Source organism: Thalassotalea psychrophila (genome assembly GCF_031583595.1).
Lineage (GTDB): Bacteria > Pseudomonadota > Gammaproteobacteria > Enterobacterales > Alteromonadaceae > Thalassotalea_A > Thalassotalea_A psychrophila.
The window spans coordinates 1,384,113-1,499,455 of record NZ_CP134145.1; the positions used below are offsets into that span (position 1 = coordinate 1,384,113).

General features: G+C 38.6%; 68 protein-coding genes (1 of these 68 only partly in view). 43 read left to right on the top strand and 25 right to left on the bottom strand.

Annotation, left to right across the window (positions count from 1 at the left end; all coding sequences use genetic code 11):
• On the top strand, positions 1-218 hold the 3' portion of the coding sequence (locus RGQ13_RS05885) for an HU family DNA-binding protein (protein WP_348392631.1). It extends 55 nt beyond the left edge of the window; 218 of the gene's 273 nt are visible here — the last part of the coding sequence; its start codon lies beyond the left edge, outside the window; it ends in the stop codon at positions 216-218.
• Positions 219-416: 198 nt separating this feature from the next.
• Entirely contained in the window at positions 417-2,327 is a 1,911-nt protein-coding gene (locus RGQ13_RS05890) for a SurA N-terminal domain-containing protein (protein WP_348392632.1), read from the top strand.
• A 207-nt stretch (positions 2,328-2,534) separates the two neighbouring features.
• On the opposite strand, the gene RGQ13_RS05895 is transcribed toward RGQ13_RS05890, so the two are convergent.
• Genes RGQ13_RS05895 through pspF form a run of 6 tightly spaced genes read right to left on the bottom strand, consistent with a single transcriptional unit; the run spans position 2,535 to position 8,944 of the window.
• The gene (locus RGQ13_RS05895; RefSeq protein WP_348392633.1) at positions 2,535-3,311 is read right to left on the bottom strand and encodes a peptide ABC transporter ATP-binding protein; all 777 of its coding nucleotides are present in this window, start codon (positions 3,309-3,311) and stop codon (positions 2,535-2,537) included.
• 2 nt (positions 3,312-3,313) lie between these two features.
• Entirely contained in the window at positions 3,314-4,303 is a 990-nt protein-coding gene (locus RGQ13_RS05900; RefSeq protein WP_348392634.1) for an oligopeptide/dipeptide ABC transporter ATP-binding protein, read from the bottom strand.
• On the bottom strand, positions 4,303-5,196 hold the full coding sequence (locus RGQ13_RS05905; protein WP_348392635.1) for an ABC transporter permease subunit: 894 nt from the start codon (positions 5,194-5,196) through the stop codon (positions 4,303-4,305). The genes RGQ13_RS05900 and RGQ13_RS05905 overlap by 1 nt, the downstream gene beginning before the upstream one ends.
• On the bottom strand, positions 5,186-6,214 hold the full coding sequence (locus RGQ13_RS05910; protein WP_348392636.1) for an ABC transporter permease: 1,029 nt from the start codon (positions 6,212-6,214) through the stop codon (positions 5,186-5,188). The genes RGQ13_RS05905 and RGQ13_RS05910 overlap by 11 nt, the downstream gene beginning before the upstream one ends.
• A gap of 2 nt (positions 6,215-6,216) precedes the next feature.
• Complete coding sequence (locus tag RGQ13_RS05915; protein ID WP_348392637.1) at positions 6,217-7,860, bottom strand: ABC transporter substrate-binding protein; 1,644 nt, start codon at positions 7,858-7,860, stop codon at positions 6,217-6,219.
• Entirely contained in the window at positions 7,850-8,944 is a 1,095-nt protein-coding gene (gene pspF, locus RGQ13_RS05920; RefSeq protein WP_348392638.1) for a phage shock protein operon transcriptional activator, read from the bottom strand. Before pspF ends, RGQ13_RS05915 begins: the two co-directional genes overlap by 11 nt.
• Before the next feature lie 200 nt (positions 8,945-9,144).
• Between pspF and pspA the strand changes: the two genes are divergently transcribed.
• From pspA to RGQ13_RS05940, 4 genes are all read left to right on the top strand, one after another.
• Positions 9,145-9,843: a phage shock protein PspA gene (gene pspA / locus RGQ13_RS05925; RefSeq protein WP_348392639.1), complete on the top strand. Its 699-nt coding sequence runs from the start codon at positions 9,145-9,147 to the stop codon at positions 9,841-9,843.
• Positions 9,844-9,887: 44 nt separating this feature from the next.
• On the top strand, positions 9,888-10,118 hold the full coding sequence (pspB, locus tag RGQ13_RS05930; RefSeq protein WP_348392640.1) for an envelope stress response membrane protein PspB: 231 nt from the start codon (positions 9,888-9,890) through the stop codon (positions 10,116-10,118).
• Positions 10,115-10,546, top strand: coding sequence for an envelope stress response membrane protein PspC (gene pspC / locus RGQ13_RS05935; protein WP_348392641.1), 432 nt, complete (start codon positions 10,115-10,117; stop codon positions 10,544-10,546). The genes pspB and pspC overlap by 4 nt, the downstream gene beginning before the upstream one ends.
• 323 nt (positions 10,547-10,869) lie before the next feature.
• On the top strand, positions 10,870-11,940 hold the full coding sequence (locus RGQ13_RS05940) for an NAD-dependent epimerase (protein ID WP_348392642.1): 1,071 nt from the start codon (positions 10,870-10,872) through the stop codon (positions 11,938-11,940).
• A gap of 108 nt (positions 11,941-12,048) precedes the next feature.
• Here RGQ13_RS05940 and RGQ13_RS05945 read toward each other — a convergent pair whose 3' ends face one another.
• A complete protein-coding gene (locus RGQ13_RS05945; protein WP_348392643.1) occupies positions 12,049-12,912 on the bottom strand; it encodes a universal stress protein in 864 nt (287 codons plus the stop codon).
• A gap of 45 nt (positions 12,913-12,957) precedes the next feature.
• Entirely contained in the window at positions 12,958-13,818 is an 861-nt protein-coding gene (locus RGQ13_RS05950; RefSeq protein ID WP_348392644.1) for a universal stress protein, read from the bottom strand.
• A 276-nt stretch (positions 13,819-14,094) separates the two neighbouring features.
• Between RGQ13_RS05950 and galU the strand changes: the two genes are divergently transcribed.
• On the top strand, positions 14,095-14,997 hold the full coding sequence (gene galU / locus RGQ13_RS05955; protein ID WP_348392645.1) for a UTP--glucose-1-phosphate uridylyltransferase GalU: 903 nt from the start codon (positions 14,095-14,097) through the stop codon (positions 14,995-14,997).
• A gap of 118 nt (positions 14,998-15,115) precedes the next feature.
• On the opposite strand, the gene RGQ13_RS05960 is transcribed toward galU, so the two are convergent.
• A complete protein-coding gene (locus tag RGQ13_RS05960) occupies positions 15,116-15,844 on the bottom strand; it encodes a transposase (RefSeq protein ID WP_348392646.1) in 729 nt (242 codons plus the stop codon).
• 2,005 nt (positions 15,845-17,849) lie between these two features.
• Here RGQ13_RS05960 and RGQ13_RS05965 point away from each other — a divergent pair.
• The 10 genes from RGQ13_RS05965 to RGQ13_RS06010 all read left to right on the top strand — a co-directional run bounded on the left by RGQ13_RS05965 (position 17,850) and on the right by RGQ13_RS06010 (position 28,740).
• The gene (locus RGQ13_RS05965) at positions 17,850-18,239 is read left to right on the top strand and encodes an HvfA family oxazolone/thioamide-modified RiPP metallophore (protein WP_348392647.1); all 390 of its coding nucleotides are present in this window, start codon (positions 17,850-17,852) and stop codon (positions 18,237-18,239) included.
• Positions 18,240-18,755: 516 nt separating this feature from the next.
• Complete coding sequence (locus tag RGQ13_RS05970) at positions 18,756-19,139, top strand: response regulator (protein WP_348392648.1); 384 nt, start codon at positions 18,756-18,758, stop codon at positions 19,137-19,139.
• A gap of 92 nt (positions 19,140-19,231) precedes the next feature.
• Positions 19,232-19,780, top strand: a complete 549-nt coding sequence (apt, locus tag RGQ13_RS05975; RefSeq protein ID WP_348392649.1) for an adenine phosphoribosyltransferase — start codon at positions 19,232-19,234, stop codon at positions 19,778-19,780.
• A 67-nt stretch (positions 19,781-19,847) separates the two neighbouring features.
• Positions 19,848-22,196, top strand: a complete 2,349-nt coding sequence (gene dnaX, locus RGQ13_RS05980; RefSeq protein WP_348392650.1) for a DNA polymerase III subunit gamma/tau — start codon at positions 19,848-19,850, stop codon at positions 22,194-22,196.
• Between the two features lie 147 nt (positions 22,197-22,343).
• A complete protein-coding gene (locus RGQ13_RS05985) occupies positions 22,344-22,673 on the top strand; it encodes a YbaB/EbfC family nucleoid-associated protein (protein WP_348389543.1) in 330 nt (109 codons plus the stop codon).
• Between the two features lie 100 nt (positions 22,674-22,773).
• Complete coding sequence (gene recR / locus RGQ13_RS05990) at positions 22,774-23,376, top strand: recombination mediator RecR (protein ID WP_348392651.1); 603 nt, start codon at positions 22,774-22,776, stop codon at positions 23,374-23,376.
• A gap of 210 nt (positions 23,377-23,586) precedes the next feature.
• Positions 23,587-25,527 carry a molecular chaperone HtpG gene (gene htpG / locus RGQ13_RS05995; protein WP_348392652.1) on the top strand — a complete coding sequence of 647 codons (1,941 nt, stop codon included), beginning with the start codon at positions 23,587-23,589 and terminating at the stop codon, positions 25,525-25,527.
• Positions 25,528-25,804: 277 nt separating this feature from the next.
• On the top strand, positions 25,805-26,449 hold the full coding sequence (adk, locus tag RGQ13_RS06000) for an adenylate kinase (protein ID WP_348392653.1): 645 nt from the start codon (positions 25,805-25,807) through the stop codon (positions 26,447-26,449).
• A 73-nt stretch (positions 26,450-26,522) separates the two neighbouring features.
• Positions 26,523-27,143, top strand: coding sequence for a 3'-5' exonuclease (locus tag RGQ13_RS06005; protein ID WP_348392654.1), 621 nt, complete (start codon positions 26,523-26,525; stop codon positions 27,141-27,143).
• A gap of 175 nt (positions 27,144-27,318) precedes the next feature.
• Complete coding sequence (locus tag RGQ13_RS06010; RefSeq protein WP_348393382.1) at positions 27,319-28,740, top strand: peptide MFS transporter; 1,422 nt, start codon at positions 27,319-27,321, stop codon at positions 28,738-28,740.
• A gap of 135 nt (positions 28,741-28,875) precedes the next feature.
• On the opposite strand, the gene RGQ13_RS06015 is transcribed toward RGQ13_RS06010, so the two are convergent.
• Positions 28,876-29,523, bottom strand: coding sequence for an HAD-IA family hydrolase (locus tag RGQ13_RS06015; protein ID WP_348392655.1), 648 nt, complete (start codon positions 29,521-29,523; stop codon positions 28,876-28,878).
• A 597-nt stretch (positions 29,524-30,120) separates the two neighbouring features.
• Between RGQ13_RS06015 and RGQ13_RS06020 the strand changes: the two genes are divergently transcribed.
• Genes RGQ13_RS06020 through RGQ13_RS06030 form a run of 3 tightly spaced genes read left to right on the top strand, consistent with a single transcriptional unit; the run spans position 30,121 to position 35,671 of the window.
• The gene (locus tag RGQ13_RS06020) at positions 30,121-33,822 is read left to right on the top strand and encodes an ATP-binding protein (protein WP_348392656.1); all 3,702 of its coding nucleotides are present in this window, start codon (positions 30,121-30,123) and stop codon (positions 33,820-33,822) included.
• A complete protein-coding gene (locus RGQ13_RS06025) occupies positions 33,819-34,454 on the top strand; it encodes a hypothetical protein (protein WP_348392657.1) in 636 nt (211 codons plus the stop codon). Before RGQ13_RS06020 ends, RGQ13_RS06025 begins: the two co-directional genes overlap by 4 nt.
• On the top strand, positions 34,451-35,671 hold the full coding sequence (locus RGQ13_RS06030; protein ID WP_348392658.1) for a phosphoenolpyruvate carboxylase: 1,221 nt from the start codon (positions 34,451-34,453) through the stop codon (positions 35,669-35,671). The genes RGQ13_RS06025 and RGQ13_RS06030 overlap by 4 nt, the downstream gene beginning before the upstream one ends.
• A 295-nt stretch (positions 35,672-35,966) precedes the next feature.
• Here the strand turns inward: RGQ13_RS06030 and RGQ13_RS06035 are convergent, their stop codons facing one another.
• The 3 genes from RGQ13_RS06035 to RGQ13_RS06045 are packed head-to-tail and all read right to left on the bottom strand — an operon-like array spanning position 35,967 to position 41,839.
• A complete protein-coding gene (locus RGQ13_RS06035; protein WP_348392659.1) occupies positions 35,967-37,481 on the bottom strand; it encodes an efflux transporter outer membrane subunit in 1,515 nt (504 codons plus the stop codon).
• Positions 37,482-37,483: 2 nt separating this feature from the next.
• A complete protein-coding gene (locus RGQ13_RS06040) occupies positions 37,484-40,606 on the bottom strand; it encodes an efflux RND transporter permease subunit (protein WP_348392660.1) in 3,123 nt (1,040 codons plus the stop codon).
• A gap of 12 nt (positions 40,607-40,618) precedes the next feature.
• Entirely contained in the window at positions 40,619-41,839 is a 1,221-nt protein-coding gene (locus RGQ13_RS06045; protein WP_348392661.1) for an efflux RND transporter periplasmic adaptor subunit, read from the bottom strand.
• Between the two features lie 292 nt (positions 41,840-42,131).
• Here RGQ13_RS06045 and RGQ13_RS06050 point away from each other — a divergent pair, with 292 nt between their 5' ends.
• Both RGQ13_RS06050 and RGQ13_RS06055 read left to right on the top strand, forming a co-directional pair.
• A complete protein-coding gene (locus RGQ13_RS06050; RefSeq protein WP_348392662.1) occupies positions 42,132-44,051 on the top strand; it encodes a S9 family peptidase in 1,920 nt (639 codons plus the stop codon).
• Positions 44,052-44,406: 355 nt separating this feature from the next.
• Positions 44,407-44,949 (top strand): hypothetical protein, encoded by a 543-nt coding sequence (locus tag RGQ13_RS06055; RefSeq protein WP_348392663.1) that lies wholly within the window; start codon positions 44,407-44,409, stop codon positions 44,947-44,949.
• A gap of 36 nt (positions 44,950-44,985) precedes the next feature.
• On the opposite strand, the gene RGQ13_RS06060 is transcribed toward RGQ13_RS06055, so the two are convergent.
• Positions 44,986-45,711, bottom strand: a complete 726-nt coding sequence (locus tag RGQ13_RS06060) for an SIR2 family NAD-dependent protein deacylase (protein ID WP_348392664.1) — start codon at positions 45,709-45,711, stop codon at positions 44,986-44,988.
• Positions 45,712-45,892: 181 nt separating this feature from the next.
• Between RGQ13_RS06060 and miaE the strand changes: the two genes are divergently transcribed.
• From miaE to RGQ13_RS06090, 6 genes are all read left to right on the top strand, one after another.
• On the top strand, positions 45,893-46,465 hold the full coding sequence (gene miaE / locus RGQ13_RS06065) for a tRNA-(ms[2]io[6]A)-hydroxylase (RefSeq protein ID WP_348392665.1): 573 nt from the start codon (positions 45,893-45,895) through the stop codon (positions 46,463-46,465).
• 224 nt (positions 46,466-46,689) lie between these two features.
• Positions 46,690-46,920, top strand: coding sequence for a hypothetical protein (locus RGQ13_RS06070; protein WP_348392666.1), 231 nt, complete (start codon positions 46,690-46,692; stop codon positions 46,918-46,920).
• 70 nt (positions 46,921-46,990) lie between these two features.
• On the top strand, positions 46,991-47,923 hold the full coding sequence (locus RGQ13_RS06075) for a glucosaminidase domain-containing protein (protein WP_348392667.1): 933 nt from the start codon (positions 46,991-46,993) through the stop codon (positions 47,921-47,923).
• A 113-nt stretch (positions 47,924-48,036) separates the two neighbouring features.
• Entirely contained in the window at positions 48,037-48,876 is an 840-nt protein-coding gene (locus RGQ13_RS06080; protein ID WP_348392668.1) for a pirin family protein, read from the top strand.
• A 266-nt stretch (positions 48,877-49,142) separates the two neighbouring features.
• On the top strand, positions 49,143-49,319 hold the full coding sequence (locus RGQ13_RS06085; protein ID WP_348392669.1) for a hypothetical protein: 177 nt from the start codon (positions 49,143-49,145) through the stop codon (positions 49,317-49,319).
• Positions 49,320-49,618: 299 nt separating this feature from the next.
• The gene (locus RGQ13_RS06090; RefSeq protein WP_348392670.1) at positions 49,619-50,719 is read left to right on the top strand and encodes a phospholipase A; all 1,101 of its coding nucleotides are present in this window, start codon (positions 49,619-49,621) and stop codon (positions 50,717-50,719) included.
• 119 nt (positions 50,720-50,838) lie between these two features.
• Here RGQ13_RS06090 and RGQ13_RS06095 read toward each other — a convergent pair whose 3' ends face one another.
• From RGQ13_RS06095 to RGQ13_RS06110, 4 genes are all read right to left on the bottom strand, one after another.
• Positions 50,839-51,828: a pentapeptide repeat-containing protein gene (locus RGQ13_RS06095; protein WP_348392671.1), complete on the bottom strand. Its 990-nt coding sequence runs from the start codon at positions 51,826-51,828 to the stop codon at positions 50,839-50,841.
• Positions 51,829-52,090: 262 nt separating this feature from the next.
• Positions 52,091-53,275 carry an acetyl-CoA C-acyltransferase family protein gene (locus RGQ13_RS06100; RefSeq protein WP_348392672.1) on the bottom strand — a complete coding sequence of 395 codons (1,185 nt, stop codon included), beginning with the start codon at positions 53,273-53,275 and terminating at the stop codon, positions 52,091-52,093.
• Positions 53,276-53,406: 131 nt separating this feature from the next.
• Entirely contained in the window at positions 53,407-54,063 is a 657-nt protein-coding gene (locus RGQ13_RS06105; protein WP_348392673.1) for a 3-oxoacid CoA-transferase subunit B, read from the bottom strand.
• A 14-nt stretch (positions 54,064-54,077) separates the two neighbouring features.
• Positions 54,078-54,776 carry a CoA transferase subunit A gene (locus RGQ13_RS06110; protein WP_348392674.1) on the bottom strand — a complete coding sequence of 233 codons (699 nt, stop codon included), beginning with the start codon at positions 54,774-54,776 and terminating at the stop codon, positions 54,078-54,080.
• A gap of 503 nt (positions 54,777-55,279) precedes the next feature.
• Between RGQ13_RS06110 and RGQ13_RS06115 the strand changes: the two genes are divergently transcribed.
• The 7 genes from RGQ13_RS06115 to RGQ13_RS06145 all read left to right on the top strand — a co-directional run bounded on the left by RGQ13_RS06115 (position 55,280) and on the right by RGQ13_RS06145 (position 70,914).
• Positions 55,280-56,446 (top strand): thiolase family protein, encoded by a 1,167-nt coding sequence (locus tag RGQ13_RS06115; protein WP_348392675.1) that lies wholly within the window; start codon positions 55,280-55,282, stop codon positions 56,444-56,446.
• A gap of 3 nt (positions 56,447-56,449) precedes the next feature.
• Positions 56,450-56,863, top strand: a complete 414-nt coding sequence (locus RGQ13_RS06120; protein WP_348392676.1) for a Zn-ribbon domain-containing OB-fold protein — start codon at positions 56,450-56,452, stop codon at positions 56,861-56,863.
• Between the two features lie 3 nt (positions 56,864-56,866).
• A complete protein-coding gene (locus RGQ13_RS06125) occupies positions 56,867-57,430 on the top strand; it encodes an FAS1-like dehydratase domain-containing protein (protein ID WP_348392677.1) in 564 nt (187 codons plus the stop codon).
• Positions 57,430-57,879 carry a hotdog family protein gene (locus RGQ13_RS06130; RefSeq protein ID WP_348392678.1) on the top strand — a complete coding sequence of 150 codons (450 nt, stop codon included), beginning with the start codon at positions 57,430-57,432 and terminating at the stop codon, positions 57,877-57,879. Before RGQ13_RS06125 ends, RGQ13_RS06130 begins: the two co-directional genes overlap by 1 nt.
• 409 nt (positions 57,880-58,288) lie before the next feature.
• On the top strand, positions 58,289-61,366 hold the full coding sequence (locus RGQ13_RS06135; RefSeq protein ID WP_348392679.1) for a TonB-dependent receptor plug domain-containing protein: 3,078 nt from the start codon (positions 58,289-58,291) through the stop codon (positions 61,364-61,366).
• An 85-nt stretch (positions 61,367-61,451) separates the two neighbouring features.
• Positions 61,452-67,712: a S8 family serine peptidase gene (locus RGQ13_RS06140; RefSeq protein WP_348392680.1), complete on the top strand. Its 6,261-nt coding sequence runs from the start codon at positions 61,452-61,454 to the stop codon at positions 67,710-67,712.
• A 418-nt stretch (positions 67,713-68,130) separates the two neighbouring features.
• On the top strand, positions 68,131-70,914 hold the full coding sequence (locus tag RGQ13_RS06145) for a M16 family metallopeptidase (protein ID WP_348392681.1): 2,784 nt from the start codon (positions 68,131-68,133) through the stop codon (positions 70,912-70,914).
• Between the two features lie 294 nt (positions 70,915-71,208).
• On the opposite strand, the gene RGQ13_RS06150 is transcribed toward RGQ13_RS06145, so the two are convergent.
• From RGQ13_RS06150 to RGQ13_RS06165, 4 genes are read right to left on the bottom strand one after another with little or no spacing between them, the layout of a single operon-like run.
• Positions 71,209-72,402 carry an ATP-binding protein gene (locus RGQ13_RS06150; RefSeq protein WP_348392682.1) on the bottom strand — a complete coding sequence of 398 codons (1,194 nt, stop codon included), beginning with the start codon at positions 72,400-72,402 and terminating at the stop codon, positions 71,209-71,211.
• A 13-nt stretch (positions 72,403-72,415) separates the two neighbouring features.
• Positions 72,416-73,132, bottom strand: coding sequence for a response regulator transcription factor (locus RGQ13_RS06155; RefSeq protein WP_348392683.1), 717 nt, complete (start codon positions 73,130-73,132; stop codon positions 72,416-72,418).
• A complete protein-coding gene (locus RGQ13_RS06160; RefSeq protein ID WP_348392684.1) occupies positions 73,132-73,518 on the bottom strand; it encodes a DUF3019 domain-containing protein in 387 nt (128 codons plus the stop codon). The genes RGQ13_RS06155 and RGQ13_RS06160 overlap by 1 nt, the downstream gene beginning before the upstream one ends.
• A gap of 12 nt (positions 73,519-73,530) precedes the next feature.
• Positions 73,531-74,358, bottom strand: a complete 828-nt coding sequence (locus tag RGQ13_RS06165; protein ID WP_348392685.1) for a MipA/OmpV family protein — start codon at positions 74,356-74,358, stop codon at positions 73,531-73,533.
• Positions 74,359-74,849: 491 nt separating this feature from the next.
• On the opposite strand from RGQ13_RS06165, the gene RGQ13_RS06170 reads away from it, so the two are divergent.
• Together RGQ13_RS06170 and RGQ13_RS06175 are read left to right on the top strand one after the other, a co-directional pair.
• Positions 74,850-78,074 (top strand): Ig domain-containing protein, encoded by a 3,225-nt coding sequence (locus tag RGQ13_RS06170; protein WP_348392686.1) that lies wholly within the window; start codon positions 74,850-74,852, stop codon positions 78,072-78,074.
• Between the two features lie 448 nt (positions 78,075-78,522).
• A complete protein-coding gene (locus RGQ13_RS06175; protein WP_348392687.1) occupies positions 78,523-81,276 on the top strand; it encodes a hypothetical protein in 2,754 nt (917 codons plus the stop codon).
• Positions 81,277-82,167: 891 nt separating this feature from the next.
• Here the strand turns inward: RGQ13_RS06175 and RGQ13_RS06180 are convergent.
• The gene (locus tag RGQ13_RS06180) at positions 82,168-82,716 is read right to left on the bottom strand and encodes an Lcl C-terminal domain-containing protein (RefSeq protein WP_348392688.1); all 549 of its coding nucleotides are present in this window, start codon (positions 82,714-82,716) and stop codon (positions 82,168-82,170) included.
• 27 nt (positions 82,717-82,743) lie between these two features.
• Positions 82,744-85,599 (bottom strand): Lcl C-terminal domain-containing protein, encoded by a 2,856-nt coding sequence (locus RGQ13_RS06185; RefSeq protein ID WP_348392689.1) that lies wholly within the window; start codon positions 85,597-85,599, stop codon positions 82,744-82,746.
• Positions 85,600-86,009: 410 nt separating this feature from the next.
• Here RGQ13_RS06185 and RGQ13_RS06190 point away from each other — a divergent pair, with 410 nt between their 5' ends.
• From RGQ13_RS06190 to RGQ13_RS06200, 3 genes are all read left to right on the top strand, one after another.
• On the top strand, positions 86,010-91,820 hold the full coding sequence (locus RGQ13_RS06190; RefSeq protein WP_348392690.1) for a S8 family serine peptidase: 5,811 nt from the start codon (positions 86,010-86,012) through the stop codon (positions 91,818-91,820).
• A gap of 70 nt (positions 91,821-91,890) precedes the next feature.
• Positions 91,891-96,399, top strand: a complete 4,509-nt coding sequence (locus RGQ13_RS06195) for a M36 family metallopeptidase (RefSeq protein ID WP_348392691.1) — start codon at positions 91,891-91,893, stop codon at positions 96,397-96,399.
• Positions 96,400-96,425: 26 nt separating this feature from the next.
• Complete coding sequence (locus RGQ13_RS06200) at positions 96,426-99,584, top strand: TonB-dependent receptor (protein ID WP_348392692.1); 3,159 nt, start codon at positions 96,426-96,428, stop codon at positions 99,582-99,584.
• A 531-nt stretch (positions 99,585-100,115) separates the two neighbouring features.
• Here the strand turns inward: RGQ13_RS06200 and RGQ13_RS06205 are convergent.
• Positions 100,116-102,473 (bottom strand): putative Ig domain-containing protein, encoded by a 2,358-nt coding sequence (locus tag RGQ13_RS06205; RefSeq protein WP_348392693.1) that lies wholly within the window; start codon positions 102,471-102,473, stop codon positions 100,116-100,118.
• Positions 102,474-102,948: 475 nt separating this feature from the next.
• Between RGQ13_RS06205 and RGQ13_RS06210 the strand changes: the two genes are divergently transcribed.
• The 3 genes from RGQ13_RS06210 to RGQ13_RS06220 all read left to right on the top strand — a co-directional run bounded on the left by RGQ13_RS06210 (position 102,949) and on the right by RGQ13_RS06220 (position 115,101).
• Positions 102,949-106,065 (top strand): TonB-dependent receptor domain-containing protein, encoded by a 3,117-nt coding sequence (locus RGQ13_RS06210; protein WP_348392694.1) that lies wholly within the window; start codon positions 102,949-102,951, stop codon positions 106,063-106,065.
• Positions 106,066-106,147: 82 nt separating this feature from the next.
• The gene (locus RGQ13_RS06215; RefSeq protein ID WP_348392695.1) at positions 106,148-112,618 is read left to right on the top strand and encodes a S8 family serine peptidase; all 6,471 of its coding nucleotides are present in this window, start codon (positions 106,148-106,150) and stop codon (positions 112,616-112,618) included.
• Between the two features lie 44 nt (positions 112,619-112,662).
• Positions 112,663-115,101, top strand: a complete 2,439-nt coding sequence (locus RGQ13_RS06220) for a Calx-beta domain-containing protein (RefSeq protein ID WP_348392696.1) — start codon at positions 112,663-112,665, stop codon at positions 115,099-115,101.
• The last annotated feature ends 242 nt before the right edge of the window (positions 115,102-115,343 follow it).

A 115,343-nucleotide genomic window follows, 5' to 3' on the forward strand; every position in this document is an offset into this window, starting at 1 on the left:
CAGCGGCTGGCCGCGCACTAGATTCTTTTATCGATGCCGTTTCAAATGAATTAAAATCAGGTGAGCAAGTAGCTCTAGTTGGTTTTGGTACATTCTCAGTTCGTGACCGTGCAGCTCGTCAAGGCCGTAACCCACAAACTGGTGCTACAATCGAAATTGCAGCAGCTAAAATTCCAGCATTTAAAGCCGGTAAAGCGCTTAAAGATGCGGTAAACTAAAATTTAATTTTAGTTCTCCCTCATTACCATCCTTGGTTAGGGGAGATAAGCACATTCATGTGCAAATAAAAGCTGGCTTGGCCGGCTTTTTTTATACCAAAAATAAATCCATATTTCGTGTATTAGTACTTCAAGCTAGCGACCGGGTTTGATACAATCGTGAATTGAATTTTTTTGCCCGATGTTAAAGAGACACACATGTTAGAAAGAATAAGAGAAGGCTCTTCAGGAATTACAGCCAAAGTTATTTTAGGTTTAGTAATTGCAACGTTTGTATTTGCCGGTGTTGGTAGTTATACCAATTCTGTTGATACATCAGCAGCCACTGTAAATGGTGAAAAAATAAGCCAACAAAAATTTGACCAAGCTTATCAAAATCAACGTAACCGCATGGAACAGCAATACGGTGAAATGTTTGCACAGTTAGCAGGTAACGATATGTACATGCAATCTATGCGCAGTAATGTACTAGAGAACTTGATCAATGAAGAACTGCTTGATCAAAATGCTCGCGAACTAAATATTCGTATAAGCGATCAACAAATTAAAGAATCTATCCTGGCAATGCAGGAGTTTCAAGTTGATGGTGTATTTAATAATGACCGTTACTTGATGGTGATTAACCAAGCTGGTTTCTACCAACCTTCTGCATTTAGAGATTACTTACGTGTAGATATGGCTCGTCGCCAATTAATGCAGAGTATAATGGCAACAGAATTTAGCATGCCATACCAACAAGACTTGGCTGTAAAGTTAACAAATCAAACTCGTAGCATTCGCTATGCAACTATAATCGCTGAGCAATTTAAAGCGACTGCAGAAGTGACTGATGAAGAAATTAATCAGTATTATCAAGAAAACCAACCTCGTTTTGCTACTCAAGAGCAAGTGAAAGTTGAATACATCAGTCTTGATATGGACAACCTGAAAAAAGACGTAGTTGTTGAAGATAGTGAAGTGCAAGCTTATTATGATGATAACCTTTCATCTTATTCGACAATTGAGCGTCGTCGTGCATCGCACATTTTAATTGAATTTGGTGATGATGATGGTGCTGCTGAACAACAAGCTAACGATATCCTTGCTAAAGTTAATGCCGGTGATGATTTTGCTGCGCTTGCCAAAGAATTTTCTGCAGATACATTCTCGGGTGAGAATGGTGGTGATTTAGATTGGTTTGAACAGGGTGCAATGGATGTTGAATTTGATAAAGCGGTTTTCGCATTAACTAAAGAAAATAACCTTAGTGAAGTTGTGAAATCTGATTTTGGTTTTCACATCATCAAGCTAACTGACATTGAAGAAATTTCAACGAAAGCCTTTGCAGATGTTAAAGCTGAAATTTTAGAGCAATTAACTAATGATCAAGCGTTAGAAGTTTATTACGATTTACAAACTCAAATGGCTGAAGTTGCTTTTGAATCTCCTGACTCTCTTGAAGAAGCAGCAGCAGTAATAAATGCTGAAATTAAAACCAGTAACTGGTTAACTCGTGGTAATAATGCTGCACCATTTAATAGTGATGTTGTTGAAGTTGCTTTCTCTGATGTTGTATTGCTTGATAATATGAACTCAGATGTTGTTGAAGTTGCTCCTGATCAACTAGCAATGGTGGTTCGTCTTAGCGAACATCAAGATGCAACAACGAAACCTTTAACTGAAGTTTCTGGTCAAATTAAAGTTCAACTTGTTAACAACAAAGCAAGTTTAGCTGCACAACAAGCAAGCGAAGAATTACTTACTAAAGTTCTAGCAGGGGATGACGTTACTGCAGAACTTGCGGCTACAGGTTCTAGTTTTGTTGCTGCAGATAATATTACTCGCAACGGCGCTGAAGTTAGCACTAATGTTGCCAAGCAAGCGTTTACATTAGCTCATCCAACTGAAGGCCAAGTATCAGCTGCAAGCTCGGTTATGCTTTCAGGTGATTATGCAGTAGTTGAACTGTTAAGTGTAACAGAAGGCGTTGCCGGTGATGCAGATGCTAACGTTGAACAACAACAAGCTATGGCAGTATCACAAGCGGTGTTTGAAGGTTATATTGCTAATCTTAAAGAAAAGGCAGAGATCACTCGCAGCTTGCCAACAAATGCTTCTCCGTTACTTTAATAAATCCGCTACGCGTTTTTATAAGGTCACTGCGTGACGTAAAATAACAAGGCCGCATATATATGCGGCCTTTTTGTTTGTGGTTTAAGCTCGAAGATCGAAAGCTTGCAGTTGAGTAATACCTCTTCCTGAACTCGATGCGTTAGCATTGCCCTGAACTCGTTTCAGGGTCTTATTTAGCTCGTAGTTTTCTAGCCTATAGCTTATCTATATATTGATTTTTCTTTGTGACAATATTAGCTTGCGAGTAAATTTATCTTTTGGATTGGCTAAGACATCACTAGTATTTCCGTACTCCACTACTTTACCTTCCCGTAGCACCATTAATTTATCACTAAAATGTTCAACCACATCAATATCATGAGATATCAATAAATAAGCAAGCCCCATTTGTTGTTGTAACTCAAGCAATAAATTAATCATTTGCGCGCGTAATGATAAATCTAGAGAGGCTAAGGCTTCATCTAAGATAACAAGTTGCGGCTGTAATATAATTGCCCTAGCAAGCGAAATACGCTGTTTTTGACCACCTGAGAACATATGAGGGTAGAAGTGCATATGATCGGCTAATAGGCCTACTTTCTGTAATGTGGCTCTTATCATTGTTTTTCGTTCGTTCTCATTCAAACGAGTATTTAACAGCAAAGGTTCTTCAAGTTGTTGCCTGATGGTTAAACTTGGATTTAGGGTATCACCAGCATTTTGAAATATCATTCTCACATGTTGGCAACGTTGCTTAAAATTACCCGTTTGCAGGTGTTGACCATTCAAGCTAATTTCGCCAGTTGTTGGTCTTGCTGCGCCCACTAATAATTTTGCAAGAGTAGATTTTCCTGAGCCAATTTCGCCAATAACTGCAAGAGTCTCTTTAGCTTCTAACTTAAACGAAATTGGCTGTAAAACGGTAACCGATTTTTTTTTGAACCAGTTAGATTTGATCTTATATCGCTTACTTAAATTTTTAACTTCAATTAAACTTGTCAAAATCAATAATCCTTGCGATGAGAGAAATGACAACTGACTTGGTGGCCATGATATGACTCAATCAAAGGAGCTTGAACACATTTTTTTTGAGCGTTTGGACAACGAGGGCCCAATCGACAGCCAATTGGCAAATGTTGCAAACCGGGAATGCTACCTGGCATGGCATGCAAACGAGATTTCTTTTCTATATTACTTTTAGCTCTAGGAGTACTGGCAATAAGTGCCTTTGTGTATGGATGAAAAGGTGTATTAAATATTTGATCTGTCGTACCGGCTTCTACAAACTGGCCGGAATACATTACGGTTAAATAATCGGTCCAGTGACTAATTTTTTCTAATTCATGGCTTATTAATAAAATCGACATGTTTTTAAGTTGATTAAGGCTAGCTAATAAACGGAAAATTTGCGCCTGATTGCTTGCTTCCATTGAGGCTGTCGGCTCATCAGCAATTAGTAGTTTAGGCCTTTTTGCCAGAGCTATTGCAATCATAACTCGTTGACATAAAGCATTGGTAAGTTGATGAGGGTAACTTTTAGCACAGACTTGATGGTTTTTAATACCAACTTTATGTAGAAGTTTTGCGGCCGCGGCTTTCCTTTGTTGTGCTTTTTGCCAAAAGAAACCTGAAAATTGTTTACTGTCTAACGACTCTTCTATTTGCTCGCCGATGCTATTGGTAGGATCCAAGCAACTCATCGGCTCCTGAAATATCATTGCTACATCTTTAGTGATAATTTGTTTTCGCTCTTCCACTGGTAAACGCAATAAATCAATGCCTTGCCAATGGAACCTATCAGCTTCTACATGCCATTTATCATCAAGAACGCCAATTATTGCCTGCGCAAGTATCGACTTGCCAGAACCAGATTCGCCTACTAGACCTCTTATTTCACCATCTTTTAATGCTAGCGATACTCTATCAACGGCCAATATGTTTTCACCATGGCTGGTTAATTCAATACTTAAATTTTTTATATCGAGTAAATTCATTAATTATCTTTTTGTATTTTTAAAGAATGACGAAGACCTTCACCAACCAAGTTAGTAACTATTACTGTAAATAAAATAGCCAGTCCTGGCAAATAAGATGTCCATGGAGCTATATAAAATAAATCTAAAGAATTTTTCAACATAGATCCCCACTCAGGCATAGGCACTGGAGCACCTAAGCCAAGAAAACCTAGGGCTGCAATATCTAAAATAGCAGCTGATTGCGCCAATGTTGCTTGAATTATAATTTTATCAATAATGTTAGGGTATATGGAGGTGATTAGTACTCTCGTTTCTGACGCGCCATCAAGGATTGGGGTTAACACATAACCTTTTTTTTGTTCTTCTTTTATCGCATTACGGGTTACATGAATAAACTGTGGGATAGATACTAAAGCGATAGCCCAAAGCACGTTTTCAAGGCCTTGCCCTAAAATTGCGACAATAATTATGGCGAGTAAAAGTGACGGTGTTGACAATATCACATCGAGAAAGTGCGTCAAAAAACTTGATTTAACACCTCTAGTTATTGCCGATATTGAGCCAATGATTACACCTATAGTCATTGCAAAAATAACGACAACAAAACTTAAACCAAATGTTAGAGATGTACCATGAATAAGCCTAGAAAGCATATCCCGACCTAAATCATCAGTACCTAGTAAATAACTAATATTGCCATCATCGCTCCAAGCAGGCGGCACTAATAATTGATCTAAGTTATTCTCAAGCACATCATGAGGCGTAATAAAACTGCCAAAAACAGCAGTAAAAACTAAAAATAAATAGCAACTAAAGCCAATCATTGCCACCGGGGTATTACGAAAGGTATACCATAGCTGCCTTATTGGTGATGGAAATTCTTCCTCAGAATAAATATGCTCACGAGCCATGTTTTTTATGCCTTTCTAATGGATTAAGCGTAGCGTATATAAAATCTGATAAAATATTGATGAAAAACGTAAACGTTGCTAACGCAATTAATCCCCCTTGAATTGCGGTATAATCACGTTCAGATATACTCTGAATGAGCCAGCTTCCAGCTCCTTGCCAATCAAATATAACTTCAGCAATCATCGCTATAGTTACCAAGTTAGCAAAATTTAAACCTATTTGTCTCACAATGCCGACTAAAGAGTTACGAATACCATGATGGTAAATAATGCTTGTTTGTGACAAACCTTTTGCTTTCGCTGCTTTAATATAATTAGACTCCAAAACATCTAACATTGAGGTGCGTGCCAAGCGAATAAACATCGTCATTGGTGCCATAGCAACTGCAAATGCGGGCATTATAATGTGCATAAAAGCATCTTTTAATGCTTGCCATGTATAAGGGCTATCACTGAGTAAAATATCAATAAACTTGAACCCTGTGACTTGCTCAATTTCAAATAATAAATTTAATTGTCCAGAAGATGGAAACCAAGATAACGTTATTGAAAATACTAGTATTAATATTAATGCTAGCCAGAATACTGGAATGGAGTAGCCAATCATGGCGAAGGTTAAAATTATTTTATCAATAGCTTTGTTATGAAATACCGCTGATAAAAAGCCTAATGGTACGCCAAATAATAATGCAATAAACAAAGCTGCTAAGCATAATTCAATCGTTGCTGGTAAAAAAGTAACCAACTCAACGCTGATAGGGGTTTGACTAGACATTGATATGCCGAAATTCCCTTCAAATATTTGACCAATATACGCAAAATATTGATGAAAAATACTTTTATCCATTTGATACACCTGAGCAAGTTCTGCGAGTTGTTGCTCATCGGCACTTACTTGACCAGATAAATTTATTAACGCATCACCTGGAAATAAATAACTTAAACTAAATGAAATAATAGAAAGCATTAGCAATGTGAAAAACAATAAATTTAAGCGCCGTAATGTAAAAGTTAGCATAGTTAATCAGTTCCTTTTTTACTGACATCTTCAAAACTAATGCCACCAAATGGAGTGAGTATATTGCCTTCTATTCCTTTAACTTTAGCTTGTCCGCGTTTTGCATGTGCAATAGGAAACACAGGTAAATGTTCTTGCAGTAATTGTTGAGCCTGAAGGTAGAGTTTTTTACGTTTACTTGTATTGTTGGTTAACAGTGATGCTTGCAATAGTTGGTCAAATTCTTCATTACACCACATTGCTCTATTACCACCGGTATTAACTGACGCACAACTGAGTAAAGGAGAGAAAAAATTATCAGGATCAGGATGATCTGCTGACCAACCGATAAGCACTGATTGATGCTCACCTTTAGCAAGCTTCTTCAAGAAAGTAGCCCATTCAAAAGTAATAATATTAACTTCAATACCAATATCAGCCAGGTCAGACTTGATCAACTTTGCCATTTTTCTAGCATCAGGGTTATAAGCTCTATGAACTGGAACAGCCCAAACATCAATACTAAAGCCATCAGATAGGCCAGCATCACTGAGCAACTTAATTGCTAAATCTTTTGAATATGTTATTTCTTCTACTTTGTCTGAATAAGCCCAAGAAGCTTTTGGCAACAGAGATTGTGCTACTTCAGCTTGTTCATAATAAACAGCACTGACAATGGCATCTTTATCTATCGCATGGGCTACAGCTTTGCGAACAAGCGGGTTATCAAACGGGGGGACTTTAGTATTAAAAGCAAGAAATGCAACATTAAAAGAGGTTACATGTTCTAAGGCTAAGTCAGGCCTTGATGCTATTTCTTGAGTTGCAATTGGATATGATATTACATCGCACTCATGGGTGAGAAGCTTAGTTAACCGAATAGTATTATCTGGGCTAATGTTATAGAGCAATTTTTCAATACTAACCTTTCTCCGCCAATAATCTTCATGACGTTCAAAGCGAATTAAAGAGCCGTTTCTATAGTCTTTATATTTAAATGGACCTGTTCCTATCGGCAAATTGTCTAATAAAGTTAGATCTTTTTTCTGTTCAATCAAATGATCCGCATATTCTTTTGACAATATAACTGAAAATGGTGCGGCGATATTTGCTAAAAAAGAACTTTGTGGATGGTTTAACCTAAAGCGAACAGTATAGTCGTCAATTTTTTCAACATCTTGAACTAGTTCATTAAACTTCACACTTTGAAAAAATGGAAATTTACCATCTGCTGATTTATAAAATGGTTGTTTTTCATCTAATATTCTTTTGAAACTAAAAATGACATCATCGGCATTCATATTTCTGCTAGGAGTGAAATAGTTTGTTTGATGAAATTTCACATCTTTACGCAAATAAAAAGTGACTAATTTATTATTTTTAGTGACATGCCATGACTTTGCTAGGGCAGGTATTTTGTCAAAATTACTTGGATCAAAACCGAGCAGTCGATTATAGATTTGCTTTGAAGTTGCATCAATTGTAGTGCCAGTAGTAACCAATTGCGGATTAAATGAGGTGGGTGAGCCTTCTGAGCAATACACGATACTTTCAGATAAAATTGAATCGGAGCTGACCTTTCCGCAACTACTTATTATTAAACTAAGTAATGCAGCCGCAATTACTTGCAGAGTTTTCTTAATTGGTAACCAAGAGTTAACTTTCATCAGCGTCACTACTTTCCAATAGATTATATTTTTTTAAATAACCTCTTAGTTGATGGTAGGTTAGTTTTAGCGCTTCTGCTGTTTTCTTTTGGTTAAATTGGCATGATGCTAATGCGTCTTTTAATAGTGTTATCTCGTAATCGTTAGATAAGTCTTTTAAAGAAACCGGATATGATAATGGACTTAATGAATTAGCTGCTTTAGAAGTAGCCGTTTCAGCATTTGCCTCTGAGGTAAGGTCTGTATTTGTATTTTCAGTTGGAGCTTGTCTATCAGCTGTTTTAGTACGGTTGTTCGGCCTAAAAGGCGACTCAAAAGGATCTATAACTAACTGATTTACTGGTATATGTGGATTGTTATGGCGATATACACTGCGTTCAACAACGTTTTTAAGTTCTCGAATATTCCCGGGCCATCGATAGGCAAGCATGGACTTTTTCACTTTTTCAGTGAAACCACTAAACAATTCAAACTCGAGCTCTCTTGCCATATTAATAGCAAAATGCTCAGCAAGAATTAAAATATCATCAATACGCTCTCTTAAGGGCGGTAGAGTAATAACATCAAATGCTAGTCGATCAAGTAAATCAGCCCTAAACTCGCCTTTATCGGCAAGCATTGGCAAATCTTCGTTAGTCGCTGCAATTAAACGTACATCCGATTTTACCGTGCGAGAACCACCTACACGTTCAAATTCACCATATTCCACAACACGGAGAAGTTTTTCTTGAATTAGTCCTGAAGTATTAGCGAGTTCATCAAGAAATAGTGAGCCGCCATTCGCTCGTTCAAAACGACCTTCATGACGTTTACTTGCACCGGTAAATGCACCGCCCTCATGACCGAAAAGTTCGCTATCTAAAAGGTTTTCATTTAATGCTGCACAATTGAGTTTTATATAACTTTGATCCCACCGCTTAGATAGGTAATGCAAACGAGCTGCGACAAGCTCTTTACCAGTTCCTCGCTCTCCAATAATTAATACTGGCTTAGCAAGGGGAGCTACTTGTGAGATATGTTCCAGCACTTCTAAAAAACTATTAGACTGGCCGATCAAATTATCTTGTTGTTTAAAGCGGGTCATAGGTGACCTAATTATTGGTTTTTTTCACTAACAAATAGTGTATTTCATTAACGATGATCTGAAAAGTCTTTTTTATGTTTAATTAATACCTTTATAAACAATAGGTTACTGATGTTTTAAAACTTGGCATCAAAAATGAATGTATTAGCATAGGTATAAAATTACAAATTAATAAAATTTAATGATACGAGGAAGTTATTATGGGTATTTTTTCAAGGTTTACAGACATCATCAATTCGAACATCAACAGCATTTTAGACAAGGCTGAAGACCCAGAGAAAATGGTGCGTTTAATTATTCAAGAGATGGAAGATACTTTAGTCGAAGTACGTTCATCTTCAGCCCGAACACTGGCAGATAAAAAAGAATTAACTCGCCAGATAACACGATTAGAAAGTGATACTCAAACTTGGCAACAAAAAGCAGAATTAGCGTTAAGTAAAGGTCGTGATGACTTAGCGAGAGCAGCATTAGTTGAAAAAAATAAATGTGAAGAAGCTTCTCAGTCAATGAGTGATGAGTTAGCTAACTTTGATGATAATATTGAAAAATTACAAGGTGAAATTTCACAACTACAAGAAAAATTAGCAGATGCTAAAGCTCGTCAAAAAGCTATCGTTATGCGTGGTAAAACAGCTAGCACTCGATTAAAAGTGAAAAGTAAACTTGATAGTGGCAAAGTAGAGGATGCATTAACTCGTTTTGATCGTTATGAACGAAAAATTGACGATTTAGAAGCGCAAGTTGATTCGTATGACCTAGGTAAAAAATCTTTAGCAGACGAAATTTCCGATTTAGAAACTGATGATAGTATCGATAATGAGCTTGAAGCCCTAAAGGCTAAAATGCAAAAACCAAAGAAAGCAGCAGCTACAAAAACTAGCAAAGCTAAAAAATAAAAAACGTTTATCATTTATAAGCTCAATCGTTAAGGAGAATTACGATGGAACCAGGTCTTTTAATGGCACCAATTATTATATTTATGGTTATTGTTGCACCAATTTGGTTAATTTTACATTACCGTTCAAAACGTCAAATAAGCCAAGGTTTAAGTGAAGATGAATACAGACAATTGTCAGATTTATCTGAAGCAGCAGATCAAATGGCTGAAAGAATACAAACCCTTGAAGCTATTCTAGATGCTGAAACTCCAGACTGGAGAAAGAAAGTATGAAAAAATCTAGAGGAGAGTTATTTCGGGACCCTACCAAAGGGAAAATTGCCGGTGTATGTGCAGGTTTAGCCGAGTATTTTGGTTGGGAAGCATGGTTAGTAAGGATACTGGTTGTTTCAGGTGTTTTACTAGGCATGGGGTGGTTTGTTATTTTATACATAGCAGGTTGGTTTATTTTAGATAAAAAAACTAGTCGCTTTTCACCTAAACAAGTTGCCAAAAATGTTAAAGAGAAACTTCATGAAGAAGAAATTTTTAATGAATCAATTAAAGTGAAAGCAAAAATTTGGCAGTCAGGTGAATTACCTAAACAAGCCGTTCGCGATATCAGTCTTAAGTTTAAATCTTTAGAGCATGAGTTACGCAGTATGGAACGCTACGTAACATCGCCAGAGTTTACCGTTTCGAGAGAAATAAATAAGTTATAAAGTTTGACTTATTCTTATTAAAGGTCGCAATAGCGACCTTTTTTACGTCAGGGATGATTTTAGATTCATTCCTTTAGATATGAAAACGGTACTTCTTAACATCGAATATGCTTACGCTTCTGATAAGTTGTCCATGGATAACTGCTTCGTGATTCTAAATACAATGTATTCGATATTCGTAACTTTTGTTATGAATACGCTAAGCTTATGATATTCTGACGCTTTGAATGCGTTTCACTGCGAAAACTGGGTGGTTCGAATACGTAGCTGCTTCGTAAATCACAATGCAATGTATTCACAACTCGTTACTATAATGGAAATATATGAAATATTTAGTCACAGGAGCCGCAGGTTTTATTGGCCACTTCGTCAGTGAACGTTTATGTGACATGGGTCATGATGTTGTTGGTATAGATAATCTAAACGATTACTATGACGTTAATTTAAAATTAGCACGCTTGAACAAGCTCGAAAAATATTCAGCCAACGCTGTAATGGATAAAATGGTTGTTGGCTCAGATATTCTGCCTAGTGATAGCTGTAATGGCACATTTACTTTTATAAAAATGGATTTAGCTGACCGGGAAGGCATTGCCGCTTTGTTTGCTGATGAAAAATTTGATCGGGTAATTCATTTAGGTGCGCAAGCCGGCGTTCGTTACTCTATAGAAAACCCGCTAGCGTATGCAGATTCAAATTTAATTGGTCACTTAACCATATTAGAAGGGTGCAGACATAACAATGTGCAACACCTTGTATATGCATCATCTAGTTCTGTTTATGGTTTAAACTCTAAAGTTCCTTTTGCAACCAGTGATAGTGTTGATCATCCTGTGTCTTTATACGCCGCCAGCAAAAAATCGAATGAGCTAATGGCACATACCTACTCACACCTTTACGGTGTACCGACAACAGGACTGCGTTTTTTTACCGTATATGGTCCTTGGGGTCGTCCAGATATGGCGCCAATACTTTTTGCCGATGCCATTACCAAAGGCAAAGCCATTAAAGTATTTAACCATGGTGATATGCGTCGCGACTTTACTTATATTGATGATATTGTTGAAGGTATTATTCGCATTCAAGATGTTGTACCACAACCAAGAACCGACTGGACAGTGGAAACTGGATCTGCTGCTAATAGCTCGGCTCCTTATTCAATTTATAATATTGGTAATGGCAATCCGGTTAAATTATTAGATTTTATTGAAGCAATGGAAAATTCATTAGGTATTAAAGCTGAAAAGAACTTTATGGATATGCAACCAGGCGATGTATACCAAACTTATGCTGAGGTTGAAGACTTGTTTGAAGTAACGGGTCATAAACCTGCGGTTAGTGTTGCTGAAGGGGTAGATAAATTTGTTAAATGGTATAAGTCATTCTATGACTAAATAACTAGATTCGAATACGTAGCTTCGCTACTCCGAATACGGCGCTTTGCGCCTTCGAAGCCTACTTCGAAATTCGCAATGTAACGTATTCGTAATTCGTTACTTTAGCTAAGCAGGAATAGTTAATACATCAGTTTTAAGAAGCGTTAATATGCTTTCTGCTGTGTTACCTAGAAGCTTTTGCTCTAAACCTGCTCTAGCCACAGTGCCAACGACTACAACGCTCGCTTTGCAGTCTGCTGCAACAGAGGTGATAACTTTATCCACTTGACCGGCTTTAATGTGAATATGATCAGGATTAATTCCGTAACTTCGGGCTAATATGACTAACTTTTCTTGTAACTCTGCTTTATGCTCATTTTCTAACTTGTCTTTATTAATTATCCCCAGCTTTCTTAATAGTGGTGAAAACGGCACGGTATAACAAATGTGTAATTCAGCATTTATCTGTTTGGCTATAATGCTTGCGTTTTTAAGCACCTGTTCATTTAGCTGTTTCTTGTCTTGCAGTTCGGTTTCTAAATCTACCGTTGCTAATACATTTCGAGCTTTATGCCACTTTTTATCTGCGGCTATTAATACTGGAGCATGGCATTCTCTAATAATATGCCAATCAGTAGGGGTATAAAACAAGGCTTCAGTGCGATGGCCTGTTTTAACAATCATGTAAGGTTTATGCTCTTTTACATAGTTATTCACCCAAATATGAATATTCTTTTCCCATACTGTTTCAAAGTTATATTCCACGATACCTTGTAAAGTATTTACCAATTTATGAGCATTAAGTTCATGAAGATTATGTACAATCAGATCTTGAGCATCTTCTATATCGACTACACCACGTAACTTTTCATAGCAAAAATTCACAATATGCAGTTTGCAGTTATACGCTTTTGCGAGTTCTGCTGCTTGTAATATAGCTGTGTAATTTTGCTCTTGGTGATCTGAAATCACTAATATGCTGTTTTTCATAATAATATTTCTACTGTTCAGTCTTAATATTTAGTGTTTTGATTCTTATGGTTTTAACGCTAAAACATCAGTTTTTAAAAAGCTTAGAATGTTTTCAGCAGTATTTCCCAATAACCTTTGGCTAATACCTTTTCTACCTACCGTTCCAATAACGACTATACCAGCATGATATTTAGCCGCCATAGAGGGGATCACTAGTTCAGGTTTTCCTGCATGAATATGAAAATTTTCGACAGGTACTTGATATTGTTCACTGAGTTGCAAAATGTTGGCGCTCAAATCGTGTCTTGCTTGCGCTTCAACCTCATCTTTATATTGTAGGCCAAAATCTCGTAAAACCGCTGAAAATAGAGGTGTATAGCAAACATGTACCTGCACATTTAGTTTACTTGCTAGCATTGACGCTGTTTCTAGAATTTTATGATTTAACTTTTGTTTATCAGGAAGTTGAGTTTGTAAGTCTACTGACGCTAGTATATCCGGTGTTTTGCTCCACTTATCCTGTGCAACAATTAATACAGGTGCGGGGCATTCCCTGATTAAATGCCAATCGGTTGGAGTATAAAACATGGTTTCACTGCGATTACCGGTTTTTACAACCATTACAGGCTGTTCATTTTCGGCGTAGTGATTTACCCAAGTATGGATGTGCTTTTGCCAAATTATTTCATAGGTATGGTGGTTATTTCCACACAGTTCAGCCAGTTGATCGTTTGCTTTATCATCCATGCGAGCTATGAGACTTTCTTTGAATGCTTCGCCTTTATCATCTAAACCATGCAAATCTTCATAATAAAAATATACAACATGGAGTTTTGCGTTATAGAGCAGGCTAAGTTTTTCAGCTTGCTTAATAGCAACTGATTTTTCAAAATTTGGATCCGCAATGACTAAAATAGTTTTCATGATGTGCCTCATTATCCTGGAAAATTTACCTTTCATCTCAATTAAGCTTAAAACTTTCTTCATTTGAAACTTTTGATTTGAATCAGAAAAAATCATCTTTGTTTTATTATAAACTTAGTATTAACTAAATTATTTATCTAGGAAGTGTTAGTGAACTTATTTCGATAATTGAATTATTAATGTCTAATCAGACTTAAAATTCTAGTCTATTTGGAATATACTTACCTGCTAGACGATATAGTTTTATCGCAATAATAAACGAAAGGAAAACCCGTTTTGCCATTATCAAAAAATTCAGCTATCAAAAAAGCCGTTATTCCAGTTGCTGGCCTAGGCACTCGCATGTTGCCTGCTACAAAGGCTATTCCTAAAGAGATGCTGCCAGTGGTTGATAAACCGTTAATTCAATACATAGTAAACGAGTGTATTGCTGCAGGTATAAAAGAAATTGTATTAGTTACTCATTCTTCTAAAAATGCTATTGAGAACCATTTTGATAAGTCTTATGAGCTAGAGTCAACTCTAGAGAAAAGGGTAAAACGGCAGTTACTTGATGAAATACAGGCTATTTGTCCTAGAGGTGTCACTATTATGCATGTGCGCCAAGGTGAAGCTAAAGGTCTAGGCCATGCCGTATTAAAAGCAAAGCCAATCATCGGTGACGACCCGTTCGTAGTGGTATTGCCTGATGTATTAATTGATGATGCCGCAGCTGACCTTAAAACTGAAAACCTTTCAGCTATGCTTACTCGTTATGAAGAATCTAATGCAAGCCAAATTATGGTAGAGCCTGTACCTATGGAGCTGGTAAGTAGTTATGGGGTAGTGGATTGTGGCGGTAAAGCTGTTTTACCAGGTGAATCTTGCCCGATGACGGCAATAGTTGAAAAACCACCACAAGAAGAAGCTCCATCTAACTTGGCCGTTGTGGGTCGTTACGTTTTATCAAACAAAATTTGGGCGTTACTTGAACAAACCATGCCGGGTGCTGGTGACGAAATTCAATTAACCGATGCGATCGCTAAACTGATGGATGTTGAAGCCGTCGAAGCGTTTCATATGACCGGAAAGTCTCACGATTGTGGTACTAAAATCGGTTACTTAAAAGCAAACGTAGAGTACGGCATGCGTCACCCTGAATTGGCTGATGAGTTTAAAGCGTATTTAAAAAGCTTGTAAAAGTTATTAAACATCTTTAAATCCCAATACCTACTGCGCAATAATTAAGAAGGATCTGCTTGTCAGATCCTTTTTTGATCACGGAAGAGCTATATGCAGAAATGCCATGGGCCATTCTTTAACAAAATATGACCGGAAGCATTAGTTTCACAGGTTTTGAAGGCCGACCTAGTTTCATTCTGTTAAATTTAATGTGGTGCAATGCCTCAATGTGCTCAATAAAAAACTCATCGCCAATAGGAAAATTGTGCATCAAGCGTTCAATGATCAAGGTGTCTAAGTACTGCTGGCTGCTATGTAAAAACAATTTTTGGTAATTGCTTTTCCGACTTACTAAATTCGGACCCAAATGCAAGTATTGACGATGTTGATTAACAACCACTAGTGAGGTTGATACTTGTTGGTGAACAGCATTTTGTGTGTAACTAGAGTATGGATATTGTGCAAGATGAGAAACAATACCTTTACTTACCGGATCAGATTCAATAAATCTCATACATGCTAATAAATAATTGTCGGCATCAACAATGCTAGCTTTATGCCTGCCCTGAAATAAAGAACCGCTGCGTTGATATTTTCTATTAATATATCTGACATAACTACTTGAGATATATTGGATAAGGCTAGCTATACCTTTGCTGCAACTTGGTGTTAATAATAATTGAATATGATTTTCCATCAATACATAAGCGTGTAAAAGTACCTCATATTTGACTAGCCCTTTACTGAGCAATAATGAGTAATATTGATAATCGGCAGTACAGTAAAAGCAACGTTGCTGATTATTACCACATAAGTAAATATGAGCTGTTTGATCTGCTTGGTAAGCCCGTGGTTTTCTAGACATTTGCAATTCCTTTGCTTGTTCAATTAGTGATTTGTTTCCAGTGAAACTCAAAAGGTGGAAGATAAGTAAAAGGCACCACATAAACAACACTCTATTTAGTATAAATCATCTCACTCCTGTTAAAATAATTTGTCTGCTGTATATGTGTAAAACGCCCCTTAAATCTCCCTTGATAGCTTTGATCCTTCAAGGCTATCAAGTATTAAAATATTTCGTCATCCTTGACTAGAACTGCACTACCACAACGTCTAAGCGTTTGTGCTGGCCTACTCGAACAAAGCTGTGCCCACTTTTGCTCCGCGATTCCGTTAATTGGCCGTCCTTGGCCATAGTCTTCCGTATGCATCCTGCAAAATCCAACTCCATTGGATTGTCCTTTTTAAAAGTTAATCCTTTAACTTTTTTCGAGACAACTAGTTGCTTAATTGGCACAAACAGCTAGTTGTTTGACGAAACTGATATTCCAAACTGATTAATCGTATTTTAAAAGCGTTTTTTTACTGTGTTTAACTTGTTAATAGCGTTATTTTTGTGACCTATATTAAGAGAAATAAACCAAATAAACGTCAGTTAAAATTATTTTGGGCCGGAGCCAATATTAAATACTTATTGTCTCCGGAGAGATTTATAAGCATTTAAAAAATGTTGCAGTTTTAGCCAGTAAGTTGACTGTTGCAATAATGCTCAGGGATTTTTGGTTTGTAGGTAAAAAGGCAAGTTAACAGTAAGCTGGGTGACAGCGGGTTCAATTGTGTTAAAAAGAAAGTGATTATCTGATTTTTGTATGTGACATTTAACAATAGGAATGTGCTGATACTTTCCATGAGTCTATCCTTAGCTAATTTACTGTTAATGTGAACATTCATGCAAAAAATTATATTTAAATCAATAGTTTTACATTTAATGTAATGTTATCTGAATTTCCTTAACCCTTGATAACACTAGTTTGCATGATGTTATAAATTTACCGTCCTGCAAATTTATAACTAAATGTTAGTAAAGATTTTGCAGCTTGCAAAAATTATTTTGCTATAAAAAAACATTTTATAGAATAAAAAATAATTAACACTTTTGTGAAAATGAACTATCACGTACGGATATTAAAAGTGCTGCTATTTTATTGCTGACAATTGAAATAATTGGGCCGGAGTAAAGAATGAAATTTTAAAATGTCCGGAGTAAATTTATTTGAAAAATAAAATTCTTCTAATTCAAAAGTTTGTCATTTGATTTTGTCTGAAATAGCATGTTTTAAATATTTGTGGTTTGACAAAACACCCTCTTTGTCTTTTACTTTTAGAATGTTCATTGGTAATGAATATAGTCTCAATTAAAAGGAGTTTTAGAGATTTCCCTTGCTTATAAATTCCCGACCAAATGAGATGACTCTGGCAGTGTTATAAAACGTGTCCAAGGAAATTATCTAATAATGCGGACATTAGTTGTATGGAGCACTAACGTTAGACTAACACTGCCGTTATTTTTAACTGGTTAGCAATTAAAAATTCAGAACTTTAATTAACATAATAAAAACAACAAATTGTTTAGAAATATAAGTTACTTATGAGGATTTAATTACAATGTTGTTTTCTACTTTTACTCAGAAAAAAATTCAGTTCAGTTTAGCATTTTGTTTTGTGGTGTTAATCGCATTCAGTACTTATTTAACCTTGCTTGAACCTTCGGTGTTTAATACCTTTTATATGACAATTTCTAGTACTTTGTTTTTAGCGATTGTTCTATATAAACGAAATTAAATAAATCCTTATATTACCTGTTTACAGTATTTGTAATACTTTATTACTCTTTGTTTTTATTAAAAACTTGCTAAATTCATGAACTAGTGAAATTATTTAATTGTATCCTTGGTCTGTATCATCGATACCAAGTCGGTTAAGTTTTTTTATTTTGTGTTTGTGATAGATAATTAATAAAACTTAATCGAATTGGTAACGCCTTAGACTGAGTGTTTACGGTAACTCTAATAAAACATAGGAAGATAATTATGAAAGTATTTAAGAACTATTTATTAACAGCAGCCTTAAGCGCTCTGATGTTAACATTATTTGCTAGCTTACCTGCTAAAGCTGAAGCGAATCCTTTTGAAGCTCAAAATGTTGTAGCTTCTGCTGATTTTGAAGCTGAAGAAGCTAAAAAAGAAGGCAAGTGTGGTGAAGGTAAATGTGGTGAAGGCAAAGCTAAAGCCAAAGGTAAATGCGGCGAAGGAAAATGCGGTGAAGGCAAAGCCAAAGGTAAATGCGGCGAAGGCAAATGCGGTGAAGGCAAAGCTAAAGCCAAAGGTAAATGCGGCGAAGGAAAATGTGGCGAAGGCAAAGCTAAAGGCAAGTGCGGTGAAGGTAAAGCTAAATCAAAAGAAAGCAAGTGCGGTGAATAATTAACTGAAGCTTTATTCTTTAAAGAAGTCAGTAACTGCTGGCTTCTTCTAATCTAAAAAAAAACTCCTGAAGTTAAAATTTTTATTCTTACTTCTGACCGTTCATTAATTATAAATTATTAAATATACACGCTATAAATATAGTATCGAAAAAGCTCTTTTTTAATCTTAAACAGCCACCAAATGTTAATGAGTAGTTAATTGTCTGCTTTAAAATGGTCATTTTTTGCAAATAGATTGTTAAGTGATGAATTATTTAATTTGATCTATATCAAACAATAGTCTGTTCGTGTATTATTCGCGCTGATTTTTTCAACGGTAGTAATTATAATGTCAGTAGATAATTCATTTAAAGAAAGCACCTCAAAACGTCACTTGTTTTTAGCCCTAACAGTTATGGTAGCAATGCCATTATTACCTATGTTAATGGGTTGGTATAACTACGCTTAAATTAGCTGGCATACGCAGTTAAATTCATCGAAATGCAAACGTTTATCGTTATTAAAGGAATATTTAATGTCTGAGAGTGTCTTATTGGTTGAAGATAACGCTTTAGTTTTGGCGCAGCTTAATCAAACTCTAACCACGGCAGGTTATCAGGTAACAACAGCGGTTAATGGATTAGATGGTTATAACAAAGCACAACAGCACCGCTTTGATTTATGTATTGTTGACCATCTAATGCCGCTGATGAACGGCCCTCAATTAGTTAAAAACTTAATTGCGTTAGGTGATCATGCTCCGAGCAGTATCATATTTTTAACTACTCAAGATCTCAAATTAGTTAATCAAATTTCAGAAGTACACCTGGCTGATAAAGTATTAACCAAACCAATTTCTAATACAGAATTTTTAGCCGAAGTTAGTAAGTTAAAAGAGTACAGTAGCGAAGTTGCATAAACTTCAACTTATTAACTTAATAGTTGAAAATGTGACTATAAAAACTCACTAAGATCCATTATCCTGTTATTAAACCTTTTTCGATTAGAAATATGATGACAGAGCAAGATAGCCAATACCTTAAAAGCGTAATTTACGATGTGCCTGATTATCCCATTCCTGGCATAATGTTTCGCGACATTACCGGCATTCTCGATCAACCCCAAGCCTTTCAATTATGCATTGATCGTTTAACCGAACGGTATAAAAATACCGGTATTACCAAAGTTGCTGGCACTGAAGCTCGAGGTTTTTTATTTGCTGCACCACTAGCTTTAGCGTTAGGCATAGGCTTTGTTCCTGTTCGAAAACCCAAAAAATTACCCCGTGCAACATTTTCACAAAGCTACGATTTAGAATATGGTCAAGATACATTAGAAATTCATCAAGATGCATTACAAAGTGATGATATAGTACTTATGGTAGATGACTTATTAGCTACTGGTGGTACCATTGAAGCTACAACTAAATTAATTCGCTCAACTGGCGCTACTGTAAAAGAGGCCGCATTTGTGATCGGATTACCCGATTTACAAGGTGATAAGCGATTAGAAAAGCTCGGTATAGATGTTTACACTATGGTTGATTACCTAGGCGATTAATACCGAATCAGATTGAACGCGTTAGAAATAATAATTAAAACAACTTAGCTTCAGGATTAAACAATATATGAGTTATCAAGTACTTGCTCGTAAATGGCGACCAAAAGATTTTTCTCAATTAATGGGACAAGAGCACGTGGTTACCGTATTGGTTAATGCATTAATGCAAGAGCGTTTGCATCATGCCTATTTATTTACCGGTACTCGCGGTGTAGGTAAAACTACCATAGCGCGAATATTCGCAAAAAGCTTAAACTGTGAAGAAGGTATTACTGCTAATCCATGTGGCAAATGTGATGTTTGTATTGATGTTGATGCTGGCCGTTTTGTTGATTTACTTGAGATAGATGCAGCCTCGCGCACAAAAGTAGATGATACACGTGAAATTTTAGATAACGTTCAATATGCACCAACACGCGGTCGCTTTAAGGTTTACCTTATCGATGAAGTACACATGTTATCTAAGCACAGTTTCAATGCTTTACTTAAAACTCTCGAAGAGCCACCACCGCACGTTAAATTTATTCTCGCAACAACCGATCCGCAGAAGTTGCCGGTAACTGTTTTATCACGTTGTTTACAGTTTCATTTAAAAGCGCTAACGCCTCTGCAAATTGAAACTAAATTAAATGAAATTCTAACCGCAGAAGAGGTTACCTTTGAAGATGGTGCTTTAGCTATGCTAGCCAAAGCCGCTCGCGGTAGTATGCGTGATTCATTAAGCTTAACTGATCAAGCCATTGCTCAAGGCCAAGGCCATATTGAAGTAGCCAATGTCCAGCAAATGCTCGGCGGAGTTGACCAAAATTGGGTTTACAAAATATTAATTGCACTAATTAAACAGGACGCGAAAGGGTTATTAGAGCTAAGTAAAAATATTGCTAGCTTTGCACCTAGTTACCATCGCTTGTTAGCTGAATTATTGCAGCTTTTACATCAAGTTGCACTTTGGCAGTTAGTACCAAACTCCGTTGATGTCGATAATCAACGCGCAACGTTGTTAACTAAGTTTGCCTCCGCAATGTCGCCAGAAGACGTACAACTGTATTACCAAATTGTGTTAAATGGTCGTAAGGACTTATCCTATAGCAGTGATGAACAAGCTGGTTTTGATATGGTTGTGCTACGTATGTTGGCCTTTAAACCTGCGACCTTAGCTGATACTAAAACTGCTCCAGCTGCGGTTACGGCTGATTTTAATGATTTAGATATAGCCGAATCTATTCCTAAAGTTGAAGGGAAAGTAGCAAAACCTGAAGCAATTCAAGATCCTGTGGTGACAACAATTGACGTTAAAACAGAAGAAAAAGAAGAAGTAAAAACTGAAGTTGATCCGCAAGCTGTGCTCGAAACAGAAGATGCAGCTATTGAACCTCAAGAACAAGTGTTAGCTGAACAGCAATTACCTGAAACGTTAACAATTGATAGGAATGCAGATAAATCAATAGATGGTTTAAATGCCGAGCAACAACAGCTTGAAGTGCAGGCTCAACAACAGTTGTCTGATGTGCAACAGATGCCTACAGCACAGAATACTATGCAAGCCGAAATGGTTGAAACAGATACTTCTGTTGATGAAGTTTTGCAACCACAAGCTTCTACAGTTGGAGCTGTTGAAACAGCTGAACCGGTTGAACAAAGCAATGCGGGAAGCGACGTTGAAAAAATGTTGGCTACACGTAATATGTTACGTAGCCGTAAAAAAGCCGCGGAGGGCGAGGGCGCAAAAAAGTCTGAAGCCAAGCTTAAGGTCCGCACTAATGTTGGGCCTAAAAACCCTGATTTAGTAGCCCCTCAAGCTGATGATACAATCGTTACAGCTAACGTTGAATCGAAAACGGTAGATGCTATTGATTTACCTTGGGAAGAAAATGCCCCAATAAACGCAGTTGACTCAGAAGTACAAGCAACAAATAACCAACAAGCTGAAGTAGCAATTAATGATGTAGAACAGGCATTACCTGACATTAACAGCATTGCCTGTGGTAGCTTTGATCAGTCAGTTATTGATCCTGCTGTTATAAGAGATGCAAATCAGATTGATGCTTGGGCAAATACTATAGATGCAATGGGTTTAACCGGACGAGTAAGACAACTAGCTTTAAATGCTAATATGGGCGAAGAAAGCTCAGATAATTTATTAGTAATTAATTTAGACAAGAAATTTGAACATTTAAATTCAGGTGCTGCTTTAACTCAAATAATCGATTGTTACTCAACCTTGAAAAAGCAAGAATCAACTGTACAAATTAATGCAGTAGATGATGCCGGCGCAACGCCTTTTTTCATTCAAAATTGTATTAATGTCAAGCGATTAGATTACGCTAAAAATGTAATTGCTACTGACGATTTTGTGCAAGCGTTAGAGCAACAATTTAGTGCTTTTGTTGATCAAAATTCAATTGAAGCATTGTAAAAACTGATTTAGACGCCATTAATACCTTAAGCAGTTACATTTAATTTAAATAATGCTTTCAGCAAACACTTAACGTTAACGCGTGCTATTGGTATAATACCCACACTTATCTATGTTTGCCGATGTAAGCAAACAATTTTGGAGACTATTATGATGAAAGGCGGCATGGGCAACTTAATGAAGCAAGCCCAACAAATGCAAGCAAAAATGGCGAAAGCTCAAGAAGAGATCGCTAAAATGGAAGTGACTGGCGAAGCCGGTGCCGGCATGGTTAAAGTAACTATGACGGGTAATCATAATGTACGTCGTGTTGAAATTGACGAAAGTCTAATGGAAGACGACAAAGACATGATTGAAGACTTAGTTGCTGCAGCATTTAATGATGCTGTACGAAGAGTTGAAGAAACCAATAAAGAAAAAATGGGCGCCCTAACTGGCGGCATGCAAATGCCTCCAGGGATGAAAATGCCATTCTAATTGTGCTGTTTGTATAACTAATTTAAACTGGGGTCAGAGTCACATTTATTAATGTGACTCTGACCCCAATTTTTTTGTGAGAATTAAAAGATAAATCAATATGAAATTAAGCCCATTAGTGCAAGAGCTTATAGATAGCTTAAAATGTTTACCCGGTGTTGGTCCTAAATCTGCACAACGTATGGCGTTTCAGCTTTTAGAGCGTAATCGCATAGGTGGGCAAAAATTAGCGACTACTTTAGCTACCGCTATGGAAGATGTAGGTTACTGCAAAGGTTGTCGTACGTTTACCGAGCTTGATTTTTGTGAAATTTGTCAAAGCCCAAAACGTCAGTTAAAACGTATGTTATGTGTGGTTGAATCACCTGCTGATATTTTAGCTATTGAGCAAACTGGCGAATTCACAGGCCGTTATTTTGTATTAATGGGACACTTATCGCCTATTGATGGCATCGGTCCTGACGAGTTAGGCCTTGATAAACTTGCAGCGCTATTAGCCAGTGATGAGTTTGATGAAATGATCTTAGCCACCAACCCTACTGTTGAAGGCGAAGCTACTGCACATTTTATTGCCGATATTGCAAAAAAATATAATGTTAGCAGCACACGTATAGCTCACGGGGTGCCTGTTGGTGGTGAACTTGAATTTGTAGATGGTAATACGCTGTCACATGCCTTTTCTGGCCGAAAAAGCTTTAACTAACCTTCATCCATATTATTTATAAAACAGGTGACTTTGGTCACCTGTTTTGCTTTTTACTATTAAATAACTGTTACCAGGGTAACTTTTTCATTTTTTATTAACTGCAAGCCTTTAAAACCAATTTTATACCCCCACATATTTTTCAGACACAAATTCCAACGAATAGATATTTTGTTGGTATGAATGAATTTTATTAAGAAGAGGTATTTTATGTCTGATACAGGCCATAAAGAAGTTCACGGTTTTCAAACTGAAGTTAAGCAACTATTACAATTAATGATCCATTCTTTATATTCAAATAAAGAAATTTTCCTACGTGAATTAGTATCTAACTCTGCCGATGCGGCTGACAAATTACGTTTTAAAGCGTTATCAAATGGCGATTTATACGATGGTGATGCAAACCTTCGTGTACGAGTTAAAGCAGACAAAGACGCAAACACAATTACCATTTCAGATAACGGCATTGGTATGACTCGCGATGATGTTATTGCACATTTAGGTACTATTGCTAAGTCTGGTACTGCTGACTTCTTCTCTCGTTTATCTGGCGACCAAGCCTCAGATTCACAATTAATAGGTCAATTTGGTGTTGGTTTTTACTCGGCATTTATTGTTGCCGATAAAGTTGTTGTGCGTACTCGTGCTGCAGGCACAGAAGTTTCCGATGGCGTAGAATGGACCTCTGCTGGCGAAGGCGATTTCTCTGTAGAAAATATTGAAAAATCTACTCGCGGTACCGACATTATTCTTTTCTTAAAAGAAGAAGAAAAAGAATTTTTAGATGATTATCGTTTAAAGTCAATTGTGACTAAATACTCAGATCACATCTCTATTCCTGTAGAAATGATGAGCGAAGAGGTTGCAGAAGTACCAGCAAGTGAAGGTCCTGACGGTGAAGAAATTCCAGCAGTAGCCGCGATCCCTGCAGAGTGGGAAGGCGTTAATAAAGCTGAAGCACTTTGGACTCGTGAAAAATCTGATGTGTCAGACGATGAATATAAAGAATTTTATAAGCATGTATCACACGATTACGGCGACCCGTTATTGTGGGCACACAACAAAGTTGAAGGTACTACTGAATATACTTCACTGCTTTATGTACCTGAAAAAGCACCTTTCGATATGTATAACCGTGAACGTCAACACGGCTTAAAGTTATATGTACAACGTGTATTCATTATGGATGATGCTGAACAGTTCATGCCAACTTACTTACGTTTTGTAAAAGGTTTGCTTGATTCAAACGATTTACCATTAAACGTGTCACGTGAAATATTACAAGACAACAAAGTTACTCAAGCGATGCGTAAAGGTTGTACTAAACGTGTTATCACTATGCTTGACAAACTTGGTAAAAAAGACGCTGAAAAATATCAAACATTCTGGGACGAATTTGGTCAAGTGCTTAAAGAAGGCCCGGCTGAAGACATGGCAAACAAAGAAGCTATTGCTAAATTGTTACGCTTTGCCTCAACTGAAAATGATAACGCTGTGCAAAATGTATCATTAAATGATTACATTGAGCGCATGAAAGAAGGCCAAGATAAAATATACTATGTTGTAGCTGACAGCTTCGAAGCAGCTAAAAATAGCCCGCATCTAGAAGTATTCCGCAAAAAAGGCATTGAAGTATTATTATTGAGTGACCGCATTGATGAGTGGTTAATGAGCCATTTAACCGACTTTAATGAAAAACAGTTAGCTTCAGTAACACGTGGAGATTTAGATCTAGGTGATATGGATGATGCTGAAACGAAAGAAGCTCAAGAAAAAATTGAGAAAGAATTCGACTCAGTAGTAAGCCGCTTAAAAGAATCGTTAGGTGATAAAGTTAAAGATGTTCGAATTACTCATCGTTTAACTGACTCTCCTGCATGTATTGTAACTGATGATCAGGACATGAGCTCACAAATGATGAAGCTCATGCAATCTGTTGGTCAAGAAGTACCAGAGAGTAAGCCTATTTTTGAAATTAATGCTGAACACGACTTAGTACAGCATGTATCAAATGAGCAAGATGAAGCTAAGTTTGGTCAATGGGCTGAAGTATTGTTTGAACAAGCGATGTTAGCTGAACGTGGTAGCTTGAAAGATCCTGCATCATTTGTAGCTCGTCTAAATACGTTAATGCTTAGTCTTACTAAGTAACATACTTAGTAACGAATCACGAATACGTTGCACTTCGAATTACGAAGTAGTTATCAAAGTGCAGCGTATTGTGAATAGCAAAGCTATGTATTCGAAGCAATGCGAACTCGAAATTACAATGCAATTGCGACTAATGTCTAGTCGATATCTTTAACAATTTAAGTAATCTTAACATTCACACAAAAAATTGCTTCTGAACACTTGTTTGAAAACTTTCGAGCAAGTATCATGACGTTTTTACAAATATAATTTCGACGACATTTTAGGGTCTTTCTATATGCGCATTATTTTATTAGGTGCACCGGGTGCTGGTAAAGGTACTCAAGCTCAGTTTTTAATGGCTAAATTTGGCATTCCACAAATTTCAACTGGTGACATGTTACGTGCAGCAATTAAAGCGGGCACTGAACTTGGCAAACAAGCTAAACAAGTAATGGATGCTGGTCAGCTTGTGTCTGATGAGTTAATTATTGGTTTGGTAAAAGAGCGTATTGCTCAAGACGATTGTAAAAGTGGCTTCCTGCTTGACGGTTTCCCTCGTACAATTCCACAAGCCGATGCAATGAAAGAAAATGGCGTAAGCGTTGATTCAGTAATTGAATTTGATGTTGCTGATGAGGTGATTGTTGACCGTATGGCTGGTCGTCGTGTTCACTCTGGTTCTGGTCGTGTTTATCATTTAGTTTACAATCCACCAAAAGTGGCAGGTAAAGATGATGAAACAGGCGAAGATTTATCAATTCGTCCTGATGATGAAGAGTCTACTGTGCGTAAACGTTTAGGCATTTATCATGAGCAAACTAAACCATTAGTTGATTACTACCAAGCAGAAGCAACTGCTGGTAACTGTAAGTACATCACTATGGATGGTACACAAGCAGTAGAAGCTGTAAGTGCACAACTTGCTGAGCAATTAGCGTAAGCTAAACCCAGCTAAACAAATATTTATAAGCCTAGGCATTGCCTAGGCTTTATTTTTTGCACAAAGAGAAACTATGCCAAACACCAATGCCAATTCTATCGTTGTACTCGATTTTGAAACCACAGGTCTTTCTCCACAACAAGGCGACAGGGCAATAGAAATAGGCGCGGTTAAAATTGTTGATGGTATTGTGGTTGATTCATTTCAAGAGTTAATGAATCCAGGGCGACCGGTAAGCACTTTTATTGCCGAATATACTGGTATTACTAATGCTATGCTGCGCACTGCGGCACCATGTGATGAAGTGATGGACAGTTTCGCTGATTTTATAGGTGATGAAAATTTACTTGCTCATAACGCGTCTTTCGATAAAAAGTTTTTAGATGCAGAGTTTGCTCGCATAAATCATAACTATGTTGGTGAGTTTGCCTGTACGTTATTAACCTCAAGACGAATTTATCAAGATGCGCCAAACCATAAACTTGGCACATTAGTGAATTATAAAAATCTCGCTGAAGATGGAACTTTCCATAGAGCGTTATTTGATGCTGAAATGACCGCAAAATTATGGCTTAAAATTCTAGAAGATATATCAGAAGAATATTTTCTAGATAATATCGATTTTAAACTCATCCAGAAACTATCACTTTTGCCAAAAGCAAAAGTGGCCAAGTTTTTACAAACTTACCGCTAAAGCCTCGCACTAAATTTAAGTACTGTTCACAAAGTATACAAGCTGATTTTAGCGGTGCATTTTAGTAGTCAATGGACTATAGTAAGGCAACCGTTAATCGTACTTATTCTAATTTTATACGATTAATATCTCATCTTTATAATAAAAATAATACCTTAGGTATAAATCAAAAGAGATCAACATGAATCAACAATCTACGGAATTTTTAGGCCATCCTAAAGGCCTATTTTTGCTGTTTGGAACAGAAATGTGGGAACGTTTCAGTTACTACGGTATGCGTGCCATTTTAGTATTATATTTAGTTGCAACAGTACAAGACGGTGGCTTTGGCTGGACTAACTCTGAAGCGTTAGCCTTATACGGTTGGTTTACAATGGCGGTTTATTTAACACCTGTGTTAGGTGGTTGGATAGCTGATAACGTATTAGGGCAGCGAAAAAGTATCATAATTGGTGGTTTATTAATGGCCGCTGGTCATTTTACTCTAGGTACACCACAGGCGATGCTAGGTGGCGGTGCTGAAAACGCATTCTATTTAGGCTTGATTTTACTTTGTTGTGGTAACGGCCTCTTTAAGCCAAACATTTCAACATTAGTTGGTGACTTATACGAGCAAGGTGACACCCGTCGTGACGGTGCTTTTACTATATTCTATATGGGTATCAACATTGGTGCTTTTGTTGCTCCACTAGTAATAGGTTACGTTGGCGAAAAAATTGATTGGCAACTTGGATTTATTTTTGCCGGCGTTGGTATGCTTATTTCAGTTGCGATGCAATTGCTAATGGCTAAGAAATATCTTGGCGAAATTGGCGTTAAACCTTCGGCGCATCATGTAGCTATTGAAGGCGAAATATCGGCTAAAGATAAACCATTAACTGCAGAAGAAAGAGATCGCGTTAAAGTTATCATTATCATGTCAGTGATATCCATTGTATTTTGGGTTGGTTATGAGCAAGGTGGTGGTTTACTAAACATTTACGCTAAAGACTTCACTGATTTGAATGTATTTGGTTGGGAAATGCCAGCCTCATGGTTACAAGCCGTAAGTGCATTATTTGTTATCGTATTTGCACCGGTGTTTGCTAGCCTTTGGATTAAACTAGGTGATAAACAACCACCATCACCGAAGAAATTCGCCTATGCATTAATGTTTGTTGGCTTTGGTTTCTTATTTATGATGGCTGCTACATTACAACAAGGTGGTGATATTAACGCTAAAGTAAGCGTTCTTTATCTAATTATGACGTATTTATTCTTAGTCTTTGGTGAACTTTGTATCTCACCAATTGGATTATCGTTAGTCTCTAAAATCGCACCAATTAAATTCTTATCGTTATTGATGGGGGTTTGGTTTGCTTGTTCTGCAATTGCTAACAAAGTCGCCGGTATTGTTGGCGGTATGATAGGTGAAGGTCAAGAGCAAATAGATAATGCCTTTGGTATCTTCGCAGGTCTTACAGTGAGTGGTTTTCTTGCTGGTATTATCGTTTTCTTCATGGCTGATAAGTTAGTTGAATGGATGCACGGTGCAGAAGACAAATCATTAGCTGAACCTAAAACTGAACACAGTGAACTTGACCAAGATCCTGTTTAACCTTTTAGTTATATACTAGCTTGAATATGATAGGCCGAAACATTCAGTTTCGGCCTTTTTGTATATGCCTTTCTACAGTCATTGCTGTGACGGCAGGAATTCACTCTTTATGGTTTCCACTTTAATAGATATAAATTAAAGTATCAGCTCTGCCAATTCTTTAATTGAATGAACAATCGCTTTTGGGTTGCAATCACTCAAGCTATCGATGCAACCAGCCCCATGGGTGATACCTATGCTATCAACGCCAGCATGCTCTGCCATTTTTAAGTCGTAACGACTATCGCCAATCATCAGTGCGTTTTCTGGTTTTATATCGAGCTCAACTAATATTTGCTCAAGCATATCGGGATGTGGCTTAGATTTAGCATCGTCAGAGCTTTTGGTTAAATGAAAAAAATGTTTGGTATTTGATACTGCTAATACTCGCTCTAACCCTTGTCGGCCCTTTCCTGTAGCAACCGCTAATAGTTTTTCCTTAGCATGCAGTGTTAATAGTAACTGTTCTGCATCATCGTACAAAGGTGATGGCGTGACATTAATATCAAGATATTGTTGTTTATAATGTTTGATTAATTCATCAATTTTAACTTGTTCAATACCTGGGTAAAGAATTTTAGAGGCTTCAGTTAAACTTGCACCAATGATCCCTTTTGATGCTCTGTCATCAGGTATTGGCAGATTAGATGCTCTAGCGGCTGCTTGTAATGAATGTACAATTTTATTAATTGAATTCATTAACGTGCCATCCCAATCAAAGATGTACAGTTGATATTGGTTCATGGTGACGTTCTATATGGAAATTAGAAAATGCTAAATTACCAAATTGAGTCAGGTGTTGTCTATAACTCAATTACGAATACAGCGCTTTGCGCTTTCGAATAACGAAGTAGGGGAGTGTGAGACTAAAGTGTATTTGTGGCTTATTCCTAAAGTGAACCGACTCTTTTGCTATCCATGGCAAGTCGGCATTCCATCATCCCTGATGTAAAAAAAAAGCACTCGCGTTAACGAGTGCTTTAAACAACAGATTGGGAGTAAACCGTAAGGTTTTACTGTAAGCATTAATATAACTAATGATTATTTACCGGTCTGTTAACAAATGTTAAATATATGAATACGCTATCGATCCGAATACGTTTCACCTCGAATACGTAGCTCCTCTCCTTCGGGGACGCTTTGCTTCGATAACTGCTTCGTAATTCGTTGTGTAACGTATTCGAAGGTGCAGAGCGCCGTATTCGTAACTTAAGATAAAAAATAAGCAATAATAAGCTGTTTTACCGGCAATTAAGCAATTCTTAATGACTAACTATTTACACATAACCCTGTGAGTCATAAGATGGCTTTAATACAATAATAAAGGCTTAAACAAATTCTATGTCTGGCTTAAAACGGATCATTTTAATCGACACTCATTTACCTGGTTTAGTGGAACTAAAAGTAGATGGGCACACTAATATTTGTGGTACTAATGCCTCAGGTAAAACTACCCTGCAACGTTTACTTCCAGTTTTTTATGGTGAATCGCCCAATAAAGTTGTGCCAGCAACTCGTGACAACTTCCAAACTTGGTACTTACCCAGAGAATCAAGCTTTATTATTTACGAGTACCAACGCTTAGATGGCGTTATGTGTATGGCAATATTAACGTCGTCAAACACTGGTGTATTGTATCGCTTTGTTGAAAAAGGTTTTACTGTTGAAGATTTTATTGGTGAAGACATCGCCGGAAGATGTTCTATAGCGGTTAGTGAAATAATTCGTAATATGCGCCGTAACAATATCATCCACACAAAGGCATTAAATACGAAAGAATTTAGAGCTGTTATTCAAAATGACAGGGCGGTGATGGCGCTAAGCAGTAATAAGCGTGATTTATTAACCGCGTCTCGTTATTTTAGTTTGTGTGAAAGCGACGCACGTTTACGCCATATAGAAAAACTGATCAAAGCCGTGCATTCCAAAGAAGGTAAAATGGAAACGATCAAAGCGATGATCGCCGCCATTCTAGAAGAAGATGGTGTTGAAACCCCAAGTAATAAAATATCAAAAGCGCAAGTTGAGGATTGGATCAAAGAATGCTCACTAATAAAACAATTTGATGAGCTGATGCCGCAATATCATAAACTTCAAAAAGTGAATGCACAGTTAGATCATACTGAAGCTCGCCTAAGCCAATTAAAACATCAATTGTCAGTCGATTTATCGCTATTGAGCGATTCAATTGTTACTGCCGAGCACAATCATCAGGCCTACAAATCTCAACTTAACGAGTTAAATACATCTTTTGAGCAACAAAGAGATGAGCTAAACCGTGATATATCGCTTACCAAAGCAGAAGTGAATAGCTCTGAGCAGCACCTTGATCAAATTGAAGATGAGTTTAACGCATGGCAATACAAGAGTATTGAAACTCATCAGGCCAATTTAGATAAAATTCCTTCTTGGCAATCACAATTACAATCAAAAACTGAACAACATTCACTGCTTACTGAAGAGCATCAAGATATTGAAGCTGCTTATCATAAGCGCTTAGCTGAAATAGAAAAAAAGCAATCGAAAGAGCTAGCACAACTTAACGATCAAAAAGATCAAAGCCGCGACGATTTACGCGATAAACAGATGGCTGAACAAAAAGCCCTGCAGCAATTACAAGCTAGCCAAGATGATAGGTTTAGTGGCATTAAGAATGATTTTGAACGACAAATAAACGAAGGCACGCTTAATTTACAAACAGTAAAAGTACAAATAGAGACAAGTGGACCAACAGTTACTGAACAAGACGCGATGGCGCTAATTGATGCCTCGGTAGAGCAAGCGCAATTTGAAGAAGATCAAATACGTGGCGATTTATCGAAGTTACAAGATGATATCCAGCAGCTTAAGTACCAACAAATTGGCAGTAATGAAAAGCTCAATAAAGCCAGAAGTAATGTTGTTACTTGCAATAAGCGATTAACCGCAATTGAAGTGCTCCTTTACCCTGGTGAGAACACGTTATTAGAATTTTTACGTAAAGAGCACAATGGTTGGGAAGCTCATCTGGGTAAAGTATTAAATCCAGAGTTGTTAACGCGCACTGATTTAGCACCATCATTAATCGACAACAATACTGACTTATCCAGTGTGTATGGAGTATTACTAGATACTGATGCGATAGTTGATAATGAAACGACTCAAACTGAAGCGCAGCTGCAAAAACAGTATGATGTAGCAGGGCAAGATTTAAAAGCTGCTAAAAATTTACAAATTGAATGTGAAGTCGAACTGGAAGGCTTGAACAAAAAGGTTCGTGAAAAAGAACAGCAACTTACCACGATTCATTCACAGTGCCAATTTAAAGAGCAAAGTCGTAAACGTGTGCAAGATGAGCGTGGGCAATTAAAGTCTGAACAAAAACAAGCGTTAAATGAGCGTAAGTTGAAACAGCAAAAAAGTTTACAACAACTGCAAAAGTCTTTAGAAAAACTGATTGCTAATCAACAACAGGCATATGAAGGACATAAAGAGCAGTGCCATGATGAAAAAATGGAGCATGAGCTGCATTGGCAACAACTTGTTGGTGATATAGAGCAAAAGCTAAATCAAATTAAAAACCAAATAGACGATGCAAATGAGCAACATAAAGCTGGTATAAAAGCTTGTAAAAAGTGGTATAAGGATGAACTTACCAGTCGTGAAGTTGATGTTGAACAAATTGCTTCATTAAAACAAGACATTGCCAAACTGCAAGACGATATAATTATTACCAATAAACACCGTGATAGTGTAAGCGAGTATATGCGTTGGTATGAGTTAGTCTTCACAAAACAAAAGGCAAGCTACTTAGCTGGCTTATCAAAAGCCAAAGATAGTAATGCAAAAGCGATGCGCTTATTAGCAGAGAAAAGCGCAATGCATCACCAACAAAGACAGCAATTGCAAGACCAATTACAACAACTTGAAAAAGCCTTAGCAGAACAAAAAGAGCTCGCTTCAGGTATTAATGGCTTAAAACCACAGTTTACCCTTTTACAACTACCTACAACTGAGCCTGTTACCGAGCAAGCTACACCTTCAGCGAGACTAGTAGAAGGGCGCGAATTATTAGACCAACAGCGTCGTGCCACTCAAGACATCACCAGTTATGTTAATTATTTTGATAATGCCATAGGCCAAAAGTCAGGTATAAGCTTAACCGAAACTTGGGAACATGCACGCCGTGATTGTTTAATAACTAATACACAAGGACTTCAAGTATTAGACTCTCGTAAAATGGTAAATGAATTAGAAACATTGCTAACCGTATTGGTACCTCAGCATTTAGAAGGTGTACGCAACAATGGTTTAAATTTCGGCAATGATTTAACTCAGTATTATAACATTTTAGCGGATATTGATACGCGGATCTCATCGCAATCTCGTCGTATATCAAAAGAAGTTGATCAAGAACTATTCCTTGATGGTGTTTCAGAATCGTCAGTGAAAATTCGCTCTAAAATTTCAGAATTTGATTTTTGGCCAAAACTGGCACGCTTTAATAAACTGCATCACTCTTGGCTTAATGATGAAAAGTCGTCATTGCCTGATGAAGAATATACACAAACTATACGTGAAGTACTCGAAGTGCTAGGTAAAGCAACAATGACCGGTGGTATAAGTCAGTTGTTAGACATTGAGCTGCACTTAAAAGAAGGTAATTCAGAATTAGTCATTCGTACCGACAGGCAACTAAATGAATCATCAAGTCATGGTATGGCCTACCTTATTTTATGTAAGTTTTTACTCGCATTCACTCGCTTACTACGTGGCCACTCAAAGGTTGTTATACATTGGCCTATCGACGAAATTGGCACTTTAGCGAACAAGAATGTAAAGAAAATTTTTGATGCCTGTAAAGCTAACCAAATTACCGTGCTTGGAGCATTTCCTAATCCAGAGTCGGATGTTTTGCACTTTTTTGAAAATCGCTACTTAATTGATAAAAGTGCACAACAGCAAAAACTAAGAATGGTACAACCGAAAGTAAACCCTATTACAGAGCGTTTAAAGCAACGTCAACAAGCAGATGAACTTGGGCAAGTGGAGGAAGCACTATGATCAGTTTAAAAGGTCAAGTAATGGAAACATTACTAAGCGGCGGGTTTATTTGTAAAACCAGCGATGAGCTTGCATTTGGTTTTTTACAAAATACCGAAAATTTTGCCAGTGTTGAACAGCAACTTAACTTAATGAACCGTACCATTGCTAATGCCAATGATGGCGAGGTGCTATTTTGTGCTTACCAAGCCATAGGTGATGATGAACGTAAAGTGGTAAGCAGCCAATTTAGAGAAATCACCGCATCATTACTGCCACTTATTGAGTGGTTGGTTTTAGTGCAAGAAGCGAAAGGCGACAACTCGCCATTGTCTGAAGGTAAAGTTATACGCTTAAATGAACTGCAATCTATTATTGAAGACACTCCTGCATTTAGTGAGCAGCTAACTAAAATATCACGATATAGCTTATTTAATTCATCAAGCTCTGCGGTAGATGCCCAGTTAAAGCTGATATTTAAACGTTTGGTTGATTTAGGCTATTTATTAAAGCCCAACCCTGATAATCAAATTTACCTTGCCACAGGTAAAGTCGATTACTTGTTTGAAGTGATCCGCTTTATTGATGAAAGTGAAAACTTAAACTTGGCGGAACAAGCAGAAGAAGCCATTCAGCAAGGGGACTTATTGTGAGCCAGCCCTTGCAAACTGCAGGCATAAAATTTTTAAAAGCTCTGGCCAATCATTCAGACGTGATCATGAAGGCGTATTTGTCTGGCCGAGTAAATGAGCTTGAGTTTGACGCAAAAGTACTGGAAAAATTAATTGAACACGGTGTACTTTGGCGACCAGAGCCTGGTGAAGATTTACGCTTAAGAAGTTCAATTAGAGGCTTGTTAGAAAACAACCTTAGGGATGAGCGCAACCGTCAGCTAGATGCCAATATAGGCACTAAGCTAGAATTAATTAAAACTGTAACGTCACATTATAAAGAAGCATTACATCATCAAAATTATGCTGAAGCAGAAGTGTATATTGAAGATTTAACCGAGCAGGTATATGGCTTGGTGGATAGCTTAAAATCAAACGTGCGTAATTTATGGCGCCGCATCCATAACGAGTTTGGTTATGTGGCGTCGATTAATGCCAAAATTAGAGAAAATGAGCTAGCCCAAAGCCAGCTAACTGAAATGCGTAAACAACTGGAAATGTTTCACTTTGATGAGTTAGCTGCTATTGCTGGTACCTCAAGAGAGTTGCGCCGCTTATTAGTGGTGCAATTACAGCGAAGTTACAGTGAAATAAGCCAAGAGTTAAGTATTGCTCAAAGTAAGTTAATTGACTTATTGGGTAAATTTAGACAATACCTGCACCGCTCGCAGTTATTAAAAGGTTTTGTCTTGCATGCGCAGCAAAAGCCTGATTATCAAGTTAAAGACTATTCTGCAAAACATAATGTGCCGAATTTGTTTAACCAAGCAAAAGCAATAATAAAACCAGCCCAAATAGATGTGAACAACATTGAACACGAGCGCTTATTTGCTGAAGTTGTTAGTCATATTAAAGAAGTTCGCCATGCTAATTTAGGCGTTAAAGATAAACGCCAAGCGCAAGGCTTTGAAATAAATGACATTGAACAAATAGATATTGAAAGCGATTTAATAAAGAAAAACGTTGAAAGTTACTTTTGTCAGGTCATTGACTCCGGACATCGTATGTCGGCGCTTGAATATCATCAACAAAACCAATTAGATTTAGATCAAGAAGTTTGGGTGTACGGAGTTATTAATGGCTATCAAGGGTTAAGCAGCGAAGAGCAAGATTTTTTTGAAATAGGCACAGAAGGGCATGTGCATCCGCAGTTTAATGGTAACTATATTATTGAAGATGTTGAATTAGGGCTGCGTTAAGGAAAATAAATGTTTCAAATTACCTTATTTAATCAGCATGCCAGAAAGCCGGATTTCTACTAAATATAAAACTGAGAAAGGCGCATTAAAAGCAACTCATCAATGGTTTGTTAGTAACCAATAAGACAAGTCAGCTCATGCGCTATTTATATCTCCTGAAAAAGGCACCATTAATTATCAACACACCCGCATTTAGCTCTGGACATTAACAACTTACAAATTTTCTGTAAGGCTTGTCGATTTTTGAAAATCGAACAAGCACAGCGATGATTGGTGCTAATTGTCGTTTTTACCGTTAATTTTCTTGCTTTTGCTCAATCACTGGCATTTGGCTGTTGATCTCATTGCTTTGTCGCTCTACTGTCAGATCGATATCTTCTTCACTATTTAATGCTTGATTGTAACCGGCTGCATCCCAGCCACCACCCAACGTTTTATAAAGCCCGACAAATGATGTTTGTAAGCTTTCGGCCGCAGCCGAAAAATCTTGTTGTGATTTGGCTTGGTTACGCTGAGCATCTAGTACGTCGATATAGCTGATAACACCATTGCTATAACGTAAATTGGCGAGGCGTAAATATTCATCTGTTGCAGCGAGTAATTCGCGTTTTAAATAATATTCAGTACGGTTTTTATCAACATTTTCAATGGCTTCAGCCGACTCTCTAAAAGCTACAAAAATAACTTTACGATAATTAAGAATGGTTTCACGATATTCAGATTTTACTTTGTCAACATTAGCCGTTGTTGCCCCCCAATTAAATAAGGGCATAGAAATATCGGCACCTATTTCCCAATACTCGGCATTATCGAGTAGGTCATCTACTTCTAAACTTTTTGCACCAAAGTTACCCACTAAGCTTATATTGGGAAAATAGTCAGCCTTTGCTACGCCAATTGCGGCGGTTGCCGCATGAAGCTTACGTTCTTGCGAGATAACATCAGGTCGACGTTTTAATAACTCTGATGGTAACCCCATAGGTAGCGACTCTCGATCTAAGTTGTTTGGATTTCGATCTGGAATTTTTAGTTTTTTAGGTGATTGATCCAGTAATATAGACAATTGATACATGCTTGAACTGAGCGAGTTATGTAGTGCTGGCAATTTCAATTTTTCTTGCATTAACTCCACATTACTTTGACTCACATCTAGTCCTGAGATAATACCTTGCTTGTGTCTTAATTCAGTAATTCGTTTAGACTTTTCACGAGCGACAATATTATTATTAGTTAATTGTATCTGATTTTGAGCATCTTGAATTTTATAATACAGCTCGGCAACTTGCGCAATTAGCGATATTCTTGAACCGTAAAACTCTGCTTGGGTAGCCTGTAAATTGGCAATGTCGGCTTCATTGCTGCGGCGCAATTTACCCCATAAATCAAGCTCCCAAGATACATTAGCCGTCCATTTAAATTCATTGTCTATTTTCGGATCTGTTGTTAACGCTTTGCTGGTTCTCTCACGATCGGCGTCAAAGGTCATATCAAAATTTGGTAAAAAACGGCTGTCACTTTCTACTAAACCAATTTGCGAGCGATACACCCGCTCGCTGGCAATTTTTAAGTCAATGTTATTATCCAGAGCTTGTTGAATGTACTCTTGGAGTGCCGGGTCTTGATAAAATGATCGCCAGTCTAATGTGGCTACTGAAGCACCTGTTTGATTTGTTTCATCGTTGAATTGCCATGTAGGCAATTCTTCCGCTGCTACTTCAGGAGCTTTTTGATAATCAGGGCCAATAGCACACCCAGATAATAAAGTAATTGCCAGCACTAAGTAGTTTGGCTTTAACAATGGGTTACTCATACTTAAGCCTCCTTATCTGCAGAGCTGAACTTTTGTTTCATCTTTTCAGCGAAACTGACAAAAATAACAAAAAATAATGGTACTAAAACAATCCCAACAGTCGTTGCTGCAACCATGCCACCCAGTGTCCCCGTTGATATTGACTGCCTTGCTTGAGCACCAGGTCCCATTGACAGAACTAACGGTAATATACCTAATATGAACGATACAGATGTCATTATTATAGGGCGAAAGCGTTGCTCTGCTGCTTCAATTGCCGCTTGTTTAATGGTTCGACCATGCTCTTGATGCAGGCTTTTGGCAAATTCAACAATTAGAATAGAGTTTTTAGCGGAAAAACCTACCAAGGCTACTGCCGATATTTGAAAGAAAAGGTTATTTTCAATGCCAACCAGCCAGGCAATAATTGCCGCGCCAGCCAAAGCAATAGGCACTATTAATAATACAGGAATAGGGATCACCCAGCTTTCATACAATGCGGCAAGGAATAAATAGATAAATACCACAGCAAGTAACATTGCAGAGCCTGCTTGACCACTGGCACTTTTTTCTTGATATGACATACCTGTCCACTCATAAGCAAAACCATCAGGCAATTCTTCTTTGGCTAATCGCTCTATTGCGTCCATTGCCTGGCCTGAACTATAGCCTTGGGCCGGTGTACCGCCAATACTTGCACTGGTGAATAAGTTGTGACGACTGATATTACCTGCACCTGCTGCGTATTCAATTTTAGCCAACATGGATAAAGGTATTAATGCACCCGTTCCCGACTTGATATAAAAACGGGAAAGATCTTCAGGACGACGTCTAAACTCAGCTTCAGCTTGTACTTTTACTTTGTAAGTACGACCAAACATATTAAAGTCACTTGCTGATGTTGAACCGGTTAACTGCTTTAACAAAGTATTTAAATCAGCTAAATTGACGCCATAAGTTTTTACCATTTCACGATCAACAATGAGTTTTAGCATCGGTATATCACCACTTAGGGTGCTACTTATATTGCCTATTTCAGGTAAAAACTGTGCTTTTTGAATGAATGACTTTGCAATTTCAACTAAACCTTCAGAATTAGCGCCACTACGGTCTTGCAATTCAAATGAAAAACCACTGCGCTCGCCCATACCCGCAATGGCGGGAGGTTGAAATACCTTGTAGGTGAGCTCTGGATAGCCGGCAATTATTTCACCAACTTCGCTCATGGTTTTTTCCATGGTGTAGTCTGATCTGTCATCCCAGGGTTTCAACATTATTTGAAAGTAAGCGTTTTCTTCGCCAGAGCCATTACTAAGGTTTTCACCTGTTAAGGTAATGATTTGGTCAATTGCTGGGTGGGCAGTTAATTCTTTTTCAACTTTAAATGTTGTTTTTGCCGTGCGTGCTACCGACGTGCCGGGTTGTAATTGTATATCGGCATAGAACATGCCGGTATCTTCAAGTGGCATAAAACCGGAAGGCATTTGTTTGAAAATAACTATACCGACAGTAAATATTGCCACAAATAAAACTACCGAACGCGCTGTACGTTTTATTGCCGCAGCAACGTAACTGCTATATTTACTGGTAAGCGCATCAACTTTTTTATTAAACCAAGTGAATATTCGCGATGTTTTTTTCTCAGGTTTCATCAACAGTGCGCATAATGCTGGGCTTAGGGTGAGGGCAACAATGGTTGATATGAGAACGGCAACCGTTAGTGTAACCGCGAATTCTTTATAAAGTTCACCAGATATTCCCCCTAAGAACGCAACAGGTAAAAACACCGCTGCCAGAACTAGTGAAGTTGCGATCAGTGCGCCAGTTAATTCTTTCATCGCTATTGCTGTTGCTTGCGCGGCGTTTATGGCTTTTTCCTGCATGATCCGTTCGACGTTTTCGACTACTACAATCGCATCATCAACCACTAATCCAATCGCTAACACCATTGCTAATAAACTGATGGTATTAATTGAAAACCCAAAAGCGGCTAAAAAGGTGAAGGTACCAATAATTGATACTGGCGCCGCTAACATGGGGATTATAGTTGTGCGCCAATCTTGTAAAAATAAAAACACCACGGCAGATACTAATAATAATGCCTCGATTAAGGTGATAACCACTTCACTAATCGCAGCTTCAATAAACACGGAAGTATCGTAAGCAATTTCATAGCTGATCCCGCTAGGAAATTGGCCAGATAATTCAGCCATTGTGGTTCTAACTTGTTCAGCAACTTCCAGTGCATTTGCACCCGGTAATAACAGCAAAGCAGCAATGGCTGCACTTTGTCCATTATGTTGTGATATCAGTTTATAAGCACTGGCGCCAAGCTCTACTCTGGCTACATCTCGAAGTCTAATCAATGCGCCATTGTCGGTAGCTTGGATTATGATGTTACCAAAAGACTCCGCATCTTTTAATTTTCCTGAAGCGTTTATAGTAAGAGATAAATTAATATCTCCATCGGCTGGTTGGCTACCTAATGAGCCAGCTGCGGCATTGGCGTTTTGTTCTTTGATAGCGTCAACCACATCACTTGGGGTTAAACCATAAGACGCAAGATCATCTGGTCGTAACCAAACTCGCATTGAATAAGTACGAGCACCGACATTTCTTACCTTGGCAACACCAGGGATGCGTTTTAATGCCTGTTGAATTTGCAAGGTTACAAAATTACTTAAGTATAAATCGTCGAATCGTGCTTCACTTGAGCGTAAAATCAAGGTCATTAGTGGCACGGTTGAGGTTTTTTCAACGGTGACTCCATCAGTAATAACATCACCAGGTAAATCACCTTCCGCTTGTTTTACCTTATTTTGTACATCTATTGCAGCAAAGTCTGGGTTGGTACCTACATCAAAAGTGATTTTTATTTTAGAACTACCACCGTTATTGCTGCTGGAGGTCATATACAGCATATTTGGTACGCCGTTAATTTTTTGCTCTAACGGGATAGAAACTGATTCAGCGGTTATTGCGGCAGTAGCGCCACTGTAACTACCTGAAATAGTCACTTGTGGGGGAGATATGTTTGGGTACTGATCAATGGGCATTTTAAAAATAGAAACAATACCAACCAGTAAAATTATTATTGATAATACCGAAGCAAAAACAGGGCGTTTAATACAATATTGTGAAATCACTAAAATTCTCCCTTATTTTTCTTTGGCTTTAGCTGGCTTTTCAGCCGCTTTTTTCTGGGATTTGTTTTCAGATTCCTGGGCTTTTTTAGCCGCCTCTTTTATGTCTTTTGCCATAATGGCAATTACATGGCTACCATGTTGCACTTTGTGAGTCCCTTCTAACACTACTTTTTCACCATTACTTAAGCCGCTTTGTACTAGAAAGCTTCCGCCGACATTGCGACCTAAGACAACAAAGCGACGCTCTATGGTGTTTTGCGGTAATACCACATAAACAAAGGAGCCACTTTGTTCAAACTTTACCGCCTGCTCTGGCAGTAATAAACTATTGTCAAGTTCATCAAGCTGTATACGTGCTTTCGTATATTGTCCCGGTAGCAGTTCTCTGTCAGGGTTGATAATTTCAGCTCTGGCGGTAAATGTTGCAGTTTCTTGATTTGCTTTTGGCGCAGTGAATTTCATTTGTCCTAAGTGTGGGTATTCGCTGCCATCGGGTAATGTAATTGTTACTAAACCTTCAACTGAGGTACCCTCAATATCTGCTTTATATTTTTCATAGTAACTTTTTAACCGGCGTCTGGCTTGCAAGTAATCTAATGTTGTCATTTGAAATTCGATGAACAACGGATCTACTTTTTGTACATTGGTGAGTAATGAAATGCCTGAACCGCCAACTAATGCACCAATGTCGGCATTTGAAGCACTGACAACGCCTGATATGGGAGCACGAATTTGAGTATAGCTTAGCTCTAATTCCGATTGTTGCAAGGATGCTTCCGCTGATTTTAAACTGGCTTGCGCGCTGTCTAAATCGGCAAAAGCATTATCTAAGTCAAGCTGACTGGAAGCGTCTTGCTCATAAAGTGGCTTAATTCTTTTTACATCTCTATTGGCTTTTGCTAAAGCATTTTTCGCCTGAATATGACTGGCTTGAGCACTGGCCAGTGCGGCTTGGTACGGACCATCATCAATAGAGTAGAGCAGTTGATCTTTAATCACGAAACTGCCTTCTAAAAAATGTTGTTGTTCAAGGTAACCCTCTACTCGGGCTCGAACTTCAACATCAAGGGAAGCTTGGGTATTAGCAATATAGTGACCATACAAAGGAATATTTTTTTGGCTTAGCTGCGTAACGATCACTTCAACTTTTTCAGGAGCGATTACTTGTGGTTCATTACAAGCACTTAAAATAAATAAAGAAAGTATGCAGGGAAAAAGTTTTGCCGTGTTCATGAAAGTTGCTCCAGCTTATATTGTTTTTTTAATTTTAGTTAAATTATAGGTCGATTAAGTGCAAAATTGTAAGGCTTATTTTAAATAGTTTTGTAAGTTCATGTACAGCCTGTTATTCAAGCCGTTAAAAATGATTAATTATTGTTAAATCAGGGGTATACATAGTGTTATTTAATGAAATTGGTGTTGTTCATAAAATAGAAAGTTGTAGATAAATTAACCAATTCCTTTTATGGTAGTTCTGGTATAAAAAGATCACTCTGGAATAAAATACTAATAACAAGGAACCAAAATGAAGTTAATAAGCTATTTACCTCTCGTCCCTTTCGCTTTAGGGATTACCGCCTGTTCTGAACAAGCTCAAAATTCAACTGAAAGTCACACTACAGCTAAAGTAGAAGCTGCTGTTACCAGTAAAACTTACAGTGCAGAACAGTTTTTTCAAACTACAACTGTGTTTGGTTCATCTATAAATCATGATGGTAGCGCAGTGTTAGTTTCCAGCGATGCCACAGGTGTGTTTAATGCGTATCGATATCCAACAGATGGCTCTGCTCCAACACAATTAAGTATGTCAGATAAAGATACTATATATGGTGTTAGTTGGTTTCCAAGTGACGATCGTTTTTTATATAGCGCCGATCAAGGTGGTAATGAACTGAACCATTTATACGTACAAGAGCAGGACGGTACGGTAAAAGATCTAACACCGGGGGATAATTTAAAAGCATCATTTATGGGCTGGCTTGATGATGGCTCATTTTATGTTAAAACCAATGAGCGTGATGCAAAAGCTATGGATGTATACCATTACAATAGTAGCGACTATTCGCGTGAACTAGTTTTTACAAATGAGCAAATGCTAAGTGTTGATGATCATAGTAACAACGGCCAATATATTGCTTTGGTAAAAGCGGTTTCTGGCTCTGATTCTGATATGTATTTAGTCGATTTAACCAGTGATGATAAAACTCCGCAATTGTTAAGTGCCTCTGCTGGACCAATAGAGGAGGGGGTATATACCTTTACAACAGATTCAACGTCATTAATTTATGGCACCAATGAGTTTGGTGAATACAATCAGGCTTGGTCCTATAATATTGCGACTCAGCAGCGTAGTTTGTATTACAAAAGTGATTGGGATGTGAGCTTTGTCGATTTTTCAAAAGATGGCAAGTACGCCACTGTTGGTATTAATAATGATGCGCAAACGCAATTAACTATTAGTAACGTTGCAACGGGTGAAGCTGTTGTCTTGCCTAAACTCCCTGCGGGCGATTTACGTAGAGTTAATTTCTCCAGTGATTCATCAAAAATGGTTTTTTATATAAATTCAGATATTTCACCTTCTAATTTATTCACTTATACATTGGGCGGTAGCAGTGCCAAACAATTAACCAATACCTTAAATTCAGAGATGCAAGCCTCTGATCTTGTTGCCAGTGAAGTAGTTCGTTTTAAAAGTTTTGATGGTTTAGTGGTCCCAGGTTTACTTTATAAACCTAAAATGGCATCGGCTGACAATAAGGTTCCAGCCTTAGTATGGGTTCATGGCGGCCCTGGAGGTCAGTCTCGTAAGGGGTACCGAGCGGCTATTCAACATTTGGTCAATCAAGGTTACGCTATTTTTGCGGTTAATAATCGCGGTTCATCTGGTTATGGCAAAACCTTTTATCATTTAGATGATAAAAATCATGGTGAAAATGATCTGCAAGATATTGTTTATGGTAAAAAACATTTGCAGACTTTAGATTGGGTGGCAACTGATAAAATTGGCGTTATTGGCGGCAGTTATGGCGGTTATATGACTATGGCCGCTATGGCATTTACCGATGAATTTGAAGTTGGTATCAATATATTTGGTGTAACGAACTGGTTGCGGACGCTAGAAAGTATTCCGCCATGGTGGGAAGCATTTAAAATCGCACTTTATGATGAAATGGGTGACCCTGCTACAGATGAAGAACGCTTACGTCGTATTTCGCCATTGTTTCATGCGAAAAATATCACTAATCCTGTATTAGTTGTGCAAGGTGCCAATGACCCTCGGGTATTGCAAGTAGAAAGCGATGAGATGGTCGCAGGGATCCGAGCAAACAAGGTGCCGGTTGAATATGTGTTATTTGATGATGAAGGCCATGGTTTTCGGAAAAAGGTGAATCGCATAACAGCATCTAAAGCTTATATTGAATTTTTAAAGAAATATTTATAAAACAGCTTCCTATTAACGCCGTTCAGCACATACTGAACGGCGATAGCTTTGCCGATGGTATCAGTTCTATGAGCGAACAAGTTATGGCGCAGTTAACTGGTATTGGCGCAACATTGATATATACCGCGATAGTAACTTAAGCTTTACTCAAGCTCGTTGGTTTATTTACTGGTGGTTTACGAGTATCCAAAGAGCAAGGTTTAGATCAAGTAGAACACGACGATTCAGGGTATAGCTTGTAAACCTGCAACTTAATAGAATTGGTATATACTCATATTAATGCCTACGATGATTTGTTTGTTCATTGTAGGCTTTTTAATTTATGGAAGAGTCACCATTCTAGTAAGGGTTGATATTGAAGTATTTAATCATAGTACTGATGTTGTTTTCATTAACTGCAAACGCCTATATAACCGAACCAGTGTACGACGTAATAACCGATTTTAAATCAACAGACGATTATGATAAGGGCGCATTTATTGGCTTTTCAGAAGGCAATAATAATGAAAAAGCCTATACCATTGGCTTTAGTGTACGAGACGATAATTTTATAACTAAATTTAGCATAATGGTTATTGATGAGGAATTGAGTGAAAGCGCGGAATGGGATTTTACTTTCGACTATTACTTTATGCCAGACCGGTTTTTTACTCCGTATATTGGCGCCGGCGTTGGTGCTCGATACTTCCAAGATTGTTACCATTATCCTTCTGAGCACTCTTTAGAGTATGATTGCGATGAAAATAATAGCGTATTGTCTGTATTCCCAGAAGCTGGGGTTAGCCTCAAGCTTCATAACAATTTTACCCTAGCGGTTAATTATCGCTACCATTACCATGCATTTAGCTCTATTCAAGACTTTTCAGCTATTGGACTTAATGTACTTACCTATTTTTAGGTAGAAGCTATAAGCTTGTAACTTGAACTAGTCGCGTTAAGCTTTCTGAATATATTCAGACGCTTTCATTTTATGATAAGTCACATATTCGTAGGGTAACTCGATAGGATCAGGGTCGACGATTTCAATAGGTATTCTATTATTTATGCCTGAACGCAGGGCCATTTGGGTAATGTTTACACTGAAAGATGTGCCAATGAACACCATTTTATCTGCAGCCATCATCCGCTCTTGCGCTTCGGTTATTCGATATAAGTCGGTGTAGTATTCATCAAAAAGCAATACATAAGGCTTAAACGATTGATTTAATTTCGGTCGTTTAGTTTGTTGGTCAATATTGAATATTGCCAATAATGACGACACTAAATCACTCTCATCTACATCTTCCCAAGGGGTAGCTATGTAAGCTACATCATCACCTTGCTGATGATAATGTGTCATTTGATCTAAGCGGCCATGTATAGCAATGTAATCTTTATTTCCAGCTTTACCATCTAAGCCATCAATATTTTGGGTAATAAGGTTCTTATCGCTTAACCAATGATGAACCTCATTAGGACCATGGTTTCGGTAGGTAGCAAAACGATGGTAATACCAAGATAAAAACTCAACAGGGTTGTTTTCATACATAGCGCGTGTGGCCATTTCCATCGGTGTATAGTTTTTACTGCCGATAGTCCAAAAACCATCTTCGCCACGAAACGTGGGGATGCCGCTCTCTGAAGACACGCCTGCACCGGTTATATATAAAGTGTTAGTCATAATTTATCTTCTAAATGTGTTAATGCCGTATCTTTCTCTCTACTAACACTTGCACCGGTTATGTATAAGGTATTTGTCATAATTTACTTGTTCATTAATTTTAAGCTGATTTTACTATAACCACACAACAAACGTGTGTAAAATAGCGCGCAAAATCTGATGAAATAGCAAGAATACACACATGTTTGAATTAAAATACCACACTCCAGTTGAATGGGCTCATGTTGCCGTTGCAGACTTTGATACCTTTTTACAAGATCATGCCGCTGCTGAGAAAAAAGCGTCTGGTATGGCGATGTCGATGTTATCTCATTACCAAGACAAAAAAAGCCTAGTAAAAGCGATGATAGATTTAGCTTTAGAAGAGTTAATTCATTTCAAACAAGTGTTGAAGCTAATGACTCGTCGTGGTGTTATCTTAGCCAATGATGAAAAAGACCCTTACATTAATGCTATTCGCAAAATGTTTCGACATAGCCGCCCTGAAAAATTTCTTGATAGAATGCTGGTTGCTGGCGTCATTGAAGCACGTGGCCATGAGCGCTTTTCACTGATTGCGCAAGTGTTACCGGAAGGCAAAGATAAAAAGTTTTATGATGATATTGCCAAATCAGAAGAAAAGCACAAAAACTTGTTTGTTGAGTTAGCGCTTGAGTATTTTCCTGAAGATGTAGTGTATCCACGTTTAGAAGAAATACTGATTGAAGAAGCACGTATTTGTTCAGCATTACCGTTCAGAGCCGCGTTGCACTAATAACTCAGTAACCAATACGTTTCACTTCGAATACGGTACTGCGTACCTTCGAATACATTTCACTCCGAATATGCTCTGCTTCGTTTACCTCTTCGTGATCTGGAGTGAAACGTATTCGTATCTAGTTCAGTCATTATTTATCATAATTGGTCCTAGCATTGTCACTTTATAAAAAGAGGATTGGCATAAGCTGTATTTAATTACTTAACTTTAGGGATACACTTATGCAGTTAGAAAAAATGTTGGTTGAGCTAAGAAAAATTAAAGGTACCAATTTTACTGAGTCACTAGTCAGTTTATGTGATTATTCAAATGAGCAGGTATGTCGACAAGCACTAGCAGGAAACAAGGAATTTATAGTTGAATTATTACGCAGGGGTGAAATAGCCGAGATAGAAGGTGATTACCTCATAGCTAGTGAGTTATATAAAACTTTTACAAAAGGAATGATTTAAAAAACAATTTTTTTTATTTTAATGGTTATACTCAAGACATAACAAAATAACGTATACCTTGGGATAATTAATGCGCAACAATTTAAAACTGATTTCTCTTTCTTTTTTAGCCTCATCATTATTGTTAAGTGCTTGTTCAGAGCCTGATAAAACTAAAGTTATCGATGAAAAGTTCGTTATCGAGGCAATGAAAAATCCAATTGATGTAGAAATACATTCTTTAGATGAGCTGATGGCTTTGTTTAAAAAGCATCAATACGACAGCGAAAGTTGGGCTAAAGGGAGCAGAGAAGTACCGCGCTTAAGCTTTGAAAAAGTTAGTGAAGAGTGGAAGCATACCTCAAACGACATTCCTGTACAGCTCAAAAAAGAAGTATTCTTTCGGTTAATGGCGCCATTGGTGCTTATTTCAAATGAGCGGATATTGCTTGAACGCCAAGAAATTAAAAGCGCTAGTCTTGATAACCAAACATTGAAGGCATTGGCAGTAAAATACTCAGTATTAGACAATGAACAACAGACTATGACCGAAGAGTTACGCAGCGAGTTATTAGTTAAAGTTGATATTATGCCGCCGTCATTAGCGCTTGCTCAAGCCGCAGAAGAAAGCGGTTGGGGAACATCTCGATTTGCTGAAGAAGGCAATGCATTTTTCGGGCAGTGGGACTTCTCCGGCAAAGGCATGGCACCGAAGCAGCAACGTAAAGAGTTGGGCGATTATGGTTTAGCTAGATTTGATAGCCCATTAGGATCGGTAGAAGGCTATATGTTTAATATAAACACCACTACGGCTTACGCTAAACTGCGAACCTTAAGAGCACAGCTTAGAGAGAGTGGTGATGCGATAACCGGCATGGAACTGGCGGGTACTTTAGATAAATACTCGGAGCGCGGCCAAGCTTATATTGATAGTATTCGTGAGATGATCTCTTACAACAAACTGCAAGATGTAGATGAAGCTTATTTATCTAAAGATAAATTAATCCATTTGACCGGCAATTAATTTTGCTGATAGATGAACATTTTAGGATGATATCGATACTTTTTTGATATTTTAATTTAAACAAAAAACACTAAAATAAGGCCTATTAAACATACATTAATAGGTCTTTTTTTATGAACACTAAAGAATTACAATATTCTACTCCTGGCATTCCAGCAAGTGATGGTGCTGGCGTTAACATGACTCGTATTATTGGTTCGCCCGAGCTAAACATGCTTGATCCATTTCTTTTACTTGATGCGTTCGGTAGTGATAAGCCTAACGACTACCTTGCTGGCTTTCCTGAACATCCCCATCGTGGTTTTGAAACCGTAACTTATATGCTTGCGGGCAAAATGCGTCATAAAGACAATGCCGGCAATGAAGGCGTTATCGAACAACATGGCGTGCAATGGATGACTGCTGGCAAAGGGATTTTACATTCTGAAATGCCAGAGCAAGAAGAAGGGCTGTTAGCTGGTTTTCAACTTTGGGTAAATTTACCTAAATCTAATAAAATGTCAGAACCGAAATATCAAGAGTTCAAAGCGGCAGATATCCCGGTTGAACGTCATGATAATGGCAGTTTTATTCGAGTCATTGCAGGTAAAACTGAGTTAGGTACTCAAGGTGTTATTAACAATGAGTTCGTTAATCCAACTTATCTAGATGTCACCTTAAAACAAGGTGAAACATTTAATCAAACGGTATCTGGTTTAGATAACAGCATGATATATATGATCACCGGAAATGCTGAAATAGGCAGTAACTTAGCACCATTAACTGAAAAGCAATTAGGTATTTTAACCTCGGGTTCGCAAGTAACTATCAAAACTAAGGCACAGGATATTCGCTTTTTGTTTATATCAGCAAAACCTTTAAACGAACCAGTAGCTCGTGGAGGTCCGTTTGTAATGAATACTCAAGCAGAAATTGTACAAGCGTTTGATGATTATAAGGCGAATAAATTTTAACTATTATCTAGCCATGTAGGATTGCACTATTTAATTAAGTGACCCATAAGGTAACTAAATCGATATGTAGCTGTTAACTGTTCGTTAATTGAGCGGTTTTGTGGCTTTTAGCACCATATTTTTGATTGTATTGATTACGCACTTTAACACTTTATTACATATTATAGCTTTGTCTGTTAACACTGTAAGGTGCTAACTGATCCATTTAATCTAAGTTATTTTAGAGCTTATGGTTTCTTATAGCAATTTGAAATGGAAGGTGTGATATGAAAATAATTATTAGCACAATTTTAGCTTTAGCTTGTATGCTAGGTGCAGTATTTCAAGAAAATGCTGATATTTATCGACCTGGGTTTAACGTTCTCGCTGACATTTATAGACCTGGCGTAACCTTACTGGCCGACCTTTATCGTCCTAGCATTGAATCATCTATTGTCGTTTAAGTCCTATTTAACCATTACATTGGAGTAGCTGAGTTTAGGGTTTTATCCTGGGGGATTACCTAAAGCTCAGCTAAAGAATACCTAATCAGGTGCTTTTTTTGTTCCCCTCTTTGTTATTTTTACCTACAAACAACCATTAAATCGCCGCTTTTTCTCGTAAAGTGTTAATGTTTTTTACAAATTTGTATTTAATTGTTATTACTAAATTGCTAAAGTTTGTATTAATAACAATAAATTATCCTTAGTTCTTATTATTAATACTTAATAATCAGCGATGGATGCGCACTGAGTAGTAAAACATGAATGGTTTAAAACGCATTTCTTTAAGAACGTCACTCCTTTGTTTACCTATGTTGCCATTTTTATCTGTGCAAGCAGAAGATAATGTTGAGCAATTAGTAAAACAAGAAGAAACAGCCCCACAAACGGTTGAGCAAGCAGCACAAGACCCTAAAACTCTGGCTTGTTTGATTGACAAGTTAAACAAGGCTGGTGGTCAAGAGCTTGTTTCAAAACTTCGCAAAGAATGTGAAGTTGAAATTAACGGCCCTAAAGATAATTCGACAAAGGGGGCTATTTCAAAACGATTCATAAGTGAGAGTGAAACCAAGTTTGACCCTTATGTGATCACCCCGCATAAAATGAATTATATCCTGCCAGTATCAATCTCAGACAGTATGAACCGTAAAACTTATGCGGCACAAGCACCAGATTCTGGTTGGGCCGAAAATATTGAAGATTATGAAGCTAAATATCAATTAAGTATTAAAGTACCGTTAAATTATGGCGATCTTTTTAGAGAAGGAGATTCATTATATTTTGGTATAACAATCCAATCATGGTGGCAGTTATATTCTGAAGGAATATCGAAGCCATTTCGTGAAACCAATTACCAACCAGAAGTGTTTTATTTGACTGGTTTAGACTGGAAACCGTTTGATGGAAATACTGGCTTTATGGTAGGTCTTGAACATCAGTCCAATGGTCGTTCAACGTCTATTTCTCGCAGTTGGAACCGCGTATATTTAGATCTATTATGGGAGAAAGGCAATTTTGCTCTGTCATTCAAGCCTTGGTATCGTTTGCCTGAAGACGACAAAGAAGTTATGGAAGATGGCAGTTTAGATCCAGACGGTGATGATAACCCTGATATTAATGAATATATGGGGTATTTCAGCTTAGGCGCTGTTTATAAGTATAACAATTTAGAGTTCAGCCTTGGTGTTCGTGAAAACTTTGCGACACATAAAGGTGGTGCTGAAGTTGGTATGACGTTCCCGTTGTGGGGTAAGTTAAGAGGCTATGTACAAGGGTTTACTGGTTATGGCGAGTCGTTAATAGATTACAACCATAAGCAAAACCGAATTGGTGTGGGAATCGCGCTTACAAACATTCTTTAACTCAGGCACGAATCTCGAATACGTTACACTCCGAATTACGAAGTAGTTATCGAAGTGAAACGTATTCGAAGCAGAGCGCATTCGAAGTAGCAAGCTACGTATTCGTACCTAAAGAAAATTTATCGCGTCATCTTCTTAACAAATACCACCACGAACAATGCAATTGTAAAACTTCCGGTAAATGCTTCTGTTGCGGCAATAAGCCGAGATACTCCAATAGGGGTTATGTCTCCATATCCGAGCGTAGTGAAAGTTACCACTGAATAATACACGCATGAGAAAAAGTGGTTCAGGTTTGTAGTAAAAGGCAAGCTGGTATCGAAGTAATATTGTTGGCCTTCAAAGTTAATACCAGTGAAGAAGTATAATATTGCGCAAAACAAAATCAGTGCGATAGAGAAGTTAACTACTTTCAGCGGCTCTTCACCATAACCACAAAATAAGTCGACCATTTTAGATATTAAACGGGCAAAAGAGGGCTTCTTCATTTGATAGCGGCGCATGGTCAACTCTTTTTGAATAAATCGGCCAGAGAGCTTAAACATACCTGCGCGTTCAGCATGTTTACGCAAGTCTCGGTATATTTCTTCAGATTGTTCAAATAAGTCTAAAGCGAGCACTAAGTCATAGGCACCTTGCGCTTTTCTGGCTTGAATTTCCTGGGTTAACTCATCACCAATTTCAATATTTTTAATTTTAGTACTTTGCCACTTTATCCCTAGCAAATTGCAATGTTTTAGGTTGGCATTATGCAAATTTGCCTCGGTTAAGTCTGCTTTCATTAGGCTGGCGTATTCAAGATTGGTATTAAACATATGGGCATTGGATAAATCTGCGCGATAAAAATCGGCATGGCTCAAATCAAAACCCTGTTTATGATGATGGTTGACTAAGTCGATACCAGATAAGTTTGCGTGTTTTAAGCTAATACCACGCAGCATTCCACCATTGCGAGCATATTCTTGCAGTTTTTCTTTGTCGGTAGGGTGGTCCTTGATAATTTTAGAATCATGCCAATAGCACCAACCTGAATCATTAGACTCTTGGTCGCAAGTAAAACCTTGTTCGTCAGAATAACGACAAAGGTGTGAGTGTGCTGAATCGGTCATTTGTTATTATTAAAAGTCTTATTTAGTTAGACTTTTATTGTAGGAGGGAAAGTAAGAGTTTGCGAATTTGTAGTTGGAGCTAATAAAATGAGCGCGTTTATTAGCGCTCGTTATAACCAGCAGGAGGTCCCGGATATCGCTACGCTCTTCCGGAATGACGTCATATTTTTTCGAAATTACGTTCGTATACACGATGCAAATTAACTTACACCACGTCATCCCGACGCAGGTCGGGACCTCCTACAGTCACAGTGAGCCTCGATTATACTCGCTCAATCAACGCAGCAATACCTTGACCACCACCAATACACATAGTGATCACAGCATATTTACCTTGAATACGTTCCAGCTCATGAATTGCTTTAACTGTTATTAACGCACCTGTTGCGCCAATAGGGTGACCAAGTGAAATACCAGATCCGTTAGGGTTAACTTTATCCATATCTAGTTCTAAATCACGACAAACTGCTAGTGCTTGCGCAGCAAACGCTTCGTTAATTTCCCAAACGTCGATATCGTTTTTGTTAATACCAGTTTTCTCTAACAGTTTGTTTACCGCAGGAACTGGACCAATACCCATTACTTCGGGTGCAACACCGGCAAACGCATAACCAACCAGCTTAGCAAGTGGTTTTAAACCATTTGCTGCAGCAAACTCACTATCAGCCATAACAAGCGCAGCAGCAGCATCGTTAATACCTGAAGCGTTACCCGCTGTTACTGTCCCGTCTTTTTTAAATACCGGGCGAAGTTTGGCCATATCTGCTGATGTACAATCATAACGAACATGCTCATCGGTGGTATACGATACAACACCTTTACGTGATTTAAGTTCAACCGGAACAATTTGAGAGTCAAAACGATTTTCTTCAATAGCTTTTTGCGCACGACGATGAGATTCAGCAGCGGCTTCATCTTGATCTTCACGGCTAACATTCCATTGCTCGGCAACGTTCTCAGCAGTAATGCCCATATGTGTATCACCAATTGGACAAGTTAAAGCACCAACCATAGGATCTACTAATTGTGCGTCGCCCATTTTGCTACCAAAACGAGTAGATGGTGACCAGTAAGGAACACGAGACATAGACTCGGCGCCACCGGCAACTGCTACATCACAATCGTCTAATAAAACTAATTGCGCAGCTGAAATTACTGCTTGTAAACCTGAACCGCACAAACGGTTAACCGTTAATGCAGGAGTAGACTCTGGTAAACCACCTTTAAGCGCTGCAACGCGGCTCATGTACATGTCGCGACGATCTGAATGAGTAACATTACCAATAACACAATGCCCCACGTCATCGCTGTTAACACCAGAACGTTTAACTGCCTCGCTAACCATTTGGCCTGCAAGATCTGTTGGTGCAATATTTTTTAACGAACCACCAAAGTCAGCAATAGCACTACGCACACCACTTAAAAAAACTACTTCACGTTTACTCATTTTCTTTCCTATTAATTTTTATTTCGCTTATGCCATCATGATAGACGCTATTTAAGTATAACTTCGTATCATTTTAGGCAAAAATCCCTGCTAGAGCAGGGATAATGAATACTTTTAAAACAAACAATTATTTAAAATTGCATTTCAGGCACATGATCTGGGATCACTAATTCACCTTCAGTTAATTTAACTATTTCTTCAACACTAACACCTGGCGCACGCTCAAGTAGGTGGAACTTACTGTCTTTAATTTCAATAAAAGCTAAGTCGGTTAATACTTTTTTAATACAGCCTCTACCGGTAAGTGGCAAAGTACAGTTAGACAGTAACTTTGAAACACCATGCTTAGATGCGTGAGTCATGGTCACTATAATGTTATCTGCACCAGCAACTAAATCCATTGCGCCGCCCATGCCTTTAATAAGCTTGCCAGGGATCATGTAAGAGGCAATGTTACCATTTACATCAACTTCAAAAGCGCCAAGTACGGTTAAGTCAACATGGCCACCGCGGATCATCGCAAATGATTCTGCGCTATCAAATAATGATGCGCCTGTAGCCATAGTCACGGTTTGTTTACCTGCATTAATTAAATCAGCATCTATTTCATCTTCGGTAGGGAAAGGACCCATACCCAATAAACCATTTTCTGATTGCAGCATTACTTCCATATTGTCAGGAACGTAGTTTGCAACCAAAGTAGGGATACCTATACCAAGGTTCACGTAGTAACCATCTTGTAATTCTTGTGCAACACGTTGTGCTAATTGTTCACGAGATAAAGCCATTTTTAATTCTCCAATTATGAACGCACAGTGCGTTGTTCGATAACTTTCTTAAAGGTACCTTTAATAAGGCGGTTTACATAAATACCCGGTACGTGAATGTGATCTGGATCTAATTCACCTGGCTCTACAATTTCTTCAACTTCTACTACTGTAATTTTACCGGCTGTTGCAGCTAATGGATTGAAGTTACGAGCTGTTTTACGAAATACTAGATTACCAAACGTATCGGCTTTCCAAGCTTTAACTATGGCAAATTCACCAGTAATAGACTCTTCTAAAATATAATCTCGGCCGTTAATGTTACGCTCTTCTTTACCTTCGGCAACTGGTGTACCAACGCCTGTTGCAGTAAAGAATGCAGGAATACCAGCTCCGCCTGCACGCATTTTTTCAGCTAAAGTCCCTTGTGGAGTTAATTCTACTTCTAACTCGCCGCTCATCATCTGAGCTTCAAAAATATCATTCTCACCAACGTATGAGGCAACCATTTTTTTGATCTGCCTATCAACAAGTAACATACCAAGACCTTGATCATGGGTACCACAGTTGTTTGAAACAACCGTTAAACCTGTTGTGCCTTTGCGCTTGATTTCTGCGATTAGGTTTTCTGGAATACCACATAAACCAAAACCACCTGCGATAACAGTCATGTTATCTTCAAGGCCAGCCATTGCCTCTTCGTAAGAATTTACTACTTTATTAAAACCAGCCATTTCAGCTCCTAGTTATTGCCTGAACATGTTTATCAAGCTTTATTAATTCGTTTTTAAAGTGTTTACACTAATTTTTAATTGCACCTACTTTAACAAAAAGTGAGCTGAACTCAATCAAATCTCAATTTTTATATACAATGATTTGGAATTAAACATGGACACTTTCAGCACAGACTACATTTTTACTGGGTTAGCACGAGTTATTCCCCTTTAGTAGTATAGGTAAAGGCCTAGCAAATCATAATTAAAATAGTGAAATATCACTTTAACAACTCTTCATTTTGTGCAAATAAGTTCATCTCAGTAAAATACGAACCGGTCAAGCTAAAACAATGTTGAAATCCTTAAAGCATAATGCTAGTGTTTTGTTGAGTGTGACTCATTATGTGTTTTTCGGCTTCTGAGTAAATAATAAATATGCTTGCAAAGCAATGGCTCTTTAAAAAAGAAGTTTCATTGTTTGCACAGCTCCCGAAAAGTCATTCTAATTGAAAGAGAAAACTATGGGCAAAATTGCAATTATCGGTTACCACGAAGTACCGACACAAATTAATCCTGAGCGTACGCGTTGGGATATCGCTGAAGAAGTAATCATAGGTGCCGTAAAAAATGCCGGTATCGATAAAGATGATGTTCAAGGCTTCATTAATGTTGCGCCACAGGCACAACCAGATCTAATTTCACAAACTGCTTTTGGTCTTTTACCAGAGCATTTTGGTTTTAAAAACGTAAAAGATAACGTTATATGTAATGCCGGCGGAGCATCCACTACTAACTGTGTGCGCATGGCTGAGCAGTGGATCACATCAGGTATGTGTGAAGTGGTTTTAGTTCCTCATATTACGGTGCAATCAGATATACCAGCGGAAGACTTGATTACATTCTTTGCGAAAGCGCCAATGCATCAAGAATGGGAATTCCCATTTGGTATGACATTCAATGGTGCTATGGCGTTAATTACACAACGTTATATGCATGAAACTAATTCTACAGAAGAAGAAGTTGCATCAATTACTCACGCATTACGCGATTGGGGAGCTCGTGACCCGTATTCTTTATTCCACAATAAACCTAAATCTACAGAAGACGTTATGGGCGCTCGCATGATCTCAACTCCGTTGAAGTCAGTTGAATGTAACATGCTTGCTGATGGTGGTGGTTGTTTAGTTATCGCCTCAGAAGAATATGCTAAAAAGCATTGTAAGAACCCAGTTTGGAAATTAGGCCATGGCTCTGACTTTTTAGGTGGAACACCAATCGTTCGTGAAGATATCTTTTGGCGTGAAGGGTACCGTAAATCTTGTGGTGAAGCATTGGCGCAAGCGAACTTATCTGTTGAAGATATTGATATTCATGAAATCTATGGTGCATACCCATTTACGCAAGCGAGTTACCTAGAAGCAAACGGTATTTGTGAACCTGGTGAAGGTGCTCGTTATCATGCTGCAGGACACACTAAACTTGGTGGTAAAACGCCATGTACGACTATCGGTGATGCAACCGGACGTGGTCATACCGGCTCAGGTGTTTCGATGGCATTTTATTGTCAAGTAGCCCGTCAATTACGTGGCGAAGCTGGTGAAAACCAGGTTGAAGGCGCTGAAAAAGTGATGATGGTAACGTCAGGTGGTTCAGGCATGAACACGTTAGCAACAATTTGGGGGAAATAGACAATGAGCGATATGAAAAGACCATTACCAGCAATAAGCCCTGAAAGTAAGCCTTTTTGGGATGCGGTACAACAAGATAAGTTACTTGTGCAACATTGTAATAGCTGTGATACCAATATTTTCTACCCACGTAGAATTTGTCCTGAGTGTTGGTCAAAAGATTTAGGCTGGGTTGAAGCTAAAGGTACAGGTACGATTTATTCAATTACTACTACATACCTAGGTACAACGTCAGAATTTACTAAAGAATTACCTATACACGTTGCATACATTGATTTAGATGAAGGTATTCGTATGGCAAGTAACGTTGTTGGCGTTGGCGCAGAAAGCGCTAAAATTGGCGACCGTGTTGAAGTTGAATTTGTTAAAGCCAATGGCGATTTTAAACTGCCGTTATTTCACTTGATTGAGGAATAACTGATGGCCTCAGATAAACCAAGCTGGGGCATGCAAGGTACTTGGGAACAAACACTATCTTACGTAGGTAAGGTTGTAGGCGTTTCCCAAGGTGCTGATGCTGTGGATGCTTCAAGTGTACGCCGTTGGTTAGAGCCAAAAGAATTTGCATGTCCATTATATACTGATGAGCAAGTGGCAATTGATGCAGGCTATGACGGTAAAATTGCGCCAAGCACTATGGCTATCACTTATGGCCAACCTACGCATTGGCAAGCAGGTGATAAACGTTTTGAACATGGCGATGAGCCAATTCAAATACCAATCCCGGTGATTTTTGAAGTACCAGCACCATTTTCATTAAGCTTTGCCACATCAATGGAAATGGAGTTCTTTAAGCCGTTATACCATGGTGATGAAGTGACGATTACTCATGAGCTAGTTTCCTTAGTTGAAAAAGAACTTCGCGTAGGTAAAGGTGCGTTCTTTAAGCAAAAGGATACCTACCGAAATCAAAATGATGAAATTGTTGCTATTGGCATTTTAGATATCTTCCGCTTTAATCCCGTTAGCAAAGGAGATAGTTAATGACTGACAATACTAATCAAACAATTGACTGGTCTTTGCAAAAAACAATGCAAGATATCACCGTTGGTGAAGAATTATCACCAATTTATATTGATATTACTTTGCAGCGTTTGGTGATGGAGGCCGCAGCAAATCGCGACTTATCATTAATACATCATGATGCTTCTATGGCAAAAGCTACAGGCGCAAACGATGCGTATGCTAATACGTTTTTCTTGTATGGCATGATTGAGCGTTTAGCACTTGAGTGGGGCGGGTTAAAAACCTTCATTCGCAAAATTGGGCCACTTAGAATGCTTTCTTTTAACTGTACTGGTGACAAGTTAGCGTTTCATGGCAAAGTCAGTGAAATCATCATTAACGAAGATACCGTTATCCTTGATGTTTGGGTAGATAACTCAGGTAAAGTCAGCGCGACTTCACAAGTTAAAGTTATTTTGCCGAAGTAAATAAAACTCAGAAACAATTAACCACGTCATTCCGTTGTGCTGTTGAACGGAACCTCCTTTCGGTTATAGCGAGCACCTCTTTAAGCCTCTATATGCTTTAGGAGGTATCTCATCTCGCTCCGCTCGTGGGAGATGACATGGTTTATTGTTTCTAAATTCTCGGTGCTCACTTATTTAGAAAAAGTACCACGTCATTCCTGTATGTTGTTGAACGGACCCTCCTTGCTTCACCATGTGCTTTAAACAATACCGTATAACTATCACCATTTTTTTTCACTATTAACTCTCTAGTTAACAATTTTTCACGTCTAGTAAACATCTCTACATGATATAAAAATTCGCCGAATTTTATTTTTATGCAATCGGCAAATATAACTAAAAATAATCAATATCAGTTCAGGTAGTCGATATGAATGTACCAATGAATACCCTAACGCAAAGCATACGATACTCTTTATTCGTATCTGCATTGGCAATGCCAATGAGCGCTTATGCTTTTCAAGATGAAAATGTAGAAGTTAAACAAGAGCAATCTCAGCAAGAAGAAAGTGATGACGAAGAAATAGAAGTATTTCAAGTAACTGGCTCTCGTATTAGTCAAACGTCATTTGAAGGGCCCAGTCCAGTTACTGTTATTACTAGCGATGACATGCTTAAAAAAGGCCAGTTAACGCTATTTGATGCCTTGCAAGATTTATCTCAAAACACAGGTACAGTAGATACTGCTGAAGTTGGCGCAAGTGGTTTTACCCCAAATGCTAATGTTGTGAATTTACGAGGTTTTGGTCCGCAATATACGCTAACACTTATTAATGGTCGCCGTTTAGCTAATTACCCTGCGGCTTATCAATCAAACTCATCTGTTGTAAATATAGGTACTATTCCTGCCGCTGCAATTGAACGTGTAGAAATTCTAACTACTGGTGCGTCTGCCATATATGGCTCTGATGCGGTATCTGGTGTGATTAACGTTATTTTGAAAAAAGATCTAGATGGCACCGACGTAGCTCTCACCTATGGTACGGGTGAAGAACATGGTAAAGGTACAACTCGAATACAGCTTACCCACGGTATTGATTTCGATAAAGGCAATTTAACCCTTGTTGCTGAATATCAGGATGTAGAATTCATTAAAGGTGGAGACATAGATGATATTGATTCTGCATATGACTTTCCCTTTGGCGATCCTGTTATGGCTCGTGGTGCAGTACTTATCGATAACTGGGCAGCTTATGATTACTTATTAAATCCAACTGGTGAGCCTACTTACTTAGATCCTGGTGAAAATGGTTGCAACGATTTGCCTTGGACAAGTTATGAAGACCGCAAGCAATTACCAGAAGCAATTGCTGCTGGGCAAACAGGTGGCTCTTGGGGTAACTATTGTGGCTTTGATAGCGCACAGTATAGAACGTTGCGACCAGAGTCTGAGAAATTTTCATTTATGGCATCCGGTAATTATGACTTAGGCGATGATATTACCGGCTTCATGGATTTGTTATACACGCAAAACACATCAACAACCGACCACGGTTATATTGCCGTAAATGGTGGCACAATAGAGCTAGAAACCGGCGAAAACCAGTTAAAAGTAAAAGGGCCGGATGGCCAATTTTTAGTGATGCCTGATTGGTACACGATGGGTCGTATATTACCTTCAGAGGAAATAGGCGATACCGGTTATCATTTTGATGAGCAATCGTTAAGTATTACTCTTGGCGCGAAAGGTTTCATTGGCGAACATGCCTGGGAAGTGTACTTTACCGACTCTCGTTATGAACTTGAAAATGACCAACGCGCATTAAGATATCAAGAAACCGAAGAAATGTTTTTTGGTGAGTACATTAAAGATCAGCTTGGCGTCAAAGTGTATGACGGCACAGGTACTCACAATATTTACGACCCATTAAGTACTGACGAAGTACGCCGTTTAGTTGGTACAACAACATCAAACAATAAAACCGAAGCGCAAACGATAAGTGCAGTGCTAAATGGTGATTTATTTGAAATGCCAGCGGGTCCTGCTCAATATGCATTTGTTGCTGAATACGTAAATGAAACCTTTGAATACGTACCAGATGATTTAATGACTGAGCCTGAAGGAGAAGGCTGGTGGGGACTGGCTGGTTTTGGTGGTTTTGGCGAACGTTCTCGCTCATCTACCGGCATAGAAACTAAATTTCCGGTTGCGGACAGTATAAGTGTTGGTATGGCACTGCGTTACGATCAATACGATAACGGCTCAACGGCAAATTCTGGCGATTTTACTCCAGCTTACAATGTTGAATTTAGACCAAACGATGAATGGTTGTTCAGAGCGAGTTATTCACGTTCATTTAAAGCACCAGATATGCAAGCAATCTTTACTCGTTCTCGAGCATTTTCTTATGGTACCGATTATGTGTCCTGTTATGAAAATAGCTTTGCCGGCTCAATTACCCCGCACGAGTTCATTCAAGATGAAAAATACTACAGTGCTTGTATGGGAACGCAGTTTAATGCTGAGCAATTACCCAACAAAGACTTGAAAAACGAAGAAGGAACGTCAATTGGTTTAGGCTTTGTATACTCGCCAATGGCAGAGCTTACCTTAAGCTTTGATTATTACGATGTAGAAATTAGAAACCAGGTACAGCGCGGTAATATTTCTTCAATTCTATTGGAAGATTTCCATTGTCGTTACGGCACGTCAGATTCTGCGCCAATTTTTGGTTGTGACGTGGTAAGTGGCACCGATGAAAAGCCTGGTTTGGTCATACGTGAACCGATCCAAAACCCGGATGATATTTTTTCTCAAGGTGGTTTAGAAACGGTTAATACGACCGCTTTCAACCTAGCGTCTTATCGTCAAACCGGTATTGATACCAGTGTTGATTATTTCTGGCAATTAAACTCTTGGGGCGCGTTAAATCTTTCGGCTAATCATACCGGTATTTTAACCACCGAATATGACGCAATTGAAGGCGATGACGAAATGCCATTTGGTTTTAGTGACAACATCAATAACCGAGAGCCACAAGATGTTATCACCGCATCAATGACGTATATCTACGAAAGCTTTTCAGCAACGTTATCGGGTCGTTATATGAGTGGTTTGGCGCCGCACCGAATTCAACTGAAAAAAGATGACAACGGCGACATTATTTTCTTCGATAAATATGGTGACCCGCTTAATTATGAAATTACTGACGACAGAGAGTACTTAGTTACCGACGGTTATTACCAAGGTGAAGATGCTCGCAGCGTTGGTGAAGCTAAGCAATCGCAAAAACGTTTAGATCCATATGTAACCGCAAACCTAGTACTTGCTTATCGCATGAATGAAGGCGATACCAATGTTTCACTAACGGTTAAAAACGTATTTGATGCCAACTCTCCTGATGATGACTCATTTATGGCCACAGAGTGGCCGTGGTATGACATTTATAATTATTCCGGATCGGCCCTGGGAAGAGAGTTTTACTTGAACGTAAATCATCATTTTTAATCGGCTTATATACGCTTAGTTATATAGATAAATATTGAAGTGCAGCCAAGGATGGTTGCAATATAAAAGAGATAAAGGGTTATTTATGAACACCAAAAAATTACTGTTAGCAGGTTTTAGTGCGCTTTATATGAGCGGCGCCGTATCTGCAGCTGAATTATGGAACGCGGATAAAACCGAGCTTCCAGCACATTTAATTAAATCGAATCTTCGCCAACAAGTTGATATTCCTGCTAATGCGGTATCGAGTACAGTTAATGCCGTCAAAATTGATCGCTTAACAGGTATGCCAGAAAGCACTAATGTTGTTAATCGTCAACTTACTCGCCGTGATAAATTTGTTAGTGATCCTGAAATTACTGGAACACACGACTTTTTCATCATTATGGAGCAAGCACCAGTGGCATTATACACTGGTGGCATTAATGGCTTAGCAGCAACGCATCTAAAAACGTATGCCAAAGAACAACAAACAGGTTTGATGTCTACTGATGCAACGACCAATAAAGTTAGCCATGGTCAATTAAAGCGATTACAAAAAAATACCAATTATTTATCGCGAGTTAGTGCTTATCAACAATACTTGCAGCAATCTCACCAGCAACTAGTAAACAGTGCTGCACAACTGGGCATGCAGTTACAGATCAAACATCAATATACCAACGCACTCAATGCCTTTACCGTAACTATGAACCAAAGTCAGGCGGCTGAGCTTGCTAATTTGAGCTCAATTCGCGCCATTACTCCGGTCAAAACATATTTAACTGAAGGTATTGAAGATGCTAGTTTCCCCAGTTCTCATCAAGTAACTAATGCCAATAAAGTTTGGCAACTTGATGGCGGTTATAAAGGCGAAGGTATGATCATCGGTGTTGCCGATACTGGTATTAACCCGGCAAGTCGATCATTTAGTGAAGTGGGTGATGATGGCTATGTGCACCAGAATCCTTTAGGGGATGGAACCTTTTTAGGTGACTGTGCGAGCAGTGAATGGCGTAGCTTGTGTAACAACAAATTAATCGGGGTTTACTCATACCCACAAGTGACCTCTTGGTATCGTAGTCAATTGGCCAGAGACGTAGTAGAAAAACGTGGTGAAGAAGTAGATCTTTCCAGCAATGGCATGATGCGCCCGGACAATGGTATTGACTATGTTGGTCATGGTAGCCATACCTCTGGTATCGCCGGTGGCAATGTAGTTTATGATGTTGATTATTTATATCGCCAATTTAGAGCCGGCCCAGGTGTTGTTGGTGGTGAAGAAAAGCTGGGAACGGTAACTGGTGTAGCACCACACGCCAATATCATTTCTTATCAAGTGTGTTTACCCGGTGGTGGCGGTGACCCTATGGCTGGCTGTTTGTCAGATGTGATGGTTGCGGCAATTGACCAAGCGCTTACTGATGGCGTAGATGTACTTAACTGGTCCATTGGTGGTGGTTCACGCGACCCATGGGGCGACCCTATTTTATTAGGCTTCTTATCGTTAAAAGAGCAGGGTATTCATGTCACTGCTGCGGCCGGAAATACTGGCGGCTATCAGCAAGTATCAAACGTAACGCCATGGTCGTTATCAGTGGCGGCTACAGAGCTTGGCCGAAAACAAGAAAATGTTGGCTCTGCTACATTGCAGTTCAGCACCGACGGTATTGATTTTAATCGGGTTGATTTAGGCAATGATTTAGCGCGTAGTATTTCTGGTGAAGTGACTGCTCCTGCATTTTTAGCCGCAGATATGGGCGAATGTATCAATGATGATTGTAGTCCTGCACCTGTTTGTGAAGATGACTACGACATGATTAATGACATGTGTCATCTGCAATGTACCGATATACAAGAAAGAAACACAGAAACATTGGTATGTGAATTAAAAGATTCTCAATTAGGCGCAGATGGCAATAAATGCTTAGTGGGTGAGAAGCTGGATGGTTTTGGGACGTGTGTTGATGATCATAGTCATGGTTTTAACGGTGTGACTTGGGAAAGCATCTGTGCAGGTGGAGAAACGGTAATTTATCCGCAATTTGAGGGTATAGGTATCGATCCAAATGTGGAAATAAATGATAGTTACGCCCAACAGGGGTTTGCATGTCCAACCTACAATATAGAGCAATGCCCAGAAAATCATCAAGGTTTTAGCGGCGCCTCTGCAGGTAAATGTTGTGCTTATGGCGTAATAGATGATGATAGCTTAGTAGATAGACAAATTTGGCCTGGTCATCCATTTAATATAACCGACAGTTTCCATGGTGCCTGCCATGGTCCAACAGGACCGATGAACTTATCAAATGGTAAAACCTTAGATGAACTAGCAACATTATCATCTTATGCTTATAGCAATCAGTTAATGGTAGAAGATAAGCCAATTGCCACTGTTCAAATGCTCGCGCCAATTGCCCCGTTATTGAAAGTTTTCGATGGTGACCCACATTGTCTTGATTTTGAGCGTTGGAAAGATCCGCTTGATCCTAGCCTTGATTTTGATTTTAACGACAAAATTATTGTTTGTGCCCGAGGCGATGACACGGTTGAAAATAATATACCGCGTTTACACAAAGCCGAAAATGCTGGCGCACTTGGCGCTGCCGGTATGGTTATGTACAACGATAATAAAGACTATGGCTACAACTCTCGTATTTCTCTTGCAGTAAACATAAAGCATGAGGATGTTGAATCAGGTGAAACCAGCTATACGCCATTCCCTTATATTCATGTTGGTAATAGCACTTGGAAAAAAGGTTTGGGCCGTGAAACGCTCCGTCAAAATTTTTTAGATAATGAGTCAATTTATTTGACCATCAACTCGGTGAAACAGCGGGTTGATTATGATCCTAAACAGATCAAAGATTTGGCTGGCTTTTCATCAAAAGGTCCAAATAGACATTACCCTAGCTTAATGGGGCCTTCAATTGCCGCACCTGGCGTTAATATTTACGCACCATTTACTAATGACGGCGCATTCCAGAATAAATCCAACTCTGCCGATTATGCGTTTGAAACTGGTACCTCAATGGCTTCACCACATTTAGCTGGTGTTATGGCGCTGATGACGCAAGTTCGACCTGAGTGGTCAGCGGCAGAGCGTGAGTCGGCGGTTATGTTAAGCGCTGGTCAAGTTACTGGTGGCTCGTGGAAGCGTATTAACTGTTCAGGTTTAGATATTGAAAATAATATTGATAACACCGATTATTCTAATGGTAATGATAGTGAGCTTTGTCCGGAATATGATGAAGATAATATTTTCCATCAGAAATTTATCTATGAAGCTCCTGTCATTGACCCTGAAACGGGGGATTTCCTTAAGGACGATGAAGATGAAGTGATCGAAAAAACATATTTCAGTTATTTCAAACGTCAAAAAACAAAATCTTATGAAGCCGGATCTGGCTTGGTTGATGTACAAGCGGCGATTAACAGCGCTTTGTTAATGGATGAAAGCCATACTAATTTCTTAAATGCCGACCCTAAAAAAGGTGGTGATTTACGTCAGTTAAATTTACCTTACTTGTTTGATGGTGAATGTGCAGGCACATGTCGTTGGACTCGTACTTTTACTGCCAATGCATCGGGTACAAACACTTGGAATATCGACATAGAAACGGCAGAAACGTCACTACAAATAGAAGCGTCGCCGAGTAACTTTACCTTGCAGAAAGGACAGTCGGTTACAGTTTTATTTACCGCGACCATGCAACGTGCTACCAGTGCCAATAGTTTTGGTACCGGTATGGTTTCTGGTGAAGTGCATCTGATCCCTGAGAATACGATACTTGCAAGTTCAAAGCTGCCAGTTGGCGTTGCCTTGGTTGAGTCTCGTTTGCCGTTAATTGCCAGCGGTGTTGCCAGTGAAAACATCGGTCAATTCCCAATCAACAATATTGCTCCTTGGGGATCAGCCGACGATCTAACGGCAAAAGTTTATCAATCTGGCGCAGTCACATACTTAGCAACAAACCCTATTGATGCGAATAAAGTGGCGATACAAGGGGCTGGAGAGGTCACACTTTCTGATATTGGCAGTGGTGGCACCTGGGTTGGGCAAGTAGACTTGCCAACGGATGATACGCCAACTAACTGGGATTGGGAGAATGCTGCTAATGATGAATCAGTGCGCTTACTTTGGGTAGATATACCGGTTAATACCAAACTATTCGGTGTTGATGTTTTGGAACGAATAGCCACAACATCTACTGAAAGTGGTAACCCAGGGGAGTTTTGGCTTGCCGGTGATTTATTCATCGCTATAGGTAGAGATAATAACGGCAATGGCGAAATTGAATTTGAACAAGAGGGAATTTGTTTATCAACGTCGGATATCATGAATAACAATTGTATGCTGACCAACCCTGTATCAGGCCGTTACTGGGTTTACTTACAAAATGTAGGTGATAAAGGTTCGAAGGGTATTTTTGAATACTTGCGAGATACTTATCAATACGCGGTTACTGTGGTAACCGATCATGAATCAGATGTATTCAATGTTGTAGCGCCACAAAGCTATGATGGCACATCACCGATGTCTTTAGATTTAGTGTACGATGTGGAACTCAACCAAGGCGATGCCTTATACGGTATGGTGGAACTTGGTACCTCTGAGCATAATTTATCAAATTTAGGTGCTATGCCAATTCGCTTAAATCGCAGTGAAGATGCCTTTTCGATGCAAGTCTCGAACACCGAAATTAAAGCCGGTAACTACATCAAAGTGGATGTAAATTACGCGAAAAACCATAGCGGTTATGCGCGTAGTTTTGAACTTGATTTTGAAGTTCCGAAAGGGCTAACTTACATTCCATACAGTACTGGCGGTGATCCACGTTTTGTCACTGCATATAGTGATGGTGCTGAAGGCATAACAATTTCAGGTAATCAGCCAAATAGCTATAACTTGCTGCCATTTTATCAAATGACGACTAATGTTAATCCTAATGTAGAAGAGTTTGAAAACCACCCTTTAGCGCAGAAGTACTCTGCAATGTGTGCAACACCTCCAATGGGTAACTACTTCGATGGCAGTAGCCCTAATGGTGGTTATGTCGATATGGCTAGATTAAATCCGCGTGCAGCAACCCCACCATATGGCTCAGAAAACCCTGATCGTATGGGCTCATGGAAAGATGCTTTACGGATTGATGTGAAACAGTTATTTGGCTTCGATCAAGAAACAGATTTCAATCTTTATGATGCGCCGAATAAATACAATGAACTGCGTGTTAGCCCAATGGGGTATATTGATTCTGGTACCGATTACCCATTATTTGGTATTCCTTATGGCGACCCTTTCTCATTAATGTATGGCTTACCTGATATCCGTTTAGGACCGTTGATGATCGGCTCTCATTCAATGCAATTAACCACGGGTAAAGAGGCTCCAGCAGATTCTTTGGATGCCTTTGATGCCCAAGGCATTACCTTAGGAGCATTTATGAGCGAAACCAATAAAAACATTCTAATCGAATGGGATAATGCCTACACCATTGAAGGTCAACGTTATAGTTATGGTTCAACCGGGGTTAACCAAAATGACAGTTATGATTTTCAAGCCATTCTTGATTTAGAATACAGCTACGAAATCGGCAGCTATGAAATTATTTATGCCTATGACAACTTGAATATGACGCATAGTAAAGGTTCAATTGGTTTCCATGGAATGGCAGGCGTCCGTGGTGTTTTTGGCCCTGCGGGCGGTTTTAGAAATAACAGTGTTGCTTACGATAATCTAGAAGATATTCTCCATGACGATTTGGTCATTTGTTTTGACTTTATTGGTGAAGATTATTCGAAAACCAACTTTAGTTTTTGGTTAAAGGTTGATGAAGATTATGCGGGGCAAGAAATTGATTTAACCGTTAAAACCAAATTGAATCGCATTACTAAGTCACTGACTGAAACATTGACTGTGCCAGGTAATATTTCTGTTAACGAAATCGCTGGTTTGGTCATTAACCAAGGCGATGTAATTACGGTACCAGTAATTTATAATGATTTGCAAAACAGCGTTAATGTTATTACTGCCACTAGTGATGGTTTAGTTGCCACTGTAGATGGTAATGAGCCAGGCGCTATGTTAACAATTGATGCAAGTTGTGATTTTTCAGGTTCAACATCTGTTGAAGTGATGGTTGCTGATGCAGACAATGCTAATGATTTTGCAACAACAATAGTTGAAGTTGTTGTGCAAGAAACGTCAGGTTTTACGCCAACTGCAACTTGTAATAATGAAGAAGATGATACCAGCCTTAAAGTTGCTGGAAGTGATGATGGTAGCTCTGGTGGTAGTATGGCATATATGATGTTATCTCTACTTTTCTTATTAAGATTGGTCAGATTTAAGCTTGTAAAATAACGCTAATACCAGTTTCAATAAGTTTGTGATCTTGTTGTGCGAAGGAAAAATAAATCAGGGCAAGGCGCTCGATTGACCAATAGCTGGCTATTGGGATTGAGAGCAACGCCACCATGGAGTATTTTAACCAGCACAAGTGGGCAATAATTTAATGAAATTGGTATAACTAAAGATTGACTCCACAAACTTAAACATCCCGAAGAGCGCAAGCCTTCGGGATTCTTTTTAATAACAGATATTTGCATTATTTAAATGTCTCATTCCTTATATTTATCGATGTTTTTAATAACTTTTAACATTTATTTGATTGCCATTAAGATAAAATTACGGGCAATAAAATTAGGCATAGCTAAAAGGTTGAAAACGTATTTTGGCTTCCTGTTATGTCACTAAATATAAATTATACAAAGGTTAACTAATGAAATTTCTTAAACCAACGTTAATTGGTATGTCCGTTACTTTGGCACTAGGCCTATCGGCATGTACAACAACAGATTTTGCAGTCAATGCTCAGTCACAACAAATACAAAATGTAAGCAATGAGCTTACTTTTGTAAGAAGTGTTGAAGGTATTGAAGAGTACAGCCTTGAAAATGGCATGACGGTGTTACTTTATCCAGATGCCTCGCAACCAAAAACATTAGTCAATGTAACCTACCGTGTTGGTTCTGTGCATGAGTACTATGGTGAAACTGGTATGGCGCATTTACTTGAACATATGTTATTTAAAGGCTCGACCAATTACCAAAATATTGACAAAGAATTTAAAAAGCGCGGTATGGGTAAAAACGCCTCTACTTGGTTAGACCGTACCAATTACTTTGAAACATTCGATGCCAATGAAGAAAGTCTGGAATGGGCTATCGGTATGGAAGCAGATCGTATGGTTAATGCTACGTTTACCGAAGAGCAGTTACAAAGCGAAATGACCGTTGTGCGTAACGAAATGGAAAAGGGCGAAAATGACCCGTTCAGAATGTTGCTTGGCCGTATGTCATCAATGGCATTTTTATGGCACAACTATGGTAATTCAACTATAGGTGCGCGTAGTGACGTAGAAAATTTCCCATTCTCACGTTTACGTGAATTTTATACTAAACATTATCGCCCAGATAACGCGGTATTAACCATAGCTGGTCGTTTTGATAATAAAAAAACTAAAGCGTTAATTGAACAAAGTTTTGGTGCAATTGCCAAGCGTGTAACACCAATTGAACCGTTATACACAGTAGAGCCTACCCAAGATGGTGAACGTACAGTAAATATTCGCCGCGTTGGTGATTTACCTGTAGTTGGCTTGTCGTACCATACTCCTTCGGCTGTGCACGATGACGCTGCCGCGTTAAATATTCTAACCGATATTTTAAGTGATCGATCCCGTGGTCGCTTACAAAAAAACTTGGTTGAAAAAGGTGTTGCCACTATGGCAACCAACTTTATGTTTAACCTAAAAGACAGCTCACAATTTTTGTTAATGGCACAAGGTAATAAAGGCCAGGACTTAGCCGATTTAGAGTCGAAATTAATTGCCATTGTAGAACAGTTAAAATCACAACCTATTACAGAAGAAGAGCTTAAGTTAGCTCAGGCAAAATTAGCTCGCCAAGCAGAGCAATCAATGCGAGACGTTACCGGTGTTGGCATGGAGTTATCAGAATATATTGCTATGGGTGATTACCGTCATATCTTTTATTCTCGCGACTTAATCGCCCAAACAACTGTTGAGCAAGTACAGACTGCAGCTGAAAAATACTTAATTCAATCAAATCGTACCGTTGCCCGTTTTATCCCAACAGAAAAACCCGTTCGTGCTGAAATTCCGGTAGCAGCTGATTTAAAAGATGTGCTTAAAGACTATAAAGGCAAAGAAGTTGTTGCAGCTGGTGAGGTATATGATAATACCGTTGCTAATATTAAAAATCGTTTAGTCAAAATCGATTGGGAAGAGGGCACTAAAGTCAATGTTTATCCGAAAAAACTTCGTGGTGAGCAAGTTATTATTAGCATGCATTTTCCAAGCGGTAATGCTGAGAATTTAGCGGGTAAAGGCAATGCTATTGGGTTTGTTGGTGCTATGTTAAAAGAAGGTAATGCCAAGTACTCTAAACAAGAAATTGCCAGTAAGCTTGATCAATTAAAAAGCTCAATTTCAATCTCAACCTCAGCAGGTTCAACTGATATTTCAATTAACACCGACAAAACTAACTTAGATGCAACGGTGAAGCTTTTCGGTGAATTGATGGCTGCGCCAACGTTCCCTGAAAATGAATTGGATGTGATGAAGCGTAGCTCTGTTGCCAGTATTGAGAAACAACGTAATGATCCGGGCGCTATTGCTAGTAATACGTTTAGAGAGTCTTTAAGCAACTACCCTAAAGGACATCCAAAATCATACCTTGCTTTAGATGAAAAAATTGCTGCCGTTAATGCGGTAACTGTTAATGAACTTGCAAGTTTGTATAACAGTCACACCAATATTAACAATGGCCATATCAGTGTAGTAGGGGATGTAGACGCAACAAGCATTTCAACGCAGTTACATGCGCAGTTATCTAGTTTTGTTAATGATACTGCTTATGAGCACATGCCTGTTAGCTTTAAAGATAAAGGTGGCTTAGTGGTTAGTACCGAAACACCTGATAAAGCAAATGCACAATTATATGTTATCAACCCAATGATGATGGACATTAAACACGAAGATTACTTAGCGTTAAGGGTTGCTAACACCATTTTTGGTGGTGATTCATTCTCATCTCGTATTGGTGCTCGTATTCGTGTTAAAGAAGGCTACAGCTATTCTGTTGGCTCTGGTATGCAGGTAAGTACGCTTGATAAACAAGGTATGTATTACGCGTATGCTATTGCTGCCCCTGAAAATATGGAAGGTGTAATTGCTGCCTATAAAGAAGAAGTGGCGCGTGTTGTCGCTGATGGCTTTACTGCTACTGAATTAGATGAAGCAGTAAAAGGCTTTGTAAGTAGCCGTAACCGTGCTTGGGCAAGCGATGCACAAATTGCTGGCGTAATACTTGGCGCAAGTAAGAAGCAAGAAGACTTAGCGTTCTATGATGAGCAAATTGCTGATGTACAGCAACTAACCGTTGAAGATGTTAATACGGCATTTAATAAATATATTGGTGCTTTTGATATCAATATATTTAAAGCAGGTGATTTTGCTAAAGCAGCAAACTCTGCTAAATAACAGTTTATAAATTTAGTGATAAAAACCGCCTCTTGGCGGTTTTTTTGTTTCTAAAGGCTGGTTAAGTAATCTAATTAGATGCTGAAACTAGTTCAGCAAGTGGTGATTAAGACCCTGCAACTGCTACAGGACGATCGAGTTTAGCAAGTGGTAGAGTAGAACCAGTAATCGGTACAGGGTGATAGTAGCGCATCGAGTTCAGCAAATGGTTATAGAAGAGATCATTCCCTGAATTCGCCAACATACTATTCCCTGAATTTATTTCAGGGTCTTTTATAAATATCTAAAAATCAACTAGGGACTATCTGAATCAACAGGCCAGGTAAATATCACTTTCGCACCTTTTAAGCTATTCGACGATTCAAAACTGATTTTACCGCCATACCAAGAGGCAATTAACTTAACAATAGACAATCCTAAGCCATAGCCGTCAGTTTTTGAGTTTTCTTGATAGTAGGGCTTATCAATAAGCTCTGAGTCAGAAAAACCATTACCGTCATCACTTACCCATAAGGTATAAATACCTTTGTTTTCGGTTAAATGAATAACCACTTCATCATTAGCATGCTTTAATGCATTGGTAACAAGGTTTTGCATTAAACGTTTAAAGGTTTTGTTTTCAACCGGAGCCAGTAAGTTTTTATCTACATCAACCTTTATGTTTATGCGAGAGGCTCTTTGAAGTTTGTTAACCAGCTCTTCAATTGGAGCGTAAACATTCTGTTTGGTTAGCACAATATCTTTAGAGTCAAACTCAAGTTTGGTTATTTGTAAGAACTCTTCTGTTAAATCTTCTATTTCTTGTAAATCTTCTTCAATAGACAGGATTTCTTCCATGGTAGGATCGTACTTTAAACTCGCAATTGAAAAGCCGGTACGAGCCAAAGGTGTACGAATTTCATGACCAACCATGCGAGAAAGGTTTTTCTGTAAATCTATTAGCTGTTCGATGCGCTCAGCCATCTTATTGATGGTATGAGCTGCGGGAAATGCTATAGAAGTAGGTCTTAAATCAAGCGTGTGCCATTTTGCCGTTTCTGAGAAGTTTTTTACATGAACAGAGAGCTTTCTTAAGTCCATAAAGGCCGGTCTAAACCATAGTAATAATAATGCGGCAAAACCGAGATAAAATACTATGGCAATAATGTCATCAATATTACTGGCTTCATGAATATCAATTATTGGCCCAAGTACCAATACTTGTTGTTGGTGCAACTTATAGTAATAAGAATGATCTTCATTATCATCAAGTCGTATGATTTCCCCTGATGTTAATTGAGCAAGTAATTCATCAGGCAACGAGATATTATTAAGGGGTTGAATGGTAAAAATTTGACCATTTTCTTCGATGGCAGAATGATAAAAATCATCTGCCGATATAATGGTTTCTTGGGGGACAAACTCTTCCCAAATTACTTCCAGGCTGATCGCCAGAATTATCAATGATGTAACCACATATAAGGTTAATCGTAAAAATTGCTTATTCATCGATTGTTAGCTATTAACTGCTAGCTTCAAGGTTTTTTAATACGTAACCTTTACCCCACAAAGTATTAATTTGGTAAGGGTTACCGGTTATGTCATTAAATTTCTTTCTTAGCTTGCTTACATAAACATCTACAGAACGGTCAAAACCATCGTATTCACGATTCATCACAATTTTAGAGATAACTTCACGTGTCACTTTATAGTTGAAGTTACGGGCGAATAAATACAGTATTTTAAATTCTTGTTGGGTTAAGGTAAGTAAGGTATCACTTACCTTAACTTGTAGCTGTGCCGGGATAATAGAAAGCCCAGGTAAGCTGATAGGGCTTTCTTCATCAGACTCTTGAGATACTTTACCAAGTTTTCGAGTTGCAGCTTTTATGCGAGCAAGTAATACATCAGGCACAAATGGTTTAACAATAAAGTCATCGGCGCCCATTTCAAGACCTTCGATTTGACAATCTGAGTCGGTAAACGCGGTTATAAAAATAAATACACCGTTAAATTTATCGCGCCACTGATGACAAATATCAAAGCCCGACATATCAGGTAAATCAATATCGCAAAGAATAACGTCAAAGGCATTCACCTTGGCGTCAACACCTAATAATGAGCCACCATTCAGCCACTCAACTTCATATTTATGTTGTTCTAAAAATCGTTTTATTTTTAAACCAAGCTTATGATCATCTTCAATTAATAGTATTTTATTTAAAGTATTTTCTTGCATTACAATATTCGCCAAGGCAGTTTACGTCGTTTGATCGAATTTTTACCTAAATATAAGATGTTAAACTTAAAGTTAGACAGTTCGATCAATGAGTTCATTGATACAAGTTTGAAGATGGTTGATTTTTGGCTATCTATATTAATTGTGTGCGAATTCGATGTTGAGTTTTTCTCACAATGAATTATTTCAGCGCCTTTTAAAATACAAATATCCTGCGGGCTATCTAATTCCCATGAGAGTGTTAGAGCAGCTTTGCAACTGTCTGTTTTTTTATTAACTACACACTGTTTAGGGATACCCATAAGTAGGTTTTTCGGCGCAGCAAATGCCTTGTCGGTTAATGTAACCAACAATGAGCAAAATATAATGAAAACAGTACTGCGCATTTAAATAATAGCCTACAAATTAATTGACCAGCTGATCCCTAAAAACATACTCGTTAAATCCTTTTTATCAGTTACCTGAGAACTGATGATTTTGCTGGAAAGTCTTTCAAACTTATAATTGAAGACTAATAATAACCCGTCAGTTAGGGTATAGGCGGCATCAATTTGAGAATAGTAATTGACATTGTCACCAACCAGGGGCGAGCCGTAGTAATATTCAAGCAGTTGATCCGATTTATACTGCGCGCCTATTTCAAGTGCTAGTTTAAATTCGTTGTTGTATAGAAGGTGCATCCAACTGAGTTCAATCTGTTCACCATGGTGCACATTTGAAATATCGGTGTATGCGCCAAACTCAACTCTTTCTTTGCCAAAGTATTTTTTAACTTCAATGCCACCAAGGTAGCTTAAGTGGGCATTTTTAGAAGGGTAATTGAACGGAGGTAAGAATGGAGACACCGAAAATTGTGCTGCTTTATCATCACCATGATAGTAAACGCCATCAAAGTTATGTTTACCAACAACATCAACAAATGTTTTGTCATCTAAATAGATGTTTGCCCCTATCTTGGTTCTTTCAATAAAGAACACGTCTTTATAATAAAATGTCCAATTAGGTAAAAAGTTAAGCTCAATATCTTTTTTATCGCTTAAAGGAGAGTCGTAATGGAAATCACCTGCAGAGAATTTAAGTACAAAAAATGTATCATCAATTTCTTGTTGCACAGTTTCAGCTTCAGTGTCTTCTTCTTGTGCATACAGAGGCATACTCAATAAAAGTAAGGCTGAAATTATCATCAGGTTTAAGTTTTTGGAAAATATTTTTGGTAAAAGCAACATCGAACCATCTATAGTGTTTAGTTAATTAATTATTTTTTATTCAAATTTATATCATCAGGCTGCAAGTTTAGCGGGCCTATGAGCATTAAAAATTGTAACTTTATTATTTATTAAGGTATACAAATGTTATTTCAGCGCACTATTTAAATGCCGAAAATAACAAGTTTTATTCACTTCATAATAGAGTCTAACGACTAAAAGTAAATGCCGATGTAAAAAAGTGTAAATTATTGGTTAATTGTTTCGCTAGCCGTTCAGATAGGTAAATCAACTGATGATATTTATTTCGCTTGAATGTGCTAGCTTGCTGAGTTTTATATGTGAAAGCCTGACATTTATAATAGGGATTTTTAATAAAAATATAGTGCCTTGTTTGAATCTAATCTATTTTTAACAGTTTTTAACGAATTTTGTTTGATTGATGGAGTAGTTTGCTAGTTAAGAAAAATTTATCGAACGCATTGATAAACATAAAAACAAGAGAGCGAACAATGACGAATTCATTAAAGTTAAATAAAATAGCTGTATTAGTTGCTGGGGTATTAGCACTGACGGCTTGTGGTGGCGGTGGCGGCGGTAGTGATAAACCGACCCCTACACCAACCCCTACACCAACCCCGACTCCGACTCCAACTCCAACTCCTACCCCTACAACTAATACAGCTCCGAGCATTTCAGGAAGTCCGGTAATTAGCATTAATGAATTACAAGAATATGTGTTTACCCCTACTTTAAGTGACAGCGATGGCGATATTTTAACAGTAACGGCCAGAAATTTACCTACGTGGTTAACACTTAATAGTATTACAGGTGAACTATCTGGAACCCCAACTATTGAAGATGCTAATACTTATAGCAATATTATCTTAAGTGTGTCTGATGGTAGCGATAGTGCGTCTTTAACTGCCTTTGATTTAGTTGTTGAAGACAGTTATTTAGTCACAGGTGTGGTAATAGATGGTTATATAAAAGGTGCTCTTGTTTATTTAGATAGTAATTTAAATATGTTACACGACAGTAATGAGCCTTCGTCTATTACTGATGTATCAGGCTATTATGAATTATTAATCACAGGTGAACATAAGCCAAAGTCTTCAATGGTGCCGATAAGGGCTTATTTAGGTGAAGGCGCTGACGATATTGATCGCACTACAGATAATTTTTCTGATATGCCTGTGACAATTTCGTCATGGCCATTTAAAGCTTTAAATGCAGATAAAGCAGTAACTCAGGTCATATCACCTTTCACCAACCTTGTAGCGCAAGAAATCGAAGGTGTAATGCATCAGCTAGCAAGTGATGAAATTAGTTATGAGGATTTAGTAGGTGAAATTAATTTCTTAAAAAACGCAATTGCTGAATCCTACCAGATCAGCACAAATGGTTTGTTTGGAAACTTTCTAGCGGATGATGCTCCTATAACGGCAGACATGAAAATTCAGTTGATCAGTAGAGCTGAAGTTATTTTAACCGAGCAACAACATATACAAAGTAGTACTACTGACTTAGATTCTGATGGCACTGTTAATTCGTTAGATGATGATATAGATGGTGACGGCGTTGCTAATATTGAAGATTTGTTCCCAACAGATAACACTGAATCGACTGATTTAGATGGCGATTTTATCGGCGACAATAGTGATGATGATATTGATGGTGATGGCTATGCTAACAACGCTGATATCTTTCCCGCGGATCCTTTAGAGTGGTTAGATAGCGATAGTGATGGTACGGGTGACAACACAGACCAATTTCCAGAAGATGCCAGCGAATGGATAGATACCGACGGTGATGGTTTTGGCGATAATATTGATGCGTTCCCTGATAATAAACTTGAATGGTCTGATGTTGATGGTGATGGGGCTGGTACTGATGGAAATGGGTTCGGCGATAATAGCGATCCAGACATTGATGGTGATGGACTATTAAACGAAGAAGATAGTTCGCCAAACGATTACAACTTTAAGGTATCTGAGCTTACATTCTCTGACTCTGCCATTGAAAATTGTTTGTCTGTATACGCCAATGACTATGCCTCGGCAATAAGCTCAATTACATGTAACGATATTGCTATTGATAATCTAAGTGATCTGACCTTTTTTGAAAATCTTAATTATTTGAATTTACCTGGTGTTATCGCAAATAATTGGCTGACAATATCTGAATTAACACAGCTTAAACGTGTAGAGTTAGCCAACTCTAATTTTTCCGATGTAAGCGTATTTACCAATTACACAGCCCTTGAGCATGTTGGTTTATCGCAAACAGCGGTCACCGATGTATCTTCATTAGGTGATCTTACAAGTTTATTAACCGTGAATTTATATGGGGTTGCTCTTGCTGATTCACAATATGTTTCTCTTCTAGAAAACAGTAAAGAAATACAGGGTGATGGTTTTTCACAAGCAGACGTTGCCGGATTTTATTCATTTAATGGTGAGTATTTAGAATTTTTATCTAATAACAGTGGCAATCATTATATAATTGACGCGACTGAGCACTTTACTTGGGCAGGTAAAGGTTCCGGTACACTTGAAATAAAGCAGACAACAACCAGTCACTTCATTTTAGTTGATGGCACGTTCGACAGCGGTAAAGCTATATGGTATTCAATCGAGAATAATTCGGTCACTTTAGAGTCATTTGATTTTGAAGCCATTGATCGCCCAACAGAAGACTATACATTTTCACCGGTGCCAAATGTAAACCCAAGCTCATATTCAGTGTGTGTTGGCATTAATGAAACAAACCAAATAGGTTGTTCAAACTATGCTATTGCGGGACAACTTGAAATACTTACCATTGACGTTGATGGCCTAGACGTTGCGTTACCTAAAGATGCTGTAGTTCAAGCTGGTGGTTCTATCGCGATGACCACATATGGTAGCTGTGCATTGTTTGATAATGATGTTCGTTGTTTTGGTGGGGTTTTTCCTGCAAATCCAGATGTTACCGATCCATTAATTCTAGCTGTGGGGAATTCACATTTTTGTGTTGTCGAGGTAGATAATGACGTGCACTGTTTTGGTGATGCGCTAGCAACTGCTGCTCCGACGATGACAAATGTGACGGCGTTAGTCTCTGGTTCAGAATTTAGCTGCGCCATTGATAACTCTGTTGTTAAGTGTTGGGGCAGTAATACCCTTGGGATATTAGATATTCCAGAAGTGATAAATTCAGCACAATCACTTTACTCAACCAACACCAATGTTTGTGCCATTCATACTGATGGTACTACGTGCTGGGGAGATAATGAGAAAAAAATCAATGATGTACCAGTGCTAACCAATGCCAGTGAATATTTACGTATGTTGCCAGGTTCAGTGTGTTCCTATTCAAATCAGTCAATAACTTGTTGGGGACAAACAAAGGTTGAAGAATATGATGAACTTCTTCAAGAAGTTATCATTATTGGCTGGGATGATAATGCCGTAGTGCCAAGCTTTTCAAGTTCGCCACAATCTTTATCGTTAGGCATGGGACGCGAGTATTGTGCATTGCAAGCTGACAATCAGGTTGCTTGTTTTGGCAAAAGCACTAATCAAGATTATCAACCTTCACAATTTACAATTGAAGGTATCACCTGGATACAATCGGGTAACGCAGGTCTTTGTGCCGGAAATGCGATTAATGTTGAATGTAAAATTCGCTCTTTTAGTGGCTCTGACATGTATCAAGACGGAGTTTATGTATATAAACCTATTACTTTTAATTAATTGAAATGTAAATCAGTAGAAACCTAATAAAAACCAGCTAGATATGAGCTGGTTTTTTTCGCTTGAGCAACTGTTTTAAAAATTTTTAAACAAATCAATAAAGTTAAATTACTTATTTTCAATAACTGCACAAAAGTACTTAATAGTTAGTTTATTTTGCCGATAAAGTTTCTTTTTTGCGCATATATAACTAAATAGAAAGAAATTAAAACTCTCCTTTAATTAACTCTATCTGTATGTTTATTAATGCTTTTTTATATCGGTGTTAACCAATATTTAACAGTTGTTATAATAATTAACATTTTTTAACAAACATCAGCATGAGCCTAGATTACATTGGTTGGGCGTAAGTGTTTATAAGTAAAATAAAATCGTTAACTAAGTGTTAATGGCTTGATAATAATATCTATAAGCACTGTGACTAATATAAAAATATCTGGGAAGAAATATGTCCAATACTATTAAATTTAATAAATCGCTTATTGCTACTATGGTAGCAACTAGCCTGTTAACTGCCTGTGGCGGTGACGATGTATCTGTAAAGCCTGTAGAAACTGTTGTTGAAACAGTTGAAGTACCTACACCTGTTCCAGGTCCTGTACAAGAAGTTGAAAAAATCGTAGAAGTTGAAGTAGAAGTTCCAGTAGAAGTTGAAAAAATCGTAGAAGTAGAAGTTCCTGTAGAAGCAGTTAGTTCGGCATACGGTTCAATTGTTGACGGTTCATCAATGTCTCCTCTACTTGGGGCAATGGTTGAAATCCATATTGCCGGCGGAGTTTTTAACGCAGATGTTACTGGTAGCAGTTTTACAGCTGAAGGTTTACCAACAAATTCTGATTTTATCGCTGTAGTATCTGCAGCTGGTAAAGCAACAGCTTACACAATGGGGTCAACTACTGACGGTGCAATTAATATTGACTCAGTAGAATTGTTTGACGTGGTTACTTCATCAGTGACTGTTACAGACATGATGGGTGCTAATGTATCAGGTTTATCATTGTTTATCCCTGCTGCTGGTAATACCTCTCCTATGTCGTCAAATCAAGCTGTTGATGCTGAAGAATACATGTCAAGTATCCCTAACAATTTCGCAACTGAATCTAACGGCGTATACACATTTAAGCTACCTGCAAACGGTATGTCTTACGACATCGAAGTTGCTGGTGATTTTTCTGAACTAACAGTTGTTGGCGGTACTTTAGCGGTAACTTCTGGTCAAAGCCCAACTGTTTATGTTGACAATGCTGACGAAGCAACGACATTCTCTGTAAGCTTTGGTTTAACATTTGCTGACGGTTCTGCTGTTACATCTGGTCCTGAAACATTATCGTTAAACAATGGCGATGTTACTGCTTCTTGGGATGCAGGTTCAGCTGAATACGTAATTGAAGGCTTATCTTTTACGGACATCATGTCGCCATTAGCATTAGATATGGTAACAATCGACGGTGTTATGTTTGCCGCTACAGATGTAGCTGCTGCTGGTTTAGATTCTTTCTCTGATGCAACAGCTTCTTCTTCAATTGCTTTAGCAATGAACACTGATACTGACAACGGTGAAGCTCTTCCAATTGAATACGTAGTTGCTCATTCAACAGCAACAGCGGCAACGTCTGCTACTATGACTGTAGTATTTAACCAACCTGTTGAATTAGTTGGCGATATTGAAGCTGAAACAGATCTCAGTGTAGTAAATAATTGGGATGCTAACTTAAGTACTTATAATTACTTTAAGTGGAAAGATGCGGATGGCGTTGAATGTACTACGTGTTCAAGTATTAAAACCCTTCAAAACCAAAATTACGCTTACATGCGTTTTAATGACATTACTTTAGAAGATGAAACGCCATTTAGACAAGCGTATTTACGTTACTTAAAAGATACAGCTGTTGACTCGTCAGATTACTCATACGTACTTGCAGAGCCAGATAGCTTTTTTGGTTACTTCGGTTACAGTAAAAAGGCGTTTGTTGGCGCATTTGGTATTTCAACTGAACTTTCAACTAAAGGCAAAATTAAGTCATTAATGGCTGACGGCGCTGGCGCAGAGTTTAGCTGGAATGAAGCAAGAACTGTTTTAACAATTTCGTTAAATGCTGATGTTTACGATGTAGATGCCGAAGTTCCTGTGTTACCTACAGGCTTTGCTGAAGCATCTGAACTGGGCAACGGTTATTTCAATGCTACGGATATTCAAGCAGGTAAGAGCATTGACCTAGCGTTGTTAGTTAAACCAACAAGTGGTCAAGCCGTTGCATCTGATTTAGAACTATCTATCAATGTACCAGCTATGGCAATGGAAAAAACAACTGCAGATAATTTAGTTCTTTCAGCTGCGATTGGTGCCTCTGCAGCAGATTCAGAAGTAACAGGCTACAATGGTCTTGGTGGCTTTAACGTAACTTGGTCTAGCTATGAAGGTCAAGCGAACTGGGAAACTGAAGAGTTTAATAACATCGATATGGAAGGTGCTTCTTCGTTTGCGCCGGCTACCCCTGATTACATACGTATTTTCTGGGGTGATAAATTCCCTGTAGACTATATTTACCCTGAAATGCAAGGTCAATGGTGTAATGCAGATGTTGAATATACCTTCCCTGATAGAGATATAACATTTTCGTGGGATGATAACTCTTGTACTGTTGGTTCACCAGAAGCGCTATACTTCCCATATGTTAAGCTAGCAAGTGTACCTACATCAAATGCTGATGTTGTATCGAAACTTCATAGTAATACTGATGGTAAAATTGCGACAGTTTACTTAGTTTCTAAAGAGCAATTACACGGTAACGTTGAAATTGTATCGGCAATGGATAACTTTATGGGTACCGATGAAGATGGTTTGCCAGGACCTGTAACTGAGTCAGTAGAAGTGAACGAGATAGTTGGTTTATCTTTAGATGGTGAACAGTCTTACAATACGTATTCTGGTACACAATACTACATGGCTAATACTTGGGAAAATGCTTACTTTAAAAAGCAGTATCAATCAAATGCTGAAGGTACTACGTTTGGTGCGCCAATCGTAACTGGCTTCCCGGCATCTGTTGAAGGTATGCATTACGTTTATCCAATTACCATGAACGCTAATCGTTTAAGTAATGCTAAAGGTATGATTAAAGAGATGACATTGAACTTAAACTTAACCACAGAATCTGGTGAAGTTATATCAGTTCAAAACAAAGTTATGTCTGTACAGTAAAAATAACCAATAGCTTTTATAGCTAAGTTAATAAAGCCAGTGATAATCTCACTGGCTTTTTTTTACTTCAGGGATGATGGAATGTCAATTTGCCATGGATGGCGAAAATTTGACTCACTTCAGGGATGATGGACCATTCTTTCACATCAAAGTGATGATGGCATATACAACTTCCTTGTTGAAAAGGGCGAAAAATAGACTCACTTCAGGGATAAGGAATGCCAAGCTTATAGGGATGCATTAAGATCGGCTCACTTAAATTTTTAAACGTATTGATTTCTAGCCATTCATTTCATCACCGTAAATTGTAGTTGCCAGCAAATGCGACTCTTCAGCAAATTTGGCAGGCTACCTGTCGTTTTAAGTAAGTGTTTCCTCATTACAACACACAACGTGTTTTAACCCGCTATATCAACGATGTACATTGAATATTAATAACTCGTAAGAATGGCTTTCATACAATTTTGTGTGCTGTCAAAATAACCTGTTATGTATATGTTCTCTGCGAGAACAGGCAAACTAAAACTGAAAGGCCTAGCGCTACGATACTTATCTAAATTTATTGCTGTAGTCGTTAAAAAGGGCTGAGGCTTGGTTGAATATATCAATTGGGCCCAGTTTGTTTTAAATTCTCTTCTGATAATAGCGTTTTTATGATGGTAACTTTATGGCACAGGCGATTTAACTTTATGTTTAATAATACGAATAATAATAGCAACTAACGCTTAATGTTAGTGGCAAACTATTAATTTAAATGTGTGATTAAAGAAGTGAATTGGCGTTACTGAAAGTATTCTTAAGGCTTTAGATTAGCAAGTTTCAACCTGATTTTTAATATAAAAAACCAGGCTAAATTAGCCTGGTTTTTAATTTTGAGTTTAAACTGATAATTTAGTCATGAACAAATTTAACCGAGAATGCTCCCGATTTAGCACCGTGTGATATATAGCCTAAATCGGTAGTCATACCAAATACTGACTCACCAGTAGAGTCAAAATTATAAGGGGTAGAGCTAATATAGGTTTTCTCAATTGTTATAGAAGGAAATGCTACAATATTAGCGGCAGGTCGATTACAACGCTCTTCAATAATGCTGCCTAACTCTTTAATGTTTGGTACTCGCCATTCATTCTTATTACTGGCGCTATAGATTAACGCTTTCTCATGAGCAACTTGCCAGTCAACTAGAAGTGCAGAGCCTTGACATTGTTGAGTCTCGTTGTCCCAAACCTGTCCAAGATCACATCGTGACCACGTTAAGTTTGTTTTCAAATCTTTTACGCTAGCGCCATCTTCGCTGATCTCAAATCGGCTGTTAGGAGCAGTTTGAGGTACGTTATACATGCAGCTGTATGTTATATCAGCTTCACCACGTTGTGCGAATGCTACCGAGCTAATAAGTGCAGGGATAGCTAAAGTAAATATATTTTTAAGTTTCATTGAATTTTCCTTTAAATTCCGTGCTAATTATTTTCTAACTAATCTAATTGGTAAGCGTGAATCTGTTACTTTATAGGTGGAATTCCACAGTACTAATTGGCCATCTATGAAACTTACTACCCATAATTTACGGCTTTCGTATAAATCTTCTGTTCGCTTTTCACCGGCACGTGAAGAGGTCATATAGTGTTCTACAACAGTATTTGGAAAGAATCGTTCGTCAATTCTAGGCTTTCCGTTTTTACTTGCCCCACCAGAATAATCAACTAGTGAGTGAAGTTCCATTCGAGTCGGTAATCGCCAGTCAGAGTAACCACATAATGATTGTGGTTGCACATTTACTGCTTCTACATAAGATTCGCTGTTGTAGCACACTTCGGACTCTTCGCAATGATCACTTTGCTCTATGCCCGGCATACCTGCATTTGTTGCTTCATCAGAATTAAATTGAGTGAAAACCATGTACTTATTTTGTAATGATTCTATTGTGTTTTTCTTTTCCCACATTAAGCCGGTAACATTATCAACAACACACGACCATTGCATGGCATCATGCTCTAGTTCGCTACCATCAGCCGCAATTTTTGTAAAACTAAAACCAGCATTTCCATCTATATATGAGTTTTGGTTTGCATCGCGACCAACCATGGCGTCTTGTCTTTCGGGTAAAGGCAATAAATTATCATTGTCTGAACAGTCAATTTCATTATCATGCCCGGCAGTATTCAAACTTCCAAATGCATAGTTAGCACATTTTGTTACGCCAGTATCATTTAATTCAAAACTACCTACATTCACTTGTTTAGTTACGTAAATATCAACAGGTGTAGTAATAGTTTGGTCACCAGAGTCAGTTACACTTAGCTCAAATGTAAGAGCTATAACTTGATCTTCTGTATTTGGTGCGACAAAGGTAGGGGATATTGCATTTTCATCTGATAAGGTAACTGTTGGGCCAGATATTTGTGTCCAACTATGTGCTATGTTACAAGAAAAGTCTTCGCCATCAGATACAACAGCTGCTAAATCGACAGTATCGCCAGAAGATACGATCATATCTTGTATTTGTTCAATCGCTGGAGTGGTGTTTTCAGGTTCTGGTGCTGGATCTACAACAACCGTTAACGATTTAGTTTCTGAAAAATTACCACTGTTTACAGTTACTGAAACAAAGATAAAATCTTTCTCTAAAACCGCAGGGGCTTTAAATGATATGGCATTAGTGTTTAAGCCATTACAGCCTTGTTCAATACTTCCGTTTGGATAAGTTATTGTCCATGAGTAATCTAAGCCGTTTAATATTAACTGATCTGCATTATCCCCCAAAAAGTTTGCCTGTGCTTCTATGTCGACAATTTCGTATGAGTTTACTAACACACCAGCTTCTGTGGTTAATTCTAAACGAGTTTCATTACTCATAATGAACTGCTCGGTGATCATATCAATGTTTGCTCTAGAGCCGTTTAAGAAATCCATAACAGCATTAACCCAGCTAACAGTACCACTACCATTATCTATGGCAGTTTCTATAGCATTAAAATTTATGCCTGCGGGTATCTGTTCTACTAGAAAAGGATCAGAGGTAAGTTCAAAATTAAGATGCTGTTCAACAATAGGTAAGGCATCTGCAACTTTGATTGAACCTGTTAATCGGCCGGTCTTTGAAATTACAGTGGTAAACGGTGTGGCATTACAGTTATATTTTCTTTCAATATCACAAATTGCCTCAATATCGTTCACATAATAGGCTTCTAATATTGGCGCACCATCTTCGGTAAATGCTTTTAACGCTTCTTCGGAAAATTCATCATAAACTACTTCACCATCTTCATTTTTGATTAATTTTTGACGATAGTTACGATGGCTTGATTTAATATAAAAACCATTCGTAAGATCACCATTCACTTCCACATTAAAATTTGCACCCTCTAATGAAACTGCTTGGCCTAACGGGCTGTTATTGATATCAAATACGTCAACTCTATATGGTAATAAATCGTCTTCTACCACAACTGCTGTTTTTGGATTAGATAAACTAGCCGTTAAAATAGCCTGGGCAGAATTAACAGCAACTGGTCGATAATTAAGTTCACCTTGAACAATAGGGTTTACTGTAACAGTGATACTTTGAACTGCCTCAGTTCCTTCATTATCTGTTGCGTCAACAGTAAAAACAAAGTCTGTTGACTTAGTAACAACGGGAGCTTGGAAAGTAGCATTTTGGGAATTACTGTTTGTAATATCAATGTTGTTTGCAACATCAGTACTCCATTGATAATTCACAATCTCACCATCAGCATCCTTTGCAAAGGCGGTTAGGGCGACTAGTTTACCTTCACCAATACTTTGGTCGTGATTAATGTTGAAAAATGGTGCCGCGTTTACTGCTTCAACCATTACCGCAATTGATTGTTTAACTGAGGCGTTACTATCATCAGTGGCTGTAATTTCAAACGACAATTCTTTTTGAATGTCGCTCATGCTCACGACAGGTGCAGTAAACGTTGCTGTTTGCGAGCTTGCATCTAACGTTAGGGCTACTGAAGGTCCATCTGTCTGTTGCCAGTTTATGTTGCTGATCAAACCATCAGAGTCGCTGGCGTTAGCAGTTACAGTAACTACAGATAATTCTTGTACCGAAGTAGGCGAACTAACACTTAATGAAGGCGCAATATTATCTCCAGGCGTCGGCGTTGGCGTCGGTGTTGGCGTCGGCGTTGGCGTTGGCGTCGGTGTTGGAGTCGGAGTCGGCGTTGGAGTCGGAGTCGGAGTAGGAGTTGGCGTCGGTGTAGGCGTTGGAGTTTTATCTCCGCCACCACCGCCACCACCACCACAAGCCGCTAGTAGTGATAAACTGCACAGTGCAATTGCTAATTGTTTCATTCGGTTTTCTTCCTAATAATGATTAGTTATTTTTATTGTTATTAAAGGTTGGTTAAAATTAACATCTCAAATTCAACTTATCATTTATCAATCGTTTACGTATTTAACGTGAAATTTACTACATCACAGAATTTAACAAATAAAAATCACCTGTAATGGTTAAATACTAGTAATAACAATTACTTACTGTTTTAATCTTGCTTTCATTTAACAGTCGTAAATAGTCTTGAACGGTTTATTTTATTAACAATTTTTAACAAAATGAAACGAACGTTAATGGTGCGTTAAGTAAACTTGGGTGATTTAAAGCTTCATTAACATTTTTTAACGAATCCCGATCTTCTCTTCACAGATAATCATGAACTAAATTATATTCACCCTAAAAGCTATTAAAATAAAAGGGGGCTATTTTGACCTTTAAAAAGCTTATATCAGGTTCATTAGTTGCTGTATATTCGTCCGCTGTTGCGGCCACGATTATGCCAGGGAATAATGATGTTAAACTCGTTTCTATTACCGCTCAGGCAGTTGTTTCTCATAAAGAAAGAATAAATACTGATTTTCAGAATGTTAGTGGTAGAGTCAATTCTCATACCCATAGTACAACTACATTTGAATTTGACTATGAGCCGGATTTAGTTGGTACGCATAGTTATATTGTTCAATTAAATGACAAACCATTAACCTCATTTGATGATAATAATTCTTATTTAAATGCTAATCCTAAATTTTCTAAGGTGAGCAATTTAAGTTCGCCAAGTGCTTTATTTTCATCAAAATTGGATTATCACAATCATCTTTTACAAAACCAACACTCGGTTATAAGTTCCTTAAATGCTAAAGGGGTGAATGTTGACGTAAATTATCAACTTACCAACGCTTTGAATGGGTTTACTATCAAAGCTGAGCAAGATGTTGCTCAACAGATTGCCCAACTTTCAGAGGTGAAATCAGTAACGAAACTGGGATTCTCTAAGTTACAATCCTACAGTTTAGCTAATGATATAGGTGCAAAAAACATTTGGCAGGGAAAAAGCCTAGTTAATACTGGCGAATACAAAGGTGAAGGCATCACCATTGCAATCTTAGATACAGGTATCAATTCAGATCATATTTCATTTGTTGATCAACCTATTGATGAATCAAGTAAAAATGTACACGAATTTCCGAAAGTTAATACCTTTTATGGGTTATGTAATACCGGAGATGAACGTTGTAATAATAAACTTATTGGCATCCGTTCTTATAGTGAAGTGTTTGATACTGTTCATGGTGGAGTAGAAATTGATGAAGGTGTTATAACGTCACCATTGCCTATTTATAATAATGCCGTGGCAGAAGGCTTTGTGTATCGCCCTGGTGAAGATTACCATAGTCATGGTAGCCATGTCGCCAGTGTAATTGCCGGTAATATAATTGATGATGTAAATCTTCATTATCCTAAGTATCAATACTGGAACTCGAGCGGCATCCCATTAAAAGCGAGCAGCTATCAAGTATCAGGTATTGCACCTAACGCTCAAATAATTTCATACCAGGTCTGTGATCCGCTAGCTAATGCTGTTAGCTGTTCTGACGAAGCCGTGTTAAAGGCGATAGACGATGCAATTTCAGATGACGTCGATGTTATAAACTTTTCTATCGCTAAAAGTGGTGGTGCAGAAGTTAATCCGTATGTCGATCCTGTCGAAATGGCATTTTTAAACGCCCATGCTGCTGACATAATTGTTGTTACTGCCGTGGGTAATGAATATCTAATGGGACAAGGCGATCATGCATCTCCTTGGTTAATAAACGTCGGCTCTGCCTATAAAAGTGATTCCTACCTGGTATCAACAACAGTTAATGAAATATCTGGTGGCGATCCTGAAACATTTCCTAAAGAAGAAACTTTTGAAGGTAACGTTGCTATTACTGAATACTCTGCCCGTACAGGTTATGTTGGTGACGCATTTACCGGTAACCCTATCGTTGCAGAAGCTAAATTAGACACATCGATGTATTCAGACGACGACAAACAAAAACTTAGATATTGTATTGAACTACCTGAAAATACTTTTGAAAAATCAGAAATTGCGTTATGTCTTGCTACTACCAATGGCAATAGTTCTTTATTGTCTGGTTTGAATATTTATGAAGCATACCAACATATGGCTGAGCAAGCAGAAAAAGCTGGTGCTGGAGGTATGATAATTGTTGGCGTGTACGGTACGCCGAATGTAACTGTAAATTATATTAATCCTGATTTTCCCGCCACATTTTTAGGAGGGGGATCAGGATTTTTCTACGACTGGGTAGTTACTTCTGCAGATAAAGGTTTGTTAGTAAACGCAACTATTAACCCATTAACCGAATACTTTTATCCTACAGTACTCGGAATGATGAACACAGTTAACACTTCTATGGGACCTGGTGAAGGTATCAATGGTGAATATTTATTACCAAGCGTTGTTGCGCCTTCAGTTAATGTTTTAGCCGCAGCTGCAGATGAAACCCCATATAACGAAGATGGTAATAGCTCTGATTGGGATAAGTTTTCTGGTAGTTCGACCGCGTCTGCGGTAGTAGCAGGTGCCGCAGCCTTAGTAAAACAAGCACATCCAGATTGGTCGCCGTCAGAAGTTATTTCTGCGTTAACTCTAACAGCAAAGTCAGCAATTCATGTTAACAACAGCGATAAAGGTGGTTTGCCTGATGCTTACACTATGGGAGCTGGATTAGTTAATGTTGAAAATGCCATTAATACAGGTCTTGTCATGCATGAAACTGTTGACAACTTTCGCTCTGCAGATCCAGATTTACATAATATTTCAGCCTTAAACATTCCTGCTGCGATAGAGACTGCCTGTTTTGGTACATGTTCATTAACCCGAACATTTAAAGCGACCCGCGATGGTAGCTGGCGTTCACAAGTATTTATGGACTATGCGTCTGCAAGTACTACTGTATCCCCTGCAGAATTTACTCTAGTAAAAGGTGAAACAATTGAACTAACCATCGATATTGTCATCGTTGACGAATCATTAAGATTGGGATGGGATTTCGATAAATGGCAAGGTCAATATAGCGATGAATCAAGCGATATAATAAACAACGACGGTAACTTAACCGGTGGTGATATTGTATTTATTCCTGATGATAGAAGTATTCCAGAAGTACATTTACCAGTTGTTGTAGGAAGTCGCCTAGATGTTGTTAACGATATGCATCGCATTGATATCGAGTTAAATAAAGGTTCAAAAGTGTTGCCTTTATTCACTACCGATGATGTAGATACGGCCGAATTTGTCGTTTATGAACCGGTTATTTCGACAGCAAAAGAAACACTTGTACATGCAGTCAATGTTAGAGATGACATGAGTTGTTACCTTTACCATGAGGATGCCTGTGTAAATCCTTTATTTGATATCGAAAAGCATGTTGCTGACAAAACTGCTCATGTTGAATGGATTCGTGCGCCAGAAGGTAGTAAGCGTATTTTCGCAGAGGCAAGTGAAGTTGGCGTGCGTAATTTAATCGACAACCGTCGAAAAAATTCAATTAAAGTAGCAATTGGCCGTGATTTAAATAGAAATTCTCGGGTTGAATTCAAAGAAGAAATATTATGTATATCAGATTTTACCTCTGCATTTTCAACTAATGATAGCTCCGTCGGCTCTAATAATTTTTGTAGCCTAACCGATCCTATTGCCGGTGACTATTGGGTAATGTATCAATGGGCAAGTGGTTTTGATCAGCAGTACAGTGAATTTTATAAAGATGAATTAAGTACTGTAATAAAAACCCACACCGGAATTATAAATAGCGATGTATCTAAAAATATTCATATCTCCGGCGATACTTTTACTAAAGAAGTTACAGTCATTTGGGATTTAGAAACAGAGCCTAATCAAACCGTATTTGCTGCCTTTAACGCCATCGATAATGTTAAGACCATCAATTTGAATTTAAAACGTGCAAACGATGTTGCTGTGTTGACAACTAATGCCAAGCAAAATGATATTTTGCCGGGTTCCATAATCGATATGGAAATAGATATTCGTGAAAACTTAAGTCACGAAACTCAATACTTAGATTTAAGTGTTCAGTTACCTGAAGGATCTCAGCTAGTGGGTAATATTTTGCCTGACAATAACTCACACCTGCAACTTACTACTCAGGCAATTAGTAACGGTTTTAAGGTGGTTGGTACTATTAATAGTGCTGCTAGCCTAGACAGAGATTATGTTATTAGTACAAATAGCGACAACGAAATGTGCCGCACACCTTTGGTAGAACAACAAGATCACGGTAAGTATATAGATTTAGGGCTAACGCCAATTACTGGCAGTGCCATGAGACTAAATGAAGGCAGTGAAGAGTTTTATTTATTATCTGATGCAGCACAAGAGATCGTGTCAAACCCAAGAAGATTGAAAGCCGATGGTGAACCTGAGACCAACAAGGAATGGGCAAAGCGCGTACACTACGATCAAAACGGACCATTTAATTGGATGGCGACAACCGATGATAGTGGTCAACAGTATATTGACCGTGAACATATTGTTGTTGATTTACAAGAAGTATTCTCAAAAAGTGATGTAGAAACGCCATGGATTTCATTCTATGAAAATGGTGATTTTGCTAAAGGCCGATTTATGTATGTATTTGGTAATGGCTTTATAGATTTCCAAAACTTTGCCTCTCCTAACCCATTAGGTACACAAACGCCGAATAATAATGCACCAGAAGGCAACAGCGCTACAGTTCATATTGATTTTTCATACAGCGGACCGTTTAGTGGTTCAAACTTGTCAAATAGTATTGCTCCTTTATGGCGGGCGGCAGGACATGATGAACAATTTATTGTGCCATTTAGACCGGTTCAAAATGAACAAGGAGACATCTCTGGTATCAGTGTTGGTCATGTAGGTAGCAAGCTGGTTGTTGATTACAATAATGTTAAAACAGGATGGAAAACAACTTGTGTTAATAAACAATTAATTGAACTGGCCGATGGATCTATTGCAACACAGTGTTTATTAAACACCGGAGAGCTGGATTATCAAAGCAATTCAGAAAAAAAATCTATACATTCCTCTTTAATGGAATTCTACGGTAATGATAATTATGACTTCCAAGTATTTATGGAAACTGGTGAGTCTAAAAATCAACCTGGTGAGTATGAAGTGGTCATCGCCTATGGCGATATTACTCGTACAATATTTACCGATGAAAGTTTAAAAAATGAAGATGAATTACTTAATAATGCCCAATATAACGGAGTAGTTGGAGTATTAGGGCACGAAGGTTATAAGAATAGCTATGGCGGTATTTATCACGCCGATGAATATTACTCATCACACAATGTCACTGAGCGTACCGAAATAGTTAACGCGATCAAACCAGGCAAAGTTGTTTGTTTTGATTATCAAGGGCCGGGATCAAAAGCTGGAAAAATTAAATTTAAAGTGCAATTACCAAATGACTTGGTTGCCGGTGATGAATTAGTATTTGGCTTATCCAACTCTGGCCAAAATACTATTTTTGCTAACCAAGCGAAGATTGTGGTTAATTCATCTTTAGCTGTTTCTCAACTCTCTAATATCGTTATGGCCGAAGATAGTGCGACCAAGCAAATTGCCGCTTCTCTTTCTGATGCTAATGTGGAGGTAGAGCTAACCTCAACTGATCGTTTTATTAAAGTCACCTCACAAATTAATGGTTCACTATTGAATATCAGTATAGATAGCGAAGCAGATTATTTTACCTCTGAACCAGCAACCATTACTTTAACGGTAACCTCTAAAGACAATTCAAATCAACAGGTTAAAGCAAGCTTTAATGTTGAAGTTACTCCTGTAAATGACGCACCAGTATTGCTTTATGAACAAGATTCTTTTGATGTACTTAGTACTGATTTTGTTGAGTTAATTGCCTTAGCAACAGATGTAGATAATGACAAACTGAGTTACTTATGGACCGGGGGGCATATCGACGAAGATCAAAAGCTTAATGGTTCAATGAGCGTATCAAACTTACCTGCGGGTAGTCATCAATTTGATCTTATGGTGACTGACGGTCAAGTTGAAGTAAATAAAGCGTTCACTGTAAACGTTACACAAGCAGAAGAAGAGTCATCATTTGAGCGTAAAGAGCCTAATGGTGCTGCATTTATCTGGCTTTCACTTTTCACCCTTCTTACTTTGGTTGGACGTCGCACTCTGATTAATCGCCGCTAATTTGAATTGGCTCGCAGTAGCGAGCCTTGCAGAGATGCTCGAAGCTAAGAAAAGAATTTTGGAAAAGACTATGAAAACAAAAATATTATCAATTACCCTAGCCATTAGCAGCGCTATTGCTGTTAATGCCACTGCGGCAACCATGGCCCACAATTTTGCAAAAACAGCTAAATTTTCTGGTCAAGCCGGCGGTGTTGCAAAGCCACATCAAATAAACAGTCAATTTGATCAACAAAAACGAACGACTTTTCAGTGGTTCGACGATACTACATCAAAAAGTGAATTGAATTTTGTAGCTAGCAGAACTCAGCAAGTGCAGCAAGCTGCAAATCGTCAATTCGCTACTATCGCTAGTAAGCATGGTTTTACTGACAATGACGCAAGTCAGGCAGTCAGTATACCGGTTCATAATACCGGCACAGGCCCAATCATTATGCGCTATCAACAACTGGTAAATGGTGTTGATGTATTTGGTTCGCAAATCAATGTTGTACTCAATCAAAACTTAACTGCTATTGCTAGCAGTGGAGTGTTTGCACCAATATACGGAGATGCCCAAACCCAAAGTATATTGTCGCCAGATTCAGCTTTAAATTCAGTGGTAGCAGCTTATCGTGATTCTGGGGTGAGCTTGAATAGTGAAAATATTAGTGCTCTTGGCAGAAAAGGCAAGTTCGATGAATTTCAAGTTTCGAATCAGTCTAATGATACTGACGGTAAAGCTTGGGCACTTGGTAAATCTGCGGCACAATTTATTTACTATCCTTCTGCCAAAGGTGTTGAGCCGGCCTACATGATTAACTTGCAAACAGTTGTCGCTAATGAAAGCCGCAGCGAAATGCAAGGGTATATCGTATCAGCAGTTAATCAACGTATATTACATAAAGGTAAATTAGAAGCCGATCATAGTTATCGCTATCGTTTGTATGCAGGATCTGAGTCACCATTTAAGCCTTTTGATTCACCAACAACGATTGAGGTGTCACCTTACCCAACCGGTCTTGATCCTGAAAGTTATGGTCCATACCAAGATCATTTGCATGAATCAAACTTAGTCAGTATCAGCCATGCTGGAATTAGCACCAATGATCCGTGGCTGGCTACAAATAACAATTATGCGCAGGGTAACAATGTTTGGGCCTTTGTTGATAAAGTGCCGCCAGAAGGGTTTAATCCAGTTGAAGATTTAGAAAAACAGCGTGTTGAAAATGGTGATTATTACCTAGAGGCTTCATCTGCCGGAACGTTTAGTTATCCATATAATTATCGAGCTCCAGCTAATGATGATACCAATGTTAAAGCGGCATTAACGTCAGTATTTTACATTAATAACTTCTTACATGACTGGTTTTATGATTCAGGTTTCGATGAAAAATCCGGCAATGCACAGTTAGATAATTATGGGCGTGGCGGCATTGAACGCGATCCAATTGATGCTCGTATCGATTTTAACTCGCAAAACAATGCCTCAATGGCGACGCCACCGGATGGGCAATCACCGGTAATGCGTATGTACCCGTGGGGCTTATATGAACTTGGTTTTGAAGTTCGAGGTATGTTGCCAGAATTTTATAGCGAAGATGACGCTATTGATGAAGACGGCGAGCAGTTTTTTTGGGTGCCGCGATTTGGTCGAAGTGTATTTGGTCCTGCTACGTTCACTTTAGAAGATGACAAAGAAACGGCTGATATTTTAGAAAACGAATTAGTGATCGCCCATGATGGTGAAGGCGTAGATTCACAAGACTTATGTGAGCCAGTTATTAACGCTGATGAAATTCGCGGTAAAATAGCGCTAATTAGACGTGGTAATTGTAATTTCTTCCAAAAGGCATTGTATGCGCAAGCAGCCGGTGCGGTAGGTTACTTAATAACCAACCATGTTAAAGAAGGTGAAGTGAATGCTGCTGGAAATGTTGGTGGCAATCTGAATATGGCTTTAGGACCAAATGATGATGATTCTGATATGAAAATATCGGGTGTATTCTTGTCTTATGAGCATGCAGAACCTATCTACAAGTCAATGGAGCAAGGGCAAGTTGTTCGTATTGATGTCGAAGTTGAAACCGATCAAGCACATTCCGCTTTTGACACCGGTATTGTTTCTCATGAATGGGCACACTATTTAACCAACCGATTAATTCATAACGGTTGGGGGTTAATGCAATTTCAAGCGGCTGCTATGGGCGAAGGCTGGGCTGATTTTGTCGCTTTGATGCTGCAAATGAGAGAGTCAGACCGTAATATTATTGGTAATGAATTATTCAATGGTTCTTTCCCTATGTCATCGTTTGCTGGCCGTAATTTAGTTGGCAATATAGCGTTTTCTGAAGGCATCCGTCGTTATCCATACTCTACAGATATGAATGTGAATGGTTTAACGTTGGGTCATATTGCCTTTAGCGCCGAGTTACCTAACTCGAAAGTCGGTGAATTTCAGGGTGAATATCCTATTCCTAACAATGAAGTGCACAGTGCAGGTGAAGTGTGGGCTACTGTATTATGGGATGTTTATGTGGCACTGCATAATGAACGCAGTGACTTGTCTTTTGACATGGTTGAAAAACGCATGCGCGAATATCTGGTTGCTAGTTTGAAGGTAACACCTTATTGGCCAACATTTACTGAAGCACGTGATGCATTACTTGCCGTTACTGCTGCAACGGATACACGTGATTTTGAAATTATGTTAAAGGCATTTGCTAAGCGTGGTTTCGGTTTAGATGCTATATCGCCGCTACGTACAGATGCCTTATTTGAAAACGTTAAACAAGGCTTCGCTACACAATACCCATCTTTTGTTGTTGAGAATGTCAGCGCTGATTATAACTATATCGGTAATTCTGGTGCCTATTGTGATATTGATGAGTCACTTGACGTTGGCGAGACCATGCAAGTATCAATGCATTTAAAAAATATAAGCAACATGCCGTTATCTGGGATTAATGCCGTTATAAATACGATTTCAGACGTTACCATTATGGTTGATGGTGAAGAACTTGTTGATAACCGCATGCCAATTGTTTTTTCAGAAAACAATTATGGTGAACTCATCGAGTTCCCGTTTGAGGTAACACTACACAGTGGCGAAAATTTATCGACCGTACGTTTTGATATTAGTTTTGAAAGTGACAACCCAGAAGCGATTATCCCTCCTGTAGGTACGGCTTGGACGCACGCGCAAACCGATATTATTAAATATGATCATAGCTTCAGCAGGTTTGAAGAAAATATCGCGACGGAGTCTGATTGGACTTCATTTGCCCAAGATGTATCAACAGCTGCCTATGGTAATGCAGTATATCCTTGGGTATTAGATGCCGGATTTGGTTCAAATAACTTAAGTATGCGCCAGGGACAAATGTGGTGGGGCGCTGCGAGTCCTACCAGACAGCTAACTGCCCTTGAGTCACCAGAAGTAATTGTTAATGAAAGTGGAGATTTTAGTTTTGAATTTTTCCATGTTTATGAATTTGAGATGGCCGAGTACCGTTTAGAAGGTGCAGCAGATGATGCACCGTGGACGCTTGAGTATTGGGATGGTGGTGTTATTGAAATTAGTGTTGATGGCGGTGAGTGGCAAGATGTGCTTGAATTTAATGCCCTGATGTCTGATCCATATGACGCGGTGATCCATGGCACATTTGCACAAAAAATTGCAACAACAAACAATCCTCTAGGCCATCGCTTGGGCTATACCGGAAATATGCCTGGCGGACAAGACGTTGTAATTAGCATCCCAGAGGGTGAATTAAACGGTAAAAGGGTACAAGTACGCTTTGCTATTGGCACCGATGAACAAGCGGCAACAGCCGGTTGGTTTATTGATGACTTTAGGTTTAATAATGTGGTTAACCCGGCATTTTCACTTGCCGTTGGTGAACAATTTGAAGCCTGTGGTAATCGTATGCCTTATATAACTGTTGATAAACGCATAACCCACAGTGAACATGGCAATGGTGAACAATCAATGATCACGCTATCTGCCGATGTATTTGATTACGATGGTGATGATGTGAGTGTGCATTGGCAGCAATTATCGGGCCCTGACGCAGAGTTAATCGATAGCGATAAATCTCAAATGAGCTTTGTTGCGCCAATCATAAATCGAAATGAAGAGCTTATTTTTGAAGTAACAGCAACTGACAGCCAAGGACAATCTCGATCACAAGAAGTCGTTGTTACGTTATTGGACGTAAATATAGCACCAACTGTAGATGGTCAAAGCATCACGGTTACTGAAGGCGATTTTGTTAACGTGACTATTGTCGCAAATGATGCCGATAACGATGCCTTATTGTACAAGTGGCAGCAGTTATCAGGTGATTTGGTTCGCATGCAGGGTGCTAGAACCGCAACATTAAACTTTAATGCTCCAAACGTTGAAGAAATTCAAACATTTGAATTCTCAATCACGGTTACCGATGGTTCAGCTAGCGATGAAGCTATGGTTAGCGTAATCGTTGAGCCGAGAAAATCAAACGTTTCATCAGGTGGTAGTTTAGCCTGGATATCAATTATGTTTTTAGCATTTGCAGCGCGTTTACGCGCAGCATCGGCTGTAACCAACAAACGTTAATTTGCGAGTAGATAAAGAGAAGTATTATGAAACATATAATAAAAACAGCGCCATTTAAGCGCACCTTAATCGCCGCAACATTAATGTCGGCGTTAGCGGCTACTGAAGTTATGGCGGATGCAACAACTGGCCATATTGCCGGGCAAACAATTTCCTATAGTGACCAACCGGTACAAGGGGTTGAAATCAGCATTGTTAATATTAATACCGGTTATAGCAGAACCATCAGCTCTGATAAAGACGGTAAGTACCGTTTTCCATTATTACCGTCTGGTACATACAACATCTATGCTGTTAAAGATGGGTTTATGGTTACCGAACAAGAAAATGTGGCCGTTGGGGTTGGTGGTAAAACACTGATTAATTTGGCTATGAATGAAGAAGGAATTGAAACCATCGAAGTTCGAGCTTCGCAAATTATTGCCATAGATACCACAAAAACAGAGTCTGGTTTGGTTATTTCTAAAGACGAGTTAGAATTATTGCCGGTACCTCGTGATATTAATTCCGTAGCTTTGCTTGCCGCCGGTAACAACAAAGGCGATGACGCATTTGGCAACTTAGTATCATTTGGTGGTTCATCTGTAGCTGAAAACGCCTATTACATTGATGGTATTAACATAACTGATGTTCGAACCGGGCTTGGTCAAAGTCAATTGCCTTGGGAAATGTACGAAAGCTTTGAAGTTAAAACTGGTGGGTTCTCAGCTGAGTATGGTCGAGCAGTAGGTATTATTAGTGCCACAACTAAAAGTGGTAGTAATGAATTTCATGGTGGTGTAAATGCTCGCTACATTCCAGACTCTCTTCGTGAAAACAGACCTGACGTTAAACGGACTGATATAGGCTCTGAGCTATACGGTACAGAATATTTTTCCATTAACCATGGCCGTACTTACGAAAAAGTGGATTTAGATATTTGGGCAAGTGGATATATTGTTGAAGATAAATTATTTTTCTACGCAATTTATAACCCGCTATTTGAAACTCGCGAAAATGCAAGTCTTTGGAGGTATACCGAAACAGACAGTAATGATGCTATTTGGGCAACCAAATTTAACTGGAATATTAGCGATGATCATCGTTTAGATTTGACCTACTTTAACGATGAACGTGATTATGAAATAAGTACTGACCCATATGATCTAACCAACAAAATCATTGGTAGCTACTACTTTATTCCTAGTTTAAATGGCGAAGATCGTAATCACGGCAGGGTAGTAACACCTGTTGTTGGTAACAATCATACGTCTTATGAACAAAAGCAAGGTGGTGAAAACTATTCGTTAAAATATACTGGTTATTTGACTGATGATTTTACCATGACGGCAATGCTTGGTCACAATGAAACACAAACCAGTAATCGTTCATTAAATAATGAAGGTCAATCTCGCATTGTTGATAGTAATACAGGCATTATTTTACATGGCCCATCAATTTCATCGTATGGTACTTCGCGTGATACTCGCGACCAATATCGTGTCGATTTTGATTATTATTGGCAAGATCACACGTTCCGTTTTGGGGTCGACATTGAAAATATGGAAGCCTATGAGAATAGAGATGCCTATGGACAAGGTTCATATACATTTGCCATTGGTAATGACAATTTAATCGATTTCCTTGAAGGTAATACTGATGTTGTCTACCAACAAGACAGCAAAGTAGTTCAATCAGTTGATTTTAATAACAATGGTACCTACGAAACCGAAAACTTTGCTTTGTATGTTCAAGATGAATGGCAGATCACCGATAATATCGTATTAAACCTTGGTTTACGTTATGACGAATTTACCAATAAAAACATCAATGGCGATGAATTCATTGAGATGGATGGTCAAATTGCCCCTCGCTTAGCGTTATCGTGGGATGTATTTGGTGATGGTGAAAGTAAGTTTACTGCCTCATATGGCCGCTTCTATTTACCTGTTGCTACTAATACCAATATTCGTCTAGCGGGTGAAGAGCGTTATGTTATCTCTCGAGATTTACAACTTGATGCAATTCCGGCTTCTGAATTTGAAAACATTGCTGATATTTTAGGTTCTAGTGAAATGGACTTAATAGCTGCCGATGGTACGTTAAAAGATACTCGCCGCTTAGTCGATGAAAATATTGAACCTATGTATCAAGACGAGTTTATGTTGTCATATGAACAATCTATTGAGGGCTTTGTTTGGGGCATTCGCGGCACGTATCGTGAGTTGGGTGAGTCTATTGAGGATGTTACCGCACAGCACGGCCTTAGCGATTATCTTAAAGAGGAGTTTGGAGAAGATTGTGCTGCTTGTGCAGGTGATCAAGCTGCTATGTATGTATTAACCAATCCAGGATCTGATTTAAGTATTTGGGTTGATACCGATGATTATATCGACGGGGATGGCAACCTAGTTGAAGGTCCATTGGATGCTCGTAAATTCAATATTCCTAATGAGTATATGGGCTATCCTGAAGCAGAGCGTAAATACTTAGCTTGGGATTTAAAGTTTGAGCGTAGATGGGCTGACGATTACACGTTTTCGGCTAAATATACCTGGGCGCATTCATGGGGTAATACCGAAGGTTTAGTTGACTCAGATATTGGTCAATCAGATTCAGGTGCTACACAAAGTTTCGATTACGCTGGTGTAATGGATCATGCCTATGGTGATTTACCGAATGATCGCCGCCATACATTCAAACTAACCGGGGCTTACGCAATCACTGATGATTGGATCGTTGGTTTAAATGCCACCTGGCAAACGGGTCGTCCAAACAATTGTTTTGGCTATCATCCAACGCCGGGCGCGGTTCCTGCGATTTACGGTCCAACGTCTTTTTACTGTGAAGAAGAAGTGATAGATCCTGATAGCGATCCAGAAAACCCTGAATACATAGCAGAGTCGCAACCAAGCCCTCGTGGTTCAAAAGGCCGTACGCCAAATACATTTGTACTGGATTTAAGCTTAACTTACCGGACTGAGATATATGGCTATGAAACCTCAGCGCAGCTGCAAGTGCAAAATTTGTTTAATGAAATAACCGCGACACGTTATTTTGAGACGGGCGAAGTCAATGACTTAGTATTACCTAAGTTAAAAGAGCTTAACCCTGACATGGTTGCTAACACTCATCCAGACTATGGATTGGTGACGCAAACAACTCAGCCTCGTTATGTAGAGTTTTCAGTATCAGCGAAGTTCTAATTATTTAGAACAAATAAAATACAAACCCCATAGAGCTACGCTTTATGGGGTTTTATTTTGTTTGATTTATAGTTTCAAAAGAGCCTGTTTTGAATAAATTGCTACTATCTAGCAGATGATTTATCTCAACCCCTGAAATAGGTGGCAATATTTAATGAAAGCACAAGAAATATAACCGTGATTTTAAAAGCGATAATTTTGATGTTCCGTTTATCACGACATTAAATATAACATAGCATTAAGTGTTTTTAGCGAGCTACAACTCAGGTTTACCTTCAATGTATACAACCGGTGATGCAGGGTAAGCGAAAGACGTAGAATCAAAGCTTTGAGGGGATTTGTATCCTCATTCTGGCACAAATAAGCTAAAGCACACTTCATGCTCTTAACTAAACTTAATTGTCAATGTAACTAGCCGAAGTAGTTGAATTAGAATGTAAACCGTAACAAATAAAAAACCACTAGATTAAATTATCAATCTAGTGGTTTTATTTATATCAACAAATTGTACCTAAAGGTTTGGTTTTAGGTTTAGGATTTACCATTATATATAAATGTACAATTTAGTGTGATACAGCAAGAACCTGCAATATTATCGCCATTATGCATTATCCCTGGAGCTGCTTCTGGGTAGGCACCAAATGCACAACATTTATTATCAGAAGCACCTTCGCTGCCTTGATGAGAGTCTACACATAGCCCAGCAGGTATGCTTTCGCCTTCTGTGCTTGTACAAGCAAATAGATTCTTGAAATTGTAGTCTGGGTCTCTTAAAAATACTTCTTGATCAACACCTGATGCGGCACAGATATTAAAGCCATCACCAATCAATGGATTTGGTATACACAAACCAGAATCAGCATCTTCCACTTCACCAACTTTACAATTGCCAGCAAGCAACCAAGGTGTCATCGACACAATATTGTTTAGAGCGTATTCGCTGCTACCTGTCTCAACCAGTAAATCAGCACCAGTGGTTAAGCCGCCACCACCAATCCAAGTATAGCGCGTAGGTAAATCAGAGTTACCTGATTCAGTTACCAATAAGCGACCTTGTTCATCAAGGTCCCAGGTTGTATTGGTACTACCGTTATTCTCAATTACACCCGACTTGTCAGCGTAAAAATAGCTTTCGTACGTCGATAACCCTGCGTCAACAATATATTTTTTATCATTGTTAATATGCTCTAATAGTATTGCTTCTGATAAAAAATCAATACCAACATCTAACATCGTTTGATAATCTGAAACGATTAAACCTGCATCCCAAGCATTTAAAAAGATCAATTTTGGCATGTTAAAAATAGGACTAAGATCAACAGCTGGGTTTTCAATCGATGTTGTTTCTGACAAATCAGAACCTGCAATGGATAGAGTCTCAAGATTAGTTAAGCCATTAATGCCTTGGATCAAATCAATATTTTGATAACTAATATCAAGCTCGAGTAAATGGCTAAAACTGTATAAAATCTCAAAATCTACATTTTTACTTCCTGCCACATTTAATGAGGTTATTTGACTGAGCTCTTTCAACAATGTCCAGTCAGTCTGAGGAGCAAAAAACGTATCAGTAAAACTAACTTTTGTAAGGTTAGTAAAGTGAACTAAATCTTCAAAACCAATAATTTCTAAATTTGAACATGCGATTTCAGTTACAGCAGCCGCTTGTGTGTTTTCAGGGTATGCTGTAGTGAGACATTGTTTTAATTCTTCATTAGAGAATGATACTTCATCTAAATACGCCGTAGTAAAATCAGCAATACCGTCAAAGTTAGCATCAGCATATGAATGCTTACTTAAAGGAAATGCATCGACATCGTCTTCGACACCATCATTGTCTGAGTCAGTTTCTTCGTTATTCATCGTGCCATCAAAATCACTATCAATAGACGAACTATTAGTATCAATGATGTCTTGTAAGTAAACGGTTAACCTTTCTGCTCGGGTGGTTGCCATTGCTAATTCTGATTTTGATAAATCCGCAGCAATAAAATCACCAAGTAATATGCTTTCGCTGATATCTAAGTAATTCGCTATGTTTGTAAAATATTCTGCTTTGCCATTCGCTTTTAAGGTCGAATATGGTGAAACAAAAGCACTTACACTGTTTGTTGTTGCATCAAAATTAACGTTGCCTGCAGAAAAAGTTACAGGACGAGTTTCAAAATCATCGTTTGTGCGAGATAGATCGTTGGCACCCGCACCTAAGAAAGCTAAAATATTAGCATTGGTATTAGCGTCTATATTTTCTTGCGTTACCAATATTTCAAAAAATCCAGCGCCGTCTGTAGTATCGTTTAACTCGTTGTCATCGAGCACTCCATTGTTATTTGCATCTAAAAATACATTCGCGCCACTCACGTAGCCATCTATTACTTTACCGCTGATGTGTACAACGTTATTTACGGTCAGATCAAATGTCGTTAAATCAACCGTTTCGGTGCCGTCACTTACGGTAATAATAATACCCGCCGTCGTACCTGAGTCACTTAACGTTGTCGTACCAGAAAGGGTACCTGTAGTAGAGTCGAAAGTAGCCCAAGTCGGCTGTTTATTAATACTAAAAGAAAGTGTGTCGTCATCGCTATCAGTTGCACTTGGTGTAAATGAAAACTCTTCCAATTCATTAAGTGTTGACACTGGAACACCTGAAATAGATGGAGCACTATTCGTCGGTGTCGGTGTCGGTGTAGGAGTCGGAGTCGGTGTCGGCGTCGGAGTCGGAGTCGGCGTCGGAGTCGGCGTCGGCGTCGGAGTCGGAGTCGGAGTCGGAGTCGGAGTCGGCGTCGGAGTCGGCGTCGGAGTTGGTTTGTCACTACCGCCGCCACCGCCACAGGCCGATAAACCTAGAGTAGCTGTGACAAGTAGAGCGATGCATGACTTATTCATTTTCTTACCCATGTTGAAGTTTTCCTACTTGAATGTAATTGCTGTATACACGCATTTTTGTTGCGTTTAAACACCAGTTGTTAATTTATCTCAGTATCAAGAGTAAGCCATCAAATCGCTATAAGATGTTAAAAACTGTTAATGCCAATTTTAATTGTTAATGAGGGGTAAATAGGTGGTGTTTTTTAAGTGAGGTGCATCGATTTTAAATGCATTTTTCCTATAGAAACAATTCGTTAGTGTTATCTTTTTGTTTCTATTTTGTTGCTTGAGAGTTGATGGTTTTATAATCAACCGATCAATCTTCAAAAGCCTGTGAACTTGTTAACCTTTTTTCACATATTTCTACAACAAATTACATTAGATTAAGGCTGAAAATTTATTTTCTGCAGCTTTAATTAGCTCAAACCCCGTTAATCAAGGGGCTGCAGGACAAAAGTTAAATATTATAACTATTACTGTATAGGCTAACATTATGAATTTAAGCTTAAATAAGTTAACCAAGGCTATAAGCCTGTCGTTGTTAACTTCCTCACTGCTACTGAGCCAGGTTGCCAGAGCAGAAGCTGAACAAAGCGTTAATGAGCAAGAAGAGCAGGTTGAAGTCGATCAGGTTGAATCAAACCTAGTCGATGAGTCATCAAAAGATGAAGACATTGAAGTATTTCAAGTCACTGGTTCTCGTATTAACCAAACCACCCTAGAAGGTCCTTTACCGGTTGAAGTGATCAGCGCTGAAGATATGCTGAAAGCGGGTAACATGTCTGTTTACGATGCTTTACAAAACTTATCGCAAAATACTGGTTCGGTTACAGGCGACGAAAACTCTAATGGCTTTACCCCAAATGCCAAAGTACTAAATTTTCGTGGTTTAGGGCCACAGTACACTTTGGTATTAATTAACGGTCGCCGTATTGCTAACTACCCAGCGGCTTATAATTCTAATGCCACTGTAGTAAACGTTAATTCTGTGCCAATGTCTGCAGTTGAACGCATTGAAGTTGTATCAACAGGTGCCTCTGCTATTTATGGTTCAGATGCAGCTGCGGCAGTAATTAACGTTATTCTTAAAAAAGATTTTGCCGGTTTATCAATGGGTGGAACCTACGGTACGCCTGATAATGTTGATGGTGACTCAGGCCGTTTTAATATTGTAAAAGGCTTTGATTTTGACAATGGTAATGTTACCGCTGTTTTAGAGTATTCAGACTCCGATACTATTACTGGTCCATCAGATATGGATTACCCATTTGGTACGCCGGTAATGAGCCGAGGCTCAGCCAAAGTTAATTCGCTAGCCGCACAAGGTTATGACGCATTTTATAATAACTTACCTGATAATTTACGACCAGACACTTATGTTGACCCAGGTAAAGATGTATGTGACTCATTATTAGGGCAAGAATACTCATATCGCGAACAAGACGAAGAAAGCTCAATTCCGGGCTCTTATGGTAGTTACTGTGGTTTCGATATTGGTAAGCGAAGTACGATTCGAAATGGCCAGGAAAAAATATCGGCCATGGTATCAAGTAACTTTGACCTAGATTCTGATATTACAGTTTTCGCCGATTTAATTTTTACCCAAATTGATGCTGAAAATGATCGTGGCTATATCAATGTTCAAGGTGTGGTTGAAGATCCAAACTCTTCAGCGCCAATTTTTGAATTTGGCGATGGTAACAATAGTATTTTGCTACCTGGTAATATGTTCGGCTACGAACACAACTTACAAACCCATTTACGCTTAATGGGCTCAGAAGAAATTGGTAATACTGCAACACAGTTTGATGAAACAGCGTATAGCTTCTCTGTTGGTGCTAAAGGTTATGTACTTGATGACTATGAATGGGAAGTAAGCTACACACAAAGCCAATATCAAATGGACACCGAGCGTACTCTTGCTGATCATAAAATGGTGGAGCAATACTTTTTAGGCGAAAAAGTGCTAAATCCAGATGGTGGTGATCTAACTTATTTTGGTAATCCAGTTTACGATGGAAATTCATCTCATGATGTATTTTTACCACTGGACCAAACGGCAATAAATGATATTTTTGGTCGTGCAAAAGAGCAAAATGAAACATATTCAAATATGCTAACAGGTGTACTATCCGGTGACTTATTTGACGTGCCAGCTGGTACTGTTCAGTTCGCCGCAGTACTTGAATACATGCACGAAGGTTTTGATTATAAAGCCGATGACAAAATGCTTGCTCAACCTGGTGAAGGTTGGTGGAATTTTGCAGGTTTTGGCGGTGAAGGTGACCGAGATCGTTATTCAACTGGTTTAGAAGTTAAAGTTCCACTTTTAGATGGTTTAAGTTTAACTGGAGCTGTTCGGTATGATGAATACCATTATATCGGCAAAAGTAATGGCGATATCACGCCCGCGATTAGCCTAGAATATCGTCCATTAGATGATTTATTAATCCGCGCTTCGTATTCTGGTATTTTTCGTGCTCCAGATTTACAAGCCGTATTTACCGAAAGTTCATTCTACAGTGGTGGTACCGATTGGTTAGGTTGTTACGATCAAACATGGGCGCCTAAAGGGGTTACTCCAGAAGAGTTTTCTAACGGTCCTGATGCTGGTATATATCAAGCGGCTTGTCGCTCGTTCTCTTCAACATTTAAAGCAAATAAATTGCCTGCAACCGATTTAGAAAATGAAACTGGTGATTCATACGGCATTGGTTTTGTTTGGGAGCCAGTTGAAAACTTTTCTATCCAGTTTGATTACTACGAAACTGAAATTAACGATCAAATTCAGCAAGCAAGTCTAAACGGTATTTTATACGATGAGTTTGTTTGTGCATATCAAGATGAAGTTTCTGACTCTGTTACGTTTGGTTGTGAAAAAGTTAACCAATTAATTATTCGCAAAGACTCTGAAGATTCAGAATTTTCTCAAAGCAGTCTAGAAAGCGTAAACACCACGCCGTTTAACTTGGCAATGCATCGTCAAACTGGTACCGACACTAAAATCAAATACTCTTTTGATACCAGTGACTTTGGCAGCTTTAACTTCGGATTAAGCCATACCGGCATCATTAGTACTCAACGCGATACGATTGAAGGCGACGGCACACCACCAAGAGAATTACATGACTTGTTAGGCAACCCGGAAGCAATCGATACCGTTATCGGCAGTGTTGGTTGGTATAAGGATGGTTTATCGGCATCGATGAATGTGCGTTATAAAAGTGGTTTAGGCCCGCGTCGTCCACAACCTGTGCAAAACGCCGATGGTAATGATGCGCTATTTGATAAAGACACCGGCAAAGAGATTGATTATGTACTTGATGAAGATGAAAACCCAGTAGATAGCGAAGGAGAGCCAATTGAGAATGCTGAAAAGAAAACGTCACAAAAACGTTTAGATCCTTATGTTACTGCCAATTTGGTACTAGGTTATGCCTTCAATGAAGGAGACACTCGAGTCAATTTTACGGTAAATAACGTATTCGATGAAAAGTCTCCTAAAGATGACACCTTCTTAGCTCACGAATGGCCTTGGTACAACATTGGTGCCTACGCAGGCTCAGCAATTGGTCGTGAATTTTACTTAGGTTTTGAACACAATTTTTAATGGTTAGTTAAGTCGTTAAATCAATCACATAAATTTTATTACGAGCGGCCAAAAGGCGGCTCTTGAAAGAGAGGTCAATAAGGTGAAAATTAAGCAAATAGCTATTGCAATGTTCTCTACTCTATATATGGGTAGTGCAGCAGCTGCAGCGGTAACCTTACCCACGGTAGAGAACACTGTTGCTCTACCTAACATTCAAGATTCTGGCTTGCCTGCAAATTTAAAGCAGCAACCAGCGTTTGAAACGTTTGAATTAAATGGTACTTCAGAATCAAAAACTGCACAGGTTAACCGTGTAAACGGTTTACCGACAACGCAGGGCGTTAACCAAAAATTTAATCAGATCGTTAAATTTACCCCAGAAGACGGGATTGAAGGTATTCAGGAATACTTCGTTGTGTTACACGACGAGCCAGTAGCGCAATACACTGGTGGCATTCCTGGTTTGCCCGCAACGCATTTGCGCACTGTTGCCAATGAGCAACATGGTAGTTCTATTAATTCTAGCGAAGCCGTTGAAGTAAACTTAAAAACGTTAAAGTCATCGAGTGATTATCAACATCGTGTTGCTAAATATGAAGATTACTTAACTACGAAACAACAAGCTTTTATTCAACAAGCCAATGGTTTTGGCTTTAATATTCAAGCGAATACTCAATACGGTGTGGCGGTAAATGCATTTACCACGTCAATTACTCAAGATAATGCAGCAGAGCTTGCTGAATTAACCTCGGTTAAAAGCATTCATCGTGTAACTGCTCATCAAATCCAAACGTTAGTGGATGCGGTCAATGGTGTTCGTGGTGTACACGATATCATTGGTACTCAACATTACTGGGATTTAGGGGCTAAAGGTGAAGGTATTATTGTTGGTGTAGCCGATACCGGTATTAATACTGACCATCCTTCTTTTATGGACTTTGGCGGCGGTAAGTTTTATACCGACGACAGCGGTATTACCTGGGAAACAGCAGATCCATATGACCATATCAACCCTTGGGGTGACGGTAACTATGTTGGCGATTGTTTGACATATGGTTTCGAACATATGTGTAACGATAAGCTTATCGGTGTTCGTTCTTACGAACGGTTAACTAACCAATATAAAGAACGTGCGTTAATTGATCATGTGATGGATCAGCACGAGCTGGAATATGGCGACTTGTATATGCAAGATCGTACTTACTATGCGGTACCACCTGTTGGTGAAGATCACGCTGGTCATGGCTCTCATACTGCTGGTACAGCTGCTGGTAACGCGATTAAAAACGTGATGCATTTAAACCGTGAAATTAACGGTCCAGGTCTTCCTGCGTCAAGAGGCCCTATTGGTGATGTTTCAGGTATTGCACCGCGCGCCAATGTTATTGCTTATCAAGTATGTATCTCAGCTAACGCTAACTCAGGTTATGCAGGTTGTTTAGCTGACGTTATGGTTTTAGCGTTAGAAGATGCAATCAAAGATGGTGTAGACGTTCTTAACTGGTCACTAGGTGGTAACCCTTATGATTCATGGGAACACCCAATAGGTCAGGCGTTCTTATCGGCCCGCGAATCTGGTATGCACATTGCTGTTGCAGCAGGTAACTCAGGTTATCAAGGTACTGTTAAGCATGCTGCTCCTTGGATCTTAACTGTGGGTGCGACACAAACTAACCGTCGTGAAATGGCCGTTAACTCAGAAGAAATGAAAAGTGGCGCTGACATTATCGCCAGTATTGACGACATCCCTTTTGACATTTCTTTGACTAAACGTTGGTACAATATTTCCGGTGAACACGAAAACGGTAAAGCGATACTTGCCGAATTTATGGGCGCGTGTGTAAACGATGATTGTTCTGAAGGTCTGGTGTGTAAGCAAGGTTATGAATTACTTGAAGATGACTTATGTTATTTAGAGTGTACTGACGATGAATTTCGTGACCCAGACACCAAACAGTGTGATAGTTTTGGCAACGTTGATATTGGCGACCAGCATAACCCTGCCAATTGTTTAATTGGTACCGAGTGGGTGGGTCAAGATGAAGTGTCATCAGGCCAGGATTGGGGTTGTCTTGATATTAACCGTGATGTACCAACAAACTATACAACGCGTGAATCTATTTGTTTGTCAGATGATGATGCGGTATTCCCTTCATTAACTGATGAAGGCTCTCCATATAGACAATATTCTAGCCAGCGCTTTTACTGTCCAGAAATTGACGTTGATGATGCTCACCCTAACTACCGTGGTCGTTTAGGTGGCTCTAAAGGTATCGTTTGTGCCTACGGTGTTGAAACGTACATGGAAACAGAGTTTAGTAATGGTCTAGTCTGGAATAATAAACAATCTATCATCTATCATGACGGTGACACCTGTGAAGATTCTGAAGAAGAAAACTGTGTACCAGAAGATAGAGATGGTGATGGTGAAAACTCAACGATTGATCAACCAACTATTGGTCAGTGTCGTGTACGTGCGCCAGCGGATAGAGATTATGAAAACTACGAACGTTACGAAAATAGCACTGGTCCAGTATCTGAAATTCAAGGCTTTGGTGTAATAAGTTCTCGTCCAATTGTTACTAACTATAAAGTTGATGCGCCATTAACTGCATTAACGCAATCTCAACAATCAGCATCTGTGCAAGCAAATGCGGTTGGTAAGACACCTGAAATGAGAGTGTTTGAAGGTGATAAGTATTGTGAAAATTTAAGCGAGTGGCGTAACCCTGCAAATCCTGTAGCAGAAGCCTATGATTTTGATGACGCTGTAGTATTTTGTGCACGTGGTAATGGCGACAATATTTCGTTAAAAGCAAAATCTGATAATGTTATTGCTGCGGCAAAAGAAACCGCACTACTTAAAAAACGTAACGAAGACGATTATCAAGCATCTGTTGTGCTATACAATGACTATTTGTTGTATAACAGTATGTACCGTTTCCCAAGTAAAATTCCATATGTACATGTTAATAGAGATTCATGGGTAGATGATTTTGCACCTTTCTTTAAAGGCAACGCAGACGCAGGTAGTCTTAACGATTTAATGCGTGACCGTCGTATCACACTACACAGCGAATATTTTGATATTGAACGAATCGAAGAAGATGACGATCGGATCGATAATGTATTAGCAAACTTTACCTCAAAAGGCCCTCATTATTACTTTAAAGATCTAATGCCGGTACAAGTTATGGCCCCTGGTGTGCATGTTTTTGCTGCTTGGAGTGATAATACGTTACTAGATAAAGGTTGGAATTCAGCTGATTTTGGTTTTAGTAATGGTACGTCTATGGCGGCGCCTGTCGTTACAGGTAGTATGGCGATATTTAAACAGTTACGTCCAAATTGGACTGAGCATGAGCGCGAATCTGCATTGACTATGACGGCGAGCGAAGTGGCTTACCGTACAATTTACATTGATGAAGATCAATACGATGAGAATAATCCAGATCATTCACGTTCAGTGTTATTACAAGCTAAGCTCGATGAAAATGGTGAGCTTATTTATGATGAAGATAACAACATTGTGATGGAAGAAGTCGTAATGTATTTAGCTAAAATCAATGTTAGCTCTTGGCATGTAGGTACTGGTCTTATTGATTTAAAAGCAGCGACTAACACTGGTCTTGTGCTAGACGAAACGTTAGCAAATATGAAAGCAGCTAACCCGAATGCTGGAGGCGATGCGCGTCAATTGAATATGCCTTATTTATTCGATGGAAGTTGTCCTGAAACCTGTACCTGGTTACGTACCTTCACTGCAAAACGTGCAGGTAGTTGGAAAGTAGAGATTGATAAATTGGAATCTGCAGTACAAATTGAAGCATCTTTAGATAGCTTTGATGTGGAAGCAGGGGATAAAGTTACTATCATGTTTACTGCTAAAATTGACCGAAGCATTTCAAAGGCTCAATATGACAGCATCATCAACGGTGTTGGTTACACAGGCGGTGAGGTACGTTTAATAGCAACTGATTCAACTATTCCAGAGTTAAGAATACCAGTTGGTGTTTCTTTAGATGTAGATCGTTTACCTGCGCTTGTACGTGCACAAGCTAGTGCAGATGTGGGCAAATTCCCTATTGATTTAAGCATGCCAGCGATGGCGACTGATACCATGATCACTAAGCTATATCATCAAGATAACGTGAGCTACATTAACAGTGATTCAAACGGTGAGTTAGCAACATCTAGCTTTGGCGAAATTGAATTACAAACGTCACCGGGTTTAGGTCAAACTTGGATCGGCCGAGTGGAATTAGCACTTGATGAAACTAAACTAAATTTTGACTATAAGTCTGCTCATAATAATAAGTCAGCTAAGTTAATTTGGGTTGATGTACCAGAAGGCACAAAAATGTTGGGCATTGATACTTTACGTAAAGTGTCGACTAATGCTGCAACTACCCCTGAGTTAAACCGTTTGTCAGGTACATTAATGATGGTTGTTGGCCGTGATATCGTCGAACCAGGTATTGTTAATGGTACTCATGAAATTACTTGTGCATCGTTTGCGCAAAACTTAGATAACTTCTGTTATGTAATAGACCCACAACCAGGTAAGTACTGGATATTAATGCAAAACGTAAATGACTTGGCTCCAAGGGAATCTACTTGGATCAGGGATACGTTTGATTATGCTGTATCCATTGTGTCAGAAGATATGTCAACGAACATGTTGTTACAAGCACCTACTGAAGTAAACCCTGCACAGGGCGTTCTACAGATGGACTTAACCTATAGCCTACCAATGAAATCTGATCACGCAAGTTATGCTGTTGCTGAAATATATTCTAATGAACATGCGACAGCGGCTGATATGGGCACTGTACCAATTCGTTTATATCGTAAAGAACAACCGGTATCGTTAAACTTTCACCGTACTAAACAATTAGATTCAGACGATGGTCATATTTTTGCAGGCCCTGGTAGCTACGTTAAAGTTAATCTAAATGTTGCTGAAAACTTGTCGGGTTACGATCGCCCTGTTAGCGTAAAACTTGATCTGCCTGAAGGTGTAAGCTACGTGCGTAATGCGATCAGCGGAGATCCGCGATTTGTGACGGGCTACAGTGAAACTGAAGATGCAGCAGGATTAGAGTTAAACTTATATCAACCTAATACTCATCGTTTAGGTAAAGGATATGTAATGACCACCAACATTAATCCGGAAGATCCTAACAATGCGAATCATCCGTACGTAATTGATGGCAGTCATAACTATAACCCACAATGTCGTACCCCGGGTGTTGGTCCTTACACTGATGGTACACACAGCAATGGTGGCTACTTAGACATAGTTAAGTTAAACCCTGGTTTTGCTCGTACGATGAAAGATGAAGACACCTACGTTGATTTGGAACAATTGTTTTACTTTGATAGTCGTGGCTACGACATATCATTGTATGACGGTCCTCGTCGTCATACTGAGTTTAAAATGTCACCAAAAGGTTTTATTAGTGCTGGCATGGGTATTGATCGTGATCCATTAGGTTTTGGACCCGGATTATGGCCTCAAAATGAAATCTTTATGGCGCCAATGTGGCGTAAAGGATTGAAATACAATCAAACGGTCAAGAAAAAAGATCTAATTATCGGTGAAAATGTAAACTCGGTAGAAGGTATGACCATGGCGCTTTTCGCTGATGGTATCGAATATAAAGTGCTGGTTGAGTGGGACAATGCGTTTACTCAAAACGCTGACGTTCGCTACAACGACAGCATGGACTTCCAAGCATGGTTTGACTTAGAACATAGCTATCGACCAGGTGCATATGAAATTATGTATGCCTACGATAACTTAAATATGCTTCCGGCTGATGATGGCTTTAATCGCAATGATACCGTTGGTTTACAAGGTCTTGAATCAGATGTGCATTTCTTTGGCCTGATTAAAGCACCACGCAGAGAGTTCTTCGCTTACAACAACCTTGAAGAAGTGTTATTTGATGACTTAGTAATTTGTTATGACTATTACGGCCCTGACTATAGTGCCAGTGACTTTACTTTCTGGTTACGTATTGATGAACAAAGTGCCGGACAAGACTTAGAGTTAAGCTTAAAGCACACGGTTGATTCTGTTCATAAAGAAGAAACATACATTATTAGTGTTCCTAGTCAAATTACCATTGCTGACTTTAACAACATTGTTGTTCAGCAGGGGAGTGAGATTAAAGTACCGGTGTTTTATGCTGACTCCAATTTAACAGCGAATACTGTTGCTGCTTTCAGTGATAATTTAAATGTGTATGTTGACGGTAATGAGTCAGGCGCATTATTAACAATTAATGCGGAATGTAGTTTTAGAGGTGATACCACTGTATCTGTCGAAGTGGCTGATATGAACAATGAAAATGATATTGTTATTAAAGATATCAATGTTCATGTTGTGGCTAAAGCAAATTACGACGGCAACAGTTGTAGTACTACTAAAGATGAGAAGTCAACAGACTCAGATGAGCTAGTTGAAGAGCAGGGCGAAAGCGATGATTCTTCAGGTGGTAGTTTTGGCTTCTTGATGATGCTTGCTATTGTAGCAGGTTTTAGATTTCGCAAAGTAAACGGTTAAAGCATTTGGGCAGCGTAAGGCGTTGCCCAATTCTGGAGAAAAATATGAAATTAATAAAATTATCTGGTATCGCTTTATCGGTAGCGTTAGCAACTCATTCTGCGCAAGCACTTGATCAAACAGCACAAGATGATGCTGGAACAATAATCGATACCAGTTATCCCGATAGTGCGCTGGTAATGTCTGATGATATGGGCATTACTTTAGGCACTGAAATTGAAGCTGGTGAGGCTGAAGGCAGTGACTTTGATTTACTCGACTTAGCCCATGAGTTTTTCAATGAGTACGTAGCATCTGGTTCATCAACTTTAGCATTTAGTGTTGATGATATTGACTTTGAATTCACCACTCACATCGAATACAAATATGGCTTATTGCACCTTTACGGTACTAATAGCAATGGAAATATTTTGCGCTTAATTCGAGGTGATGAAAATGGTTGGTTTGGCGATGTAAGTAACGGTACTGAATCATTTAGTATTATTGATACATACTCTTTGGGCGGTTCTGCATGGTTTTTACATGGTTATAAAATTCCAAATGTTGGCGAAATATTGGTTAATGATAAGTTACCAGTTCCTGCTACTAAAGATGGTAGTACCAACGTAGATGTAGGATATACCACAACACCATATATGGAATTTGTATATGGCAATAAGTCGATAAGAGCGTCAATTTTATGGTTCCATTACCAATCTCAAGATATTTTAGATAACAGTGGTGTCGATTATTATTTGAACCCATTATTTATCGAACGCCAAGATAGTCGCTTTCTTAACGATGAAGATAAACAAGAAGTTAGCAATCGCCAACTCTTGCATGGTGCTGAATACATGTTTGGTGACGCTTTAGGGGCAGAAACATTGCGTGACTATATTAAAGACTTCGGTGTTGATTATGTCTCGGCAGTTACTCCCGCTGGCGGTTTTACCTGTGGAATACGACGCAATGAGTATAAATTAGACGATTTAGGTGGCCCTACTTTTGTTTACAAAGAAGAAACAGATAGAGCTGAAATTGTTTATGGCACCATCTTAGGTGGAATGCGCCATCAATGTCGTAATAGGCATATTGCTCGACACTTTTTCTTTCACAACTTTGCGCAAGTAAATCGTTCTTACTATGAGAATCATCCACTATTACCGGCTAACAAAAGAACCGATTATGGCGGAAAAAGCGATTACGCCTATGGCAGTAAATGTAATGGTCAAGTAACGGTGATGAACTTAGACTTTAATCAAGACTCTTTACCAATTCCAGTGTTATCTTCACCAAACGTTACCTATAAAGGTCAAACGTGTGGTGATGAAAGTAATAATAACGCTAGAGCGGTTACTGAGTCATTGCCTTCTATGGCGAACAATGGTGTAAAACCTGAACAAAGCGCCGATGTAAGCTTTAAATCGTCTGTGTTTTTAGCGTTAGAGGGCACATCACATGCCAATGTGACGCTAGTTCGTGATGGTGACTTAAGCGAAAGTGCGAGCGTTGAAGTAGCCTTTACATCAACGGATAATGAATTTTCAGCGCTTGAGAATGTTGACTTTAAAGCAAAATTTGTTCGCGCCGAGTTTGCTCCAGGTGAAAGTGAGACAAGTGTTGATGTTCGTATTATTGATAACGATCAATATCGTGAAAATGCCGACATTCAAGCGGAACTATTTTTTGCTAAAAGGTTGAACATGCCAGCAAGCGCTAAAGCGCAGGTGATTATTCAAGACAATGATTCAGCCAAACCTGGTTCATTTAGCTTTGAAGCCAACACCCTTAATGTCAATGAAAACGAGCAAACAGCTAGCATCAAAATTATCCGTAGTGGTGATTTTGAAGGTGGCCAGTCGATTAATTACAGCTTTGTAGATGGCTCAGCAAAAATCGGTAGTCATTATAATGCGGAAAATGGTCAAGTATATTTCGCCGAAGGTGAGGTAGAGCAGACTATTGAAGTTGAATTACTTGCTAACGATTATCAAAATGTTGGAGTAAGTCAATTCCAAGTTATGATTGAAACCGATGTTTCAGGTGATATTAAAACTATGGATATAGTCATCAACGACGATGAATTAGCCTCGGGAACTATTGCGCTTGCAACTGAAACTATTGATGTAGATTACTACGCCTCACAAGCAACAATTACACTAACACGTAATGATGCAACGACTGGTGAAATTCAAGTGCACTATAAAACAGTTGACGGCAGTGCCGTTGCGGGCACTCATTTTGTTGAGAGCTTTGGCAATGTAACATTTGCTGCGGGTGAAACTGAAAAAACCATCCACATTAAAAAGTTAAATGTAACCGATGCGACTGAGCAAACCCAGTTTACCGTTGTTATGGCAAGCCCACAGTTATCTGGTGCTAAAATAGTAACCGTTAACCTAATGACCGAGCCTGAACGCGAAAGCGACTCAGACGGTGGCTCGTTAGGCTGGTTGGCATTATCAGCGCTAGCGTTAACAGGCTTAAGACGAAAAATTGGTTAATTAACAAATGCTAGTTAACTAGCAAGTAAATAACCTTAACAAAATCCGCAGTAATTTTTACTGCGGATTTTTTTCGTTCAGGGATGAGCGAATGCAAAACACCATGGATGGTATCAGTTTTGTAAAGATTCAGGGATGAGCGAATGCAAAACACCATGGGTATCATAGATGCAATACCCAGACTATAATCCGTCATTCTCGCGCTAGCGGGAATCCATCTTTTTAGCCTGTTTGTACTTTCT

What these genes read in the sequence shown, in the direction of transcription:
- RGQ13_RS05890 (WP_348392632.1), top strand. Translation starts at nt 417, where the DNA reads ATGTTAGAAAGAATAAGAGAAGGCTCTTCAGGAATTACAGCCAAAGTT.
- RGQ13_RS05900 (WP_348392634.1), bottom strand. Translation starts at nt 4,303, where the DNA reads ATGAATTTACTCGATATAAAAAATTTAAGTATTGAATTAACCAGCCAT.
- RGQ13_RS05905 (WP_348392635.1), bottom strand. Translation starts at nt 5,196, where the DNA reads ATGGCTCGTGAGCATATTTATTCTGAGGAAGAATTTCCATCACCAATA.
- RGQ13_RS05910 (WP_348392636.1), bottom strand. Translation starts at nt 6,214, where the DNA reads ATGCTAACTTTTACATTACGGCGCTTAAATTTATTGTTTTTCACATTG.
- RGQ13_RS05915 (WP_348392637.1), bottom strand. Translation starts at nt 7,860, where the DNA reads ATGAAAGTTAACTCTTGGTTACCAATTAAGAAAACTCTGCAAGTAATT.
- pspF (WP_348392638.1), bottom strand. Translation starts at nt 8,944, where the DNA reads ATGACCCGCTTTAAACAACAAGATAATTTGATCGGCCAGTCTAATAGT.
- pspA (WP_348392639.1), top strand. Translation starts at nt 9,145, where the DNA reads ATGGGTATTTTTTCAAGGTTTACAGACATCATCAATTCGAACATCAAC.
- pspB (WP_348392640.1), top strand. Translation starts at nt 9,888, where the DNA reads ATGGAACCAGGTCTTTTAATGGCACCAATTATTATATTTATGGTTATT.
- pspC (WP_348392641.1), top strand. Translation starts at nt 10,115, where the DNA reads ATGAAAAAATCTAGAGGAGAGTTATTTCGGGACCCTACCAAAGGGAAA.
- RGQ13_RS05940 (WP_348392642.1), top strand. Translation starts at nt 10,870, where the DNA reads ATGAAATATTTAGTCACAGGAGCCGCAGGTTTTATTGGCCACTTCGTC.
- RGQ13_RS05945 (WP_348392643.1), bottom strand. Translation starts at nt 12,912, where the DNA reads ATGAAAAACAGCATATTAGTGATTTCAGATCACCAAGAGCAAAATTAC.
- RGQ13_RS05950 (WP_348392644.1), bottom strand. Translation starts at nt 13,818, where the DNA reads ATGAAAACTATTTTAGTCATTGCGGATCCAAATTTTGAAAAATCAGTT.
- RGQ13_RS05960 (WP_348392646.1), bottom strand. Translation starts at nt 15,844, where the DNA reads ATGTCTAGAAAACCACGGGCTTACCAAGCAGATCAAACAGCTCATATT.
- RGQ13_RS05965 (WP_348392647.1), top strand. Translation starts at nt 17,850, where the DNA reads ATGAAAGTATTTAAGAACTATTTATTAACAGCAGCCTTAAGCGCTCTG.
- RGQ13_RS05970 (WP_348392648.1), top strand. Translation starts at nt 18,756, where the DNA reads ATGTCTGAGAGTGTCTTATTGGTTGAAGATAACGCTTTAGTTTTGGCG.
- apt (WP_348392649.1), top strand. Translation starts at nt 19,232, where the DNA reads ATGATGACAGAGCAAGATAGCCAATACCTTAAAAGCGTAATTTACGAT.
- dnaX (WP_348392650.1), top strand. Translation starts at nt 19,848, where the DNA reads ATGAGTTATCAAGTACTTGCTCGTAAATGGCGACCAAAAGATTTTTCT.
- recR (WP_348392651.1), top strand. Translation starts at nt 22,774, where the DNA reads ATGAAATTAAGCCCATTAGTGCAAGAGCTTATAGATAGCTTAAAATGT.
- htpG (WP_348392652.1), top strand. Translation starts at nt 23,587, where the DNA reads ATGTCTGATACAGGCCATAAAGAAGTTCACGGTTTTCAAACTGAAGTT.
- adk (WP_348392653.1), top strand. Translation starts at nt 25,805, where the DNA reads ATGCGCATTATTTTATTAGGTGCACCGGGTGCTGGTAAAGGTACTCAA.
- RGQ13_RS06005 (WP_348392654.1), top strand. Translation starts at nt 26,523, where the DNA reads ATGCCAAACACCAATGCCAATTCTATCGTTGTACTCGATTTTGAAACC.
- RGQ13_RS06015 (WP_348392655.1), bottom strand. Translation starts at nt 29,523, where the DNA reads ATGAACCAATATCAACTGTACATCTTTGATTGGGATGGCACGTTAATG.
- RGQ13_RS06020 (WP_348392656.1), top strand. Translation starts at nt 30,121, where the DNA reads ATGTCTGGCTTAAAACGGATCATTTTAATCGACACTCATTTACCTGGT.
- RGQ13_RS06025 (WP_348392657.1), top strand. Translation starts at nt 33,819, where the DNA reads ATGATCAGTTTAAAAGGTCAAGTAATGGAAACATTACTAAGCGGCGGG.
- RGQ13_RS06035 (WP_348392659.1), bottom strand. Translation starts at nt 37,481, where the DNA reads ATGAGTAACCCATTGTTAAAGCCAAACTACTTAGTGCTGGCAATTACT.
- RGQ13_RS06045 (WP_348392661.1), bottom strand. Translation starts at nt 41,839, where the DNA reads ATGAACACGGCAAAACTTTTTCCCTGCATACTTTCTTTATTTATTTTA.
- RGQ13_RS06050 (WP_348392662.1), top strand. Translation starts at nt 42,132, where the DNA reads ATGAAGTTAATAAGCTATTTACCTCTCGTCCCTTTCGCTTTAGGGATT.
- RGQ13_RS06060 (WP_348392664.1), bottom strand. Translation starts at nt 45,711, where the DNA reads ATGACTAACACTTTATATATAACCGGTGCAGGCGTGTCTTCAGAGAGC.
- miaE (WP_348392665.1), top strand. Translation starts at nt 45,893, where the DNA reads ATGTTTGAATTAAAATACCACACTCCAGTTGAATGGGCTCATGTTGCC.
- RGQ13_RS06070 (WP_348392666.1), top strand. Translation starts at nt 46,690, where the DNA reads ATGCAGTTAGAAAAAATGTTGGTTGAGCTAAGAAAAATTAAAGGTACC.
- RGQ13_RS06075 (WP_348392667.1), top strand. Translation starts at nt 46,991, where the DNA reads ATGCGCAACAATTTAAAACTGATTTCTCTTTCTTTTTTAGCCTCATCA.
- RGQ13_RS06080 (WP_348392668.1), top strand. Translation starts at nt 48,037, where the DNA reads ATGAACACTAAAGAATTACAATATTCTACTCCTGGCATTCCAGCAAGT.
- RGQ13_RS06085 (WP_348392669.1), top strand. Translation starts at nt 49,143, where the DNA reads ATGAAAATAATTATTAGCACAATTTTAGCTTTAGCTTGTATGCTAGGT.
- RGQ13_RS06090 (WP_348392670.1), top strand. Translation starts at nt 49,619, where the DNA reads ATGAATGGTTTAAAACGCATTTCTTTAAGAACGTCACTCCTTTGTTTA.
- RGQ13_RS06095 (WP_348392671.1), bottom strand. Translation starts at nt 51,828, where the DNA reads ATGACCGATTCAGCACACTCACACCTTTGTCGTTATTCTGACGAACAA.
- RGQ13_RS06100 (WP_348392672.1), bottom strand. Translation starts at nt 53,275, where the DNA reads ATGAGTAAACGTGAAGTAGTTTTTTTAAGTGGTGTGCGTAGTGCTATT.
- RGQ13_RS06105 (WP_348392673.1), bottom strand. Translation starts at nt 54,063, where the DNA reads ATGGCTTTATCTCGTGAACAATTAGCACAACGTGTTGCACAAGAATTA.
- RGQ13_RS06110 (WP_348392674.1), bottom strand. Translation starts at nt 54,776, where the DNA reads ATGGCTGGTTTTAATAAAGTAGTAAATTCTTACGAAGAGGCAATGGCT.
- RGQ13_RS06115 (WP_348392675.1), top strand. Translation starts at nt 55,280, where the DNA reads ATGGGCAAAATTGCAATTATCGGTTACCACGAAGTACCGACACAAATT.
- RGQ13_RS06120 (WP_348392676.1), top strand. Translation starts at nt 56,450, where the DNA reads ATGAGCGATATGAAAAGACCATTACCAGCAATAAGCCCTGAAAGTAAG.
- RGQ13_RS06125 (WP_348392677.1), top strand. Translation starts at nt 56,867, where the DNA reads ATGGCCTCAGATAAACCAAGCTGGGGCATGCAAGGTACTTGGGAACAA.
- RGQ13_RS06130 (WP_348392678.1), top strand. Translation starts at nt 57,430, where the DNA reads ATGACTGACAATACTAATCAAACAATTGACTGGTCTTTGCAAAAAACA.
- RGQ13_RS06135 (WP_348392679.1), top strand. Translation starts at nt 58,289, where the DNA reads ATGAATGTACCAATGAATACCCTAACGCAAAGCATACGATACTCTTTA.
- RGQ13_RS06140 (WP_348392680.1), top strand. Translation starts at nt 61,452, where the DNA reads ATGAACACCAAAAAATTACTGTTAGCAGGTTTTAGTGCGCTTTATATG.
- RGQ13_RS06145 (WP_348392681.1), top strand. Translation starts at nt 68,131, where the DNA reads ATGAAATTTCTTAAACCAACGTTAATTGGTATGTCCGTTACTTTGGCA.
- RGQ13_RS06150 (WP_348392682.1), bottom strand. Translation starts at nt 72,402, where the DNA reads ATGAATAAGCAATTTTTACGATTAACCTTATATGTGGTTACATCATTG.
- RGQ13_RS06155 (WP_348392683.1), bottom strand. Translation starts at nt 73,132, where the DNA reads ATGCAAGAAAATACTTTAAATAAAATACTATTAATTGAAGATGATCAT.
- RGQ13_RS06160 (WP_348392684.1), bottom strand. Translation starts at nt 73,518, where the DNA reads ATGCGCAGTACTGTTTTCATTATATTTTGCTCATTGTTGGTTACATTA.
- RGQ13_RS06165 (WP_348392685.1), bottom strand. Translation starts at nt 74,358, where the DNA reads ATGTTGCTTTTACCAAAAATATTTTCCAAAAACTTAAACCTGATGATA.
- RGQ13_RS06170 (WP_348392686.1), top strand. Translation starts at nt 74,850, where the DNA reads ATGACGAATTCATTAAAGTTAAATAAAATAGCTGTATTAGTTGCTGGG.
- RGQ13_RS06175 (WP_348392687.1), top strand. Translation starts at nt 78,523, where the DNA reads ATGTCCAATACTATTAAATTTAATAAATCGCTTATTGCTACTATGGTA.
- RGQ13_RS06180 (WP_348392688.1), bottom strand. Translation starts at nt 82,716, where the DNA reads ATGAAACTTAAAAATATATTTACTTTAGCTATCCCTGCACTTATTAGC.
- RGQ13_RS06185 (WP_348392689.1), bottom strand. Translation starts at nt 85,599, where the DNA reads ATGAAACAATTAGCAATTGCACTGTGCAGTTTATCACTACTAGCGGCT.
- RGQ13_RS06195 (WP_348392691.1), top strand. Translation starts at nt 91,891, where the DNA reads ATGAAAACAAAAATATTATCAATTACCCTAGCCATTAGCAGCGCTATT.
- RGQ13_RS06200 (WP_348392692.1), top strand. Translation starts at nt 96,426, where the DNA reads ATGAAACATATAATAAAAACAGCGCCATTTAAGCGCACCTTAATCGCC.
- RGQ13_RS06205 (WP_348392693.1), bottom strand. Translation starts at nt 102,473, where the DNA reads ATGAATAAGTCATGCATCGCTCTACTTGTCACAGCTACTCTAGGTTTA.
- RGQ13_RS06210 (WP_348392694.1), top strand. Translation starts at nt 102,949, where the DNA reads ATGAATTTAAGCTTAAATAAGTTAACCAAGGCTATAAGCCTGTCGTTG.
- RGQ13_RS06220 (WP_348392696.1), top strand. Translation starts at nt 112,663, where the DNA reads ATGAAATTAATAAAATTATCTGGTATCGCTTTATCGGTAGCGTTAGCA.